This is a genomic window from Deltaproteobacteria bacterium (assembly GCA_016178705.1).
In the GTDB taxonomy this organism is placed as follows: Bacteria; Desulfobacterota; Binatia; order HRBIN30; family JACQVA1; genus JACOST01.
This window is the reverse complement of record JACOST010000033.1, coordinates 57,672-173,014: the sequence shown is the minus strand read 5'-3', so window position 1 is coordinate 173,014 and position 115,343 is coordinate 57,672. Positions and strand designations below refer to the sequence as shown.

Annotated in this window: 90 protein-coding genes (2 of these 90 cut by a window edge); 47 read left to right on the top strand and 43 right to left on the bottom strand. The window is 64.2% G+C overall.

The genetic code is table 11. From position 1 onward, the window contains the following. Positions 1–293, top strand: the end of a protein-coding gene (locus HYR72_26645; protein MBI1818580.1) for a patatin-like phospholipase family protein. It extends 1,846 nt beyond the left edge of the window; 293 of the gene's 2,139 nt are visible here — the last part of the coding sequence; the start codon falls outside the window, past its left edge; it ends in the stop codon at positions 291–293. Positions 294–301: 8 nt separating this feature from the next. On the opposite strand, the gene HYR72_26640 is transcribed toward HYR72_26645, so the two are convergent. Then, complete coding sequence (locus HYR72_26640) at positions 302–1,294, bottom strand: D-2-hydroxyacid dehydrogenase (GenBank protein MBI1818579.1); 993 nt, start codon at positions 1,292–1,294, stop codon at positions 302–304. A gap of 335 nt (positions 1,295–1,629) precedes the next feature. On the opposite strand from HYR72_26640, the gene HYR72_26635 reads away from it, so the two are divergent. Beyond that, the gene (locus HYR72_26635) at positions 1,630–2,724 is read left to right on the top strand and encodes a 23S rRNA (adenine(2503)-C(2))-methyltransferase RlmN (GenBank protein ID MBI1818578.1); all 1,095 of its coding nucleotides are present in this window, start codon (positions 1,630–1,632) and stop codon (positions 2,722–2,724) included. Here HYR72_26635 and HYR72_26630 read toward each other — a convergent pair. After that, on the bottom strand, positions 2,679–4,502 hold the full coding sequence (locus HYR72_26630; protein ID MBI1818577.1) for an AMP-binding protein: 1,824 nt from the start codon (positions 4,500–4,502) through the stop codon (positions 2,679–2,681). The two genes, HYR72_26635 and HYR72_26630, sit on opposite strands and share 46 nt — an antisense overlap. Positions 4,503–4,647: 145 nt before the next feature. On the opposite strand from HYR72_26630, the gene HYR72_26625 reads away from it, so the two are divergent. Both HYR72_26625 and HYR72_26620 read left to right on the top strand, forming a co-directional pair. Next, entirely contained in the window at positions 4,648–5,913 is a 1,266-nt protein-coding gene (locus HYR72_26625; GenBank protein ID MBI1818576.1) for a DUF2029 domain-containing protein, read from the top strand. A gap of 30 nt (positions 5,914–5,943) precedes the next feature. Then, positions 5,944–7,224 (top strand): hypothetical protein, encoded by a 1,281-nt coding sequence (locus HYR72_26620; GenBank protein ID MBI1818575.1) that lies wholly within the window; start codon positions 5,944–5,946, stop codon positions 7,222–7,224. 3 nt (positions 7,225–7,227) lie between these two features. On the opposite strand, the gene HYR72_26615 is transcribed toward HYR72_26620, so the two are convergent. Then, positions 7,228–9,363, bottom strand: a complete 2,136-nt coding sequence (locus HYR72_26615; protein MBI1818574.1) for a GAF domain-containing protein — start codon at positions 9,361–9,363, stop codon at positions 7,228–7,230. Between the two features lie 347 nt (positions 9,364–9,710). Here HYR72_26615 and HYR72_26610 point away from each other — a divergent pair, with 347 nt between their 5' ends. The 6 genes from HYR72_26610 to HYR72_26585 all read left to right on the top strand — a co-directional run bounded on the left by HYR72_26610 (position 9,711) and on the right by HYR72_26585 (position 14,674). Then, positions 9,711–10,046 (top strand): RNA-binding protein, encoded by a 336-nt coding sequence (locus tag HYR72_26610; GenBank protein ID MBI1818573.1) that lies wholly within the window; start codon positions 9,711–9,713, stop codon positions 10,044–10,046. Between the two features lie 64 nt (positions 10,047–10,110). After that, positions 10,111–10,518 (top strand): hypothetical protein, encoded by a 408-nt coding sequence (locus HYR72_26605; protein MBI1818572.1) that lies wholly within the window; start codon positions 10,111–10,113, stop codon positions 10,516–10,518. Positions 10,519–10,618: 100 nt separating this feature from the next. Further along, complete coding sequence (locus HYR72_26600; protein ID MBI1818571.1) at positions 10,619–11,434, top strand: hypothetical protein; 816 nt, start codon at positions 10,619–10,621, stop codon at positions 11,432–11,434. After that, positions 11,410–12,543 (top strand): glycosyltransferase family 4 protein, encoded by a 1,134-nt coding sequence (locus HYR72_26595; protein ID MBI1818570.1) that lies wholly within the window; start codon positions 11,410–11,412, stop codon positions 12,541–12,543. The genes HYR72_26600 and HYR72_26595 overlap by 25 nt, the downstream gene beginning before the upstream one ends. 7 nt (positions 12,544–12,550) lie before the next feature. Beyond that, a complete protein-coding gene (locus tag HYR72_26590) occupies positions 12,551–13,636 on the top strand; it encodes a GNAT family N-acetyltransferase (protein MBI1818569.1) in 1,086 nt (361 codons plus the stop codon). A gap of 222 nt (positions 13,637–13,858) precedes the next feature. Further along, the gene (locus HYR72_26585) at positions 13,859–14,674 is read left to right on the top strand and encodes an acyltransferase family protein (GenBank protein MBI1818568.1); all 816 of its coding nucleotides are present in this window, start codon (positions 13,859–13,861) and stop codon (positions 14,672–14,674) included. A gap of 44 nt (positions 14,675–14,718) precedes the next feature. On the opposite strand, the gene HYR72_26580 is transcribed toward HYR72_26585, so the two are convergent. From HYR72_26580 to HYR72_26570, 3 genes are all read right to left on the bottom strand, one after another. Continuing rightward, entirely contained in the window at positions 14,719–15,177 is a 459-nt protein-coding gene (locus HYR72_26580) for a GNAT family N-acetyltransferase (protein ID MBI1818567.1), read from the bottom strand. 139 nt (positions 15,178–15,316) lie between these two features. Then, positions 15,317–15,898 (bottom strand): hypothetical protein, encoded by a 582-nt coding sequence (locus HYR72_26575; GenBank protein ID MBI1818566.1) that lies wholly within the window; start codon positions 15,896–15,898, stop codon positions 15,317–15,319. Positions 15,899–16,059: 161 nt separating this feature from the next. Continuing rightward, on the bottom strand, positions 16,060–16,923 hold the full coding sequence (locus HYR72_26570; GenBank protein ID MBI1818565.1) for a hypothetical protein: 864 nt from the start codon (positions 16,921–16,923) through the stop codon (positions 16,060–16,062). Between the two features lie 339 nt (positions 16,924–17,262). On the opposite strand from HYR72_26570, the gene HYR72_26565 reads away from it, so the two are divergent. The 5 genes from HYR72_26565 (at position 17,263) to HYR72_26545 (ending at position 25,556) form a co-directional block, all read left to right on the top strand. Beyond that, positions 17,263–18,393 (top strand): acyl-CoA/acyl-ACP dehydrogenase, encoded by a 1,131-nt coding sequence (locus HYR72_26565; GenBank protein MBI1818564.1) that lies wholly within the window; start codon positions 17,263–17,265, stop codon positions 18,391–18,393. Positions 18,394–18,738: 345 nt separating this feature from the next. After that, a complete protein-coding gene (locus tag HYR72_26560) occupies positions 18,739–23,235 on the top strand; it encodes a DEAD/DEAH box helicase (GenBank protein ID MBI1818563.1) in 4,497 nt (1,498 codons plus the stop codon). A 256-nt stretch (positions 23,236–23,491) separates the two neighbouring features. Continuing rightward, positions 23,492–24,073: a hypothetical protein gene (locus tag HYR72_26555; protein ID MBI1818562.1), complete on the top strand. Its 582-nt coding sequence runs from the start codon at positions 23,492–23,494 to the stop codon at positions 24,071–24,073. Then, positions 24,070–24,834, top strand: coding sequence for a matrixin family metalloprotease (locus HYR72_26550; GenBank protein MBI1818561.1), 765 nt, complete (start codon positions 24,070–24,072; stop codon positions 24,832–24,834). Before HYR72_26555 ends, HYR72_26550 begins: the two co-directional genes overlap by 4 nt. Beyond that, a complete protein-coding gene (locus HYR72_26545; GenBank protein MBI1818560.1) occupies positions 24,831–25,556 on the top strand; it encodes an HAD-IA family hydrolase in 726 nt (241 codons plus the stop codon). The genes HYR72_26550 and HYR72_26545 overlap by 4 nt, the downstream gene beginning before the upstream one ends. Before the next feature lie 10 nt (positions 25,557–25,566). Here the strand turns inward: HYR72_26545 and HYR72_26540 are convergent, their stop codons facing one another. From HYR72_26540 to HYR72_26530, 3 genes are all read right to left on the bottom strand, one after another. Then, entirely contained in the window at positions 25,567–25,812 is a 246-nt protein-coding gene (locus HYR72_26540) for a BrnA antitoxin family protein (GenBank protein ID MBI1818559.1), read from the bottom strand. Beyond that, positions 25,793–26,074 carry a BrnT family toxin gene (locus tag HYR72_26535; GenBank protein MBI1818558.1) on the bottom strand — a complete coding sequence of 94 codons (282 nt, stop codon included), beginning with the start codon at positions 26,072–26,074 and terminating at the stop codon, positions 25,793–25,795. The genes HYR72_26540 and HYR72_26535 overlap by 20 nt, the downstream gene beginning before the upstream one ends. Positions 26,075–26,191: 117 nt before the next feature. Further along, positions 26,192–26,506 (bottom strand): hypothetical protein, encoded by a 315-nt coding sequence (locus HYR72_26530; protein MBI1818557.1) that lies wholly within the window; start codon positions 26,504–26,506, stop codon positions 26,192–26,194. A gap of 306 nt (positions 26,507–26,812) precedes the next feature. On the opposite strand from HYR72_26530, the gene HYR72_26525 reads away from it, so the two are divergent. Further along, positions 26,813–28,696, top strand: coding sequence for an aldehyde ferredoxin oxidoreductase family protein (locus HYR72_26525; protein ID MBI1818556.1), 1,884 nt, complete (start codon positions 26,813–26,815; stop codon positions 28,694–28,696). 30 nt (positions 28,697–28,726) lie between these two features. Next, complete coding sequence (locus HYR72_26520; protein ID MBI1818555.1) at positions 28,727–28,990, top strand: MoaD/ThiS family protein; 264 nt, start codon at positions 28,727–28,729, stop codon at positions 28,988–28,990. Between the two features lie 89 nt (positions 28,991–29,079). Here HYR72_26520 and HYR72_26515 read toward each other — a convergent pair whose 3' ends face one another. Both HYR72_26515 and HYR72_26510 read right to left on the bottom strand, forming a co-directional pair. Beyond that, entirely contained in the window at positions 29,080–29,586 is a 507-nt protein-coding gene (locus HYR72_26515; GenBank protein ID MBI1818554.1) for a hypothetical protein, read from the bottom strand. Between the two features lie 214 nt (positions 29,587–29,800). Next, positions 29,801–30,928: a PEP-CTERM sorting domain-containing protein gene (locus tag HYR72_26510; GenBank protein ID MBI1818553.1), complete on the bottom strand. Its 1,128-nt coding sequence runs from the start codon at positions 30,926–30,928 to the stop codon at positions 29,801–29,803. A gap of 309 nt (positions 30,929–31,237) precedes the next feature. Here HYR72_26510 and HYR72_26505 point away from each other — a divergent pair, with 309 nt between their 5' ends. The 5 genes from HYR72_26505 to HYR72_26485 all read left to right on the top strand — a co-directional run bounded on the left by HYR72_26505 (position 31,238) and on the right by HYR72_26485 (position 37,510). Then, positions 31,238–31,981, top strand: coding sequence for a hypothetical protein (locus tag HYR72_26505; protein ID MBI1818552.1), 744 nt, complete (start codon positions 31,238–31,240; stop codon positions 31,979–31,981). A gap of 64 nt (positions 31,982–32,045) precedes the next feature. After that, complete coding sequence (locus HYR72_26500; protein MBI1818551.1) at positions 32,046–33,377, top strand: aspartate aminotransferase family protein; 1,332 nt, start codon at positions 32,046–32,048, stop codon at positions 33,375–33,377. A 129-nt stretch (positions 33,378–33,506) separates the two neighbouring features. Continuing rightward, a complete protein-coding gene (locus HYR72_26495) occupies positions 33,507–35,039 on the top strand; it encodes an alkaline phosphatase family protein (protein MBI1818550.1) in 1,533 nt (510 codons plus the stop codon). A 102-nt stretch (positions 35,040–35,141) separates the two neighbouring features. Continuing rightward, positions 35,142–36,131 carry a glycosyltransferase gene (locus HYR72_26490; GenBank protein ID MBI1818549.1) on the top strand — a complete coding sequence of 330 codons (990 nt, stop codon included), beginning with the start codon at positions 35,142–35,144 and terminating at the stop codon, positions 36,129–36,131. Positions 36,132–36,259: 128 nt separating this feature from the next. Beyond that, on the top strand, positions 36,260–37,510 hold the full coding sequence (locus HYR72_26485; protein ID MBI1818548.1) for a sulfotransferase: 1,251 nt from the start codon (positions 36,260–36,262) through the stop codon (positions 37,508–37,510). A gap of 30 nt (positions 37,511–37,540) precedes the next feature. On the opposite strand, the gene HYR72_26480 is transcribed toward HYR72_26485, so the two are convergent. Beyond that, positions 37,541–38,545 (bottom strand): alpha/beta fold hydrolase, encoded by a 1,005-nt coding sequence (locus HYR72_26480; protein ID MBI1818547.1) that lies wholly within the window; start codon positions 38,543–38,545, stop codon positions 37,541–37,543. A 133-nt stretch (positions 38,546–38,678) separates the two neighbouring features. Then, entirely contained in the window at positions 38,679–39,776 is a 1,098-nt protein-coding gene (locus HYR72_26475; protein ID MBI1818546.1) for a DUF1214 domain-containing protein, read from the bottom strand. Positions 39,777–40,079: 303 nt separating this feature from the next. Here HYR72_26475 and HYR72_26470 point away from each other — a divergent pair, with 303 nt between their 5' ends. Next, entirely contained in the window at positions 40,080–40,454 is a 375-nt protein-coding gene (locus HYR72_26470; protein MBI1818545.1) for a prepilin-type N-terminal cleavage/methylation domain-containing protein, read from the top strand. 250 nt (positions 40,455–40,704) lie between these two features. Here the strand turns inward: HYR72_26470 and HYR72_26465 are convergent, their stop codons facing one another. Continuing rightward, complete coding sequence (locus tag HYR72_26465) at positions 40,705–42,597, bottom strand: PD40 domain-containing protein (GenBank protein MBI1818544.1); 1,893 nt, start codon at positions 42,595–42,597, stop codon at positions 40,705–40,707. Between the two features lie 249 nt (positions 42,598–42,846). Here HYR72_26465 and HYR72_26460 point away from each other — a divergent pair, with 249 nt between their 5' ends. From HYR72_26460 to HYR72_26450, 3 genes are all read left to right on the top strand, one after another. Next, positions 42,847–45,012: a hypothetical protein gene (locus HYR72_26460; protein ID MBI1818543.1), complete on the top strand. Its 2,166-nt coding sequence runs from the start codon at positions 42,847–42,849 to the stop codon at positions 45,010–45,012. A 108-nt stretch (positions 45,013–45,120) separates the two neighbouring features. Then, a complete protein-coding gene (locus tag HYR72_26455; GenBank protein ID MBI1818542.1) occupies positions 45,121–46,275 on the top strand; it encodes a glycosyltransferase family 4 protein in 1,155 nt (384 codons plus the stop codon). After that, complete coding sequence (locus HYR72_26450) at positions 46,272–46,967, top strand: class I SAM-dependent methyltransferase (protein ID MBI1818541.1); 696 nt, start codon at positions 46,272–46,274, stop codon at positions 46,965–46,967. Before HYR72_26455 ends, HYR72_26450 begins: the two co-directional genes overlap by 4 nt. A 176-nt stretch (positions 46,968–47,143) precedes the next feature. Here the strand turns inward: HYR72_26450 and HYR72_26445 are convergent, their stop codons facing one another. Continuing rightward, positions 47,144–47,605: a cyclic nucleotide-binding domain-containing protein gene (locus HYR72_26445; protein ID MBI1818540.1), complete on the bottom strand. Its 462-nt coding sequence runs from the start codon at positions 47,603–47,605 to the stop codon at positions 47,144–47,146. 111 nt (positions 47,606–47,716) lie between these two features. Between HYR72_26445 and HYR72_26440 the strand changes: the two genes are divergently transcribed. Continuing rightward, the gene (locus HYR72_26440) at positions 47,717–48,397 is read left to right on the top strand and encodes a DUF4336 domain-containing protein (GenBank protein ID MBI1818539.1); all 681 of its coding nucleotides are present in this window, start codon (positions 47,717–47,719) and stop codon (positions 48,395–48,397) included. Positions 48,398–48,422: 25 nt separating this feature from the next. On the opposite strand, the gene HYR72_26435 is transcribed toward HYR72_26440, so the two are convergent. Further along, positions 48,423–50,021 (bottom strand): glycosyltransferase family 39 protein, encoded by a 1,599-nt coding sequence (locus HYR72_26435; GenBank protein MBI1818538.1) that lies wholly within the window; start codon positions 50,019–50,021, stop codon positions 48,423–48,425. A 308-nt stretch (positions 50,022–50,329) separates the two neighbouring features. Here HYR72_26435 and HYR72_26430 point away from each other — a divergent pair, with 308 nt between their 5' ends. Further along, positions 50,330–50,542, top strand: a complete 213-nt coding sequence (locus HYR72_26430) for a DUF433 domain-containing protein (GenBank protein ID MBI1818537.1) — start codon at positions 50,330–50,332, stop codon at positions 50,540–50,542. On the opposite strand, the gene HYR72_26425 is transcribed toward HYR72_26430, so the two are convergent. Both HYR72_26425 and HYR72_26420 read right to left on the bottom strand, forming a co-directional pair. Then, the gene (locus HYR72_26425; GenBank protein ID MBI1818536.1) at positions 50,508–51,707 is read right to left on the bottom strand and encodes a hypothetical protein; all 1,200 of its coding nucleotides are present in this window, start codon (positions 51,705–51,707) and stop codon (positions 50,508–50,510) included. The genes HYR72_26430 and HYR72_26425 overlap by 35 nt on opposite strands. A 22-nt stretch (positions 51,708–51,729) precedes the next feature. Continuing rightward, positions 51,730–52,680 (bottom strand): right-handed parallel beta-helix repeat-containing protein, encoded by a 951-nt coding sequence (locus HYR72_26420; protein ID MBI1818535.1) that lies wholly within the window; start codon positions 52,678–52,680, stop codon positions 51,730–51,732. 193 nt (positions 52,681–52,873) lie between these two features. On the opposite strand from HYR72_26420, the gene HYR72_26415 reads away from it, so the two are divergent. From HYR72_26415 to HYR72_26395, 5 genes are all read left to right on the top strand, one after another. After that, the gene (locus tag HYR72_26415; GenBank protein MBI1818534.1) at positions 52,874–57,847 is read left to right on the top strand and encodes a glycosyltransferase family 39 protein; all 4,974 of its coding nucleotides are present in this window, start codon (positions 52,874–52,876) and stop codon (positions 57,845–57,847) included. Then, complete coding sequence (locus HYR72_26410; GenBank protein MBI1818533.1) at positions 57,831–60,407, top strand: 6-bladed beta-propeller; 2,577 nt, start codon at positions 57,831–57,833, stop codon at positions 60,405–60,407. The genes HYR72_26415 and HYR72_26410 overlap by 17 nt, the downstream gene beginning before the upstream one ends. A 131-nt stretch (positions 60,408–60,538) precedes the next feature. After that, on the top strand, positions 60,539–61,717 hold the full coding sequence (locus HYR72_26405) for a glycosyltransferase family 2 protein (protein MBI1818532.1): 1,179 nt from the start codon (positions 60,539–60,541) through the stop codon (positions 61,715–61,717). Positions 61,718–61,734: 17 nt separating this feature from the next. Continuing rightward, positions 61,735–63,882, top strand: coding sequence for a glycosyltransferase family 39 protein (locus HYR72_26400; protein MBI1818531.1), 2,148 nt, complete (start codon positions 61,735–61,737; stop codon positions 63,880–63,882). Between the two features lie 82 nt (positions 63,883–63,964). After that, positions 63,965–65,470: a glycosyltransferase family 39 protein gene (locus tag HYR72_26395; GenBank protein MBI1818530.1), complete on the top strand. Its 1,506-nt coding sequence runs from the start codon at positions 63,965–63,967 to the stop codon at positions 65,468–65,470. A gap of 288 nt (positions 65,471–65,758) precedes the next feature. Here the strand turns inward: HYR72_26395 and HYR72_26390 are convergent, their stop codons facing one another. Then, positions 65,759–66,997 carry a LamG domain-containing protein gene (locus tag HYR72_26390; GenBank protein ID MBI1818529.1) on the bottom strand — a complete coding sequence of 413 codons (1,239 nt, stop codon included), beginning with the start codon at positions 66,995–66,997 and terminating at the stop codon, positions 65,759–65,761. Between the two features lie 204 nt (positions 66,998–67,201). Here HYR72_26390 and HYR72_26385 point away from each other — a divergent pair, with 204 nt between their 5' ends. After that, positions 67,202–69,226 (top strand): glycosyltransferase family 39 protein, encoded by a 2,025-nt coding sequence (locus tag HYR72_26385; protein MBI1818528.1) that lies wholly within the window; start codon positions 67,202–67,204, stop codon positions 69,224–69,226. Positions 69,227–69,503: 277 nt separating this feature from the next. Here the strand turns inward: HYR72_26385 and HYR72_26380 are convergent, their stop codons facing one another. Together HYR72_26380 and HYR72_26375 are read right to left on the bottom strand one after the other, a co-directional pair. Beyond that, a complete protein-coding gene (locus tag HYR72_26380) occupies positions 69,504–73,994 on the bottom strand; it encodes a hypothetical protein (GenBank protein ID MBI1818527.1) in 4,491 nt (1,496 codons plus the stop codon). 358 nt (positions 73,995–74,352) lie between these two features. After that, positions 74,353–76,857, bottom strand: a complete 2,505-nt coding sequence (locus HYR72_26375) for a hypothetical protein (protein MBI1818526.1) — start codon at positions 76,855–76,857, stop codon at positions 74,353–74,355. Positions 76,858–77,042: 185 nt separating this feature from the next. Between HYR72_26375 and rfbH the strand changes: the two genes are divergently transcribed. Both rfbH and HYR72_26365 read left to right on the top strand, forming a co-directional pair. Then, positions 77,043–78,425: a lipopolysaccharide biosynthesis protein RfbH gene (gene rfbH / locus HYR72_26370; GenBank protein ID MBI1818525.1), complete on the top strand. Its 1,383-nt coding sequence runs from the start codon at positions 77,043–77,045 to the stop codon at positions 78,423–78,425. Next, positions 78,422–79,372 (top strand): NAD-dependent epimerase/dehydratase family protein, encoded by a 951-nt coding sequence (locus HYR72_26365; GenBank protein MBI1818524.1) that lies wholly within the window; start codon positions 78,422–78,424, stop codon positions 79,370–79,372. The genes rfbH and HYR72_26365 overlap by 4 nt, the downstream gene beginning before the upstream one ends. 7 nt (positions 79,373–79,379) lie before the next feature. Here the strand turns inward: HYR72_26365 and HYR72_26360 are convergent, their stop codons facing one another. From HYR72_26360 to HYR72_26345, 4 genes are read right to left on the bottom strand one after another with little or no spacing between them, the layout of a single operon-like run. After that, on the bottom strand, positions 79,380–79,826 hold the full coding sequence (locus HYR72_26360; GenBank protein MBI1818523.1) for a dTDP-4-dehydrorhamnose 3,5-epimerase family protein: 447 nt from the start codon (positions 79,824–79,826) through the stop codon (positions 79,380–79,382). Beyond that, positions 79,823–80,800 carry a GDP-mannose 4,6-dehydratase gene (locus tag HYR72_26355; GenBank protein MBI1818522.1) on the bottom strand — a complete coding sequence of 326 codons (978 nt, stop codon included), beginning with the start codon at positions 80,798–80,800 and terminating at the stop codon, positions 79,823–79,825. Before HYR72_26355 ends, HYR72_26360 begins: the two co-directional genes overlap by 4 nt. Further along, entirely contained in the window at positions 80,797–81,570 is a 774-nt protein-coding gene (gene rfbF / locus HYR72_26350) for a glucose-1-phosphate cytidylyltransferase (GenBank protein ID MBI1818521.1), read from the bottom strand. The genes HYR72_26355 and rfbF overlap by 4 nt, the downstream gene beginning before the upstream one ends. After that, positions 81,567–82,562, bottom strand: coding sequence for a glycosyltransferase family 2 protein (locus HYR72_26345; protein MBI1818520.1), 996 nt, complete (start codon positions 82,560–82,562; stop codon positions 81,567–81,569). Before HYR72_26345 ends, rfbF begins: the two co-directional genes overlap by 4 nt. A gap of 98 nt (positions 82,563–82,660) precedes the next feature. Here HYR72_26345 and HYR72_26340 point away from each other — a divergent pair, with 98 nt between their 5' ends. Beyond that, positions 82,661–84,367 (top strand): hypothetical protein, encoded by a 1,707-nt coding sequence (locus tag HYR72_26340; protein MBI1818519.1) that lies wholly within the window; start codon positions 82,661–82,663, stop codon positions 84,365–84,367. A 185-nt stretch (positions 84,368–84,552) separates the two neighbouring features. Then, positions 84,553–86,976 carry a glycosyltransferase family 39 protein gene (locus tag HYR72_26335; GenBank protein ID MBI1818518.1) on the top strand — a complete coding sequence of 808 codons (2,424 nt, stop codon included), beginning with the start codon at positions 84,553–84,555 and terminating at the stop codon, positions 86,974–86,976. A 344-nt stretch (positions 86,977–87,320) separates the two neighbouring features. Here HYR72_26335 and HYR72_26330 read toward each other — a convergent pair whose 3' ends face one another. From HYR72_26330 to HYR72_26320, 3 genes are read right to left on the bottom strand one after another with little or no spacing between them, the layout of a single operon-like run. Continuing rightward, entirely contained in the window at positions 87,321–88,256 is a 936-nt protein-coding gene (locus tag HYR72_26330; GenBank protein MBI1818517.1) for a glycosyltransferase family 2 protein, read from the bottom strand. Next, entirely contained in the window at positions 88,256–90,919 is a 2,664-nt protein-coding gene (locus tag HYR72_26325; GenBank protein ID MBI1818516.1) for a glycosyltransferase family 39 protein, read from the bottom strand. Before HYR72_26325 ends, HYR72_26330 begins: the two co-directional genes overlap by 1 nt. A gap of 10 nt (positions 90,920–90,929) precedes the next feature. Continuing rightward, complete coding sequence (locus HYR72_26320) at positions 90,930–91,691, bottom strand: glycosyltransferase family 2 protein (GenBank protein ID MBI1818515.1); 762 nt, start codon at positions 91,689–91,691, stop codon at positions 90,930–90,932. Between the two features lie 169 nt (positions 91,692–91,860). On the opposite strand from HYR72_26320, the gene HYR72_26315 reads away from it, so the two are divergent. The 3 genes from HYR72_26315 to HYR72_26305 all read left to right on the top strand — a co-directional run bounded on the left by HYR72_26315 (position 91,861) and on the right by HYR72_26305 (position 95,644). Further along, a complete protein-coding gene (locus tag HYR72_26315) occupies positions 91,861–94,530 on the top strand; it encodes a TIGR03663 family protein (protein ID MBI1818514.1) in 2,670 nt (889 codons plus the stop codon). A 146-nt stretch (positions 94,531–94,676) separates the two neighbouring features. Beyond that, complete coding sequence (locus HYR72_26310) at positions 94,677–95,219, top strand: nucleotidyltransferase domain-containing protein (protein ID MBI1818513.1); 543 nt, start codon at positions 94,677–94,679, stop codon at positions 95,217–95,219. Between the two features lie 8 nt (positions 95,220–95,227). Continuing rightward, positions 95,228–95,644 (top strand): HEPN domain-containing protein, encoded by a 417-nt coding sequence (locus tag HYR72_26305; GenBank protein MBI1818512.1) that lies wholly within the window; start codon positions 95,228–95,230, stop codon positions 95,642–95,644. 37 nt (positions 95,645–95,681) lie between these two features. Here HYR72_26305 and HYR72_26300 read toward each other — a convergent pair whose 3' ends face one another. Next, the gene (locus HYR72_26300) at positions 95,682–96,395 is read right to left on the bottom strand and encodes a glycosyltransferase family 2 protein (GenBank protein MBI1818511.1); all 714 of its coding nucleotides are present in this window, start codon (positions 96,393–96,395) and stop codon (positions 95,682–95,684) included. 69 nt (positions 96,396–96,464) lie between these two features. On the opposite strand from HYR72_26300, the gene HYR72_26295 reads away from it, so the two are divergent. Continuing rightward, a complete protein-coding gene (locus HYR72_26295; GenBank protein MBI1818510.1) occupies positions 96,465–97,538 on the top strand; it encodes a zinc-ribbon domain-containing protein in 1,074 nt (357 codons plus the stop codon). Here HYR72_26295 and tatA read toward each other — a convergent pair. Then, the gene (tatA, locus tag HYR72_26290) at positions 97,529–97,750 is read right to left on the bottom strand and encodes a twin-arginine translocase TatA/TatE family subunit (GenBank protein MBI1818509.1); all 222 of its coding nucleotides are present in this window, start codon (positions 97,748–97,750) and stop codon (positions 97,529–97,531) included. The two genes, HYR72_26295 and tatA, sit on opposite strands and share 10 nt — an antisense overlap. A gap of 115 nt (positions 97,751–97,865) precedes the next feature. Between tatA and HYR72_26285 the strand changes: the two genes are divergently transcribed. Continuing rightward, entirely contained in the window at positions 97,866–98,954 is a 1,089-nt protein-coding gene (locus tag HYR72_26285) for a hypothetical protein (GenBank protein MBI1818508.1), read from the top strand. A 6-nt stretch (positions 98,955–98,960) separates the two neighbouring features. On the opposite strand, the gene gcvPB is transcribed toward HYR72_26285, so the two are convergent. From gcvPB to folD, 5 genes are all read right to left on the bottom strand, one after another. Then, positions 98,961–100,460, bottom strand: coding sequence for an aminomethyl-transferring glycine dehydrogenase subunit GcvPB (gene gcvPB, locus HYR72_26280; GenBank protein ID MBI1818507.1), 1,500 nt, complete (start codon positions 100,458–100,460; stop codon positions 98,961–98,963). Then, the gene (gcvPA, locus tag HYR72_26275; protein ID MBI1818506.1) at positions 100,457–101,794 is read right to left on the bottom strand and encodes an aminomethyl-transferring glycine dehydrogenase subunit GcvPA; all 1,338 of its coding nucleotides are present in this window, start codon (positions 101,792–101,794) and stop codon (positions 100,457–100,459) included. Before gcvPA ends, gcvPB begins: the two co-directional genes overlap by 4 nt. Before the next feature lie 107 nt (positions 101,795–101,901). After that, complete coding sequence (gene gcvH, locus HYR72_26270; protein MBI1818505.1) at positions 101,902–102,291, bottom strand: glycine cleavage system protein GcvH; 390 nt, start codon at positions 102,289–102,291, stop codon at positions 101,902–101,904. A 10-nt stretch (positions 102,292–102,301) separates the two neighbouring features. After that, positions 102,302–103,381: a glycine cleavage system aminomethyltransferase GcvT gene (gene gcvT / locus HYR72_26265; protein ID MBI1818504.1), complete on the bottom strand. Its 1,080-nt coding sequence runs from the start codon at positions 103,379–103,381 to the stop codon at positions 102,302–102,304. Positions 103,382–103,464: 83 nt separating this feature from the next. After that, positions 103,465–104,313, bottom strand: coding sequence for a bifunctional methylenetetrahydrofolate dehydrogenase/methenyltetrahydrofolate cyclohydrolase FolD (gene folD, locus HYR72_26260; GenBank protein ID MBI1818503.1), 849 nt, complete (start codon positions 104,311–104,313; stop codon positions 103,465–103,467). Between the two features lie 106 nt (positions 104,314–104,419). Here folD and ald point away from each other — a divergent pair, with 106 nt between their 5' ends. Further along, on the top strand, positions 104,420–105,529 hold the full coding sequence (ald, locus tag HYR72_26255; GenBank protein MBI1818502.1) for an alanine dehydrogenase: 1,110 nt from the start codon (positions 104,420–104,422) through the stop codon (positions 105,527–105,529). Between the two features lie 55 nt (positions 105,530–105,584). Here the strand turns inward: ald and HYR72_26250 are convergent, their stop codons facing one another. Next, entirely contained in the window at positions 105,585–106,061 is a 477-nt protein-coding gene (locus HYR72_26250; GenBank protein MBI1818501.1) for a MaoC family dehydratase, read from the bottom strand. A gap of 157 nt (positions 106,062–106,218) precedes the next feature. Here HYR72_26250 and HYR72_26245 point away from each other — a divergent pair, with 157 nt between their 5' ends. Then, positions 106,219–107,421 (top strand): FIST C-terminal domain-containing protein, encoded by a 1,203-nt coding sequence (locus HYR72_26245; GenBank protein MBI1818500.1) that lies wholly within the window; start codon positions 106,219–106,221, stop codon positions 107,419–107,421. A gap of 40 nt (positions 107,422–107,461) precedes the next feature. Here the strand turns inward: HYR72_26245 and HYR72_26240 are convergent, their stop codons facing one another. The 3 genes from HYR72_26240 to HYR72_26230 all read right to left on the bottom strand — a co-directional run bounded on the left by HYR72_26240 (position 107,462) and on the right by HYR72_26230 (position 110,130). Then, positions 107,462–108,199, bottom strand: a complete 738-nt coding sequence (locus HYR72_26240) for a hypothetical protein (protein ID MBI1818499.1) — start codon at positions 108,197–108,199, stop codon at positions 107,462–107,464. Positions 108,200–108,349: 150 nt separating this feature from the next. Then, positions 108,350–108,844, bottom strand: coding sequence for a hypothetical protein (locus HYR72_26235; GenBank protein ID MBI1818498.1), 495 nt, complete (start codon positions 108,842–108,844; stop codon positions 108,350–108,352). A gap of 284 nt (positions 108,845–109,128) precedes the next feature. After that, on the bottom strand, positions 109,129–110,130 hold the full coding sequence (locus HYR72_26230) for an MBL fold metallo-hydrolase (protein ID MBI1818497.1): 1,002 nt from the start codon (positions 110,128–110,130) through the stop codon (positions 109,129–109,131). A gap of 411 nt (positions 110,131–110,541) precedes the next feature. On the opposite strand from HYR72_26230, the gene HYR72_26225 reads away from it, so the two are divergent. Next, a complete protein-coding gene (locus HYR72_26225) occupies positions 110,542–111,861 on the top strand; it encodes a DEAD/DEAH box helicase (protein MBI1818496.1) in 1,320 nt (439 codons plus the stop codon). Positions 111,862–111,936: 75 nt separating this feature from the next. Here HYR72_26225 and HYR72_26220 read toward each other — a convergent pair whose 3' ends face one another. The 3 genes from HYR72_26220 to HYR72_26210 are packed head-to-tail and all read right to left on the bottom strand — an operon-like array spanning position 111,937 to position 113,385. Beyond that, positions 111,937–112,428, bottom strand: a complete 492-nt coding sequence (locus tag HYR72_26220) for a GNAT family N-acetyltransferase (GenBank protein MBI1818495.1) — start codon at positions 112,426–112,428, stop codon at positions 111,937–111,939. Next, complete coding sequence (locus HYR72_26215; protein MBI1818494.1) at positions 112,425–112,886, bottom strand: hypothetical protein; 462 nt, start codon at positions 112,884–112,886, stop codon at positions 112,425–112,427. The genes HYR72_26220 and HYR72_26215 overlap by 4 nt, the downstream gene beginning before the upstream one ends. A 13-nt stretch (positions 112,887–112,899) precedes the next feature. After that, on the bottom strand, positions 112,900–113,385 hold the full coding sequence (locus HYR72_26210; protein ID MBI1818493.1) for a nuclear transport factor 2 family protein: 486 nt from the start codon (positions 113,383–113,385) through the stop codon (positions 112,900–112,902). 132 nt (positions 113,386–113,517) lie between these two features. Here HYR72_26210 and HYR72_26205 point away from each other — a divergent pair, with 132 nt between their 5' ends. Further along, positions 113,518–114,486 carry an LLM class flavin-dependent oxidoreductase gene (locus tag HYR72_26205; GenBank protein MBI1818492.1) on the top strand — a complete coding sequence of 323 codons (969 nt, stop codon included), beginning with the start codon at positions 113,518–113,520 and terminating at the stop codon, positions 114,484–114,486. A 36-nt stretch (positions 114,487–114,522) separates the two neighbouring features. Here HYR72_26205 and HYR72_26200 read toward each other — a convergent pair whose 3' ends face one another. Beyond that, positions 114,523–115,343, bottom strand: partial view of a PAS domain S-box protein gene (locus HYR72_26200; protein ID MBI1818491.1) — the end only. The gene runs 1,777 nt beyond the window's last position; only the last 821 of its 2,598 coding nucleotides appear in the window; its start codon lies beyond the right edge, outside the window; its stop codon occupies positions 114,523–114,525.

The window sequence follows — 115,343 nt, the reverse complement described above, 5'->3', positions numbered from 1 at the left end:
ACATGTCGGACCGAGACAAACACCCTGAGCACCGCGACCGCATCCCCCACCACTTGGACGCACAATGGTGGAGTGACAAGGGGGACACGGACGCCGTCGACAAGATCAAGAAAATCGAATGGTACCAGCGGACCAAAGCCGCCACCGACTTTCCGCATACCTCGACGCTAGTCCAAAGTTACGACTGGGAGACGTTCGACGCCTATCGCATGCTGGGCTTCCAGATGGCGAAGACGTACTTGCCGTACGTTGCCGATCTCGACAAGTGCAACTTTGCCAAGGATGAAGAATAGCGCGCTGCTCACCGGTCGCGCACTTCGTTCTCGAGCGGATCGCCGCGGCCCCAGTGTTCGAGGTTGCGCAGGAACAACTCGCTCACTCGCGCAGCATTGCCCGTCGATGCGGCGGAGTTGTGCGGGGAGATGATCACGTTCGGCAAATCCCACAGCGGCGAGTCGGCCGGCAGCGGCTCCTGCTCGAACACATCGAGATAGGCGCCCGCCACGCGACCCGATTGCAACGCGGCGATCAACGCCGATTCGTCGACGATCGGCCCGCGCGCGACGTTGATGACATGGGCGTTGGCGGGCAGGCGCGCCAACGCATCGGCGCCGATGAGTCCGCGCGTCTCATCGGTGAGCGGACAGGTCACGACGAGCCAGTCCGCGCGCGGCAACAGATCGCGCAACGCGCTCGGCTGGTACATCTCGTCGACGTAGTCCTGATCCGTCAGCGGACGGCGGCGCACGCCGACGACGGTTATGCCGAGCGCCTGCGCCAGCCGTCCGATCTGATTGCCGATGGCACCGACGCCGACGATCACTATCGTTTGTCCGCGCAGATCGCGCGGGGTGTGATCGGCGCGGTGCGGCGCCCACTCGTGGCGGCGTTGCGCCGCACTCCAGCGCGGAAAGCCGCGCGCCAGGGCCAGCAACCCGCCGATGGCGGTTTGTGCGATCGGCTCCGCCGCCGCCCCCGACGAGTTCGTCAGCCGTACGCCGCGCGCGAGCAATTGGCCGAACACCGGATGATCGACACCCGCGTTCGGCAGGTGCATCCAGCGCAGGTTCGGTGCGTGCAGCGCGCTGCCGAGGAAGCGTCGCGTGAAGACCGCGTCGGTCTCGAAGTTACCGGTGAAGCAAGCGACCGCAATCTGTTCCAACTCTGTTGGAGTGAAGCGCCGGTCGCCTGGCGGCAGCGTCAACGGGTCGAGTTCGAGCCGGGTCGCTTCGCAGATGCGGCGATAGGCCTCGCCGTAGTCGCGCACAAACCGCTCGGTCGTCAACAGGCGCATGCCCTCTTGAGTACCGAGTCGGGGATTCAAAGTCCAAGGCGCTGCGCGTCCAGCAGCGTGCACCTTGGCTACGAAGGTCGTATCCCGCCAAGGTCAGTCACCGCGGCTTCTCAGAGGCGTAGGGGCGATGCATGCATCGCCCTCCGTCTTCTCCGCAATGAACTGCATCAATTCGCGGGCGACGCATGCGTCGCCCCTACAGGGAACGGGACATCCGGTCGAGGCCATGTCGCAGACACTTGTGAGACACTGTGGTCGATTCGGCAACCGTTCTGGGAATCGCCGTAGAGGCCCCGGCATAGTGTTCTGGATCGACCCTTGGTACTCTGTCGCACGTGATTCCCTCGACCGTCCCACGCGGCGCCGATTTGCTCGGCATGACGCTCGCCGAGTACGCGGCGGCGCATGCGACGCATCCGCAGCACGCGCGCTCGCAGTACGCGCGACTCATGCGCGAGGGTGACGGCGCGATACTGCCCGCGGTGACGCGCGTCGAACGGAACGACGGCCTCACAAAGTTTTGCCTGCCAGTCGGCACGCACCCCGGTATGGCGCTGGAAACCGAGTCGGTGATCATCCCGATGCGCAACTACAGCGGCATGGATTGGTACACGCTCTGTCTGTCATCACAGGTCGGTTGCCGCATGGGCTGTACGTTCTGCGAGACTGGGCGCATGGGGTTGCTGCGCAATCTCAGCAGCGCCGAGATCGTGCGCCAACGGTTGGTAGCTCGCCAGCTCATGCTCGATCAGGACCCACTCGCCGCTACGCGCCCGTTTCGCTACTTCTCGGACGGCATCCGCAACCTGGTGTTCATGGGGATGGGCGAACCGCTCGACAACTTCGACGCGGTCGTCCAAGCGATCCGTGTTTTCAACGACCCGCGCGGCCTGGACATTCCGCTCACGCAAGTCACCATCTCCACCGTTGGCCGCATCGACGGCATCCGCAAGCTGGCGCAACTCAACTGGCCGAACTTGCGGCTGGCGATCTCCCTCAACGCGCCGAACGATCGGCTGCGTGATGAGCTGATGCCGATCAACAAGGGCATGCCGTTGGCGGATCTGCAGCTTGCGCTACTGGACTATCCGCTGCCGCGGCGCGGGCTGTTTCTCATCGAGTACGTACTGATTAAGGACGTGAACGATGCGCCGGCTCTTGCCGACGAGGTTGCCGCGTGGTGCCGTCCGCTGCGCTGCGTCGTCAACGTCATTCCGTACAACCCGCAACGCGATGCGAGCTACGCGACGCCGTCGGACGACGCCATCGTGCGGTTCTGCGCGCGGCTGCGGTCGCAGGGCGTCTTCGTCAAGCGCCGCATCACACACGGCCGCGATTTGATGGGTGCGTGCGGCCAGCTCGGAAATCCCGACCTGCGGCGAGTTCAGCGATCGAGCAGTTCCAGCTTCTCACGCGCCGCGAACTCCTGACGTACCTGCTCGTAGTCGGCGCGGGCGAACGGCCGAAACGCGGTGTCGCCGCGCTGGCGCCAGTAGATCGCTTCGCCAGCCAGCCGGTTGAGATCGAAGTGGACCTTCTTGAGATTGCGCACCAGTACCTTCTGCGTCTGCGTGTACTCGAAGTCTTTAACCAACAGGACGAAGTCGGGAAACCACTTGCGGTCCATGCTGGCACCGTTCACTTGCGCCTCGCACCATTCGAAGAAGCCCTTCGGATCGAACGCCACGCCGTCGCGTAGCTTCACCGCCGCCATCACCAACTCGTCTGAGACCGAACACGGGACGCCGTAGGCAACGGCGAGCGCGACATCGGGATGTTCGGAAACAATGCGGCCGACCTGACCAGCGGAGAAGTTCTCTCCGTCCTTGCGGATCCAATCGTCGGTGCGGCCATCGAAGTACAGGAAGCGTTGCCCGTCGCGCACCAAGACGTGGCCGAGATCCCCCGAGTGGTAGACGCCGTCGCGGAACTTGTCGGTGTTGGCCTTGGGGTTGTCGAAGTATCCTTGGAACAGACCGGCGTCGGATGCGGCGCGACAGATCTCGCCGACACATTGCTCGTAGTTGAGCAGCTTGCCGTCAGCGCCGAGTTGCGCGGGCGGGCATTCGTTGCCGCCCGGATCGAGGATCTTGACGGCGGCGTCGGTGATCTCGCCAACGCTGCCGCGCGGATCTCCCTTGCGGCGGAAGGTGCTGATCGCCGCCTCGGTCGAGCCGTACAGCTCGAACATTTCGTCCAGCCCCATCCACTTCATGAAGCGGTCGATGTCGGGCGGTGCCGCGCCGTTGCCGACGGCGTAGCGGAACTTGTTGCGCGGGTCGTTAGTAACCGCGGTCGCAATGCGCGCCTCGTCACCGCCATACTCCTTCTCGATCGCGGCGAGCACGTAGTGCACCGGCTCGCCGACGTAGTTCCAGAAGGTGACGCCGTAGCGCAGGATGTCGGGAACGAACTGACTGGCGCTGAAGCGCTCGCGCAAGCCCATGCTTCCGCCAACCCAGAACGCCGGCATGAAGCCGACGAACATCGCGTTCGAGTGAAACAGCGGCATGCAGGCGTAGCCAACGTCGTCCTGCCCCAGGCCCATGTTCGTGGACACTCCAAAGCCGGTTGCGCACAGCTTGAGATGATTGTTGTTGATGCCTTTGGGTAGGCCGGTCGTGCCCGAGGTGTAGATCACCATGAGATTGCGCTCGGGCTCGACATCGATGCCCGGCGCATCGAGTGACTTGTCGGGGCCGCCGATCTCCGCCGCTATGCGGGCGTGCAAATCCGCGCTCGCTGGAATCTTCCCGCCCTGCGTCGGCAAGACGAGGATGTTCTCCGCTGCAATGTGCTTCAGATCGCCGCGCACGCGCTCTATCTCGGGGAAGAATTTCTCGTCGACCACCAGCAAGCGTGAACGGGACTGATTGAGCACGCCGGTGAGCACGTCACCGCGCAAGCCGGTGTTGACGCCGAACAGCGTCAGGCCGCCAAAGGCACAGCCCCCGAAGAGCGCGAGCAGTTCGAGGTGGTTCTCCAACACCATGGCAACGTGGCCCGGATGCGCATCATCGATGCGACCGAGGCGGCGCAGGAGGAAGTGCGCGGTGCGCACCGACTCGTCGCGGAGCTGGCGATAGGTCCACGAACGGTCGCCGTGCATCAGCACTACCTTGTCGGCAGCGACCGGGTGTTCGGCGCGCGCCTCGATCTGGGCACGCACGGTGAACGGGGCGGCGAAGCTGAGGGGTTCAGTACTCACAAGCATCTCCTCGCAGGCATGCAGGCATGATGAACTGCGGCGCAATCTTTAGGGTCCCGCGCCGCGGCAGTCAACCGAACCGCCCGTCGCACCGGACGGCGACTCTGTTTGTCACCACCACGCCGAAGGCGCATAGGAAGACGCGATGAAGCGCGGGGCAATAGCCGAAATCGCAGCGGTGGGCGTCATCATCCATGTCGCCACCGCGATGCTGCGCCTCGACGCGTTCTGGCCATACCCCAAGCAGCTCGACTTCGTGTGCGACTATGTCGGGGCGTGGGCGATCCGTGTCGGAGTGTCGCCCTACCAGCCGCCACCGGAGTTTCTCGCCACGCTGCGCGCCAACACGGCGCTGGCCCTCGATCTGCCGTTCCTCGCCAGCGCACCCATTGTTCCGTGGCTCGTGCAACCGTTCACGTTCGTCAACTACCCGGCGGCCGCAACCGCGTGGCTGTTGCTGTCGCTCGGTCTCACCGCGTGGAGCGCGCGAGAACTCGCACGCATTGCCGATACGAAACACACGTGGGCCGTCTTCGTTCTCGTCTTGACCTTCGGTCCCGTGTTTCTCACGCTCACGCTGGGGCAAAACAGTCTCTTCCTGCTCGTCGCGGTACTCGCGGTGGCGCAGGCGCTGAAGACGCCGACACCGCGCGCGACGATGCGTGCCGCGCTGCTGTTCGTTCCACCGGTCGGATTCAAATTGTTCCCTCTGCTGTGGCTGGGAGCGTTGCCGCTATTGCAACGGTGGCGACTCCTATTGAGCACCACAACGATCCTGATCACAGCATTCGGGATCAGTACGGCGCTGACGCCCACCGCGAGTCGCGAGTATTGGGGTGATCTCCTGCCACTTCGGCTGACTGGCTATTTGCACCAACCGACCGTAGACGATCAATCGCTGACGGCTTGGTTCGAGCGCATCGGCAGACCGCAGGAACTAGACATCCAAGGCCTCTCCGTGGATCAACTACAGCACACGAGTTGGTCGCCCCCGTGGTCGGTCGATCGCGACATCTTGCGTGGCGCGGCGATCGTGCTGAGCATCGGCATCGGCGCGCTCGTGAGTGTCGTGATGTGGCGTACGCCAGCCGCCGCGAGCGATGGCGCCTTCTATCTCTGGGTGCTCTGCGGGCTGGTCGCGATTCCACACGCGCAGCGCTACGACCACGTCGTGATGCTGCCGGCGATGGCGTGGCTGTGGGCGCGCGGTGGGACGGCGCGACGCAGCACGATCATCGCGTATACGTTGGCGGGCTTTGCCCGACTCACGCATCTGTGGGCGCTCTTGCCTGCTCCTTGGGGACCGCTGGCGTCCGGCGTGGGCCTGGCCTCGGTCCTCGTGCTTGGTACGGCAATGCTCATCAACCTGCGGCGCGGCGATCCACCGATTGACACCCTCCCGAGCTTCTGATGAGCGCAGACGGTAGAGCGCGCTGCCCTCATGCCCACAGCCTTTTCATTCTACGCCACGACCGCCAAAGGTATGGAGGAACTCGTTGCGGCTGAGCTGCGCGAGTTCGGTGCGGCGGCGGTCACGGCGGAGCGGGCGGGCGTGGCGTTTCGCGGGGCGTTGGAGGTCGCGTATCGCGCCTGTTTGTGGTCGCGCGTGGCCAATCGCATCTTGCTACCGCTTGCGTCGTTTGCGGCGGAGACGCCGCAGGCGCTCTATGACGGGGTGCGCACCATCCGCTGGTGGGAGCACTTGTTGGCGCACCAGACGCTCGCCGTCGACGGGACGACGTCGCAATCGTTGCTCACGCACTCGCACTACATCGCGTTGAAGGCGAAGGACGCCATCGTCGATCAGTTGCGCGATCAGACCGGCGCCCGGCCTTCAGTCAACGTCGAACGACCGGACGTACGAGTCAACGTGCACATCCACCGCAACCGAGCGGTGGTCAGTCTCGATTTGTCGGGTGACAGTCTGCACCGCCGCGGCTATCGGCAGGACCGTGGAGTAGCGCCGCTCAAGGAGAACCTGGCGGCGGCAATCTTATTGCTCGCCGAGTGGCCACGGCTGGCGCGGCTCGGCGCACCTCTGCTCGACCCGATGTGCGGCTCGGGCACGATCCCGATCGAGGCCGCGCTGATCGCGGCGGACGTCGCGCCCGGCCATACGCGCACGTACTTCGGATTCCTCGGCTGGCGCGGCCACGAGCCGCGCGTCTGGGCGCGCTTGCAGCAAGAGGCGGCTGGACGCGAGATCCGCGATTCGAAGCACCTGCCGCGCATTTGCGGCTACGACGCCGATGCGCGCACGGTGCGCAGCGCGCTGGCCAACGTCGAGCGCGCGGGGTTGCACGGCCGGGTCCACATCGAGCGGCGCGCGTGGGCGGACTGCGCGCCGTTGCCGACGTCCATCACCGACGGCGTGCGCGGTCTGCTCGTCACCAACCCGCCGTACGGCGAACGATTGGGCGATCAGGAACGTCTGGTCGAGCTGTATCGATCAATCGGCGACACCTTGCGGCGTCAGTTCCCCGGCTGGACCGGCTATGTGCTCAGCGGCAACGTCGATCTCACCCGCCACATCGGCCTGCGCGCCGCCCGCCGTCACGTACTGTTCAACGGCGCCATCGAGTGTCGCTTGCTGGCCTACCCGATCTCACCAACGCCAGTGCGCGATACGGCCGGGCCACGCTGGCGCAGTAGCGACGGACGTTCACCAGGAGAATCATCCAGACATCGCGTTCGTACCACGACGCGTGGCTCGAACGCGTGACCTCTACTGATTGCGGAACTCGCCACCAAGCCGGCGAGGGATCTCCACATAAAAGGTCGAGCCCTCGGCTAAGCGGCTTTCCGCCCGCACGCGGCCGCCGATGAGTTCGGTGTAGCGTCGTACCAGGTACAGACCGAGCCCGACGCCCGAACGCGCGCCCTGGTGTGTTCCATCGCCCTGGCGAAACATTTCAAACAACGACGGCAGTTCCGCGAGCGGAATGCCGGCTCCCGTGTCGCGTACCGCAATGGTAATCGACGGCTCGGCATCACTACCCGTGGTCGTCACAGCCACACTCCCCACAGCAGTAAACTTGACCGCGTTGTCCACCAGATTGCGCACCACCATCTTGAGTTTGCCGCGATCGGTGTACAACGACGCGATCGGGCCGTCCGCCGGCCACTGCAACGTGAGCTTGCGGTGGGCGGCTTGGACCGCGAACTCATGCCGCAACTCGTCCAGGAGTTCGCCCAATTGGAATGAGGACGGCTCCAACTCCACGCGACCGGATTCGAGCCGCCCGGCATCGAGCGTAGTGTTGATGAGTTCGAAGAGCCCGCGACCGTTCAGGCGCATTCGAGCCAGCGCTTCGTGCTGGTTCTCCGTCAACGGCCCCATGGCGCCATCATGCATGAGGTCGGCATACCCCAGAATTGCGCTCAGCGGCGTCCGGAGCTCGTGTGACATGGTGGCGAGAAACTCGGACTTGAGCTGATTCGCGCGCCTGAGATCCTCGACTAGGCGGGCATTCTCCACTGCGGCCGCCGCTTGCGCCGCGATGCCCTCGCTCAACCGGCGCTCGCGGATGGAAAACGCGCCTCGCCGTGTGCGGTAGCCGACGACCAGCGCGCCGACGATGCGGCCCACTCGCAGCATCGGCACCACCAGCAGCGAGCTGAGCTGCCAGCGCTCCCACAGCTCGAACGGTCCACGGGGCTCTGGAATCTCCACGATTTCGCCGGCCAGGACCCGGCCGATCAATCGCCCGAGCGACATCGGCCCAAGCTCGACGGTGCGCAATTCGTCGGCCATCTCCGCTGCAACGCCCTCGATCGCCGCCAGACGGAAGACCTCACGCGCCGGATCCCACAGCGCAAGGGCTGCCCAATCGCACCCGATCACTTCCCGTGCACTGAAAGTGATCTGCGGCAATACAGCCGCCTCGGTCTCCGCCTCACGGATGGCGCGCGCCACGTGGAGAAGTGCGGTCGAGACTCGCCCCTCCTCTTCTTGCCCCTCGCGTGCCAGTGCCGACTCGATCGCCACCGCGATCTGAGCGCCGAAAATCATGCCCTTCTCGCCGAGACTCGCTGTAAACCGCTCTGGGTCGGTGTAGTCAGCGAAGGAGAGCAACCCCAACACGGCACCCTGCCGACGCAGCGGCACGATCAGCAACGCGCGCACCCCGGCCGCGCGCGCGCTCTCATCGGCGAACCCAGACTCCGCGTAGTGGTTGAGAATCACGACTTCTCCCGCGCTCTCAAGACCGCGACGGACCGCCTCCGCCAACGGAAAACGTACATTGGAAAAGTCCGCCGCATAGCGGCCCGCCGCGGCGTACCCTACCAATGCGTCGTCACGGAGCAGCCAAATGTACACCCCGTCGAGATGCAGCATCCGTTGCACCTCGGCGCAGGAGATCGCGGCCAACTCGTCCAACCCCTTGGCGCTGAGCAACGCTTGCGCGACCTGTACCAGGCCGGACTGAAAATCTCCGGCCGCTCGGCGCTCGGTAATGTCTCGCCCGACCGTGCAGATCACCGGTTCGAATCCATCCCGGCAGAGCAGGTTGCTGCGAAGTTCGAGAATGCGGCGGCGCTCGCCTCGCAATACCACCTCGCGCTCGTACATCGGTGGGATCGGCAGGCCTTGGAACGCCCGCTCGCTGATCTCCATGGCTATGGCCACTTCATGTGGGGCCAATACTTCGCGAAGATGGACTCCACGTGCGACGTCGTCATTTGTGTAGCCGCCGAGCTCGCGGGCAGCGCGATTGGCGGCCACGATCCATCCGGCGCGATCGTTGAGCACAACGATATCGCTGGCGTTCTCGACCAATTCATCGAGTACCGCGTTGGTCCGTTGCGGCGCCGGACCCGCTCGACCAGATACGGGGAGTTGCACGTCCCGCCGCGTCATACCGCTAGTCTGGCCATCGCGCCGGCCAAAGATCAAGCGGCAAACATCATCAGCGCTAGAGACACCAGCGCGTCCGCATGAACTCTTCTTCGTGCTTGGCGGCGCAAGCCTCGGTGCCGGGCGTCTTCTGCCTGATCACGCGCCGGGTTGTACCCAATCGCCACAGCTGATAAGGTCCGCCTCACTCTTTCTGACTGTCAGGCGCGAGAGCCTCGCTCTGTCCTTGTGGCGTTCCGTACGCCTCCCGCACCAACACTCAGGCAGATATGGCCGCGGCAACAGGTGCCACCGGCCGGAGGGGAATTTCAACTGGCCGCTACGGCGGCCCACGGCAAGGAGTTCGTGCAATGGGACGGAAGCTGTACGTCGGGAATCTCGCCTTTGACGTCACGCAGAAGGAGTTGGAGGAGCTGTTCGCGCAGGCCGGCACCTGCGAGTCGGCCAGCGTTATCACCGATCGGGCCACGGGCCAGTCGCGCGGCTTCGGCTTCGTCGAGATGAGTTCGAACGCAGAAGCGCAGAGCGCGATCCAGCAGTTCGACGGGCAAGAGTTCAAGGGCCGTGCGCTGAAGGTCAACGAAGCGCGCGAGCGTGAAAACACCCGCGGTGGTGGAGGCGGTGGTGGCTACGGTGGCGGTGGCGGCGGCGGGGGGGGCGGCCGCGGTGGGTGGAATCGTCGCTAGTCGAGCGAGCGCGAGCGCCCCTCCGATCCGGAGCGGCGCTCGCCTTCCTCCACGGTCCGCGGGCATGACTCAATCGATTACGCGCGCGTACCTGCGGCGCGGCCTCACCGCACACCTCAACGAGCTGGGCTACTCGGTGGAGCGCGAGCCCCGCACCGGTACGCCCGTGGCCGAGATCGCGCGGCGCAGCCCGGTGCGCGGGCGGCTTGCATATGGCGAAACCGTGCTGCGCGCCGACTTGCGCCGGCGCAGTTGCCACGAACGGTTGCTCTTCTTCTCGCAGCGCCGTACCCGTCACCGCAGCAGCATCCTCTTCTTTGTGGGCGTCGCCGAATCCGATCGCCCCGACCTCGAAACCCTGCTCGAAACCCTCGGCATTCGCAGTGCCGTGCGCGGCGGCCACGTCCATATCGTGTCGGTTGCCGTGCCACCAGCGCGGCGGCGCACAACCCGCACCCCCAGCGCCGACTGAATCTTCGCCAGACGCCGCCGCTTGAATCCTTGCCGCCGAGTTGCGACAAGGCGGCCGTGGCCCTTTCGCACCTTCACTCCACGCGCGTGCGGCGCGGGCAATGAGCGTCGTCCTGACCGGCGATGTGCACCACGCCATCGGCAACGCCGATCAAGCGCATACCCACCACAGCGAGGCGGCCCTCGCCGTCGAGTATGCCAACATCGCCGCGCACTACGGACTCAAAGTTACGCTGTTCATCACCGGCCGTCTGATGATCGAGGACATCGACGATGTACGCCCGCTGCTCACCATGCCGCACGTGGAGATCGGCGGGCACGGCTGGAACGCCTTCACGCCCCGCCTGTGGCACGGCGGACTGCGGCGCCTAGTCGGCTCGCCGCACGGGCTACCGTGGATGCAACGCCACATGATCGCGCGCACCTGCACGACGGTGGAACGCGGCACCGGGCAGCCGGTGCGCAGCTGGCGCAACCACGCCTATCGGCACGACCGCCATACTGGGCGCTTGCTCGCGAGCGCCGGCATCCACGCGTGGTCCGATGAGGTGAATCCCGATCGCTTGCGACCCTATCGCGACCCCGGCGGTGTGGCCGTCTTGCCCATCAACACCACTCCCGATCATGAGTACCTGCGGCACGGCGCGTGGCCGCGAGAATCGGCGGCGCTGCAATGGGGCGGCCCGGCGTACGATGCCGCCGAGTGGTGCGCGCGCGTCGCGACGCAGGTGGAGGCGATCACGCGCGCCGGCGGAGTGGCGACGGTGCTGGCACACCCGATGTGCATGAAGATCGTCGACAACTGGGCGACCTTCGAGCGCTTGTGCGCCGCGCTGAGGAACCATCCGAGCTTACACGCCGACGAGGCGGTCGCGCCGCTAGGCACCCCGGGATGCACCCCGATATGCATCCACTGATCGTCACGCCGCTCTACCCGCCCGCGATTGGCGGCGCGGCGACCTACTTCAGCATGGTGGCTCCGGGGCTGGCCGCGCGACCCGAGATTGACCAGGTGACCGTGTTGACCGAGTGTCTGCCGGGCGAGCCGGCCGAGTGGAGCGACGGCAAGCTGCGCGTCCTGCGCCGGCTGCCGACACGCGTGAGTGTCGCGCATCGGAGTTGGGCGGTGCGGGCGCAAAGCTACGCGCTCACGCAATGGTGGTTCAACGCACATTTCGTCGCGTTAGCCCGGCAACTCAGCATCGACGTGATTCATCTCCACACGCGTTATCACGGGCGCGCGCTGTTCGCGGCGCTCCGGCGCAGCAACATTCCCGTCATCGCCAATCTCCACGACAAGTTGACCGAGCCGCGTGGCCTGATGGCCGTCGCCGATCGACTCCTGTGTTGCGCTGACAGCGTGCACCAGTTCGTCTTGCGCAGCGGTTATCCGACGCATCGGTGCGTGTCGCTACCGCTGCCGCTCGATGTTCGGCTGGCGCAATCCGGCGAGAGTGTAGCCGACACGCACCGGGGCTACGGACTGAAGTCGGCGCCGTACGTTCTCTTCGTCGGCGACATCACGGCGCGCAAAGGTGTGTACGATCTCCTGCAAGGCTACCAGCAGTGGCACGCCGAGCCGCCGGCGCAACTGGTCTTCGCCGGCGCCAATTGGGAAGGCGTGCGCTTCCTCCGCCAGGTGCAGCGCACACCGGGGGCGATGTACGTCGGACCGGTGCCACGTGCCGAGGCGTTGCAACTGATACGCGGCGCCGCGGTCGTCGTCATGCCATCGCACAGCGAGGCGATCTCGTACGTCATCCTCGAAGCCATCGCGCTTGGCATCAAAGTCATCTGCCCGCCCGACATCCCGGAGTACGAACGCTATCTAGCGGACTCGGTGTTGCCCGTGGTGAACGCGGCGGCGATCGCTCGAGCATTGGACGCGGCGTGGAACCGCACCGACTCGCCGGCGTATCCGCTCGCCCCGCACAGTCCCGATCGAGTGATGAGTGGGCTAGCCAATCTGTACGCCAGCGTCATCAGCCAGCGGGCGCAACCCGTCGCAGATCAGCCAAGAGCTTGAGCAGTCTGTGAGCGAACCATCTGAAATCGTACGCTACACTCGCGCCGATCGGCCGCAGGTCTTTGTATTCTTGGCTGCCGCGGCGTCCGCTGCCGACAGCGCGCGACTGATGCGTCAATGGGATTGGAAGTACGACGCCAATCCGTTCAACCGCGACTCGGAGCCGTACGTGTTGTTGTGGCGCGACGCGGGAGAGATCGTCGGGATGCTGGGAGCGTTGACCGTACGCGTCTGCATCGACGGCGCCGAGCATGTGGTCGGCCACCTCTGCGATTGGGCCGTGCGACCCGATCACCGCGGACAGCGGATGGCGCGGCGCATGCTCGATCGACAGCGGCCAGATTGGCCGGTCCGCTTTGCATGGCAGAACGAAATTTCCCGCAAACTTTCGCCGGGCATGATTGGTGACTCCAGCGGCATTCTCCGCGTCGAGCCGGTAGCCAGACCGTTGAAAGTCGGCGACGTCGTCCAGCACACAACCGGCAGCCGGCTGCTTGGGCACGTTGCCGCGATGCTCACTCAAGGGCCGTTGGCTGGCCTGCTGACTCGACGAGCGACCGTGCCCGGAGTCAATGTCGCCGAGATCAACGGATTCGACGATCGCTTCGATGACTTCTGGCAACGCGTGAGGCGGGACTATCGAGTCATTCTCGTACGTGATCAGCGCTACCTGCAGTGGCGATTCGCGCAGCGTCCGGACGCGCACTACCGCATCTTGGTGGCGACGCGCGGCACCGCAGTGGTCGGCTACCTCGTGCTTCGCGAGGTGGAGCAGGAGGGCGTTCGACGTGGCTATTTGGTTGACTTCTTGGTTGCCGAGCGTTCGACGGAGATTTTCTCACTGCTTGTGAGGCATGCCCTCACGAGTCTGGAACAGGGCGGCGCGAAGTGGCTGACCTGTCGTGTGGTGGTGCCACCTTTTCGACGTGCCCTGCACCGCCTCGGCTTCGTACCGGTCGTCCAGAGCGCCGGAGGGTACTTGCGGACGTATCGCCCGGAGGGGGGATCGCCGGATCACGCCTCGGGGTTGTTCGTCGATCCCGCAAACTGGTTTGTAACCATGGGCGATGGTGACTTGGAACTGAGCAGCTAGCTCCAATCCGAAAATACATGGAACCGCCGATGGACGCCGATACACGCCGATCCGAGATTCCTGCAAAAAAGAGGGTTAATCCGCAAACCTCATCGAAGGGCGTTTGCGGATCAAGCGCTGAGTTACGTCTAATTCCGCATCGGCGTCGATCGGCGTGAATCGGCGGTTTCAATTCTCCGCCACACTTGCTCGCGGGACTACTCTCAGCCAACATCTCCCGCGATGGTTGCCACCGCCGCTGCGTCTACCCGCCGACGACGTCAACGGGCCGATCCGTTTGGTTACGACCCGGCGTTCCATGCACGCGTGCGGCCGGTGATGGAGTTTCTCTATCGTCGCTATTGGCGCATCGAGATCGAGGGGCTCGATCATGTGCCCGCCGACGGCGCGGCGCTGCTCGTCGGCAATCACTCCGGCGGCATTCCGTTCGATGCCAGCATGATCGCCACCGCGGTCGATCTCGATCATCCGCAGCATCGGCTGGTGCGTTTTCTCTACGACCGTTTTGTCGCCGACATGCCGTACGTCGGTGGTGCGTACAATCGACTCGGGGCAGTGCCGGCGTCGTATCTCAGCGCCTACCGCGTGTTGCAAACTGGTGCGCTGGTCGGCATTTTTCCCGAGGGCGTCGCCGGCGTGGCGAAAGGCATCGGACAACGGTACCGCTTGCAGCGCTTCCACACCGGCTTCATCCGGCTCAGTCTGAGCTTGCAGGTGCCCATCGTTCCGGTTGCGGTGGTTGGCGCGGAGGAGATCTATCCGGTCATCGGCAAGTGGACGCGCTTGGGGCCACTGAAGGAACTGCTCAACGTCCCATACGTCCCGGTGACCCCGTTGTTCCCGCTGTTCGGCGTGCTCGGGGTCGTACCGCTACCGACCAAGTGGCACATCCGGTTCGGTGAGCCGATTCACTTTTATCGCGATCCGAAGTTGCGCGCCGCGCGCAAACAAACCAGCGCGCGCCTCGCCGAGCGCGTCCGCCGCCGCATTCAAGCCATGCTGCACGAGATGCTGGCGCAGCGAGAGTCGCTATTCTGAATCGCGACCCCCTGCGTCTCGGCGTTGATCCTTTCTCTGTCAGATCAACGAAGAGCTTTCCTCATCGGCACAGCCCCATCATCGCCCGGACGTCCCACCGACGTGTAGCCGAGCTTGGTGTAGAAACCGACCGCATTGGGACTGGCTTCGAGCGTCACGCATTCGTGTCCGCGATTCTCGATATCAGTTTCGAGACTTCCCATGACGGCTCGACCAACTCCCATGCGAGTTGACGACGAACGGACGTAGACTGCTGTGATGCAGTCTCCTGAACTACTTCCCCAACCAAGCGCACGACTCCCAGAAACGGCAAGCACAACTTCGCCAGCGCCAACCCGCTCTGCGAAGAATTCTGCTGACCGTCTGTCTGCCCACGCCTGTCGATCGATCGCTCCAAGATCGTCGGACTCGATTCCAAGGATCGCATCGCGGCGGATGTCGTGAATGACGCCCAGATCGCCCGAACTGGCTTCGCGGATTGTCACGCTCACCCCCGCACCCACCTACCCTTTGTTTGTCTGGGCCTGCGTAGTTTTTCTACACCCTCAACGGCTAATAGCATAAGCTGCGAGACCGCCGCCGCCAACCCTGGCTACCAACCGCTGGACGGCCTCGTCAGTCTTCATGTTCGTCCTAGAGCGCTCAATACGGGGCTGCTTCCTTGACCTCCCCAGCGAGTTCGCGGCACTTGGCGTTAATCTGGGAGAACCGGTTCTGGGTGCTGAGCCAGTCGCCGGCGCACATGATCTTCTTCTGGCCAACAACCCGCCTCGCCGCCGCCTTGGCTCGATAGCTCCCATGAGCCGCATAGTTGCGGAGCGCCGACAGTCGTTCGAGTGCATCCTTGTACTTGGCGTCCTTGATAGCGATCACGAGGTAATGGCCGTCCGGAACGAATTCCTTGATTGTCTTGATCAGACCGTCTCGACCGCGAAAATCGAAGTAGCCGTCGCCTACGACTAGGTATTCGCACACCTCATCCGTGAGGTGCTTCGGGAAGGCAATGCCGGTCCGCGACGAAAGGGTCGTGGTGTCGTTGTTCACTGCCCCGACAAGGATCTCAAGCACGAACTGCTCGAATGCGCGGTACAGTCGGAGGACCGCGTACTCATGCGTCCACGAGGCGTCCTCGCCTCCTGCATGCCGAGCCACGTACTCGTCGATAGCGGTGCTCTCCGCGATAAACCGATCAGCGGTCTTCTTCAGCGACTTCTTCTTCGGCATGTGATGTCCGTGAGCGGTCTAACAGCTTATGCGCGCCCGGTGCTCTTCCGCGCGTCGCATGATGCGCGTCATTCGGCACTCTCAATGGAGACTTCCATTTCGGTGGTCTTCCAAGCTGCTGCAACGGCTGCCGCGCACTACAATAGCGAATGCCATGAGACTCAGTACCGCTCAGTGCCGAGATCCTTCAGCCCCCGAGAACCCATAGGCCTGCGACGCCTCTGGATACTGTTAAGTATCTCCAATGCCTTGTCATAACGTTCAGCTTGTTCCGACGATCTCGCGTCGATCGAAGATCGCAAATCGTCGACGGTCGTTCGCATTCCCTCCAATGAAGAGGACATCTCGGAGAGTTGGCCAGAAAGTTGACCCTCCAGGGTCTCTATGGACGACACGATGCGATCGCCCAACCCCTCCATTGCCTGCGCCAGGTTCTGGAAGCCAGCTATAAGGATTTGATTCGTCCTTCGTTGTTCGTAGATTGTTGCAAAATGAAAATCCTTTTGTGCTCTCCGCACAATGCCTCGCATCCGATCATTTGTTGTACTTGCCGCCGTCAACGCCCGGACAGAATTTGCGCGCACCGGAAACGTCGGTGGGGCTATATCGAGACTCTTCGCCAACTCGGCGTGCTGTTGCGCACTCGTAGATATGTATTGGACGCCACCATCGAACCTGCCGAGGCAAATCGCGGCCTTCTCGATAGAGTCCCAAAACGGCGCGAACACGCCTTCCGCAAAGTCTGTCTCGGCCTTATCCAAGTGGTCCTCAGCGGCGAGCAACTGCTGCGGCATGGCCTCGAAAGTACTCAGTGTCTGAGAACAAACGTTCCTGATGCGCTCGCCGAGTTGAGTTTGCGACGCCTCGTGTGCCTTCCGCTCGGCGTCGCGATTCTTCTGGATCTCGTTCCACTTCACCAGCATCCAGATGATTGCGGCAAGGGCCGCGATCGACAACGTTATCTGCCAATACTGGATTGCTGCGACGATGACGACAAAGAGAATAAAGAGGGCTACCCACTCCATGCGTGCTCCCTACGGGATGCCGTCGTCAGTCCAGCAGCCGAACCATCTGCTGACCTACTTGAACCACTCTCGTTCGCTGCGCGCTGAACTGACACGATCTTGCACCTGTCACGCGGCGCGCGTGTTGTGGATCTTCTCCTCTTGATCCCGCCGCTTACGATCGCGCGGCGTATATCACTGCCGCTGCAACTCCCGCAAGAATTCCGCAGCCTATCACCGCGCCCTGAACGCGCGAGGTCGCAGCCTATCACGTGCCAGCTGGCCACGCGGATCGGGCCGGTTTGGACTTTCACGACGCGACTCTGTATGCGGACGACGAACTCTCAACCTGGAGCGAGCATGGATTTTGGTCTGTCGGAAGAACAGGAACAACTGCAGCAGAGCGCGCGCGAGTTTCTCAGCCGCGAGTGTCCACCCGTGTTCGTGCGCGAGGTGATGCGCGACGCCGACGGCCTTCCCCGCGGCTTCTACCAGAAGCTCGCTAAGCTCGGCTGGCCTGGTCTGATCGTGCCGGAGAGTTTTGGAGGGTTGGGCCTCGGCATGCTCGATCTGGCGGTGTTGATGGAAGAGATCGGCCGCGCCGTGATGCCCGGCCCGTTCTTCTCGTCAACGTTGGCGACGCTGGCGATAGCGCAAGCCGGCACCGCCACACAGAAGAAACGATGGCTGCCTCGCCTGGCGAGCGGAGACGCGCTGGGAACGATCGCCTTCATCGAGGAAGGCGACCGCCTCGACGCTGAAGGCATCACTACGCGCGCCAAACTCGCGCGCGGTGTCTATCATTTGAACGGCACCAAGTTGTTCGTCACCGACGCGCACGTGGCCGACACGATCGTCGCCGCCTTCCGCACCGCGGGCAAAGGCGAGCAAGGCGTCACGCTCTTTCTAGTGCCGCGCGACGCGCCAGGACTTGCCATCGCACCGCTGCCCACGATCGATCAGACGCGCCGCGTCTGCGAGCTCACATTCAATGATGTGGAGGTGCCGGCCGGTGCCGTCGTCGGCAAAGCCGGCGACGGATGGAAGCGGCTGGCGCGCGTACTCGACGCCGCCGGCATTCTGCTCGCGGCCGACTCGCTCGGCGGCGCGCAGCAGGCGCTGGCCATGGCGGTGGATTACTCGAAGGTTCGCGAGCAGTTCGGCCGCCCGATCGGTTCGTTCCAAGCCGTCAAGCACATGGCCGCCGAGATCGTCAGCGAAATCGAACCGGCGCGCTCGCTGGTCTGGTTCGCCGCCTATGCCTACGACGCCAAACCGCGCGATGCCTCCCGCGCCGCCGCGATGGCCAAGGCGCGGCTGAGCGACGTGTACATGCGCGCGGCCGATCGCGGGCTGCAGATACACGGCGGCATCGGCTTCACTTGGGAGCACGACATGCATCTGTTTTTCAAACGCGCGAAGTGGAACGAACTCGCCTACGGCGACCCGGCGTTCCACCGCGAACGCGTGGCGGCGCTCAGCGCCTGGTGAGCTGAGAGCTACGAATGTAGGGTGGGCATCGCCCACCATCCGGTCCGATTCCAGTCGATGCATGGTGGGCAGTGCCCACCCTACAGACTCAGCTTGCAATCGATACCATCACTTCACGGTGAGGTCATTGCGAGTTCCGCAAGGGGCGAAGCAATCTCGATGCGCTTCGTGGCGCGCACGGAGATCGATCTGCACCCCACGCAACGAGATTGCTTCGCCACTCCGTTCTTCGCAATGACAACTTCCGTTGCGCTCAAACTGAGACATTACCCGCCGCGCCGACACTGGACGCTCCCCGCAGATGCTGCTATCGCTTTCGCCTGACGTTCGCCCCGAGGCTCGATCATGGAATCGGAACTCTTCCATCCGCTCGTTGCTCGCTGGTTCACCGACAAGTTCGGTGAGCCGACGGCAGCGCAAGCGGCGGGCTGGCAACAGATCGCGGCGGGACGCGATACGCTCATCGCCGCGCCGACCGGATCGGGCAAGACGCTCGCCGCATTCCTGTGGGCGCTGAACCGGCTCGTCGCTGATGGCGCACAGCCGGCGGCGCCTCTGCAAGACCACACCCGCGTCGTTTACATCTCGCCTCTCAAGGCGCTCGGCAACGACATTCAGAAGAACCTGCAGCAACCGCTCGCCGAGATTCAGCAACTCGCCGCCAGCAGCGGCGTGACGCTGCCTGATGTGCGCGTGCTCGTTCGCTCCGGCGACACGCCGGCACACGAACGCCAAGCGATGATCCGCAAGCCGCCGCAGATTCTGATCACCACGCCGGAGTCGCTCTACATTCTGCTCACCGCCGACCGCAGTCGGAAGATGCTGGCGCAAGCGGAGACGGTCATTGTCGACGAGATCCATGCGGTCGCCGGCGACAAGCGCGGCGCCCACCTCGCGCTCTCGCTCGAACGGCTCGACGCCCTCGTCGGCCGCCGCTTGCAACGCATCGGCTTGAGCGCGACGCAGAAACCGATCGCGGACATCGCCCGGCTGCTGGTCGGCAGCGAGCGGCTCATCCTCAACGACCTGCCCGACTGCGCCATCGTCGACGTCGGCCACTCGCGCGCGCTCGATCTCCGCGCCGAAGTGACGGAGCACGAACTCGGCCCGATGGTGACGCACGAACTGTACGCCGATATCTTCGACCGCATCGCCGCGCACACCACGACGCACCGCACCACCATCGTATTCGTCAACACCCGGCGCTTGGTCGAGCGCGTGTCGCATCAACTGGCGGAACGGCTCGGCACCGACAAGGTCGCCGCTCATCACGGCAGTCTGTCGCGCCGCACGCGGCTGGCGGCGGAGGAAGGACTGAAGAGCGGTGCGATTCCCGTCGTCGTCGCCACCGCGTCGCTCGAACTCGGCATCGACGTCGGCCATGTGGATCTCGTCTGCCACCTCGGCGCGCCGCGCGCGCTGGCAACACTGCTGCAGCGCGTCGGCCGTTCCGGCCACTGGCTGGGCGCTATTCCCAAGGGCATTCTGTTTCCGCTCACGCGCGACGATCTGGTGCAGTGCGCCGCCGCGATTCGGGCCGTGCGTGCCGGCGATCTCGACCGTTTGTTCCTGCCCGAAAACCCGCTCGACATCCTGGCGCAGCAGATCGTCGCCACGGTGGCCACGGCGACGACGGACGGACTGAGCGAAGCGGAACTGTGGCAACTGGTTCACCGCGCGTATCCATTTCGCAACCTCGAGCGCAGCGACTTCGAGGCGGTGGTCGAGATGCTCTCCGAGGGCGTGGCGACTTCACGCGGCCGGCGCTCGGCGCACTTGCACCGCGACCGCGTGAATCATCGCCTGCGTCCGCGGCGCGGCGCGCGGCTGGCCGCCATCACCAGCGGCGGCGCGATCCCCGACACCGCCGACTACGACGTGATCGAGGAACCGAGCAGCACCTTCGTCGGCAAGGTCAACGAAGACTTCGCCATCGAGAGTATGGCCGGTGACATCTTCCTGCTCGGTAATCGCTCGTGGCGCATCCGACGCGTCGAAGCCGGCCGGCTGCGCGTCGAAGACGCGCAGGGGGCACCGCCGACGATTCCGTTCTGGATGGGCGAAGCGCCGTCGCGCACCGCTGAACTGTCGGCGGCGGTCGCCGATCTGCGCCGGCAAGTCGCGACGCGCCTGCCCGACGCGGCGAGCGCGACCGAGTGGACCGTCGCGGCGTGCGGCGTCGATCGCCCCGGCGCCGAGCAGATCGTCGCCTACATCGCCGAGACCCAGGCCGCGCTCGGCACCGTGCCGACGCGTGACACGGTGATCGCCGAGCGGTTTTTCGACGAGAGCGGCGGCATGCAGTTGGTCGTGCACGCGCCGTTTGGCGGCCGCATCAATCGCGCCTGGGGCCTCGCGCTGCGCAAACGGTTTTGCCGCACGTTCGACTTCGAGTTGCAGGCGGCGGCCACCGACGATGGCATCGTGCTGTCGCTCGGCGAGCAACACAGTTTTCCGCTCGAAAACGTCTTCGAGATGGTGCGCCCGGCCATGGTCGAGGAAGATCTGACGCAGGCCGCCCTCGCCGCGCCGATGTTCGGCACGCGCTGGCGCTGGAACACCACTCGCGCGCTGGCACTGCTGCGCCACACCGGCGGCCGGCGCGTGCCGATGCCGATCCAGCGCATGCGCGCCGAAGATCTCCTCGCGGCGGTGTTCCCGGCGCAGCTCGCGTGTGGCGACAATCACCCCGGCGGCCCGATCGAGTTGCCCGATCATCCGCTGGTCAACGAGACGATCGACAACTGCCTGCGCGAAGCGATGGACGTCGACGGCCTGCGGACTCTGCTCGACGCGATCATCGCCGGTGACATCCGCACGGTGTCGATCGACACCGCCGCGCCATCGCCGATGTCGCACGAGATCCTCAACGCCAACCCGTACGCGTTCCTCGACGACGCGCCGCTGGAAGAGCGCCGCGCCCGCGCCGTATCGCTAAGGCGCGTTGATCCCGATCTCGCCAACGGCATCGGCGCACTCGATCCAGCGGCCATCGACGAAGTGCGGGCGCAAGCCTGGCCCGATGTGCGCGACGCCGACGAGTTGCACGATCTGTTGCTGAGTGTTGTGCTGCTCCCTACCTCCAAGGACAAGGTCGACTTTCGTTTGGGCAACAGGTCCCTCCCTTTGAAAAAGGGAGGTCAGGAGGGATTTGTCGAAGAATCAGTCAAACAAATCCCCCTCGATCCCCCTTTTTCAAAGGGGGAAGGTTCCGCCGACCCGTCTTCAATCAATTCATCGACAGTCTCAACGGGAGAGCGCGGAGCCGACGCCGCGCGGTGGGCAGCCTTTGTTGATGAACTCATCGCCGAGCGCCGCGCCACCTGCGCACGCTGGGGCGAGTACCGGGCACTGGTCGCCGCCGAGCGCGTCGCACTCGTCACCGCCGCGGTTCCGGACGTGCAGTTCGATCCGCACCTAGCGGCCTTCGCCGACACACCTCACTGCGAGCCCGAAGACGCGCTGCGCGCGATCGTTCACGGTTGGATGGAATGCCTCGGCCCGACTACCGGTGCCGCGCTTGCCGCGCTTCTGGGTTTACCGGAGTCCAAGATCGACGCGGCGCTGCTGCGACTCGAATCGGAAGGCGTCGTACTGCGCGGACGCTTCACAGTAACACCCTCGAAGCCTTCCGAAGAGTGGTGCGAGCGGCGACTGCTGGCGCGCATTCATCGACTCACGATCAACCGATTGCGGCGTGAGATCGAAGCCGTGTCAGCGGCCGACTTCATTCGTTTCCTCATGCGCTGGCAGCACGTGCACGCGGGCACGCAACTGCACGGGCGCGATGGCGTGGCGCAGATCATCGGGCAGTTGCAAGGTCTCGAACTGCCGGCGCCGGCGTGGGAGCGCGACGTGCTCACCGCGCGCGTCGATCTCTACAATCCCGCCGATCTCGAACAGCTCTGCCTTGCCGGCGAAGTCGCGTGGGGCCGGTTGCGGCTCGCGCCCGTTGGCAATGGCGTCGACACCGACGATCCCGCCGATCATCTCACTGGCGTTGTCGCTCCCGTGCGCGGCCGGCGGCGCGCTGCGCCGACGCGTGCCGCGCCCTTGGCGTTGGTCCTGCGCGAAGCGCTGCCCGCCCTGCTGGAGCCAGCCGCGTCTGATGTCGATCTTTTCCGCGAGCTGTCGTCGGCGGCGCGCGACGTGATCGCGCACCTCGAACGCTACGGCGCGGCGTTTCTCGCCGACATCGCGCGAGCTACCGGCTTGCTGCCAACCCAGACGGAAGACGCGTTGTGGGAACTGGTCGCGCGCGGCCTGGTCACCGGCGACGGCATTGCCGGTTTGCGCACGCTGCTGCTCCCCGATGTGAAGCGACGACAACCGCAGCGGCGACTGCGCGCGCTGCGCGGCGGTTCCGCGCGCCGCCTGATGCCCGTCGGACGTTGGGCGCTGCTGCGGCCGCCCGGCCTGCCGTCGAGCGCCGACGATGTGTCGCACGATTTGATCGCGCGGCAACTGCTGCGCCGTTACGGCGTGGTGTTTCGCGAACTGCTCGCGCGCGAAGTGCGCGCACCAGCCTGGCGCGTGCTGCTCGGACTCTACCGCCGCATGGAAGCGCGCGGCGAGATCCGCGGCGGGCGCTTCGTCGGCGGATTCATCGGCGAGCAGTTTGCATTGGCGGAAGCGGTCGATACCTTGCGCGCCGTCCGGCGCACTGCCGCCGGCGGGGAGACGGCACTGATCGCCGCATCCGATCCGCTCAATCTCGTCGGCATCCTGACGCCGGGAACACGCGTCTCGCCGTTCTCGAGCCAGATGATCCTCTATCGCGACGGCGTGCCCGCCGACGTCGGCGAACGCGGCGCCGTCCTCAGCCGCATGCAGCGCGGCTAGCCTCGACCTGACAGAGCGGATTCACCGCAGAGCACGCCGAGACCGCCGAGCCAATGGAGCGGGAGAACATCAAGGAGCCGAACGAAAGCTCATCGCCAATGAGGCTGTCCAAAATGGCTTCGTGGGTCTCGTGGCGACTCTCTGCGCTCTCCGCGTTCTCGGCGGTGAGCTTTCTGTCTGACCAAGGTTAGTTCATCGCTCAACAAATGCTCCTCGGTGCTGACCCGGCTTGTTTTGCCTGCTACAACTCTCCGCCATGGATGTCGTTCAATGTCGCCGCGCGCTGTGTGCGGTCTTGCCATTGGTGTTGTTCGCGGTCGTCCGTGTTGCGGTCGCGACCACCATCGTTGAGAAGGACCTCGACGCGCTGGCCGCCGAGGCCGATCGCGTATTCGTCGGTACGGTCGCCTCGGTGCGATCGCATTGGGCCGACCCGGAACAGCACCATATCGAAACGATGGTGACCTTCACCAATCTCGATCCGTTGTTCGGTGTCGATACATCAGAGATCGAGCTGCGCTTCGGCGGTGGAAGCGTGGGTGATGTCACCGAGATGATTGCCGGTGTGCCGACGTTCACGGTCGGCGAACGCGTGGTGGTCTTCGCCAGCAATCAGCGGGCAGTCAGTCCGATCGTCGGTTTCAATCAGGGCTGCATGCGCATCGAAGGAAGCGGGGATGCCGCGTCGGTCACCCTAACGACGCGCGCCCGATTGGGTACGATGCGCGACGGACGCGCCGTGCTCGCCGACGCGGCGAGCGGTGAAGTCGCCATGCCGCTGTCCGAGTTCCTTGCCGACGTGCGCCGGCGCCTCGCAACGCGCGGAGCGATCAAATGAGGTATGCGCCTTTGATCGCGGTCGTGCTGCTCCTCACCGCCGGCTCGTCGTTCGCGTTCGAGCTACTGCGCACCAGCAACAACCCGTGCAGCACCGCGCAGCACCTGTTCTGGCCGAGTCGCCGCGCTGCGGTCGACACCCACTTCTTGCCGTCGCAGTTCGCGACGTACGCGACCACCGCGCGCGAGCGCTGGAACGGCGCCATCGGCAGCTTTCAGTTCGTCGGCGGTATCGGCAATCTCTGCGACCCGTCCGACGGGATCACCTCGATGGCCTTGTCGCGGACCGTATGTGGTGGCGGCGGATTCGGCGATGCCGTGAGCATCACCGTCTACCGCTTCAATACGAATAGCGGCGAGATGCTTGATGCCGACGTTTCCTTCGACTCGAGCGATTCATTCCTCACCACCGACGCCGCGTTGTTCACGCAGATCGCGATGCACGAACTCGGGCACGTGTTGGGGCTGGCACACTCCGACGCGTGCGGCGGATCGGGACAGGGCACGCTGATGCAAGCGGTGACGCCATTGAACGAGCCGCGGCTGAGCAGTCCGCAAGCCGACGACGTGGCCGGTGCGCTGGCGATTTATCCCAACAACGGCAGCGACGCGCCGGCCACTAACCCGGGCTGCGCACTGAGCCCGCCGAATCAGCCATGGCGGCCACCGTTGGAACTCCTGGCTGGCGCGGTCATTGCCTTGCTCGCTCGCGCGCTGTGCGCGCGGCCACTCACGACTCACGAGCACGAGTCACGATCATGATCCGCGCCGTCCTGTTCGACGCCGGCAACACGCTGATGCACCTCGACTACGAGTTCATCGCCGAGGTGTTGGCGCAGCATGGCCACCCGACGACCCCGATGGCGATTCGCATCGCGGAGTACGGCGCCAAGGCGGCCATCGATCGCGAGTTGGCACCCGAGATGGCGGCACCGGAAAGCGTGGCGGAAAATGTGGAGGGACTGTTGTGGCCGGACGAGTCGGGAGAGCGGCCGTCGTACTTCGCCGTCGCGCTGCATTACCTCGGCGTTCCGCGCACCGCGATGAAACCGATGCTCGAAGCCCTGCGCGAACACAACGCGACGAGCTGCCTGTGGCGCGTGGTGTTGCCGGGCACCACTGACGTGCTCAGCGCGTTGCAGGCGCGCGGCTTGACCCTCGCGGTGATCTCCAACGCCGACGGCCGCATCGAGGGCGATCTCGAGCGGGCGGGATTGAAGCGTCACTTCGCGACGGTGGTCGACTCGCATGTCGTCGGCGTGGAGAAGCCAAACCCGGCGATCTTCCACCTCACGCTCGATCGCATCGGCGCCGCGGCCAACGAAGCCGTCTACGTCGGCGACGTGTTCGCGATCGACGTGCTCGGCGCCCGCAAGGCGGGACTCGACGCCGTGTTGGTCGACACGCTCGACCGCTATCCCGGACGCGTCGATTGCCCGCGCATCAAGGAACTAAGCGAACTGCTCCGGCTGCTGCCAGCGTAAGCGGTGTGCCTCACGCCGCCCGCGACTTCGCCGCCTTCTCCAGCAGCTCGTGGATCAGGGTCTGATACGGCTTGTCGCGCTGTGCCGCGAGCTGACGCAGCTTGGCCAACAGCGCGGGACGGATGCGGATCGCGATGAGCTGCTTCGGTCCGTGACTCGACTTCGGCCGCCCAACTCGACGCGCTCGCTTCAGCTCTTCATCGGTCGACTCGGGGATGTCGGAGAAGTCGATGCCGTCATCCGAAGTACGCCGCACGCTCCTTGCGGCTCGCGCGCCGCGCGCTGATGATCCTAATCGCTTCGTTGCCATCTCTCATCCTTCTCGGTGTGTACACTACGAGCAGCATCCGCCCCTGGTTAGAAACGCCGAGGCGCTTGAACCGCGGCTCGCCGCGGGAGTGCTGCCAGTCTTGCCAGTCAAGACCATCCGGGTCGCGAAAGACCGTTGACGCTTCGTCGAAGGACACACCATGCTTCGCCCGGTTGCTCACCGCCTTCTGCACGTCCCAGAGGAACACTGCTGTATATACGGCAATTGCGGTGAGGCTGTCCAGCTCGACGGCCGAGGGGCGCGGACCCTACAGAACGCGTTGCGGACCAAGGTCGCGTAGGGTCTTGCTATGCGGACGCGGATTCTACGCACCCGACTGCACGCGAACCGATTGCGCCGTGATTGTTGCGCCGGTTTGCCGGCCGCTGACTTGGACGTGGGCGCCGGCTGCAAGGTCCGTACACGCGCCGGCGGCGCCACTCGAGACGAAGATCACGGTGTCGGTCTTGATGATGACCAAGATCGTCAGCCCGCCTTGGTCGAGCAGTTGGAATCGTCCGCCGCCGTTACGGCACAACGGATCGGACGCGATCGTCCCGCTGTTGAACTGCACGATGAACGAGCCGTCGCCGCAGGCGACCACTGCGAACATCAACAGCGCAACCAGCGCAGTCTTCATTGATCACACGCTTCCTGCTCGGCGGTGGCAAGTCAACGCACCCAGGTCACGTCCAGTAGCGAGTCACTTTGAAGTCTAGCGCAACCCGTTCGCTCGGTCATTGCGAGTCCCACAAGGGACGAAGCAATCTCGATGCTCCAGGTATCGCGCTCAGGAGTAGGACTGCACCCACGCGACCAGATTGCTTCGTCACTCCGTTCCTCGCAATGACGACTTCGCGTACGTTCAAACTGACCCCCTACCACTCAATCGTCCGGGTTGATTGCCGCGGCGGAGCGAGTACAAACGGAGACGCCGGAGGTGTGCATGATCAAAGGATACGCGGGCCGCGTGCTCGAAGTTGACCTGGCGAATCAGACCTTCGTCTTCAAACCGCTCGACGAGGACATCGCCCGCCTCTACATCGGCGGCAAGGGGTACGGCACGCGCTTGCTCTACGACCTGACCGCGCCCGGCATCGATCCACTCGGTCCGGAGAATCCGCTCATCTTCGCCACCGGCCCGCTCAACGGCTCGGTGGCACCGCAGTCCAACCGCTTCGCCGTGGTGTGCAAGAGCCCGCTCACCGGCGGCATCGGCAACGCCGCGTGCGGCGGCTCGTTCGCCTACGGTTTGAAGCGCGCCGGGATCGACATCGTCATCGTTAAGCATCAGTCCGCCAAGCCGGTGCGCCTCGACATCGACGGCGATCGCGACGAGGTGAAGTTCATCGACGCGGCGGATCTCTGGGGCAAGGGCACGTACGCGACGCAGGAAGTTCTCGGCAAGAAAAAGCATCACGCTGTAATCGGACCGGCGGGTGAGAACCTGGTGCTCTATGCCGGCATCGTCTCCAACGAGCGCATCGCGGGGCGCACGGGGGTCGGCGCGGTGATGGGATCGAAGCGCCTCAAAGCCATCTCCGCCACTGGCTCGCGCAAGTTGGAGATGGACGACGAGGAGAAGTTCAAGGAGTACACCAAAACGGTGCGCGTACTGTTCCGCGATCACCCGGTGCTGGGCGAGTCGCTCAAGCGTTTTGGAACCGCCGGCATCGTCAACACCACCAACGCGCGCAACATCATCCCGACACACAATTTCAAGTACGGTCATTTCAAAGACGCGATGTGTATCTCCGGCGAGCACATGGAGGAGCACGAGCTGGTCGGAGTGAAGTCGAGCTGCATTCATTGCCCGGTGACGTGCGGACGCGACGTGATGGTCGAGGGCGTCGGGCGCGCGAAAGGGCCGGAGTACGAGACCGTCGGGCTGATGGGGAGCAATTTGGAAATTCCGGATCTGAAGAAGGTCTCGGAGTGGAGCTACCTCGCCGACGATCTCGGCATGGACACCATCAGTCTCGGTTGCACGCTGGGCTTCGCGATGGAGTTGCAGGAGCGCGGCATGCTCGACGCCGGTCTGCGCTTCGGCGATCCCAGCGGCATCAGCGACATGATCAAAGACATCGGCCATCGCCGCGGACTGGGGAACGACTTGGCCGACGGTGTGAAACGCATGAGCGCGAAGTACGGCGGCCATGACTTCGCGATGCACGTGAAAGGCCTCGAACTTTCCGCGTACGATCCGCGCGGCTCGTTCGCACAGGGGGTCGAGTACGCCACCACCAATCGCGGCGGATGCCACGTGCAAGGCGCGAGCATGTACATGGAATCGACGGGGCCGCTGACGATCAATCCGCAGAATTTGAAACTCAAGGCGGAGATTCCGGTGGTGCAACAGAACCTGGCCTGCGCCATCAACTCGATGGTGCTATGCATCTTCACCACCTACGGCATGATTCCCAAGGCCGTGCACAACTTGAGTCCGAACTCTTTCACTTACAAACTCGCGACCACGCTGTTCGAGAACAGCGGACCGCTGTTGCCGATGGTGATGCGGATCAAGGGCCGGCCGATGATGTGGTTCGAGAAGTGGTTGACGTACATCACCGGCGAGACGTTCTCGTCGGGACATTTGCAGGAGATCGGCGGCCGCATCTTCAACCTGGAGCGGATGTACAACCTGCGCGAAGGTATGACGACCGGCGACGACACGTTGCCGCCGCGCATGCTGCACGAGTCGACGTTCAAGGACATGACCAGCGGCCATCCGCTGCCGCAACTGTTGCCGCGCTACTACAAGAATCGCGGCTGGAGCGCCGACGGTGTCCCCACCGTGCGCACGCTGGAGCGATTGCAGGTCAGAGTGTAGTTCGAGAATCCTTCCGCGAGGGAGCGCACCATGAGCATCACGATCGAACTCACCTACGACATGAGCAAGGCGTTGGGCACGCGGCGGTTCGAAGTGGAAGCGGCGCCGACGGTCCAAGATGTCGTGCGCATCACGCGTGACAAATTCGGCGAGCGCGGCGATGCGTTCGAGAAACTCACCCGCATCGCGGCGGTCTCGGTCAACGGCGTACTGATCAACCACAAGCGCGGCATGAGCACCCCGCTCGCCGATGGCGACACCGTCACCTTCCTCAAGGCCGCCGCTGGCGGGTGAGTGCGCGCTGCGCACTGACGCGCATCCGCACAAGTGGTCCACGCGTAGACCTCGCCGGTGATGTCGGGCGAGCGACGTGCAATAGCAAGCTACGCGCGCCGAAGCGCAAAGGCTCCGAGGGCGAGAAGTAGCGCGATCGTGGCGCCGGTTCCGGCCGATGAGAGCGTGGGCGCCTTCAGATCTTCGACGAATACGGTCGCTTGCGCGGTGAGCGGCAGAAAGCCTGGAACCGTGAAAACTCCGGTGTCGACCTCGGTCTTCTCGACGGAATGGCCCTGTTCAAACCTGGCAGTCGAGCCCGGGCATACGCCGCTATTACCGACCGGATTCGACTGACCGTCGATGACGTCGCTGACGGATAACGGGAGGCAACCACCGGACGTGCGGTTGTCGATGATCTGATAGCAAAAGACCAGATCGGTGCCCGCACGCACCTTGATGCTGGTGGCGGTACCGGCGCACCCCACATCAATATCGGGGCTGCTAGTGCGGCTTACCGTTTTTGACACGGTAAACGGCGGGACCTGCGCCGAAGCGAGTGCGGCCAGGGATAGCAGGATCACCGTCACTGCGGCGGTCAACTTGGTCGACAGCATATCGCCTCCCTCCGAGCTACCGGTGCGCCCTCTCGCCCAAAGTCAGCCGAAGGGTGCAGGCTCGATAGCACGATTCAGAAGGCGTTGCCACGCCTTGTCCGAGAGACCCCGACGCGCGATTCACCGTCATGGGGTTCCTACTTACTACGACAGTGCCCAACTGCCAGCGGAGCTGACGGATGAGATCGCTACGAGGGCAACCCGGCTCTCCGACTCAGTTTGCGGGACACGTGCCGAGCGCCAGGTTCACCGCGATCACCAGTTCATCGACGGTGACGGTGCCGCTGTTGTCGGTGTCGAACGGCGGGCAGTCGCTCATCGGTGAAGCGCCGAGCGCGATGTTCACCCCAATGACGAGTTCCTCCACCGTCACGCTGTAGCTGTCATTGCAGTCGCCAGTACAGGGACGTGGGGTTTTGGTCGGCGACACGGACGGCGTCGGGGTCGTCGCCAGGGTCATAGTGGGTGTCGGTGTCGCGAGCCCCATCGGCGCCAAATTCACTGCCGCCATCTGCGCGCCGATGTAGTTGCCGATATCGCCAGCCACCGGGTTGGATTCGTTTTCCGGCAACGCCTCGTGCGATTCGGCGTCATAGGCTCCCGTGTACTCGTAGAACTCGTACCGGCGCGTGACCGACTCGTGGCCGGCGCCGATCTGTCCCTCGTTCACCAGTTCATTGTTCGCCTTCGGCCCGGCCTGCAAGAGCGCCCATTCGATTTCCGTTTCACCCGCCTCCTGCGGCACCAGCGGATCATCAGTGACGAGATGATGCAGCTCGACCGGGTCCGCCGACTCGGTCACGAAGACCTTGACCCAATGTGCATCACCGTATTGCGCGTTCGCCTCCGGTGGTTCAGCGGGAAGGACCGCTTGCACGACCGGATTGCCGCCAAGTTGCGGCGGCGGCGATACGTTCCAAATCGGCGCCGGAATGCTCACCTTGGTGCCAGCCGGTTGCAAGGCACCGGGGTTGTTGGGATCGGCGATCAGCCATCGATAGACGGTGTTGGTCGGATTGCGAGTGGTGCCCAAACCGAAGTGTTCGCAGCCGCTCGTGAGATAGTTGGCCGACCCACCCGTCCAGCAGGCGTGACCGCCGGTGGGCGTAATCACACTGGGCGCCAGCGGAGTGGCCTGGGTGAACACGTGGTTCACCGCATCGTAAGGGCTCTCGTAGCGGATATAGACCCCGCCCGCGAAGTCCAACTTCGTCGGGTCTCCATAGCGCTGGTAAGGGCTGCCGAAGGTAAAGGAAACGTCCGCGCTCGAGACGCCGTCCACCTCGATTTCGAAGCCGTGGCATTCTTGCCCGGTGGTGTTGAAGACGTCGAAGTTGCTCAACGATCCGAAAGTCGTTTGAGCAACCCCCGAACCGGCAGCGACTGCGCAAAACACAAGGACGACGAGCGTGAGGTAAGGCCACAACGTCGATCGGTGCAAATGCGGAAGATAAGGATTCATCTCGCGCTCTCCCTCTGGCATCCGCGTAGCCCCGTTCGCTGGCGATGGGCAGCGGAAACCATGTCTTTGTTAACGATGAACAGCGGAGAGCGCACTGATCTTGGTCATGCGTGGGCGAGACATTTGGAGCGATAGGTTGACAAGCGCCGCTCGGACACGCTACGGGCCACATGCTGGAGGACGATGCATATGCGGCAAGCGATTCTCGGGGTGGTGACGGTGGTGGGGTTGACGCTCGCCAGTGCGACAACGGCGCACGCGGGACGGCTCGTCTACATGGGACTGGACCCGGCCTGCCACACTTCTCATCCGCAAGCGCCGCAGTTGGCCGCCAACGCGGTACGCTGGGCCGGCAACGGCAACGATCCGCGCATCCTGCTCGTCAACGCTGGCTGCGGCGGATTGACCATGCTGCAGAACGCCGGGTTCACTCAGATCACGGCGATTGGTCAGTCACAGTTCTTCAGCCAGACACTGAGCAACTTCGATGTGATTTATATCACGGGTTTCTTGGGAGCGGAAAATTTCACCAGTTCCGCCGGCGCCGTCTTCAAGTTCGTCAACATGGGCGGCGGCCTCGTCACCGAAGGTGGCACCAGCTCGTTGGCCTGGGCACCGTTGGGCAATGCGATTGGTCTGACCGGTGACGGCAGCAACACGGAGTTCATCGTCGACTCGCTTCATCCCATCATGGCGGGACTCACGAACGCGGGTCTGTCGAATTGGCACAGCACATCACACTCAAATTTCACGATGCCCACGTCGGGACAGTTCATGACGCTGGCCATCGATGGACAGCGGGTCGCGAACCTCATTGTGCACGAGGGAGTCATCCGCGCCGACACCGCACCGGTTGCCGGCTGGCAAGGGATGCTGGTGTTGACCATCGCGCTCCTCGGCTGGGGGTTGTATCGCCAGCGCCGCGCGGCGTGAGCGATCGCCGTCGCCGCTCAAGTAACCTTGACACGCGGCACGCTGCTCGCGCAGCATGCCCGGCATGAACTCCGAACGTAGCCAAGCCTACCCGTTCATTTCTCGTCCCGGCTCGACACCCTTTGCGATCGCTCGCGCGGAGGGGGCGTATCTGATCACGCCCGACGGCCGCCGCATTCTCGATGCCGCCGGCGGCGCCATCGTCGTCAACATCGGCCACGGCCGCCGCGAAGTCGCAGAGGCCTACGCCCGCGCCTGCATGGAAGTGAGTTACGTCGTCCCGACGTTTGCCACCGACAGTCGCGTGCAACTCGTCGAGCGCTTACACGCGCGCTGGTTGCCCCCTGAATTGACCCGTATGTTCTTCACCAGTGGCGGCTCGGAGTCCATGGACGCGGCGATTCGCCTGGCGCGTCAGCATCACGTGAGTGCCGGGCGGCCGAGCCGTTGGAAAGTCATCGGGCGCGATCTTTCCTACCACGGCACCACGCTGGCGACGCTTTCCATAGGCGGCAATACCAAGCGCCGCGTCGGCTTCGAGCCGTGGCTCGCCGATGTTCCCAAAGCCCCGGCGTGCTACTGCCTGCGCTGCCCGCTCGGCATGCGCTATCCCGATTGTGGCGTCGCCTGCGCCGACGAGCTTGAACGCATCATCGAGCGTGAAGGCGCCGACACCATCGCCGCGTTCGTCGCCGAGCCGATCGTCGGCTCGACCATCGGCGCCGTTGTGCCGCCGGACGAGTACTGGCCGAAGATCGCCGACATTTGCCGCCGTCACGGCATCCTGCTGATCGCCGACGAAGTGATGACCGGCTTCGGTCGTACCGGCCGGCGCTTTGCGGTCGAGCACTGGAACGTCACGCCCGACATTCTCGTTGGCGGCAAAGGCCTCACCAGCGGCTACGCGCCGATGGGCGCCATCTTCACGCGCGACGACATCGTTGCCCCGATCGCGGCCCGCGGCGACGAGTTGATGTTCTACACCTACTCCGCCCATCCCGCGTGCTGTGCCGTCGCCGACACGGTGCTCGACATTCTCGAACGCGAGCATCTCGTCGAACGCGCCGCCGAGATGGGACGCAAGTTGCGCGAGCGGCTCTCCACGCTCGAATCGCATCCCCACGTCGCCGACATCCGCGGTCGCGGTTTGCTGCTGGGCGTGGAACTCGTGAAGGACCGTACCACCCTCGAGCCGTTTCCCCGCGAGGTGCATCTCACCACCAAGGTCGTCGCGGCGGGACTCGCGCACGGCAGCTTCTTCTACCCTGGCGGAAGCGACCCGGCACGCGATGTCATTACTCTCGGCCCGCCGTTCATCATCACGGACGAGGACATCGAGCACCTCGTCACCAGCCTCGAAGCAGCGATCAGCAGCGCCGTCGCGCGCGTGACGTGAGACCCGACGCCTTACCTTCAACCGTGCCGACCATCGTACCAAGTGTCGGTAGACTTTACCGGAGGGCCTTGAGTCCGGTGCGCTCAATCTCGTAAGGTTGCTGCGTCCCGCGGTTGAGAAGGAGCACGAGTGCCGGCAAAGATCCTTGTCTTTGGTGTCGACGCGATGGAGCCCAAGCTCATCCACGACTGGATTGAATCGGGAGACCTCCCGAATCTCGCGCGGCTACGGGCTCGCGGTGCTTGGGGCCACGTGCTCAACCCGCCCCGGTTCTTCAGCGGCGCATCGTGGCCAAACTTCTACACCGGCGTGAGCCCTGCTCGTCACGGGCAATACTTGCGCACTCTCTACGACCCGACCACCTGTGTCCATCGACCTCTTCGGCCCGCCTGCCAAACGAATCCATTCTGGTCAGGCCCTGACTGGCAGAGGAAGAGAGCTGCGATCCTCAACGTACCTTACTGCGGTCTCGATGAAACCATCAACGGCCTGCACGTGGCCGACTGGGGCCAGCACGATAGTCAGAACGACCTCAGCACACTCCCCCATGAGGTCGCAGAGGATCTCCTTTCCCGGTTTGGTTGCGACCCGGTCGGGGACTGCGAGGGCTTCGAGTGTACGACATCCGCTTTGAGTGACCTTCGACAACGCCTGATCCGTCGTGTTCAGCGGAAGCGTGACATGACTTCTCACTATCTCGCTGGCGAAGATTGGGATCTCTTTCTCTCCGTATTCGACGAGACTCATTGCGCCGGCCACCGGTTCTGGCATTTGTACGACGTCACAAATTCTCGGCATGATCCCGATGCGGCAGCAACTCTGGGTGGAACAATCAAGGAAATTTATGTAGCGATCGATCGCGCATTGGGTGCCACTCTCCGCTTCGTGGACATTGATTCGACCGTTCTATTCCTCTCCAGCCATGGCATGGGGCCCGCCTTCGACGCGCTCCCCGTTTTCGACGAGATCCTCCGGCGCTTGGATGGCTTCACCGGGCGCCATCCTCAGTACGAAGAAAGACGCGCGCGGCGGTTGGCGACGGCGCGAGCCATTTCTGATTTCATGCCGAACGTTCTCCGACGTGGGTTGGCGCCAGTTCGACAGCGCTTTGGTCGCGGACACTTGAGGGATCGAGTTGACGCGGAGCGCAGGAACCGAAGATATTTTTGGCTTCCGACTCACGATACGTGTGGCGGAATCCGAATCAATCTGGCCGGTCGAGAAACGACCGGCATGGTACAACCCGGCCGCCAGTGCGCGGAACTCATCGAGCAACTCACGTACGATCTACACCAACTGCGGGATGGCCGATCCGGAGACCCGATCGTCGCCGAGATCGTGAGCTCGGCGGACATGGATTTCACCGGTTACGTCGGCGAATTTCCCGATCTGATCGTGCGCTGGTCGAAGGCATCGTTGTCGTGGATCGAATCCCCGAAGATCGGCCGGATCGAGCCCGTAGTCGTCAGTGGTCGCAGCGGCGATCACGATCCTTCCATGCGAGGAATATTCTTCGCTGCCGGACCACACGTCACTCCGGGGCTGCTTCCAGACCCGGTTCGCCTCGAGGACTTCGCGCCGACGATATCCAGTCTGCTGGGTATCCAGCTGCCGGATACGGAAGGGCGAGCGATTCCGGCGGTTGGACCGCCCGCGCACTGAGTCCTACGCAGCCGGCTACCTCGCGATCGGAGACGCCTTGAGCAGAGAGACGCACGACCTGCGCTGTCCTCAGGACAGCCCGCACAACCTCGCGGCGGCTGTATGCGAATCTTGTTTTTGATTCCCGATCTTCGCACCGGGATTGTCGCTCGCAGCCGCGAGCGCTTGCACCACCGCGGCGGTTTCGGATCGCGATTTGGGGACGAGCGGGGCCTGTGGACCACCGAGGTCTTCGGCGGGACGCTGAACATCATGCGGCAGTGCGCCCTCGCCCGCTCACTCGGCGCCGCCGCAGTGATGGCAACGCGAAGTGGACGAGATACCTACCGTTCGCGAGGTATCGGACAGCTCCCGTTCGTCGCGTGGGCGGACCGCCGTCGCGACGATGTCTGCATCGTTCCCGACGTTTACTCGCGCCTTGCAGACGAGGTCGTCGGCCGGGTCGTCGTATACATGCAGCATCCGAACCTGGTTCGCCCGGACTTCGTTCATGCACGTCCTGATCTCCGCCTGTGGACTTGCTCGCCGCTGATGAGCGAATGCTGCCGACGCGTCCTTCCGGGGAAGGAGCCAACGTTCGCACCCAACATCGTCGATCCGGAGAGCTTTCCGCTCATCCAGCAGGAGCAACGCGACGCGGGCCGCCTCGCGGCCCTGCCGCGGAAGAACGGCATGGAGTTCATCCAAGCGGCGTATCGCCGGTACCGCGACGACGGAGGCCGCTACTGGAAGCTCGATCTGATCGACGGTGTGCCCTTCAGCGAATTCGCCGCCCGCTTCCGCGGGCCGCAGGCCTTGCTGGTCGCGTCGGAGATCGAAGGTTGTGGACTCCCTGGAATGGAGGCGATGGCCGCCGGGATCGTCGTCATTGGCAGCAACGCCCGCGGCGCCAGCTTCTACATGCGCAACCGCGAAACCGCTCTCGTCGCCAACACGCCCGACGCGGCCGCCACCGCGCTGCGGGCAATTGAGGATCCGCAGCTACGCCAACAATTGTCGAGCGCAGGGTACGCATTCATCCAGCGGTTCTTCCCCGACGCTCAGCCGAAGCGCTTCTGGGAAGCCTTCCTCGCCGAACTGGAGCATACGTAACCGTCAAGGATTCAATTTGCTCAGCGACGACATCGAGCCCTTCGCCGCATCAACTTCGCGGCGGTGAGGCACGCTGGACATCCTTTCTGGCCAAGGGTAGGAGCCCATCCGATGCGTTCCAATCGCCGATGAGTGCCTATCGACCCTATCGTCCACTTGGACTCAGGCTGTTCAACGCCGCCGGCGGAGCGCTACGCGCGGCCGGCCTGCCGCTGGTGCGCCTCGACAAGCGCTCGCTGTTGGACCAGGCCGCAAGGAACACCGGCCTCTCTGACTTCGGCGACGAGCGCTTCCGCGAGCCGCTGCGCATCCTGCTCGACGCCTTCGAGCATGAGGCCGCGCTTACCATGCTCGGCCGTGTGATCGCCCGCAGCGACGCCGTTCGCACGCTGGAAAACCGTCTGCGCATGATCGATACGCATAAGCGTCATCCGGAGATCGGCGAGCGACCGATCGAGCGGCCGCTGTTCATCCTTGGTCTGCCTCGCACGGGCACGACGATCCTGCACGAACTACTCGCGCAAGACCCGGCCACCCGCGTGCCGATGACGTGGGAGGTCATGCACCCCTGGCCGCCGCCGGAGCGCGCAACCTACGAGACTGATCTGCGCATCGCGCAGGTGGAGAAACACTTCAGCGGCGTCGACAAGCTCATCCCCGGCTTCAAGTCGATGCACCCGATGGGCGCGCAGCTGCCGCAGGAGTGCGCCGCGCTCACGCAGCATGATTTCGCGACGATGATCTACCATACGACGCACAACGTCCCGAGCTACCAGCGCTGGCTCGAACAGACGGACATGCGACCGGTGTATACGTCGCATCGCCGGCAGCTGCAGTATCTGCAATGGCGCTGTCCCGCCGAGCGCTGGGTGCTCAAGTCGCCCGCACACCTGTGGGCGCTCGACGCGCTGCTCGCGATTTATCCCGACGCACGCATCGTCCAGACCCATCGCGATCCGCTCAAGGTGATCGCGTCGCTCGCCAGCTTGGTCAAGTTGCTGCGCGGCATGTCGAGCGATCGCATCGATCCGGTCGCGATCGGCGCCGACTGGACCGCGCGGCTTGCGACGGGCCTGCAGAAAACCATGACCGTGCGCGACAGCGGCGCCCTGCCGGACGATCGCGTCTTCGACATGCAGTTCGCCGAATTCATCGCCGACGAGATCGCGATGGTGCGGCGCATCTATCAACACTTCGACCTGCCGTTCACCGAGGCCGCCGAGACTCGCATGCGCCGTTTTCTCGTAGCGAACCCCAAGGACAAGCACGGCGCGCATCGCTACACCATCGCCGACGCGGGACTCGATCCTACAGCGGAGCGTCAGCGCTACGCCGCATATCAATCCCGACACGCAATCAAGTCGGAGCCACTCAACTAGACAAACACCGGGAAAGCGCAGCCCGATGACTCAGCGTACTCCACGGGCGCGCCGGTGCGGCGACCGCTTCCCCGTCGATGCGGGCGGACCAGTAAAGACACGGTCGAAGAACGCGAGCACACGCGTCGCGAACTCCTTGGGGTAGAGATGGTAGCAGCGCACGTGCGTGCCCCATGGCCCGGCCTCGCGCCAGAACGGGGCATCACGCGGAGGCGCCGGGGTCACCCAGAGTTGCGCGGCGAGTGAGTCGCTCAAGAGATGCCGCGCATCATCCACCGGCACGATCGGGTCGGCTTCGTTGTGGATGAGCAGCACCGGTAGCAACTGAATGTGCGACATCGCGTCGAGGGTACTATCGCGCTTGAACGAGTAACCGTGAAAGGTTTCGGCGCTCCACAGGATCAAATCAATGATGGACGCCGGCCAGCCGGTCGCCGCCTGCGCGTTGCGCAAGGCGGCGCCGCGCGCATCGACGTACACCCCGTCGGTGACCACCGCCTCGACGCGCGGATCACGCGCCGCCGCGTACAGCGCCACCGCGCCACCCAGCGAGAAGCCGACGATGCCGAAGCGCTGGGCGAGGCCCTGCTGCGTCAGATACGCAATCGCGCCAAGCACATCGTTCGCTTCCGCATTGCCCGTCGTCACCCGGCTGTCGGGCGCGGCATCCGATTCGCCGTGATTGCGCAAATCGAGCGCCAGCACCGAGTAGCCTCCGGCGACCAAGTCGCGGGCAAGTTCGAGACCATCGATCCATTCTAAACTCTTGTTGCCGCCACCGCCGTGCACCAGGATCAGCGCCGCGGTGGCGTGCGGCGCCGGCATCCACCACGCCCGCAACGTGATCGGCACGTCGGGCGGCGCGAACTCGACCGGCTTGAACGCCACACCGACATCTTGCGGCGTGCGGGTGAGCGGCTTGCGGATCGTCGACGTCAACAGGCGCGGGCTGAAGCCGACCAGGGCAACGACGAGTCCAACAACGGCCACGATGAAGAGGCCGATCGCGAACCCGCGCGCCCGGCCGGGTTCCACGCGGCGAGGCTCAGTCGAGCGCGACACTTCGTCCGGTCGCAGCGCTCCCCAGGATCCGCCCGCCTTCGGGCCGCGCCGTCCTTTCAGTGTGAATCTCAAGTCGCGTCTCGCATCGCTTCACGTGTCCAGCCGCTCATCCGCGTAGAGTGGCGAGCGGCACGACCTCACAGGTCGGATGCGCGGGTAACTCCTCGGCTTGCAGCCAGCGGCAGAAGAAGAGCCCGTCGCGGTGGCCGGTGGTCTCGAGCCAGTTGGGCACGCCGGGGTCACGCTGCGCGATCACGACGCGAAACGACCCGTCGGCTTCCAATGCGGCTTGCATCCCGTTGAGCGACACGCGGTGGTAGCGGTAGTCGAGCGATTGCATGTAGCGATTCCACAACTGCACGCCCCAATACACGCACTGTGGTGAGCGGCCGGTGATCACCAGCGCCTGATCCGCTTCGAGTTCGAAAGCGCCGAGTGCGTAGATGTTGTCCGGCGTGCCCCAACCGCGCACGGTCGGGCTCCATGGCATCGGCGGCATCAGCATGTTGGTCGCCGGCAGCGGAGGAATGGGCGCGAACTCGATGGTCTGGCGAACAAACGTCGCGACCGCGCGCAAGCGCGCCGCCAGCAGCGCGTCGCTGAGGGGCGCGGGCGGCGGCAGCGCATCGATCGCCTCGATGGCGAAGCGCGCCGGCTGCGCGGCGGTGAGGTCGGTGTAGTACTCGCGCGAGATGACACACACCGCGTCGGGTTCCAGCGCGACCCAGTTCGCCGCGCCCGCACGCGGTGCCGTCGGGCTCAGGATCAGCTCAAAGCTGCCGTCGGTCGCGAACGTGATCTCGCGCTGCGACACGTTCGCCACCACTCGCTCCGACCATTCACCGTCGGGCTTGCCGCCGTAGATGCAGAAGGCAAGATACACGTCGTTGCCTCGCCGACCGTGGATACGATAGGCGCGCGCGCCATTGATCGGCGCAAAGAAATAGCGCGAGTCGACGTTGTCGCCGAGAATCTTGCGCGTCGGTGACGCCAGTGGGGTGAAGCTCGGGCGTTCCGGGTCGCCTTCGAGATAGAGATCGAACGCGTAGCTGAGCAGATGGGTGAGGTGGCGATAGCCTTCCACCACCCCGAGCGCGTCCAAGCCACCGCGGGGGCCGGCGAGAAAGCTCTGGTCGGCATCCCGCAAGACATCCAGCAACTCACGGAAGGCCGCACCGCTCTGTGTCACGGACGTCGATGGCATCGCGTCGCTCCCTTCACACCACGAGCAGATCATCTATCGCCGCGCCCCGCCGCAGAAGACCCACGGCGAGGTCGCATCGCACCCGGCACACCATACAGTTGCGCGCGCCGCGTGCCGTCGTCGTCAGTATCACCAGAAGCGGCGAAACGCTCGCGCGCGGGATGTGTCGCCGCATTGTACCGCGCACATCACGAACCGAATGAGCGCGGCGAGACCGTGATCGCGGGGCGGAGCGCTCCACAGCGCGGATCGATCGCCTAGCTGGCACTGCCATTGCTCGTTGGATTGTTCGAGGAGAACGCGATGCACGACGCGAAGAGGTCGAACGGTTTCACTCTCATCGAGCTGCTGGTCATCGTGGCGGTCATCGGAATCCTATCCGCCATCGCGATCCAACAGTTCACCTCCTACCAGAAGCGTGGCTACGACGCGCAAGCGCACTCGGATCTGCGCAATGCCGTCACGGCGGAGGAAGCGTACTTTGCAACCGCGCAACTGTACAAGACGGGCACCGACGCCGCGCCGGGGAGCAGCTCGTTCCTTGATGGATTGCGAATCTCCCCCACGGTCACTCTGGTTATGACAGCCAACGGCAGCGCCGGCTTCAGCGGCACGGCTCATTCATCGAAAGGCTCGCGCACCCTGGCGTACGACAGCACGATCGGCGCGATCCAGTGAGGTCGCGCGCCGGCGCTCAGTTACACTTCTGCACGCAGTTGCCGTTGTTACATACCAAGGGACAGCTTTGGCTCGGGCCGTCGCCACCACAGGCGGCCAGCAGAGCCGCGGCGGCAAGAATCAGTGCGAGGCGCTTCATCACTTCTCCCCCTTCTCGGTTGAGTCAACAACGCAGCGCGCGCAGGTGTACCAAAGCCACGGCGGCCACGCCAACGGTTTAGCGAGCCGCCGTGCGAGTGAGGGGGGCAAGCTATTGAAGAACCAGACCGCCGGTCACGAGGCGGATGAATCGTCGCTGGTAGAGATAGGCGTCGGGACCGATCTGCAGGACAACCGTCACGCCGACGTGATCGGTCCCCGCAAACATCGTCGCATCGCCCCCGCGGGCGGTGAAACTCGTCCGCACCGAGCCGTCGGGTAGTTGATAGATTAGCATCGTGACCGCGAAGCCGTTCACGGTCCCACGGAAGAGTCTTCGACTCCCCAGCACGGGGAAATTTTGCAACAGGCCAAGATCGAAAAAGACCTCGTTGTTGCCATCGGTCACGCGCAGCGTCACCGGGCCGGTGAGACTCGACGGGGGCAGAATCAGCCCGCCCGCAAAACTGACTCGGCCGCGCACCCCGTTGACCGGTGCGATGCTCCCGCTCGGACGACTGAAGCCCTGGATGTTGAACGAAAACTCGTTCCCCGCCAGCGTACCGACCGTGTCGCTCGCCAAGAACACAGTGATCCCGTTCAACGACACGTCCAAGCTGACCGGGTCGCTGAGCGCCGCACCGAGGTTGGGGAACAGCGTCATCCGATACGCCCCATCGAGCGCCTTGGGTATCGAGACGCGCGCTTCGGGCTGCGTGTCGTTGTCGAAATCGCCCTGCTCATACGTCGCGCCAGGAATCAGGTTCAGATTGCTGCGGATGATGCGATCGAGCGGATCGCGCACTTCGGTATTCACCGGACCTTCCGAGTGTACCTGCAACTTCAGCGCTGGATTGTCGGCGAGGAAGACTTCGCGGCTCTTGTCCGCGTTACCACCCGTGATGTCACAGGTCGAAGTGAACGCGATGTGAGTGCCGTCGGCGCTGATGCGCGGGTTGGTGTTTGCGCAAGTGGTCGTGTCCGTGAGCTGCGTGAACGTCTTACGCGTCGAGTCGTAGAGCAGAATCTCGGTGTTGTGATCGGGATTGCCGCCGGTGGCATTGAAGGTCGCGGAGAAGGCCACCCAGCGGCCGTCATCACTCACCGTCGGCGTGTCGCCGTCGAAGACACCCGCCGCGGTCTTGCTGATCACCGAGGGGCGAAATCGGTTCATCAGAAAGATGGCGCTGGCAAAGTCGGGGTTGAGGTTGCCGATGTTACTCGATGACACGAAGGCAATGAACTGGCCGTCGGCACTGATCGAAGCGGGACCGCTGGCGCCATTGCCGGCCGGGTCGTTCGTCAGCTGGAGCACGCGACGCTGCAGGTAGTCGTACACCATCAACTCTTGGCTGAAATCGGCATTGTGGCCGACCAGGTCACTGGTGCTTTGAAACACGACGAAGCGACCGTTCGCACTGATAGCAGGTTGCAGGCTTTCGCCGTTTCCATCCGGGTCGTTGGTCACCATCAAGTTGTAGGGCAGCCGGTACAGAATCACTTCATTGCTGAAATCCGCATTGCGGCGCGTCAAGTTGCTATTGGTTTCGAAGGCGATGCGCTTGCCGTCACCATTCACCGATGGATGCGCACTCGCGCCGTCACCATTGATATCACGCGTGACTTGATAGAAGTGCCGCCCAATGCGGTCGTAGCGGACAATTTCATCGCTACCATCGGCGTTGGTCCGCACGTAGTCCGCGCTGGTGGTGAACGCGATCCAACGCCCATCGGCGCTGATCGACGGATCCTGTCCGCCGAGCGTCGTGACCAGCGTGTAGGCGTTGGTGAGCGATTCGTAGACGAAGACGTTGACGCCACCCGGGTTCAGGCCGGCGACGTTGCCGTTGGTGCTGAACGTCGTGTAACGCCCGTCGGCACTGAGGGACGGCACGCTCGTGGTCCGTGCCGCCGGTAGATTGGTGATCTGAACGACATCGGCCGAAGCCGGCGTGACCCCGGCCACAGCGAGAAGGGCTGCAGCCGCAACGGTGATGTAACGCATGGTTGAATTGGACCATCGCCTACCCACATCTGTCAAGTCGGAATCACGTGCGACGCACCGTGACTAGGATGCACGGACCTTCAAATGGCAAGCGGTATGGGCAAATGACAAGCGGCATGAAGTCTCCCGCCACGGCGGGCGTATGATTCCCTTCCGATTCCGCTCGGGCGCGGCGATGTCATTGCAATCGTCAGGCGATCGTTATAGCGTTCGCGCCCTTAATTCAGAACGGACACGCAAACGTCGCCGATGGGGTCGCTGCTGCTTTGGTGGGTCGTGCTTGAAGGGCTCGGCCTACTCGCGTTGCCGATCACCTTCCGCATCTTTGCCGCCGCTGACGACCGGGGCTACCCTTTCGCCAAAATTACGGCGATCCTCTTGATCACCTACGTGTCGTGGGTGATCGCGTTTCTCGGCGTACCGTTTCATTTTGCCCTGATCGTCGCCGTGGGGCTGTTGGTGGTCACCAGCGGCTTCCTCGCCGCACGGCAAGGATCGGCGATGGCAGCCTGGCTCAGCGGAGGCGGACGCAGCGCAGTGCTCCGCCTCATGGCGGTGTGGACAGCGGTATTCCTTTTCTTCGCCTGGCAACGGTCACTGGCACCCGACATCTTCGGCGCCGAGAAGTACATGGACTTCTCGTTCTTCAACACTCTGGTACGCACCGACGTGATGCCACCGCAAGATCCCTGGATGGCGGGCAAGCCGTTCAACTACTATTACTTCGGCTATCTCATGTTCGCCAATCTCGCCCGGCTCGCCCCGGGCCTGCCGACGCAAGTGTCGTACAACTTGTGCGTGGCCACCGTCGCCGGCTTGCTCGCCAGCGGCGTCGTCGCGCTGGCGTGGCGACTGACGCGGCGCTGGGGGTTTGCCCTACTCGCCGGGGCGATGGCGGTCATCCTCGGCAACCTCGATGGCTTCATCCAAGTGTGGGAGAAGAACTCGCTCACCACGCTCGACTACTGGCGCTCGACCCGCGTGGTCGCTAAGGGCGACACCATCAATGAGTTTCCGTTCTTCAGCACCATCCACGGCGACCTCCATCCGCACTTCGTCGTGCTGCCGGTCACCATGTTGCTCTTAGGATTGCTGCTCGACACCAAGCTGTTTGCGCCCCGCGAGGGCGATGACGCGAATTCGTTCGCCGCGCTGGCACCCTTCGGCTTGCTCGCCTTCGTCCTCGGCTCGATGATCGCCATCAGTACGTGGGAAGCACCGGTCGGGTTGATGGTCGCCGTGCTGCTCGCCGGCCGCTACCAGCCGTTGCGGCCGCTGCTCGCACGGCCGCGACTGACGCTGGCGTTGCGGACGGTCGGCGTGTTGATTGGCGGCTACGTGCTGTTCCTTCCCTTCTATCTCAACTTCACCGCGCCGACGGTGTCGCCCGGCGCGAACGAGCTGTGCGTCGGCGCGGCGTGCATCAAGTTGGCGCAGACCTCGCTCGCGGAGTTCCTCACCGTCTTCGGCATGCTGCTGTTCGCGCCGGCGCTGCTACTGATAGTGCACAGCAGCCTACGGCTACCGACCGCGGGCGAAGCGCGGCACCTGCTGTTGGCCGCGGTCGCCTTCGGCGTGGTAATCGCCGGACTCGCCGGCAACGCCGTGATCGTGTTGCTCGCCGCCTTCGTCATCGCCGCGTTCGCCTGCGCCTACGGTCCCGACACTGACACTGCGATTGACACCGACCGCGCCGGCTACTTGCTGGTGCTCGCCGCTGGCGTCGCGCTGCTGGCTTGCGAGCTGTTCTATCTGAAAGATCCGTACGGCGAGAAGTTGTACCGCATGAACACGGTGTTCAAACTGTACTTCCAGGCGTGGATTCTGCTCTCGATCGCCGCACCCTGGTCTTTGCAAAAGTTGTTCGAACGCGCGTGGGCGTGGGCGCCGACGCCGCGCGTGATCGCGGTCGCGATGAGCGTTCTGGTCGCAGCCTGTTGCGCCTATCCGCTTGGCCTGACCGCCAACCACGCCAACGGAGCGGCGGGACGCGCCACGCTCGACGGCACCGCGTATCTGCAGCGCGAGCATCCCGACGACTTCGCCGCCATCGATTGGTTGCGCAAGAACGTCAGCGGCCTCCCCGTCATCGTCGAGGCCACCGGCGATCCGTATTCCTACTACGCGCGCTTCTCCGCCAACACCGGCCTGCCAACGCTGATGGGCTGGGCCAATCACGAAGGGCTGTGGCGCAGTCACGAGCACGATGTCGAGCAGCGCAAGAGCGAGGTTCGCCGCATCTACGATGCCCCGACGCTCGCCGAGATCACGCCGCTGCTGGATAGCTACGGCGCGCAGTACATCGTCGTCGGCGAACTCGAGCGCAAGGACCATCCGCGCGGCGTCGACAAGTTCGGCGCATTGCCGGTGGCGTTCCGCCAGGGCAACACCGTCGTCTATCGACGAGGAAGCTGAAGGCACAAGCGAGAAGCTGAAAGGTCGTTGGTGCTGACCTCCGGCTTTTGCCTTTAGACTTTCAACTTTAGGCTTTCATCTTTGGACTTTCGACCCCAACGATCGCCCATGCGTATCTTGATCGCGCTCACCTACTATCGGCCGCACGTCAGCGGCCTGACCATCTATGCGCAACGGCTGGCGCAAGGACTGGCGCAGCGCGGACACACGGTCACCGTGCTGACGTCGCGCTTCAATCCGACGCTGCCGGTGCGCGAGCGTGAGATGGACGGAGTGGAGATCGTCCGCGTGCCGGTGGCCGCGAGCGTGAGCAAAGGCGTCATCATGCCGCTGTTCCCGTTCTACGCCGCCACGTTCATTCGGCGGCACGACGTGGTCAACGCGCACATGCCGCAGTTCGAAGCCGCGTTGCTCGCCGGCCTCGGCCGAACGATGCGCCGCGGCGTGGTGCTGACCTATCAGTGTGACCTCAGCATGCCACCCGGATGGCTCAATCGCGTCGTCGAGACCAGCTTGGCGCCACTCAACGAAGCGGCGGCGCGACTCGCGCATTCGATCGTCGTCACCACCGCCGACTACGCCGAGCACTCGCCGTTCCTCACTCGGCATCAGGCCAAGCTCGCAGTGATCCCGACGCTGATCAACACTCCGGTTCCCGAGCCCGCGCGCAGCGAACAGCTCGCACGCCGGTGGGGACTCGAGGGCGCGGTGACCATCGGCTTCGCCGCGCGCTTCGCCGCCGAGAAGGGCGTCGAGTATTTGCTCGAAGCGTTGCCACGGGTCGCGCGTGAAGTGCCCAACGTTCGCATCGCCTTCACCGGTGCATACAAGTACACCGTCGGCGAGCAGGCGTACTTGAAACATCTCGAACCGCTGATCGCCGCGCAGCGCGAGCGGCTGGTGTTTCTCGATCTGCTGAGCGACGACGAGATGGCAAATTTCTTCTCCGTCTGCGACGTCCTCGCCGTCACCAGTCTGAACTCGACCGAGTCGTTCGGCCTGGTGCAAGTCGAGTCGATGCTGTGCGGCACGCCGGTGGTGGCGACGGATTTGCCGGGTGTGCGTGAAGCCGTGCGCCGAACCGGCATGGGCCTGATCGTTGCGCCGCGCGATCCCGCTGCGCTCGCTGACGCGCTCGTGCGTGTTATCCGCGAGCGCGCACAGTTCCAACGCCCGCGCGCCGCGATCATCGCCGAGTTCAACCTCGACGCCGCGCTCGAACAGTACGAACAGGTGTTCGCGCAGAGTCGCCTGAGCGCATGACCGCGCACACCTACGACGAGCAGTACTACGACACCGGCCACATGGACGAGGACCGCGTCGCGCTGTGGTACTACGCGCGGGTAGTCCGGCGGCTGTGTCCGAAGGGCGGACGGCTGCTCGACTACGGGTGCGGCACCGGCCATCTGCTCAAACGACTGACGGCGCAATTTCAGACACTCGGCTACGACGGCTCGGCCTACGCGCGCAGTCGCGCCCGGTTGAACGCACCCGAGGCGGTGATTCTCGAAGAATGGGCGTCGCTGCGGCCAAAGAGCCTCGACGCGCTGGTGTCGTTGCACACGTTGGAGCATCTGAAACGGCCGCACGCGGTGGTGCCTCAACTCGCCAGCTTGCTCGACATCGGCGGAGTGTTGCTGTTCGTCGTCCCCAACACCGGCAGCCTGATGCGCCGGCTCAAGCGCGATCGCTGGTTCGGCTATCGCGACCCGACGCATCACAGCTTGCTCAGTCATGCCGAGTGGCTGAGCGTAGTCCGGCAAGCGGGCCTCGATGTCATCTGGGTCCGCGGCGACGGCTGGTGGGACGCGCCGTATCTTCCGCTGCTGCCCACGGTGATTCAGCGAGCGCTCTTCGGCTGGCCAGCCGCGCTACAAGTCTTCTGGCCACGCGCGCGGCCCTTCCTGCCGGTGTGGCTGGGTGAGTGTCTGATCATTGCGGCGCGGCGTCGTTGACACCGCTCGCTGCCTGTTGAAGAGACGCGGCCCCCTTCGAGACGGCGCTGCGCGTCAGGGCGAGCGGGAAAGTGTTGTGACAGGAAGGGGGGAGAACCTCTGATGCTGAGGAGCGCCGACAGGCGCGTCTCGAAGCACGTATGGATCCTTCAACGGGCCGTCCGACCCGCGCTTCGTTACTTCAGCAACCCGCCCCACATGATGGCATCGACCAGATGCTCGTCGGTGTGGCGCAGGCGACTGGCCATGCCTTCGAGGATGTGGAGCAGCAGGCGCGCGCCGGCTGGCGGGCAGCGCGTGATGAACTGATCGAGCGCGGCTCGACCAACTTCCAAGAGCTGCCCATCGGTCACTGCGCACACCGCCGCCGTGGTCGGACCGGGGTCGAGCAAGCTGATCTCGCCGAAGAAGCTGCCGGGCTCCATGCGGCCGAGTAATACATCGTGCCCTTTGCCACGCGCACGCACGTGCAGCAGCCCGGTCTCGACGATGAATAGCGACGCGTTACGCTGTCCTTGGTGCAAAACCTCCTCGTCCTTCTTGAACGGGATCAGGCGCGCGCACGACGCAAAGATTCGCAGCTCGTCATCCGTCAAATCCGCGAGCAACCCGGCCCGCTTGAGCGATTGCACATCCACGCGTCCTTCATAGGGACCGCCCGGATGGGGGTCAAGCGCGCGACTTGAAGACGCGCCGAGTCCCGAGGTATCACGGCGCCAATGGCAATCATGCAGCAACATAGGCCCCCAATGTACGAGCTGGACAAGGACATCTGGATCGCCGAGCGGCGGCAGAGCTTCTATGGGCTCGAAGTGGGGACAAGCATGACGGTGATCCGTCTCGCCGACGGGAGCCTCTTGCTGCACTCTCCGGTTGCGTTGAAACCCGAACTGCGGAGCGCGCTCGACGCGATCGGTCGCATTCGCTACGTCGTCGCCCCGAATCGAGTCCATCATCTGTACGCCGGCAAGGTCGCCGAAGCGTATCCCGAGGCGCGACTGTGGGTGGCGCCGGGACTCGATCGCAAGCGCCCCGACCTCGTGTTCGTCGCCGTGCTCGATGACGAAGCGCCCTTAGAGTGGCGGGGTCAGGTGGATCAGGTCTTCTTCCGCGGGCGCCCATACGAGAACGAAGTCGTCTTTTTTCACCGCGCCAGCCGTACGCTCATCATGTGCGATCTCGCCTTCAACTTCGGGCCGCGGGTGGCGGCGCCGACTCGCTGGCTGATGCGACTGCTGCGCAGCTATGGCCACTTCGGCCCCTCCAAGCTCGATCCGTGGCTGATCCGGGATCGTCACGCCGCACGACAGAGCCTCGAAAAAATTCTCGCCTGGGATTTCGATCGCGTCGTCGTCGCCCACGGTGATGTGTTGCAGAGCGGCGGCCGCGAAGCGCTGCGCCAGGGCTACTCGTGGCTGCTCGCGGGGTGAGGCAGAGCGGATCAAACGCACGCCATCATCTTATGGAGTCGCTTGCATCGGGCGGGTGACGCGCAAAGGCAGGCGCATCGCAGGTCCAACACTTCACCTCGGGCCAGAACTCCTTCAGCGGCTGCTTCAAGCCGCGGCAGACGTGAATCGGGATGCGCGCCCGATCGGGCATGCAGTACTCGCAGCTCACTATGGCGGCGAGATCGACGTGCTCGAACCATGGTTTCAACGACTCGCCAGGAATGTTTATCGTGATCATCACGTCGCCGGAGTAATCGTGCGGTCCCCACAGGTAGTAGTTTTGATGCCCGCTGATCGCCTTGGGGAGGCCGAAGGTGCGGCCGAGGAGGTCGACGGCGCTGGCGTCGCCATAGCTGCCGCCCCAGATTGCGCACCGAGACTTCTCGTCCGGGGTTAGGCCTTCGTACGCCTTCGCCACTGCCGCCACGGTCTCCGGCCACGCGAACATGTCGGCAAAGAGCTGCGGGATCTCTCCCTGCTTGCGGGTCTCGGGCCGGACCTCCTTCGTCTTCAGGAGCGCCAAGTACCTCGGCAGCGTCTCGATCGGCAGCACGGGCAAGACGAACGGGACAGTGATGGATCCGCCGATCAAGAGGAACGCCACCGTCGCTGGTCTGAGCCAGTTCCACCCGCGCCGTTGACTGAATCGCTCGGTGGCAACCGACCCGGCCGCGAACAGCATAGGATAGATCGGCGCGAGGTAGTAGGTCTTCGCCTGGCCGAGGAGCGACACGCTGAAAAAGATCACGAACGTCCATCCGAGCGCTCGAAACCTTCGTCCAGCGGCGGCGAACAGGTAGAAGCCCAAGCCCGCCAGCCACAACGGCAGGGTGAACGGGTGCATTGTCTGCAATTGGCCGAGTAGAAATTCCCCGGGGGTGACGGGCTGATACTGGTAAAGCTTGGCATTGCGCATCAGCTCGACGGTCGGCCAACCCCACGCCATCTCCCACAAAAGATTCGGCAGCAAGATGACCCCAGCCACGAGCGCGCCGAGCAGTGACCATCGACTGCGCAGCAGCCGGCGCTCCGGCGTTAACAGCAGACCGGCGATGAGGCAGGCTCCGAAGAACGCGACCGAGTACTTGTTCAGTAGCGCGACGCCGGCGATCGCGCCGACTACCAGCCATAGCGGTCGCCGGTCGGTCTTGATGATCACGATGACGGTGTACGTACACAGCGTCCACAAGAGCGGCTCGAACGCGTTCATCGTCAGGAGATTATTGAAGGCGAGGAACACAGGAACGACGATGACCGCGATGGCTGCCAGGACCTGAGCAAACCGCCCGCCGCCGAGCTGACGAGCGATCCGTCCCGTGAGATACACCAGCAGCGCTCCCGCAACCGCGGGAAAAAACCGAATGGCAAACAGCGAATCGCCGAGCAACCATCGTGTAACCTTGGCGACGACCGCGATGAGCGGAGGCTGATCGACGTATCCCCACGCGAGATGGTCGCCGCAGGCCATGAAGTACAGCTCGTCGATCCAGTAGCCGTAGCGCCCGTTGAAGAGAAAATGGAGGGCGAGCGTGGCTCCGGCGAGCAACCACAACACGGTGTCGTCGCTAGCCCTGGACTGCCCCAATCGCGATCGCGGGTTCATGCTCGTGTCTTGCTTCAGAGAATCGCAGAGTAGCTCGTCACCTCACCTCAACCCTCCTATGCCAACGTCGACGGCTGCCCTGTGGCTCCGTCTAAGCGATGTCGCTGCTGTAGGTCAACCCATCGCTCGCGTCGGTAGTGGGTCGTTTTGAGAACGACCCAACAAACCCATCATGTCATTCTGAGACGAAGGCGAAGAATCTCTCGTCCTGTCCAAGGAGTGCCGGCGCGTTTCACATGTTCAACACTCGACCCAATATTGGTGCGGTGATACCCGTCATTCGCGACGGAAACAGAAGGTTGGTTCCGATGACTGATCCGATACTCCTCAAGCGCATCACGGCGACGCCGGAGATCTTCGGTGGGAAACCGATCATCCGCGGCATGCGGATTTCCGTGGAGCTGATCCTGAGCTTGCTGGCCGCAGGGCGTGAAATGGTGCGAGAAAAAATTCGCTTCCCCGTCGGACCCTCTATCGCAGGAGGAGTTACGACTTCACGCGCCGCGCCCGCAGTCCCATGAGTGCAAGCACCCCGATCATAAGCGCTAGGCCGAGGGTCGACGCTGCCGGTACCGGGGTGGTTGAGACGGTTACGACCTGCCCCACCCGGCCCTGGCAGACATCGACCGCGAAAATGCGCTCGCCTTGCCGCAGCCGGGGCGACACCGCGATGCCTGGGTTGCCCATCGCGTCGACGAAGAGGCCGCTCGCGTTGGTGCCGCCGGTGCCGAGCAACGGATCATCGACGCTGCCCGGCGGACTGTCGGGCACGCCGTTCGGACCGACCGCGTAGATCAAGATACACGAGTTGCCCGGTACCGCGTTCGGCGTCCCCATCCCGAATACCCGCGTCGATCCCGGAAATACGCCCGAGCCTGCCCTCCCGCCGCCACTGTTCGGGTCGAATCCCGGTACCACCGGCTTCGGCGGCGGCTTGGTGACCGCACTGAGCCCATGCAGCTGCGCCCCGAACCAGCCGCTGTGCTCGGCCAGCCCGTCGTAGCTCAGCTCCCAGCCGGTGGTCGTGGGCGTGAACTCCAGCATATCTTCGGCGGTGAAGTTCACGGCGCCCACCGTGCCGCTGCCGTCGAAGGCGAGCAGCAGGCGGCCGTCGCTCGTGAGGATGTGCGCCGCATCGAGATCGAGGCTCGGGTCGATGCCGGCAGCCGAGCCGTCGAAGAAGAGGCTGAACATGCCGCTGTGAAAACGCACCAGATCCTCGTCATCGGCGGTGATGCTGCCGAGGGTCACGGTCACGTCAAAGGAGAGCAGCAGGTCGTTGGGGCCGATCTCGCTCACCGCATCGGTCATCACGCCCAGAGGAATGCCGTTGGCCGTGGCGTCGAACTCCAACGTGTAGGTGATGCCGTTGAAGCGCACGACATCGCCGGGGCGCACGGTGAGGCCGCCGGGCAGGGTGAGGTCGGTGTCGAAGGTCAGAAGCTGATCGCCGGTGGCGAGATGATCGTAGGCGATGATGTCGGTGCCGTTGGGATAGGTGCCGGCGGTGACCAGCGTGACGGCGCCGGCGAGGTTGTCTTCGGCGATGTTCTGCGGTGTGACCGTGATTCCGCCGAGCACGACGGTGATGTCGGGGGTGTAGCGGATGGCTTTGAGCGGTGTAGCCGCGTCAACAGCAGTGCCCGTCAATATGAGCACCGCCAAGGTTACCGATGTGAGGCGCACGTCAGGCCGACTTCAACCACACTCAGCAGACAACGCCGTTACAGAGGTTCTGGCCCAACGAAACCGGGGCCCCGCCGCCGACTGAACCTCCGGTGTTGCTGGCGAAGACATTGTGCGTGTAGCCAGCAGCGCCGCCACCGAAGGAAAACGCGAGTCCCCGCCCCCCATTTGCCGACGACTGGTTTCCTTGCACCAGCGAACCTCCGCCGGTGAAGATGCCATCACCCTTATTCGCCACCGTCGTGTTGTTCGTGATGGTGCTTAGATTGTTGCTGTATATCCCTTCGGAGCCATTGAGGGTCGCCGTGTTGCCAATGATCGTACACTCCCCTCCGCCCGCGTCGATGCCCCTAATGCCGTTATAGGCCGCAACATTCTGGCTGACCGTTGCGCCGCCGCCGGCCTGGATACCTGCCTCACCATTCAGCTCCGCGATGTTGTGAGTGATGAGATTGGAACTGCCGTAGTTTCCGCCGATCCCGCTGGACCCGTTGCTCACCACATGGACACCCTCGGCCCGCGAACCGCCTTGAAAGAAGATGCCTGCCGCGCCCATTCCGCGCACCGTCCCGTTCAGCACCGCGAGGCCCGCGGCGGTGCCATCTATTCCGCGTCCCGTTCCCGCCGGCATGCACGTAACCGGAATGGCGCCGACGCCCGTATACGTGCACACGGTTGGACCAAGGATCGCAAAGCCGTTGAGATCGATGGTAACGTTCTCCGCCGTTATCTGAATCGCCGTAGTGTTCTCGTTCGGCACCGTGAGGTTGCCAGTCAACCGGTAGCTCCCCGGCTGGCTGATGGTCACTGGGAAGCCCGGTGTTGTATCGCCCAGCGTCACACCGCCGGCCAACGCACGCGCCTGGTTGATCTCGATCACGCCGTCGACGGCGTAGGCTGGCACCGCGAGTGCCAGTATTAACGCGCACACCCACCCCAACGAGATCAACCTCTGCTCACAGTGCTTTCCCATTCGTCCGACCTCCTGCGACGACCAGCGCATCGCTTCGTAAGCGCGCATTCTTCCATCGGCGCTATACTTCAGACAGGTCTACACTGTCCACCGAACGACAACGGAAAACCCTGCGTCGGGCGCAGCCGTTCTGAGCTCTGGCTCATACCTCTCCGTTGCAAAGCGCACCGATTCCGGGTAGCCGCATGCGGGCATGGACGGGGCGGGAGCGCGTTGGCTGCGGAAGCCGTCGGTTTGGATCTTCGCGATCACGTTGTTCGCGGCGCTGGTCCGGCTGACCAACATCGATTTCGATCAACACCATTTTTTCCATCCCGATGAGCGCCGCATCGCCTATGCCATCGGCGACCTTTCGTTTCAGCCGCTGCAACTCAACCCCAAGTTCTTCGCCTACGGGTCGTTCCCGATCTACATCGACAAGGCCGCCAATAGCCTGCTCGGCCTGATCGACCAGCGCTGGCTGGGTTACGACAGCGCCATCCACACCTCGCGCGCTGTCTCCGGCGTGATGGGCACGCTCACCGTGTTGCTCGTCATCTTGCTCGGCTTCCGGCTTTACGACCGTCCAACCGGCCTGCTGGCGGGATTCCTGCTCGCCGCCTGCGTGCTGCACGTGCAGAACTCGCACTACGGCACCGTCGACATCACGCTGACCTTCCTCGTCCTGCTCGCGCTCTACCGGCTCACGCATGTGGTGCAACGCGGGTGGACGCGCGACTACCTCATCGCCGGGTTGATCATCGGCTTCGCCGGCGCCACCAAAGCCAGCGCGTTCCCGATCATGCTGCCGCTCGGCATCGCCGCCGTGTCGCGCATCATGAAGGGCGATCGACTGGTGCCGGTGCTGCTGCGCGTCGTTGGCGCCACGATCTTGGTCGGCGTCGCCTTCGCCATCGGCCAGCCTTACGCCATCCTCGATTTCAAGGACTTCACTCACGACCTGCTCGAACAAAGCGGCATGGTGCGCAACGCCGGCCAGTTCCCGTACACCAATCAGTACGTCGGCACGCCGAAGTACGGCTACGAACTCATCCAGATGATCCTCTGCGGCATGGCGCCACCGCTGGCGCTGGCGGCGATCTGGGCGAGCGGCCGCCACGTGGCCGGCGTCTGGCGCGAGCGCGCGGAAGAGATCGTGCTGCTTGCGTGGGTGGTGCCGTTCTTCCTCGTCACCGGTTGGTTCGAGGTCAAGTTCATCCGCTACCTGCTGCCGATCTATCCGCTCATGATCCTATGGGCGGCCGAATGGCTGCTGCGGGTCTATCGTCGCGGCGGTATTGGGCGAGTGGCGCTGCCCACAGTGGTCGTCGGCACCACAGCTGCGCTGCTGGCATTTCTGGCGATCTACTCGCGGCCGCATACCGTCGTTGCGGGCTCCGAATGGGTTTACAAATTCATTCCCGCCGGCAGCAGAATTCTCAGCCAAGATTGGGACGAAGGCTTCCCGATGCCGCTGCCCGGCGGCTTCAATCCGGAGCGCTACAAGATCGTCAACTTCGGATACTACGAGCCGGACAATCCGGCGAAGATGGCCAAGCTGGCGAAGGAGCTGGCCGACGCCGAGTACATCGCGTTCCAAACCAAACGGCTGTACGGCGCGACCACTCAGGCGGCGCAGAAGTTTCCGCTCACCAGCAACTACTTCTACCTGCTGTTCGCCGGTGATCTCGGCTACACGCTGACCTACGAGGAAGCGGCGCGCCCGAACCTGTTCGGGCTCGAGTTCCCCGATGAGATCGTCGACGAATCGTTCACCGTCTACGATCACCCGAAGGTACTCATCTTCCGCAATGAGGGCCACCTCTCGGCCGACGCGATCCTCGACAAAATTCTGCACGGCCTGCCGTCGCGGCAGATGACGCGCAACGAACTGCTGCTGGCCCGTCCCGGTGAAGCCACGGCGGGCGTCGCCAGCGAACCGATTCATTCGAGCTTGCCCGCGCTGTTCACCTTCGCGTTGCTGATCGAAGCGCTCGCCCTCGCCACCTATCCGCTCACCCGCCGCTGGCTGGCGGGCGCGAGTCCGTACGCGCTTGCCAAAGTGCTCGGCGTGTTGGTGTTCGCCTACGTCCCGTGGCTGCTGGTGAGTTTGGGGCAGGCCGACTTCACCCGCAGTACGCTAGCGACCACCGCGCTACTCATGGGTGGGCTCGGTCTGATGAGCTGGTTGCGCGCGCGGCGCACCGCGACGCCAAGCGATGACATCGATCGCGACAACGCCAGCCAATGGATCGCAGTGGAAGCGCTGTTTTGGGGCACGTTCCTGTTCTTCCTGATCGTGCGATCGTTCAACCCGGAGATTTTCTGGGGCGAGAAGCCGATGGACTTCTCGTTCCTCAACGCGCTGACGCGCGCCACCACGCTGCCGCCGCCGGAGCCGTGGTTCGCCGGCCACGATCTCAACTACTCCTACTTCGGCCACTTCATCAGCGCCGCGCTCGGCAAGGTCTGTCACATCGATCCGGCGATCACGTTCAACCTCGCCATCGCTTTCTTCGGTGGACTCACCGCGGTCGCCGCGTTCGCCCTCGGCCACGCCATCACCAAGCGTTGGCAGACCGGCGTGCTGGCCGGCATCTTGACCGTCCTGCTCGGCAATCTCTCCGGGCCGCGCGAGTACTACACGCGCGGCGTGATGAACTTCGACTACTTCTGGGCCACCTCGCGCGTGATCAAAGATACCATCAACGAGTTCCCGCTGTGGAGCTTCCTGTTCGCCGATCTGCACGCCCACGTGATGGTGATGCCGTTCTCGCTCACCTTCCTGTGTTTGGTGGTGGCGTGGGTGCGGCGGCGATTTGGCGAGCCCGACGGCGCGCCGTCGTCGCGCACGGCGCTCACGCTGTTGCTCGGGCTCGCGCTCGGCACCGTGATGGTCTCGAACGGATGGAGCTCACCGACGTACGTGCTGGTGTTTCCGTTCCTACTCGCCTGCCACTGGATCGGGGCCAGCAGCGGGCGGCGTTTCTTCACCTTCATCGGACAGTTCTTCACGCGCGTGCTGACGCCGGCGGTGCTCGTCGTCATCGTCGCGTACGCCTTCTATCTCCCCTTCTGGTTTCACTTCACACCGCCGGAGCGCAACATCGGCTGGGAGGTCGGTCCATACGCGCGGCCACGCGACTTCCTGCAGATTTTCGGATTGTTCCTCTACATCCTGATTCCGTTCTTCTTCGCCAACTGGCGCCGCGTGCTGATGCCGCAGCCGCGGCCCGTTGCAGCAACGCAACCACCACCGATGGCTGTCGAAATCGATCCGGCGCCCGCCGCTGAGACTGCGGACGATGAAGCGAACGCACCCGGTGCGATGGCGGTCGCCGAGAACGCATGGATCGAATCGCCACCGGAAGTTGTGCCCATCGTCATTCCGCCGCTGCCCCCAGCGGCGCCGCGCTTGGGCACGGAGCTACGTCTGGGATGGTTTCGCATTGCAGTGATCGGATTGGTGATCGTCGGCGCGATTGCCAGCTTGTTCATCTCGACGCGCGCCTTCGAGCTGATCATCGCGATGCTCGGCCTGCACTTGGCGCTGCACCCGCGCACTGACGCACACCATCGTGTACCGATCGCGCTGGCCGCGTTCGCGTGCTTCATCACCGCCGGCTGCGAGATCGTGTTCGTGTGGGACCGCATGAACACGATCTTCAAATTCTATCTCGACTCGTGGCTCATTTTCTCGGGCGCCGCGGCGGCGGCGGTGGCCGAGTTGTGGAGTGGCCGGGTGCTGAGCGGCGTGGCGCGGCGCGTCTGGCAGGCTGGACTGGTCGTGTTAGTAGCGGTCGCGGTGTTCACCAGCGTGTCCGGCACCTACGGCGTGCTCACCACCAATCGCGTGAAGACGCCGAAGCCGACGCTCAACGGCACGCTCTATCTCGACGAGCACGACCCGTACGAAGTCGCCTCGTACAAGTGGCTCAACGAGCGCATCAGCGGCATCCCCGTCATCGTCGAAGCCTTCGGACCGTCGTACCAAGAATTCTCGCGCGTCTCGATGAACACCGGCCTGCCGACTGTTCTGGGCTGGGAGTACCATGTGATCCAGCGCGCGGCGACGCAGCCGGACGTCAACCGCCGCAAGAACGACATCAAGCTCATCTACACCAGCGACAACAAAGACCAGGTGCGCGCCGCGCTCGAACGCTACCACGTCGCGATGGTGTACGTCGGGCCGCTCGAACGCCGCACGTATAACGGCGCCAACACCGAGCAGTTCAAAACGTGGAGCAACCTGCTGACTCCGGTCTACGAGAACTCGGCTGTCAGCATCTACGCGGTGAGCGGCAACTTCACCGGGGCGATTCCGGTGACCACGGTCGAAGAAGTTCCGCGCGTCACCGCCGATGAAGCCCCGGCCCCTGCCCCCGAACCAGAAGGCCAACTACATCAGCCGCGCGGCGTCGCCGTCGATAGCACCGGTGCCGTGTACGCCTGCGACTTCGGCAACGCGCGGATTCAGAAGTTCAACAAGGATCTCAAATTCGATCTCGCCTGGGGCGAGCACGGCGAGTTGCCGAGTCAGTTCAAAGATCCCTGCGGTATCGCCGTCGGTCCGAAGAACAATGTCTTCGTCGCCGACACTTGGAACCATCGCGTGCAGGTGTTCACCGACAAGGGGCAGTACGTGCGCGAGTGGGGCTCGGGATTCTACGGCCCGCGCGGCATCGCCATCGACGGCAGCGGAGCAGTGTTCGTCGCCGATACCGGCAACAACCGCATCATGCGCTTCTCGCCGACCGGCGAGTTGGAAGCGACCTGGGGCGCGCACGGCAGCGAGGACGGCAAGTTCTTCGAACCGACCGGTATTGCCGTCGACGGCAAGGGCAAGGTCTACGTCTGCGACAACGGCAACGGACGCTTGCAGATCTTCAGCCGCGACGGCGCGTTCGTCAGCAGCTTCCCCGTGCCCGGTTGGCTGAGCCAGGTTTACGCCGAGCCCTACGTCGCGATCGACTCCAAGGGTGCGATCTGGGTCACCGTGTCGGGCGCGAAAGAAGTGCGCGCCTACGACACCAGCGGCAAACTGCTGCGGACGATCACCGGCAAGACGATTCCGACCGCGCAGTTCGAAACCCCGATGGGCATCGCGTTCAATCCGGTGACGAAGGAAATGGTGGTCTCCGATCTCGAACACAAGCTCGTCCGCTTTGCGTATGGCGAAGGTCGGTGAATACGCCGTCGTTCGTTCCCTCCTGGCGTTGATCGCACTCGCCGCGGCGGTCGCCGGACAATACTCGCTCGCCGTTCAATTCAACGCGCGCCTCGCCGCCATCGGCTGGGCAGTCGCTGCCGCCGTCTTCGTGTTGCTCTACGCACTCGATGCGCGCGGGCGCGAGTTGCCGGCGGCGAGCGAATCGCTACCGGCGACGAGCGAGTGGCCGCTGCTGCTGGCCGTACTCGCGGTCGGCGCGTTCTTCTTCACCTTCCGGCTCTCCGAGTTGCCGTCAGGATTGAATCACGACATTGCCTGGGAAGGTTTGTACTCCGCCAGCATCCTGCGCGGCATTGCGTACACCCCGTACGTCGCGTCGGCGTGGGGACGCGAGACGTTGATGTTCTACTTCGACGCGCTCGCCATCAAGCTGTTCGGGATGGATCTCTTCGCGCTGACGCTGCCGGCGTTAGTAGCGATGTTACTGACACTGCCGTTCTTCTACGGCTTCGTGCGCAGTCAGTTCGGCGCACGCGCCGCGTTGGTCGCCACGCTCCTGTTCGCCACCGCCGGCTGGCCCCTGCTTTCCGCCCGCGTCGGGTGGCGCTCCGCCCTCCAGCCGTTGTTCACGACGATGACCTGCATGTTCTTCTGGCGCGGCATGGTGCACGCGCGCTGGCGCGACTTCATGCTGAGCGGCATCGCCCTCGCGCTCACGCTCAACACCTACAACGCGGCGCGGGCGTTCCCGCTGCTGTTCCCGCTGTTCGCGCTATTCTATGTGCTGCGCAACCGGCCGTTCGCCGCCGTGCTGCGGCGCTACGCGGCCGGCGTCGGCGTCATGCTGCTCGCCTTCGCCATCGTCATCGCGCCGATGGCCTGGTACGCGGCCTTTCACTGGATTGAGTTCTGGGGTCGCGCCAACTCGCTGCTCGCCAATCAGACGCCAGAGATGCTGGCCTGGACCGGTCCGCGCGCCGCGGCGTTGCTGTACAACTACTGGGGCAACAGCGATGACTTCTTCGTCACCACGCCCCTGTTGGAAGTGCCGGCCGCCGTCTTGTTCGTCTTCGGACTCTTGTGGTGCGTGCTGCGCGCCAGCGATCCGCGCGCGATGTTTCTGCTCTTAGGATTACTCGTCAATCTGCTCCCCGGCCTCGTCACCCGACCGAACGCCAACCGCGGCGTCGGCACGATGCCGTTCGTCTTTTGTTTCGTCGGCTTGGGGTTGCTGTACTTCGTTCGCCAAGCCCGCCGCCTCGGCCGCGCCGGTGGGGTCGCCGCGTGCGTCGTGATCGCCATCGCCGGCGCCGCGCAAGCGACAGCGACCTACCACGAGTATCTCAGTCAGTCGCGGCGGCGCATCTGGGGCTTCTATCCCGACGCCACAGTGGTCGGCCGCTTCATGCGCACGCTGCGCGGCAAGTATGCGATTGCGGCCGGCGGGGCGAATTGGCCGCGCGACACGCTCACCTACCTGACCTACGCCGGCGGTGACGATCCGTTTCAACGCGACTACACCTGGATCGACGATGTGACCGTGCTGCTGCGCGAGCTGCCGCAAGCGCCGCCGGGGCAAGGGCTGGCGCTGATCCTCGCCAACATCGACGCGTCGCCCGGCGTATTCGGCAAACTCCAGCAGCGCTTCCCGCAAGCGGAGGTCGTCGACCTGCGCTACCCCGACGACGGTCCGATCGTCGCGCGCGCGTTGCTGTTGCCACCCGACGCCGCGCCGCGCACGGCACCGGACAATCTCGCCGAAGTCGCCAAAGGCGCGAACATGTGGAGCGGTGGCCGCGGCACCGAGCCGGGCAAGTTCAACACACCGAAAGGAATCGCTCGCAGCGACAAGGGCGAGTTCTACGTTGTCGACACCGGCAACCATCGAATACAAAAGTTCGACGCGAAAGGTGTGCTGATCGCCGTCTGGGGTCAGTTCGGCAGCACCCCTGTCTCCTTCAATGAACCGCACGCGATCGCCATCGATCGCGCCGGCAACGTCCACGTCGTCGACACCTGGAACCATCGCGTGCAGAAAATCGCGCCCGACGGCAATCTCATCAAGATCTACGCGCCACCCAAAGGCTTCTTCGGCCCGCGTGGCATCGCCATCACCAAGGATCGCGTCTACGTCACCGATGGTGGCAACAACCACGTGGCGGTGTTCGATCTCGACGGAACATTCCTCAGCGAGTTCGGCCAGCACGGCAGCGGCGCCGGCGATCTCTTCCAGCCGGTGGGGATCGCCGTCGATCGCGACGGGCTCATCTGGGTGGTGGACAGCGGCAACAATCGCTTGCAAGCGTTCCACGCCGACGGTACGTCAGCACGCACCATCGCCGTGCCGGGTTGGGAAGGCGATGGCGTGAAGGAAGGCTACCTCGCATTGACGGACGATGGACTCATACTCGCCGATCCGGTTGGCAACCGCTTGTTCCGCGTGCACGGCGACGCGCTGAGCGAGATTCCCACCGACAACTTGATGGGACCGTCGGGCATCGCGTCGGACAAGACGACGCTGTACATCACCGAACGCGGCCGCGACGCGGTGACGCGCATACCGCGCAAGAAGGGATGATGGGAGTTGCACAGGAACTCCCGGCAGGTCCGTCATACCGGCGAAAGCCGGTATCCAGGCGGGGCGCGGGGTTCGCGGATGGATTCCGGCTTTCGCCGGAATGACGATTTTCGGGTGAAGCGAGTGACGCAATGAGTGGGGCCGAGCAAACCGCAGCGATGCCGAACGAACTCGAACTCTCCGTCGTGCTGCCGTGCCTCAACGAGGCGCTGACGGTCGGGCCGTGCGTGCGCCTCGCCGTCGAGACGATCCGCAGGCTCGGCATCGCGGGCGAAGTGGTGGTAGCGGACAATGGCTCCACCGACGACTCGGTCGCGATCGCGGAACGCGAAGGCGCGCGGGTCGTGCATGAGACGCGGCCCGGCTACGGCAGCGCGTTGATGGGCGGCATCGAGGCCGCACGTGGCCGCTACATCATCATGGCCGACGCCGACCAGTCGTACGATCTCGGCGATCTCGAACGCTTCGTGCTGAAGTTGCGCGAGGGCTACGATCTGGTGATGGGCAATCGCCTGCGCGGACGGATTGAACCGGGTGCGATGCCGTGGCTGCATCGCTGGATTGGTAACCCGCTACTGTCGGGACTGCTCGGCCTGCTGTTTCGCCCCGGCGTCTCCGACGCGCACTGCGGCATGCGCGGCTTCAGCAAAGACGGCTATCGCCGCATGCAGTTGCGCACGACGGGAATGGAGTTCGCGTCCGAGATGGTGATCAAGGCGGCATTCGCCGGGCTGCGCATGACCGAGATTCCGATCACGTTGCATCGCGACCAGCGCGATCGGCCGCCGCACTTGCGCTCGTTCCGCGACGGCTGGCGGCATTTGCGTTTCATGTTGCTGTTCTCGCCAACCTATCTGTTTCTCGTTCCCGGGCTGGCCGCGATGCTCATCGGATTGCTGACGCAGCTGGCTTTGGTGCGCGGGCCGCAATCGCTCTTGGGCTTGCGGTTCGACGTGCACTACATGGTCGTGGGCAGCTTGCTCACGCTACTCGGCTTTCAAACCATCGCCACCGGCTTCTTCGCCAAGGCGTACTCGCACGCGGCGCGACTCTACGCACCCGATCGCACGCTGAATTGGATCAGCCGCTACTTCAACCTCGAACGCGGCTTGATCGTGGGGGCGGTCGTGCTGCTGCTCGGGTTGATCATCAACGCAACGATCTTGGTCGATTGGCTGCGCAGCGGCATGGGCGAGCTCAACGCCGTACGGCCGGCGCTGCTGGCGTCGACGCTGATGGGTCTCGGCGTGGAGATCATCTTCTCGTCATTCTTCCTCAGCATGCTGGCGATCGATCGCCGGATCGATTGAGTCTGCCGCGAGTCGATATGGACCCCGTGTCCGCCACGACACCGAGTGACGACACGCAGTCGTTGCTAGGCGTGCGCCTCATTCTGAGTGGGATCGGCGTCTCGCTGTGGTGGTGGGGCGTCGCGAATTGGCCACGTCTACCGACTCCATACGGCATCGGCTTCTGGGCGTGGGCCGTCAGTTTCATCGTATTGCTCGCAGCGTGGGCACCACCACCGCAATGGCGCCGGCTCCACATGACGGCGACCGGGTGGATCGCTCTCGCCATTCTGATCGTCGCAGCGATCCCGCGATTCTATCGCGTCACCGACATTCCCTATGCGATCCACTTCGACGAGAACAACGCCTTCCCCGCTCTCGAAGCGATGCGCACCGGCACCGCTGAGAACATTTTCAGCCGCATCGATCGCTACTCGACCGGCAACCCCGGCCTCGCCGTCGCGCTGCAGTGGTTGCTCGGCTTCGTGTCGCCCAACTGGTTCAGCGCGACGCGCTACAGTTGTGCGGCCTGGGGCGTGTTGTCGATCGCCACAACCTACGCGCTGGGGCGTCGACTGAGCGGCCCGGCCATCGCCATCGCGACAAGTTTGGCGCTGACGGTCTCGCATTGGCATCTGGTTGCGTCGCGCTTCAGCCAATCGCTCAGCGCGGCGTTCGGCGCGTCGCTGATCTGGTGGCTGCTGGTGCGCGCATGCGACAGTGGACGGATTTCCGACGCGATCATTGCCGGCATCGCGGCGGGGCTGGCCTTGCAACTCTACGACCCGATCAAGGTCGTCTTGGTGACCGTTCTGGTGTGGTGGCTGTGGCACGCGACGGTGACCCGCGGGTTTGCACGACGTACGACGCTCATGATCGTGGTCTCGGGCGCGGTGGCCAGCATGGTGTTGATACCGATGCTCCGAACGGACAGTGGCCTCGGGTATCTAGACCGTGCGCAGGAGATCACCGCACTTGGTCCCGCGTTCCGTGCCGCGCTAGTCGCCCGCTACGGCTCGCTCCAACAAGCATTGCTCCATCAGCTTGAGCAGCTCGCGCGCATCGTGATCGGTGGTGCCGAAATGGCCGCGAACCACAACGACACAGAACCATTGGTGGACACCTGCGAGCTGATCGCCGCAGCGTTGGGAGTGTTGGTGTGCGCCGCACACGCACGCGATTGGCGCTTCACGATCGCGCCGCTGTGGCTAGTGTTGACACTGGTCGCGGTGGCACTCTCTTCGGTGCCCGAGGCCTCGTATCGTCTCGCCGTCGCGCTGCCGGCGTTGGCGATCCTGATCGGACTGGGAGTGGGCACTCCCCTCAACTGGCTACGCCGCCGACTGCCGCGCGCCGTCGGATTCGCGCTGACCGCAGTCTGCACACTCGGCTTCTTCGGCTACGACGCGTGGATCGGCGGCGCCCGCACGCTGCACTACTTGACCGACATGAACCACGCGCACGAGGTCGACACGATCGCGCGCACGATCGCCGCGGGTCCGACCACGCCGGTGTACTATGTCGAGAGCGGGCCGGCGATCGTCGGCAATCATACGTTTCAGGCACTGACCCACACACACAGCGTCGTCAACATACCCAACCTCGTCGATCAGGTTCCGCGAGTGGTGGACGTGAATCGACCGGCGGTCTTCGTTATTCCGTACTGGTCGCAAGAATACAGCGTCGCGCATGTGCAGCGCGTGTATCCTGCAGGCGTGCCACATCCTCTCACCGAGCCCAGCGGGTCAGTGAAAGGCTGGAGTCTCGCCGTCGACGCTCCCACGAGTTCGCAACATGCGGATCGAACGAGTGCGGCCTGCGGTCTCCGTCGCACCGGGTGCGCAGGCGCCGAAGCCGTGATTGACGCCTACCTTGCCTTCTTCGATCTCAACTCGCTCTGCGATCCGCACCCCCCACAGCGCATCGAGTGGCACGGCACGCTCATAGTCCCGGACGGTGTGCCCACCGAAGTTCAGCTCGCTCAGGCGTTCACGACGGCATCGCTAACGATCGACGGCGCGGCAGTCGGTTCGCCGCTGCGCGTAGTGCCTGGTCCGCACGCCATCGGCATCAGCGCGGAGATCCGCAAAGGGCCACCCGCGACGCTGGTACTGTCGTGGCGTGGTGCCGACCAGACGGAACGCCCCATTCCTTGCGAAGCATTGCGACCGACGCCGCAAGGATGAGCCTGGTAGCGCGAACGCGAGTGTCTAGGTAGCGATGCCAGACCTGATGGGACAAGCCAACGACCGTGAGAGAGGGCGGCCAATGACGTTTTGGACCAGCCGCGCTCTGCTGGGCGCCCTCCTAGTCGCCTCGCTGGCCGTGCGCGCCCGCCATCTCGCCACGCCGTTGGTGGAGGAACACCCGTTTCGACAGGCACAGACCGCCATCACAGTGTGGGCGATGGTCGACAACGGCATCCGCCTGTTCAACTACGAGACCCCCATCTTCGGTCCGCCGTGGCAGGTACCATTCGAGTTCCCCATCTTTCAAGCCGCCGCCGCACTGTTGGTGAAGGCGGGCGCCGAGAGCATCGACGCCGCGTGCCGGGCGACGAACTTGTTCTTCTTCTATCTCTCCGCCGGTTTTCTGTACGCATTGTGCCGGCGCCACTTCGAAGAGTGGGCCGCCAGCGCCTGCATCCTGATGGCCTATGTATGGATGCCCTTCACCATCTTCTGGAGCCGCACCGCGATGATCGACTATGCGTCGGTAACCTTCACGCTGGCGTACCTCTACTACCTCGAGGGGTGGGTGCTAAATCGCGGCGCGCGCCTCTACCTGATTGCGGCAACCGGTTTTGGATTCCTCAGCCTATTGACGAAGCCGACCACGACACCGATTGTCGCCGTCGCAATTGGGTGGGCTGTCGTGCGCCGCCTAGGAGATGACCTGCGCGGTGCGTCCACTGCGCGTGACCGGTTGCGCCGCGTGCTGACGTCTGGCCTCGGACTCGGCGTCGCTGGTCTTCTTCCACTCATGGCGGTCTACGCATGGACCACCTTCGCTGACCGCGTGAAGGCGGCGTCGCCGGCAACCAGTTGGCTCGTGTCGGGCAGCCTTGGGTTGTGGACCTACGGGACGTGGGAGCAGCGAACGCAATGGGAGGCGTGGCAGACCGTCTGGCTGCGCATGTGGGACAACTTTGCCCCAGAATATTTCGTGGTGTTTCCCCTCTTCGGCTTGGTTTGGGCGATGACCAGCGGGCGAACTGGGCGCAGCTTTGTGCTGACGATGCTGCTCGGCGGGGTCCTCACGCAAGCAACCTTCTTCAATCTCTACTTCCTTCACACCTACTACCAGATGGCGATTTCGCCGACGGCCGCAATCCTGGTTGGGGTCGGTCTCTATGCGTTGTGTGTCGAGTCCGTACACAACCAAATCGCCCGCTGGGTCATTCCGTTGCTGTTGCTCCGGATTTTGTACGGCCAAGGCAGCATCTTGGCGGCGCCCTTCGGTCTGACCTACGAGGGCGCCCCGGCTTACCGAATCGGCAAGGTTCTGCAGGAAGCAACCACGCCCGACGAGCGGGTGATCGTCGAAGGACGCGATTGGTCGGCCGACTTCCTCTACTATGCCCGGCGACGAGGGTTGATGATGCGGGGGAGCATCGCGGATGTAAACCCAGCGGAACTCGGCCCCTGGTTGAAGGCCAATCAGTTTACCACCGTGCTGTCGAACCTCGATCCACCGCCGGTGGTGAGGTTCTGGAATCACAATCGCCTAGTGGCCGAGGCCGATACCTTTCGAATCTACAAGGTGTGGGACTAGCGATTGCGATCTGCGTAGAACGCGGGGTGCCACTCTGGTCATCACCGCGGGCCACGAGGAGACAGAGTGGTCGGCTGATGCATCGCCGCCGCCCGTACTAGTCGCTTCGTGAGTTCCTCAGCGATCGTTTCGGATGCCTGCTTGACCGTGTCGTCGGTGCGATCACCATGAACGAACCGGTCCCAGCACGGATGAATGGAGTGGTGTGAATGAGGGTCAAGCCCCCACTGTTGCTCCAGGTTGCCCAGCCATCCGTACTGTCGCCATAGGAATACGACTGACCCGAGGTCACGTCGAGGAAGATTCGCCACTTCGAAGGGCTGACGCGCAAGAGGACCGGTCCCTCCGCTCCGCTGTTACTTGCGATCCAACCGGCCCAGTCCGCAGACTGATGCTGGCGTTCATAATTCCGAAGACGTTTTCGCAGGCAAGCAAGGAGTTGTACTCGAACGCGACCCAGTATTTGCCATTGTAGTGCATGAGCGAGTCGGCGATCGTACTCAATGACGTACCGACGCCTCCCGGACCGGGAAACTTTGCGATTGGAGCAGAGCATCCCGCGGGCAGCGTGAAGTTCGTCGCATCGGTGGTTTCGTAGATGTAGAGATCGTTGGGGTCGCCGTGGTTGAACGTAGAGAAGTAGAGCGGTTGGGTCCAGGTTGGCCGGGGAGTAGCGGTCGGGGTTCGAGTCGGCGTTGGCGTTGACGTGTTTGAAGGTGTCAGCGTGCCCGTTGGGGTGTTCGTCGGCGTCGGCGTCGCGGGGCAAGAAGCCCTGTTGATCGTGATGCCGTACTCCGAACCAAGGCAGCCAATCGCCGCGCACCGATCCGCGTCAGATAGCACCGTGTCCCACTGGACAGCTTGCGCAATGTCCCCCCTGAAAAAATGCGAGGTCGCGATGTTGGCGTATCCCAGATGAGCGGTCTCGGTATGCGAAAAGGTTCGGACGCTGGTGTTGATCCCGTCAGCGGCACCGTCGAGGTAGAATCTGACGGTGGTTCCGTCGTAGGTCACGGTCACAACATGAAAGGCCGTGGTGGCAATCGCCGTGGCACTCGAACCGAGACCTTGCAAGAATGTTCGAGACAGTAACTGCGTTCCCCCCGGAGCGATGCTGAAGTCGCGGCCGTCGTAGGAGTCGGCAAGGATCGACATGGTCTGGCTCAGGTCCGCGGGCCGCACGACCGCAATGAACGTAAAGGTCTGCGTCGACCGCGGAAGCGCGAGGTCAAAGGCGCCACCACCGTGGACATCAAAGCGCACGACCGGCAGACCGTTGATAACGGCGGTCTGGTAGGTCGGAGGCGTGCGGCCGACCACGGTCGCTGTGTTGAGGCTGCCGCTGCTGTCGGCCCATGTTGTCATCGTGCCGCCGTTGCTGGCGCTGATCGAATCGGCGGTCCACCAGCCAGTGTTGGCACCCCAAGGATTGTTCGGCATCGTCGAACAGATGGCCGCAAGCAGGCTGCGGGGCAGAACCAGCAGCGTCAGCACGAAGGCAGTGAGCAGTAGTCGGCGCGTCGTCATTCTCCTCAGTTGCACACCCAGGTGTGAAGCGACGTCCGGGCAAGTCTTCCTTAGACGTCGCGGCATGCTGCACTTAAACTCCCGTTGCGGCTCCGGCTGTCTGTCAGACCCACTGCGTTGCTGTCAAGAAACGTCCTCAAGCAATTCTCGCCTGCACAGTTTGCGTTGCCGACGTCCAGTGAGCCGTGTAAGAGCGCCGTAGTCATGAACGTGACCAACGCGCCCGCTAGTGCGGGCACGGGCCGGCGCCACGCGTCGCGATGGACCGCATGGCTCCTCGATGCCACCCGACGCGTGAGTGCACTGGCGTGCCTGGCTAGTGCGTATCAGTTCGCCGTCACGTTGTTCGATCCGCGCTGGCTCGCTGCAACAGCGATCACTGCGGCGATCGCCAACACTGGCGCCCGGTGGTGGGCCGACACATCGCAACCGCCGACACCTTTGACGTGGCCCAGCCGCTGGCGATTCTGTGGCTGGCTGTTGCCTGGCTGGTTGCTCATGGCCGGCGCCGCTGCGGGAAAAGCGACGCACCAGTCTCCGCGGCTAGTCCTCGTCGTCTGGCTCATCGGATTGGCGTGGGTGCTCGGAGGCGCGTGGCTCTCGGCCGGCGTGCCGACGGGGCGACGCGCCACGGCCGGCGTCTGGATTACTGGCATCGTGATCGTCACATTCGCCGCGGCGATCCGGTTGTGGTCGATCGATACCGTTCCGCGCGACATCCACTGCGACGAGGGGACGATCCCCATGACGGCCCGTGCACTGTGGGCGAAGCCCGACCTTGATTGGTTCGCGCCGCCCGCGCGCGCCGGCGCGTACGCGATGATGCAACTGCACTTCTCTCTCGCGGCGCTCGGCACACTGCCGCTCGGATTCAACCTCGTCGGCGCCCGCATGTCCGATGTCGTGTTGGGCATCTTGTCGATCGCCTTGCTCTTCGACGGGGTCCGGCGCGTCACCAATCTGCGCGTGGCTGCCGTGAGTGCGACACTGCTCGCTGCGAACCACTGCCACGTTGCCTTCTCGCGTATCGCCTCGGGCTACATCCAGAGCGCGTTTGTGGTGTCGCTCGCCTTTGCGGTGCTGAGCCGCGTGTGGACCGCGCCCACGATCTTCAATGCCGTGCTGCTCGGGATCGTGATGGCGCTGGGGGTGCAAACGTACTCCGCCTCGGTGATGTCGCTGCCGTTGCTGTTCGCGGCGCTCGGGCTGGTGATGCTGCTGCATCCGAGTCGACGACGCGCGTTGCTCGTCCCGCTCAGCTTGTTCGTCGTCACCTTGATCACGGCCGCCGCCCCGTTCGGCGTCGCGTTGTGGCAACAGGGCGATGAGATGATGGCGCGCTCGCGCGAGATCAATATTTTCAGCCCGGCGATGATGGGCGGCCTCAAGAGCGGCGTCTACCACACCGAGTCGACTGCGGCGGTCGTTGCGTATCAAGCCTGGAACGCGATCCGCGGCTTCCATATCGGACACGACGCGCAGCCGCAGTACGGCATCGACGTGCCAATGGCCGACGTCTACACGGCCGCACTCATGATCCCGGGCGCTGTGTTGGTCGTGCGCGGGTTGCGAGAGTTCGTCGCCATCAACGCACTGGTCTTCACGTCCGGCTATCTGCTGCTCGGCCTTGGGCTGCAATATGCGCCCGGCTTCAATCGCACGACCGGAGCGCTGCCGCTGGGGATGGTGGTGCCGGCGATCGCCGTCGTGCAAAGCGCCGCGACTTTTTGGGCCGGACGTTGGCGCTGGTGTGGCTGGGCGCGTGATCTCACCCTCGCCGCTGTCGTCGTGTTGTGCGTCGCCGCGAACCTACAGATCTATTTCGTCGGCTACGGACGCGGGTGGCTATTCGGCGATGTCGGATCGGAAGCCGGCTGGGTCGCCCGCCAGTATGCGTCGCAGTACACCATCCATCTGCCCAGCTTCCCGCAACCGGGGCCGGAAGGACTGCGCATGATCATCGCCGATCTGCCGATCACGTTGCCGCCCAACCCCGATGCGCTGACCAACGTCAATCTGACGGAGCCGACGGGAGCCGATCTGTTCGTCGTGCGATCCGAGGACAAGGCGGCACGCGAGGCATTGCTCACGCGCTTTCCGGACGCGCGCTTGCAGGAGTACCGCCGCCACCCGGTGCACGGGCCAACACTATTCCTGATCTTCGTCGGTCAGCCGCGCACAAAAGGTGATCTCACCGCAGAGACGCCGAGTCGCAGAGAGGAGGGCTGAACGAGACGAGAGAAGAAATCCAAAACATACGCAAACGCAAAGTCACAAGGGCGCAAACGTGCAACACGAGTATGTGACGAGAGGCCATTTCTCTGAAGGGCGTTACGGTGGCGTTCGCTCATGCAGAGTCGTCGGACCAAAGCCCCTTGCGTCCTTGCGCCTTGGCGACTTTGCGTTGAATTCTTTTCCTTGGATTGAAGTTCACTGTCTCTACGGGTTCCTCACGATCCACCAAGCCCCGACCAACCCGCTCGCAGGAGCTGAGATGTGTCGGCCGTCAGAAATCGTTGCGGTCGATCACATCAATCACCAGCGTGGTGTTGTTGTTGGAGGCGTCGGTGTCACCGCCGGGGCCGGTCGCTGTCAGCGTCGCCGTGCAGCGCGCTGGTGACTTCGCGTTCGCCGTCGCGAACCCACTCGCAGTGATCGTCAACGGCAGTGTCCCGCGCTTCGTCCTACCCCCGTCGAGCGTTGCGACATTGGTTGTCCCGTCCATTCGCGGTAGCCCCACGGTACCGACTGGACAGTCCCCGTCGCTCGCGGTCACCGTGATCGCATCCCCCACATCCCGCGGCAAGATGTCCGCATTGACCACCGTCGGCAGCGCGGAACGGGTCGCACTCGCCCGACCGCGGGCGATCGTCACCAATATCGGCAGCACACTCTTGATCACGCTCTCGTGCTGCACGCTCTGCTCCGGATCGTTCCTATCGATCACGTTCAGCTCGATCGACAGTACGTTGTTACCCGGCGTCGGGTCGACGTTACCCGGCACCACAGTGCTGGCGCTCAGGAGCAGTGTGCAGCGATGCGGCGCCACGTGATTGAAGGTGGTGAAACTGCCTTGGCTCACATGCACCGGCACGCGCGCCACCTTCGTCGCCCCACCCGCGACCACTATTGCATCTTGCCCTCCGGGTGCCGCAGCATCGAAGTCGGGCAAGCCAGCCACGGTTCCCGTCGGACACGTCCCATCGCCGGCGCTAAGCTGAATCACATGTCCCCGCACCTCGGTAGTCGGGAGCACATCAGCGTTGCGCACCGTCACGGTCAGCAGGACGTCCCGGGAGGTTTGCCCTAGCGGAATCGTTACCGCCAGCGGTCCGCGCGCCACCACCACCGAGTCGTGGGTTGGCACTGCGGTGGGCGTGGCGGTTGGGACGGCGGTCACCGTCTGAGTCAGCGTACTCGTCGGGGTCAAACGCGTCGATGTCACGGACGGTGTCACTGTCACCGTCCGAGTCGGCGTAATCGTCGGCGTCAAACGCGTCGATGTCACAGTCGGTGTCGCTGTCGGCGGCTGCGTGGGCCCGGCGTTTCCAAACGGGTCTTTGTAGATGAGCACGCGCGACCAGTTCTGGTCTGAGGCGTACAGGTTGCCGTTCTTGTCAAAGAACCAGCTGCCGTCCGGATAACTGGTCATGTCGCCCAAGGCCAATTGTGGGACTTGATCCTCCAAGGGGCTGAGCCACAGCATCGGGAAGCGTGACGTGGCGTAAGGATTGTGCCCCGCGATCATGTAGCCGCGCGGATGCATGGTCGGCTTGAATGGGCTGATGTACGGATCGCTGGCGGCGTATTGACCGTTCACGTCGAACGCGCCGCCGGTTCCAAACACATGCGTCGCGTTCGGGCCAAGGATCGCCTGCGATGCGGGAGCAAGCACGGCGGCATCAAATTCGAGCAAGCGTTTGTTGGTGCCACCCTCGCCACCGTTGTCGGCAACGTACAAGTTCCCATCGGGATCGACAGTCGCGCCATAGGGAAGGCAGAACGTATTCGCATCGGGTGCACCAGCACCACGATTGCATTGAGTTGCGGTGGGATCGTCTTGCCCCAAGAGCGCGTCGACCTCGGGTGCGCCTGGTCCATTCAGATTGGCAATGCGAAAGATGCGGCTATTGTATCGATCGGCCACCCACACCGCATTCCCAGATCGCTCAAACGAGAAGTCGATCATGTCGCCTGCTGCAGCCGCTACGGTCGTCCCAGGGACGCCGCGGACCGGGTAACCGGAAAACCCGTTCCCGGCAGAGAGCTGTAGTGTTCGCACCGGCGTCGATGGCTGCGCACACCGTCCTCCAGCGCCACCGCTCTGCGAGCCACACAACGGATAGGCAAACGCCAGCAGCTCGGTGACTCCTCCAGACTGCTTCGTCACCCACAACACGCCACCGGACACTTGCGGAAACGTAAAGGAGTGCTGATTGAAATTGCTCCCATCATCCAGGGCCGCCGCGCCGAAGACGTCATCCGCCGCCTGCCCGTTGCCCAGAGTGCTGACGCCAGCATCGTTCCAGATCAGGAGCCGATACGTGTCAGCGACGACGAGTTGATCGCCCGAGAGCAGGGTGGGATCACTCAACAAGGCGACCCCGCGGGCAGAAGTGAATGCGTCCGCACTAAAGCCCCCGCCGCCAAGCGAGCCGATCTGAGTGAACACACCTGGGGCAGTGTCGCTTGCTACCACGGTGGGGAGGGCGGGAAGACCCGCGCGCCTGATGCGTCGCAGGCCCGAGTAAATGTCGATGAAGAAGAGGTTGCCGCCGCCATCAACGTCCACACCCCGCAAAGGCCCGGCAGTCTTCAGCACGCGATTGAGCGGATGCCCAGTGCTGACATCGAGCAACTCCAGGCATGCATCGCCCCCGTACCGAACCCACAGATTCGGGCTCTGGCTGTCCATCGTGATCTCGACCGGCCGGCTGTCGCAGATTTCTGGAGGTGTTCCGGGAAACTGCGTCGGCCGCAGCAGAGGCAACGCCGTCCCCGCCATGCCGGTCGCGAAGTCCCCCGTCTGCGAAGGCGTGAACGCCACGATTCGCGCGGCCCCGTCCTCATCATAGTCCGCGACGTAGAGAATGCGCCGAGGTTTATCGAAGGCAACATCTAACGGAAAGGCCAGTTGATCGAGCCCACGCCCGGCACCGCCGCGCGTCGCCGCAGTACAGCTCGCTTGCCCAAGAACCACGTCTGCCGCCTTGGCATGCTGTCCAGCGGTAACGCCACTGCACACCGCGCTGCCGCTACGCGGACACTTCGGAAATCGGAGCACGCGAGCGTTCTGCGAATCGGCGATCCACAGGTTGCCTTCGTCATCGATAGCAACACCGGCGTGCGGGGCGCCCCCCTCCAGACACAGCGTCGTGCAGTCAGCAGCGCGCCCCTTGTTGCATTGGTTGCCGGCAAAATCGTCCTGGCCCCAGACCGTATCCGCCACGTTGTCGGTGGTAAACGGATCATCATACTTGACCACGCGGTTGTTGAACGTGTCGGGGACGTACAAGGCGCCGCTGCCATCGAGGTCCATCATCGAGCCGAAGATGACCTCCGCTATACTGATCTGGAGTGGGGGAACGAGACACAAGGAAGCGGCACTCGCCGCGGCGCGAGCGGGAAAGAGCTGCCCGGTGCCGTCGCCGTTGCAGGCGGACTTATCGACGAGTGCATCCTGACCGAGCACGATCGTCGGCGTGAGATTCGGATAGTCCAGCGCGCAAGCCGCCCCGCCACAATCCGCGTCGGTAGTACACATCTGTCCGGTTCCACAGTGACCGATATGGTCAACACCGAGAATTCGATTGTGGTTCGAATCGACGATGAAGATGTGACTGGGTGCACCAGTTGGCCGCTTGTCGACCAGCACGCCACTCGGCAGCTCCAATCCCTGACCGGTCGTCTTCAAGAGGGAGTTTTGCCCGAAGTCCGGCTTGCCCAGCACCACGTCCGCCCACAAATCGCCTGCCAATCCCCGCACGGGTCCGGTGGCCAACTGAGCACTCACACAGTTGGACAATTGCTCCCCGGCCGGGGTCGCGGCTCGCACGCGGTAGAAGTATGTGGTTGCAGGCCTCAGCCAACCGGTCCTTGAGCCGAAGGGGCAGGCGTCTTCAGGAAAGAACCGGCACCGATCATCCGGCGGTGCTCCAGTGTCACCGAATGCAGTGATCGACCGAGAGAGTGCGTACTCGGTGGGGCCATGCTCGCCAAGGCGCCAGTATGCCGCAGGTGAGTCCGCCAGTATCGCTGCGCGATACGTCGCCGACTGCGCGCCGTTGTAATGCGCTTGGATGCGGTTCGCAGCCAGCACGTGACTATAGATCGCTACCTCGTCAATGGCCCCGTCGAAGGGATAGAGCGGGCCAGTTCCATTCTTCGTTCCAATCCCAACCGGGTCGGGGCTTCGAATCGGCAAGGTCAGGCTCACTCGCGTTCCTTGGCTGACCCCGTTCAGCCACAGCTCTACAGTGCCACCTGGAGCATGTGTCAGGACGACGTGGTACCATGTGTTCGTCGTAAGGGAGACCGGCCATACCTGAGTGTCATAGCCGCCATTGGCCGTGAAGTACCGAATCTGCACACCACCAGCGATGTCGAGAGCGTAGTTGGCGTTGAAGTTGGTTTGCTTACCGATGACGGTCGCGTATCCGGGAAACGATCGCGAATTGACCCACGCCTCCAGCGTCAGTCCGGTGGCCTTGTAAGTAATGTCGATGCTTGGGTTGTTCCCACCGTCGACGAACCCTGTCGATCCGTCAAAGAGTACCGCCGTGTTGCCGTCGCCGGTCACCCCGCCCGAGACACCCTGTGTAAGCCCACCTTGATAGATGCCGTTGTTGACCCCAACCTCGTCAACGGCAGTATTCGTCGCGGCCGGAAAATCACAGATCGTGTCGCGTTCCAGGACGTAGCCCGTCGCGCCGACTACCGCGTCCCATGCGATCGGGATCTCGAAGGTGGTCCCCACGCCGGTGCCGGCGTCGAGCACTCGCGCCCCAAAGTCGCCTCGACACTGTGTAGGATCGCAGCCGCGAGCAGGGGGCGGCGACACAAACAGCACTACTGTCAGCGCGCAAATGGTTGCGGCCGTGGTGCTACTTCGTGGTCTCCTCAAGCCTCCGGCCGCACGCATGATGTCAAGTATTGTAGGATTCAGCTATCACCGATCGTGGCTCTCTCACAAGGAAAAATGTTGGAATCCAAAATCTGCTGCTCTCGTGGTACCACCAAGCGCAGTAGGCCCTCCCACCCGCAACACTCACCCACGCCCTCTCCCGCATGTAATGCAGGAGAGGAAATCTCGACTCCGGATGCTGTGCGGGCTTCCTCGACGAATTGGTGGATCACTAATTGCCGTCGAATTGCACCAGGCATTGCGCATCGACGATGGCGAGCCGATAGAACGGGACCAACTCGAACTCCTCGCGTCCGGGGCGCCGCCACGACAGCCGCGCGGTGGGTTCGAGGATGCGTGAATTGAATCGGCCGCTCATCGACATGGAATGCGATCCGCCACTCAACGCGAGCGGCGTCGCCACGCCACCTGGCACCGGCTTGCCATCGATGACCGCATTGACCTGCCCTTCATAAGACTCGGGCAAGAACCAGTACTCGCCGGCTGTGTCGATGCTGAACTTGCCGGCCCACGTGGCATCGATCCAACGGCCGTCTTGCTCATGATGCGACACGGCTTCGCGCACCGCGCCCAGCCACGTCGTGGTGTCGATGAACGGAACGACCTGCTCGATGGTCTGGATGACAGCGCCGTTTTCACCCCGCAAGATGAAACGCGCCCGCACGCCGGTGCAGCGTACGGCGCGATACACCGGCGAGTGCATCGCCGCGGGTGGTGCGGTGAGCGCACCGTAAGCCATGCGCACATGACCCTCTGGCCCGAGGCGCGGTTCGAGACGAAGGCCGGGCAGGATGGATTCAAGATAACCGGCGACATCCATGACGGTCTTCGGCGTCGAGATGATCAACATGACTTCGCCGTGCTCCCCGCCCAACTGATGGAACATCTCACCGACATCCCACGTCGCGATGCCACTGACATCGGGGCCACGCAGCCATGAGGCATCGTTGTCCATGAACACGACGAAGCCGCCGTTGGGTAGGAGACCAACGACACGCCGGCCATGCGCGTTCTCGCGGAGCCAATCGGACAAGTAGGCAAGGTCGCTGCGGTAGTCTTGCCGAGTGATCGGCGAGGTCCACAGCTTGTACAAGAGATCGCCGTTCCAGTACGCCCCGTATGCGACGCCGATCGCGAGCAGTCCCCCAATCACCAGATACCCGATGCGCCCAAAGCTGCGTCGCACGCCGGCGACGGCCGCACCCGCGCCCACGGCCGCGAGCGTGTAGACGTAAGTGATCGTCGCCTGCACGCGGAGTACGTCGAGATTGCTGGTGGCGATGGCGGTGCCGAAGAACGTAATCGCGAAGCCCGCCAACACCAAGCCGTAGAACCCGCGCCACCACATCACCGCGCCGTAAGCGACGCCGAGCAGCATCAAGCCGCCGGTGAGCGGATCGACCTGCGGACGGCCGTCGGGGCTATGGGTGCGGTTCGCGTCGCCCTCCGTATAGAAAAGCGCAACCGCTTCGGCGGTGCGGACCCAGCGTTTGCGCAACATCCCCGACAGCGGTTCTCCCGGCGTGTAGTACTCGGTGTTGCCGTGCGCGCGGTTCCAACCGTTGAAATATTCGAAGGCGAAGTGATCCCCCAATTTGAACACCACCGTCAGGAAGATCCCCGCCATCAGACTCGCGACCAACGCGGTGGCAATCGTCGCCCTCGGCCACTGACGCGATCCTTTCTGAGATCCTGGCTGAGATCCTGGCCGAGATTCTGTCGGCGATGCTGGCCGCGATTCCGATCGCGCTAGGTTGGCAATGAATGCGCCCGCTAAGGCCAGTCCGGCGAGCGGCCGGAACGCGATGTAGGTCAGCGTCGAGTACCCGGCGAGCAAGCCGATCCACGGATACGCCGCCCAATTGCCACGCGCCGCCGGACCTGCCAGCAGCGCGAAGCAACACATCGCGACGAATCCGTCGGGATGGCCGGGGATGCGGTTCACGACAGAGTCCCACCCCGACACGGCGAGCAACGCGGTGCCGACCATCGCTCCAGCGGGACCGGCAAGGGCGCGAAACCAAAAATAGGCGGGCAGCACTTTGAGCAGATTGATGGCGGCGAACGCCTCGCGCACCGCTTGCAATGTTGGACCGCCGAGCCAGATGCCGAGTCCTGATATTGCCGCCTGCGCCGCGAACTCCCAGCGCTCGCGTACGCCGGCAACAAACTGCGCGCCGAACATGCCGGCTTGCAGCTCTTCGACCTGCGACACTTCATCGCGCGGCGGAAAGTTCTCGAAGTTGCCCAGCTTGTAGGCCGTCGCCAGCGCGCAGATGAGCACCAGCGCGATCCATTCCCAACGCCGCAGGCGATCGCGCGCAGTGGTCAGCGGTGTTTGTGCCACGCGAAAGCCGAGGCTCATCACCGCGGCAGCTATCACCCAGGTGATGCATGAGCGATCGAAGTTCGGCACCCACTCGATTGCGAGGCGGCGTGACGCATCGAACCATAGTGCGGCGCCGAGCAGCACGATCGCCGCACCGCCAACGCGGCGCATCGCTTGTGGGTGCAAACCCCAGAGCCGTCCACTCGCTTGCCGCCAGTCCGTGATCGGCAACCGCCATTGCCACAGCGGCGCGACCACCAGCGCCGCCAACATCAGCCACCATCCGGTCGGGCGCCACTCGGGATCGGCGAACTTCCACTGCGCCGCGGTCACGAGCCCGATCGTCACCACGCACGCCAGCCCGCGCGCGATTCCGCCGCGCGTCATTCCGGGTTCTTGATCCTCAGTGGTCCGCTCCCCCGCCGTCATCCCAGCGGCAGCTTTGCCATTCCGATCCGCGCAGGGCAAGGAAAGACGCCGTCGGTATTCGGCGTTGGGAAGCACTGACCGCAGATTTGGCCAGGCGCCGCAAGTAAGATATCGTCCAACGCGATGACACTGCGGAGAGTATCGTGAGTTCATCGACGCCAACCCCGGCGCCGGCGCGCGATCCGAAGCACGACGCGCGCGCGCAGGTGCTGCAAGCGGCGCGTGCATTCTTCGACGTGGCGCACGCGCCAGCGCCGTTCGTTGCCGGCACGACGTACATCCCGGTCACCGCCAAGGTGCTCGATGTCGAAGACCTCGTCCACCTCATCGACGCCTCGCTCGATCTGTGGCTGACCTCGGGGCGGTACGGCACGCAGCTCGAACAAGCGCTGCCGGCGCGAATGAACCGCCAAGGCAACGCGTTGCTCGTCAACAGTGGGTCGAGCGCCAACTTGATCGCGATCAGCAGCCTCGGCGCGCCGATGTTGAAGACCATCGATCGTCGCCCACTTGCTAAGGGCGATGAAGTGATCACGGTGGCCGCGGGCTTTCCCACCACGGTCAACCCGATCTTTCAAAACGGCTGGGTACCAGTGTTCGTCGACGTGGACTTTCGCACGCTCGACGCGCAGCCGGAAACCATCATGGCGGCGCGCACGCCGAAGACGCGCGCGGTCGTCCTCGCTCACACTCTTGGCAATCCGTACCGCGCCGACATTCTCGCGGAGTGGTGCCGAGCCGAAGGACTCTACCTCGTCGAAGACTGCTGCGATGCGCTCGGCGCCACCATCTCAACCGGCGCCACCCAGACCGCGGCGCCGGTTGGCAGCTTCGGCGATTTCGCCACCCTCAGCTTCTATCCCGCGCATCACATTACGACTGGCGAAGGTGGTGCGGTGATTCCCGCCGACGGCCGCTGGAAACGCGTCGCCGAAAGTATGCGCGATTGGGGACGCGACTGCTGGTGCGATACCGGCAAGGACAACACCTGCGGCAAACGGTTCGCCTGGGAGTTTGCCGGACTACCGCGCGGCTACGATCACAAGTACGTCTATTCGAACATCGGCTACAACGCGAAGATGACCGACATGCAGGCTGCAATCGGCCTGTCGCAACTCGCCAAGCTCGATCGCTTCATCGCGGCGCGTCGCGCTAACTGGCGCACGTTGTACGACGGAGTGACCAGCTCACCGCGGTTGCGCGCCGGTCTGATTCCGGTCGAGCCGACAGCCGGCACCGAACCGAGTTGGTTTGGATTCCCGCTTCACTGCGCCGACGGCATCGATCGTGAGCGGCTCACCACGTTTCTCGAAGAGCACAAGGTCGGCACACGACTGATGTTCGGCAGCAATCTCACTCGCCAACCTGCGTACCGTGACGCCGAGTTCCGCATTCATGGCGAGCTAACGGCGTCGGACGAGATCCTCAAGCGCACCTTCTGGATCGGCGTCCATCCCGCGCTCGACAAGGCACGTCTCGCCTACATGCTCGAACAGCTCGAAGCGGGAGTGCGCGCGCAACGATGAGCGCGCCTCTCGTGGCCGCGGTCACCGGCGCATCGTCATTCACCGGCCTGTGGATCGCGCGAGAGCTGCAAGCGCGGGGATGGGAAGTCCACGCGTTGTGCCCGCGCGCCGCAGACGAGTACGCCGGCCTGCGGGGCCTGCGCGTGCAGCTACTGCAGGAATCTGTGCGGGTTCATTTTGACGTGCGGGCTGAGGACGGTGGCTTTGCGCGCTGGGTGCGCTCTCATCGGCCGGCTGTCTGGGTGCACCATCATCACTGGATGGAAGCGTTCCGATCGCCGGACTACGACGTAGCAGCCGCCACCCGAATTGGACTCGATCCGCTTCCCGACCTCGTCGCCGCGCTCGCGGAATCCGCAGCGCACGGGGTCATCTATTCCGGTTCGTTCTTCGAACCCGGCGAAGGCGGCAACTCCGTCGAGGCAGCGGCGACACCCTACGCACACAGCAAGCGCGCGGTGTGGGAAGCGCTCGCGCGGCTCGCCACGTCGGCCGGAGTGCTGGTGTCGAAGATCGTGATTCCCAACCCGATCGGTCCGCTCGAAAACGACGAGCGGGTCGTGCCGACGCTGATCCGACACACGCTGACTCGCACGAAGTTCGTGCTGAACACGCCCGCGGCGGTGTCGGACTATCTGCCATGGTCTCACCTCGCGCGCATCTACGAGCAAGTCGCGCGCGACCTCATCGACGGCCGCGGGCGCATCGTGCGGCCAGCGGGACTGCTAGCAACCGCGCGCGAGTGGGTTGATATCGTGCGGCGGGATCTGATCGAACGCCGGCTGCATCTCACTCCTTGCGAGGTGGAAGCGGCTTCCGGTAGCGCCGGCTCGTCGTTTCGCAATCCCGACGATGAACGCACTGCGATTGAGTGGGACCACGTGTGGGACGACTACGCCGCGTGGATCACGCGGCTCGACCTGCTCCGTACCTGGGCAACCGACTAAGCACCTCTCACCCCTGACGCAGCGACCAGTCGTACGGAATCTGCGGGCTGAAGGGATCCAGGCGGACGATCTCATTCGGATCGTGCGGCAACGTTGCGCAGTTCGCGACGATCGACTCCGGCGCCAATCCCTTGAACCCGTTCCACACCTCCGGCGGCACGACCACCAGCACGTAGTTGTCGCGGCCGAGGAAGATCTCTTGCACCTTTCCGCGCGACGGCGATTGCGCACGATCGTCGTAGAGCACAAGTTTGATCCGCCCGACGATGCACGCGTAGTTGAGCGTCATCTGGTGGTGCAGGTGCCAGCCCTTGATCACGCCTTGGTAGACGCTGGAGAAGTAGATCTCGCCGAACTCGCGGAAGTGCGCATCGGTGCGCTTGAGCATGTGGAAGATCGTTCCGCGCTCGTCGGGGATGCGCTTGAGCGGATGGATCGCAACGCCATCGATCATCGCAGGAACTCGCGGTACCACTCGATGGTCCGCGTCAGCCCATCTTCGAGGCTGAAGCGCGGCCGCCAACCCAACTCCGTGCGCGCCCGCGCCGAGCTGAGATATTGATTGCGGATCTCGTTGACCGCTTCGTTGCGGATGTCGGGCTCGACCTGCACGTTCATCGCCGCGAGGATTTTGTTCACCAACTCGATCACCGTCAGCGGCTGCTCGTACGAAAAGTTCCACGCCTGACCGCGCACGCTCGGATCGGCGGCCAGTCGCTCGGCGAGCAGCATGTACGCCGCAGCGCCGTCTTCAACGAAAAAGTAATCGCGCACGAACTGCCCATCGGATCGAATGATCGGACGCTGGTTGCGCACGATCGAGCGGATCGTGCCCGGAACGATGCGGTTCCAGTTCAGATCGCCGCCGCCGTAAAAGTTGCCGCAGCGGGTGATCGCGACCGGCAACTGCCAGGTGGTCGCGTAGGTCAACGCGATCAGATCCGCGCACGACTTGCTGACGTCGTAGGGATGCCGTCCGCGCAGCGGTGTGGTCTCATCGTACGGGAGTGTCTCCGCTTCGCCGTACGCCTTGTCCGACGAGGCGATGACGATCTGGCGCGCCAGGGGACTGTGGCGACACGCTTCGAGCAATCGCCACGTCCCGGCGATGTTCGACTCGAACGTCGAGATCGGATTGCGATTGGCGACGCCAACGATGGTCTGCGCCGCCAAGTGAAAGATCGTGTCGATCTCGTACTCGCCGAGCGCGCGTTCGAGCGTCAACTGATCGGTGACGTCGCCGTGAACGATCTTGACCCGATCGATCAGCCCGCTGCGCCACAGCTCGCTTTGCGGCACCCGGTCGCGCACCAAGCACACGACGTCCGCGCCGGCCTCGGTCAAGCGGCGGACGAGCCAGGAGCCCACCAGGCCAGTGCCGCCGGTGACGAAGGTCGGCCGATCGCGCCAGAAGTCGGCGGCACTCATGTCCACGTCTTCCATGGCGCTGCTTGTTCGTCCCACAGGCGCCGGAGCAATTTCAGATCGCGCATCGTGTCCATGCACTGCCAGAAGCGCTCGTGCTTGTAGGCGACGAGCTGGCGCTCCGCCGCGAGCCGTTCGAGCGCTTCGTACTCGAAGTTCGACGCGTCGCCCTCGATGTACTTCATCACGCCGGGTTCGAGCACCATGAAGCCGCCGTTGATCCACCCCTCACCCATCTGCGGCTTCTCGCGAAACTCAGTGACCATCGGGCCGTCAAACGTGAGGGCGCCGAAGCGCGCCGCCGGGCGTACGGCGGTCAGTGTCGCCAGCCGTCCTTGACTGCGATGGAACGCTACCAGCTTGGTGAGATCAACGTCCGCCACGCCGTCACCGTACGTCATCATGAAGGTTTCATTGGCGAGCAGCGGCGCCAACTGCTTCACGCGCCCGCCGGTGTTGGTATCGACGCCGGTGTCGATGAGATGAACGACCCAGTCGTCGATTTGGCTCCCGTCGTGAAGGCTGAGCGTGCCGTCTTTCAGCGACACCGTCATATTCGTGCTCAGCGAACGATAGTCGAGGAAGAATCGCTTGATCTGCTCGCCCTTGTAGCCGAGCGCCAGGTAGAACTCCTTGAAACCGTAGCGCGCGTAGTGCTTCATGATGTGCCAGAGGATCGGCCGGTGACCGATCTCCACCATCGGTTTCGGGCGCACCTCGGTCTCCTCGGCCAGACGCGTGCCCAACCCACCCGCGAGAATCACAACCTTCATGACGCCTCCGCGTCCCTTGCCCGTCCACCCGGCAAGCGGAGCCCGAGATCCAGCACTGTACGCAGCGCCCGCACCACTCCGATGTTGCATTTTTCCTGCAGGTAGTCGAACAGCCGCGTTGCCAACTGCCGGTCACGCCCGGGAAAGGTGGCGGCGAAGCCGGCGATCATGAGCAGCAAGGCGGCATTGCGGCGCGAAGCAACGAGGTCGTCGGGCAGACGCAGACAGCGCGCGTACAGCGGGTCACGCGCTTGTTCCTCGCGAAAGGCGAAGAAGAAGTCTTGCACCTGCGGATCAGAGAGCGTCGCTCGCGTGTATGATGAGGAGTGAGAGTTGTAGTCGCACAAGACTTCGTCCACCACGAAAAGGTCCCAGCCACTCGCCAGCAGGCGCAGCATCGGTTCGATGTCGAACATGCTGCCCACCACCGGATCGTTGCGAATTCTGCCCACCGTACGATAGGCTTCGAGTCGCATCAGTAACTGTGCGCTGCCGCCGATCATATTGGATCGACGGAAAACGAACCGCACGGCGGCGGCGCCGGGACACAGCCCGCCACGCATTTTGAGCAACGGATCGTACAAACGAAACAGCGCGCTGTCGCTCAGCCGGCGCCGCCGCGCGGTGGCCACCGCCACGCGCGGGTGGGCCTCCAACGCGGCAACCTGCTTCGCCACCAGCGTCGGATAAGCGTAGTCGTCCGAGCAGACGATCTTGAAATATTTGCCCTCAGCTAGTTCGCCACAGCGTTCGAAGTTACCCTGCATCCCCACATTCGAGTCGTTCACCACGAAGCGGAATCGCTCGGGCGCCTCGCGCTGAAACTCTTCCAGCAGCGCGACGGTTGCGTCAGTGCTGCAGTTGTCGACGACGACGACGCGCAGGTTCTGATACGTCTGCGCCAACGCGGATCGGATCGCCGAACCAAGCAGGTCGGCTCGGTTGTAGGTTGGGATGCAAATCGTAACCAGAGGCGCTTGCGCGGAACTCACGTTCACCACTAACCGACCGTGCCCCCATAGTGAGTTGATCGTCGCGTTGCAATCGCGGCCGTTCCGCGACGCGCGCGGCGATGCTAGAGAGGGGCGCCATGCAGTCGACCGAAGCCGGCGCGATGACCCCAACTCGCCAGCGGCCACGCGCGCTGCGGATCGCGTGTGGCGCGGGCTGCATCGCGGCGCTCGTTCCGCTGGCGTGGCTCGACCCTCAGCAACGGCAGGTCGGGCTGTATTTCAGTTGGCTCGCGGCGATGGGACTGTATCTCATGCAGTGGCCGGTGCCGCGCGGCTGGGTGCGCTGGCGACCCCCACCCGCGCTGATCGGCGCACTGGTGGTCTACGTCGGACTGGTGCTGTTCACCTTCTGTCGCGTGTACGACAACTGGCGCTGGGCGGTCACTGGCGACTCGCTGAATTTCTTCGTCATCGGCCAAGACCTCGCGCGCGGCAACCCTGCTGTCAATTGGCTCAGCGTGCGCGGGGTCTTCGAGCAGTGCACTGTCGTGCAGGCAACGCTGCAGAGCGTGTTCATGCACCTCTCCGAGTCGCTGTTCGCGCACCGGCTCGGCAACGTGCTCACGTCGGCGCTGATCGTGTTCGCCGCCGCGGCGTTCGCCGCCGAAACCAGCGGCGCAACCGCCGCGCTACTCCTCGCACTGTTTCTGCCGCTGCATAGCGTCTTCGACTACTTCACCCTCATCAGCTACCCAAACCTGTCGGGGCTGCTGCCCTACTTCGCTGCCTATGCGCTGTTCGGCGCGGCGTGGACCGTGTGGGAAAGCGGCTTCCTGTGGGCGGCTCTCGGTCTCGTGTGCGGACTGGCGGGCTACTTTCTGCCGCTGTGGTTCGCCGCGGTCGCGGCTGTCAGCGCTGCGACCGTGCTGTCCGCGCTCTACTGGCGCACACCATCGGTCTTCCTCATCTGGGCCGGCGGTGTCGCCATCGCGCTGATTCCCGCCGCGCTGCAGTTCTCGACCTTTCTTCACGTCCTGTTCTGGTTTCAACCCGGATCGGGTCTCAGCGTGAGTTACATCCTGGCCATCGCGCAGCAGGCTGCCCTGCTGCCGTTCACCTCCACGCTCGGCGGCTACGGCGCGAGCGGGCCGTGGCTGCGGCCGCCGTTCGGCTATCTGTGGTCGGCCGGCGTCGGGCTGGCCGCGATCAGTGGTGTGCTCGCACTGCTGCGGCGGCCGCGTGGCCGCGTGCTCCGTCACGCCTGGATCTGGCTCGTGCTACTCGCCAGCGACGTGGCGGGTTTGTCGGCCGCCAACAGCGGCTATCCGGTGGTCTCGGTCAAGCGCGCGATCGTCATGCTGCCCAATATGACGTTCCTGATGATCCTGCCGTTGGCCTGGGTTGCAGAGCGGATCGGCCGCACGTGGGTCACCGGCGCGCTCACGCTCGCGGCGTTGCTGCCGTTCGCGTACCTCAATCTGACGACACTGTGGACGTTGGAGTCCGGCTACAACGTTCCGGACGGGATGATCCGCGCCGTGCAAACACTCCCCGGGCAGTTGCTGCTGGTTTCGCAGCATCCGGATCTCCACAACGACTTCGGCCCATCGCGGCCTGATCGCGATCCGGTCCAGGAGCTGTACCACGTACGCGACCGCACGATCGTCACCAGCGTGATCCCGGCGCAGCGCGGCGACTTCGAACGCGTCGTCTGCTACTCGCGCCACGTGGATGGTCTGGAGTGGGGCGCGCAAGTGCAGGCTGCTCTCGCCCAACTCTGTCCGGGTAAACCCGTTGAACAACTCACGGCGCAATTGGAGTGTGTGACCTGTGATCCGGCGTAGCAGCTCCGTACTCCGGCCTTGCCCAGCAAGCCGCAGAGGTGGGTCCGTCATACCGGCGAAAGCCGGTATCCAGGCGGAGCATGGGGCGTCGTCTTGGATTTCGCCGGAATGACGAGTAGGGAGGTCGCTCCATTCTTGCGAAAAGCCCCGCACCCCCGAGATCGAAGGCTCGAGTGCCCCGATTGATGCACGACACGACACGACACCGGGTGTTGCTGAGCGTGGGCGCGATCGCCTTGGTGTGGGCTGAAGCATCGATCCACGCCCACAGTCAGTGGCCGCTCGCCAGTGCGGTGTTGGTGATCGCCGCGCTCGCACTGGCGCGACGGCTCGGTGCGCCGCCTGCGGAGTCGGACGATATCGTGATCATGCACGCTCGATCGCAATGGCGGCGGGTCGCCGGGGTTGCCGTCGCGCTCGCTGGCATGGTGGTGGCCGCTGCCGCGACCAACCGGCTCGCCGAGCACTGGGAAGCGAGCTTCGATCGGTGGGCACCGCTCGCAGTGTTGGGGATTGCGCTGTGGTCGATCGGCATCGCGCTCGCCGATTGGCGCGAGCGGCCGTTCACCACCGGGCGCGACGCGATGCCGGGCTGGGAACGCTGGGCGTTGCTCGCAGTCGTCGTGCTCGCCTTCGCGTTGCGCTTCTATCGTTACGGCTACTTCCCGCCGCCCGGCGGCATCTGCGCGATCGAGGAGCCGCAGACCGGCCAAGCCGCGTGGGACATTCTCCGCGGCGCGCGGCCGTGGGAGTTTCTGTTCGACCGCTGGCTGGCGGCGGCCGGGCTCGCCATTGGCGGTGCCAACCTCACGGCGTTGCGGGTGCCGTTCACCATCTTCAGCGCGCTCACAGTTGTGCCGCTCTATTTTCTATTGCGCTGCCTGGTCTCGCGCACGGTCGCGCTCGCCGTCGCGTTGCTGTTCGTGGTCTGCCACTGGCACCTGATCTACGCACGCTATGCCCACAACATTTACTTCACGACCTTCCTGGTCGTGGTCGTGCTCTACCTCCTGGTGCGGGCGCGGCGCGACAGCCGGCTAGCGTTCTACCCGTGGATCGGATTCATTGCCGCCTCCACGCTGTTCGCTTACGCCGGTTACCGCGGCACGACGGTCCTGGTCGGCATTTTCCTGCTGGGGTCGCTGATCGTCGATGTGCGACGGTACCGTGCGGCCCTGACGCCGTCGCGACGACAGCGGACGCGCACGTGGCTGCAGCGTCAAGTCTTAGCCAGCGGCATCGTCGCGCTCGCGTATCTGGTGCCGGCGATTCCGTTGCTCAACGTCGTCAACCGCTCGCCCGGCGGGCTGACCTACTATGTCGAGGCCGCCAATCGCTCGCTCGCCGACTCCGACTACTACAGCCAATCCTTCGCGCACGTGATGAAGCAACGCCTGGTGCGGCTGCGCGACAGCGCGATGATCTTTCACCACGTCGGGGAAGATTGGGTGACGATGAACCTGCCGCGCGCGCCGATGCTCGATCCGGCCAGCGGCGCGCTGTTCACGGTCGCGTTGTTTTACTGCCTCGGCTACCCGCGGCGCCGGCAGCAGGGCTACATCGCCGCCGTGTTCCTGCTGATGATGTTGGGCGGCGCGGTGTTCGTGCACAACCTCGACGTGCGCCGGCTGCAGCAAGTGATTCCGATCATCTTCGTGTTAATCGCGCTCCTGCTCGAGCGCGTACGCGAGGTCGTCGGCACCAACGCGCGTGGGCAACGCGTCTTCCTCGGACTGCTCGGGATTACACTGGTGGTCGGCTACGCGCGCAACATCGACGTGTACTTCCGCAAGATGATCAACGCGCCGGAAGTGCGCGCGGGTTTTCACAACCAGTACACCGTGGCTCTGGAATACCTGCGCGCGCTGCCGAACGACGCGTATCTGTTGTTGGTAGCGGACATCGACAACTTTTTTCTCCCCAGCGACTACGAATGGCTGCGCGGTAGCCGCGTCCCGGGCATGATGACCACCGACCTGCAGCCGCTGCTCGTCGACCAAGCCGCGCCGTGGCGCGGCCGCAACTTGTACGTCCTGATGGAAGACCCGTACGCGTCCAACGACCTCGCCGCGTTCCTCACCGAACAGTTTCCCAACACCGAGTGCGAAGCAATCAACGCGCCCGATCATGCGGGCGTGCACTTCATCGGCTGCCACGTCGTGCTCGCCGAGTCGCGAACTTCCGACCCCCACATTCAATGGATCGGTCAAGGCGGGGTGCGCGCGCGTTACTATCACGGCGAAGAGGCCGAGCCGTTCCTTGATCGTATCGAGCCGGTGATCGACTACGCGCTGATGCCCGACGCCTGTCGCATCACCGAGAGTCACGACCCGGCGCCCTGCCGCGTCACCTGGGAGGCGATGTGGGGCGTCGAGCAGGAGCTGCAGACATTCGTCCGTTTCGACTTCCGCCAATCGCACGCGGAGCTGAGCATCGATGGCGTTCGTGCGGCCGGCAACGCGCTACATCTCGCGCCCGGCGCGCACACGATCACGATCACCGCCCACATGGAGACCAATGAAAGCCCCGGCCTACGTGCGCGCTGGCGCGCGCCGGGCGCGAATCATTTGGAGCTGCTGCCGTTCTATCGCGTCACCAAACCGCGGTGAGCGACTCTCCGGCTTTGCACAGTGAAGCCCTCGATACGATCGCCTCGCGATCCACTCGGGCGAACGCGGAAGTGGTGCAAGAAAGAAACCGTTTCCCCGAGTAGCGGCACCGAGTAGATGCCGAAGGCATCGTACCGAGGCGGTGCGCATCGAGGGGCGTCGGAGGTTTGTGACTGAGGACGGTCCGCGCAGCGGACCCTACGAAGGCTGCTTCCCACCAGATGTCCCGGTTCCTGTAGGGCGACGCATGCGTCGCCCGCGAATTGACGTGTCCAGTGTGGAGAAGACGGAGGGCGATGCATGCATCGCCCCTACGCTTCAAAGAAGATCGCGTGTTGCCGCAGTCAGCGCGGGCTTTCGCGAATTTCCAAAATGATCGCCTGCAGCACTAACTGAAAGCCCACCAAGAACGGCAGCACACTGAGCATCACGGTGCCGGTGGTCGACACGTGACCGGTCGCGATCGATTTCGCCCACGTGTAGAGGCCGAAGGCCACGCCCCATGTCAGCAGCGGCGCGCCAGCGCACCAGAACACGCCGATGGCGGAGAAGTCGCGCACGACATACTTCTCGTAGACGCGGAACCAGAAGCCTTTGAACAACGACCAGGGGAAGGTGAACAGCACGCGCTCGATGCGGAGTTTCGATTCCTCGCTGCCGTACTGCGCCGGGATCGCCACGTCCTTCACCCGACAACTATGGACGTTGAGATGAATGAGCACGTCGTTCTCGAAGAAGAAGTCGCGCGTCAGCCGATCGAGGTCGAGCCGGCGTAGCGCGTCGGCGGTGATGGCGACGAAGCCGTTCTGGGGATCGAAGATGCTCCAGTAACCCGACGCCAGCTTGGTGAGGAAGGTGAGGAGAAAGTTGCCGAGCAAGCGCACCGGCGGCATCTGGCGCAACGCCACCGTGTCGAGAAAGCGATTGCCCTTGGCGTAGTCGTAGTTCTGCTCGATCAGCGGCGCGAGCAACTCCCCGATGCGCTCGGGCGCCATCTGCCCATCGCCATCGACCTTCACAGCGATGTCGGCGTTTACGGCGAGCGCCTGACGCCAGCCCGCCACCGTGGCGCCGCCGACCCCTTGCCGTTGCGGATTGCGGATCACCTGCACGCGCGCATCGCCAACGTCGACGGCCACGCGCGCGGTGTCGTCGTCGCTGCAATCGTCGACCACGACAATGTCGTCGATCCACTGCGGCATGCGGCGGATGACTTCCGCGATGTGCCGCGCCTCTTTGTACGCCGGGACGACCGCCGCGACGCGCCGCCCTTGGTACATCAGGTCCCCTCGTTTTCCTTCCAATCCTCGCGGCCGACGGCGGCCGCGGCGGCCGGCGTCACACCTTCGTGCGCGGCCGTGTCACGGTAGTCCTTGATCATGAACCACGCGTGCGGCGGTCCGCTCGAAAACACCACCTTGAGGTCCAACGGTTTGCCGGGCGTCACCGCCGACGCCGGCACGGTGAGATAGACGACGCCCGAATTGCCGCCGGCCATGGCTTTCTGCACGAACACCCAGCGGTAGCCGTTGCGCTCCGCGAGGTGCAGGCCGGTTTGATCGTCGGTTTCGAAGCTCAACGCCAACTCGCCATTGACGTACAAGTCGGCGGCGCCTTGCTCCTCACCCAACGACGCGGTGAACACGGCCACCGTCGTCTTCTTTGCGGGCACCACCGCGGTGCGCCATTCAACCTGAGCGTCGGCGTCGCCCATGTACGACCACCACGATTCAGTGCCGCCGCGATAGTCGATGTAGGGATTCTGGGTGTGGCCAAAGTGCTCGATGCCATCGAAGCCTTCGATCACTTGCACATCGGCGGCCGGCGGTGGCGGAGTGTGCGGCCGCTTGTGTGCGGCCGTCTCGGGCGGGAAGTCGGCGTGACCTTCGATACCGGGGATGTCGCGGCCTTCATTGTCGGTGATGCGAGCGGCAAAGTACCAATCGCCGACGCTCTCGCAACTTTTGAGCAGCAGCGCGTTGTCGCCCTCGACCAAATCGATCGGCCGCCGTTTCGGCTTATCGCCGAGCATCAACGGCGCCGGGGTCAGCAGCGTGCCGTTGAGCCAGATGCGCGCGTAATCGTCCGAGCCAATCAATTCGAGGAACACCGACTGCGTCTTCGGCGATCGCACCGAGGTGTAGTTGTAGGCGCACACGTATTCGGGATTGCCGGGATGGCGTTTGTCGGCGGATTGATAGAACTGATTGAGATCGATGCGCAGATACGCCTGTTGCACGCGCCGCCAGTAGATATCGCCGAAGACGCCGGTGAAGCGGTCTTTGCGGACGTCGGACGGTTGGATCTCATCGCGGCGCAGCCCGGCGCCCTCCATATTCTCGAACAAGCCGAGGCTGAGCCACTGCGTCAGATAGGTACGGCGCGCGCGCACTTCGGCGATCACGAACTCGGTCTGCCCGCCGGGTGCGACGATGCGTTGCTTCACCGTGTAGTCGCTGAAGAAACGCAGCTCCGACTCGCGCAGCGCGTAGAGGATCGGCGTCGAGAGGTCGTAGCGCGTCGTCTCCATCGGCTCGAGGATGAGGTAACCGGGGTCCTGCGCGTGACGGAACTGGAGCGGATCGGTCTGGCGATAGAAGAGCGCGAAGATGTAAGGCTGATTGACCTCGGTCGCCGTCCACATGAGCTGCCGGTAATTGCCGCGCTCCGGCTCCATGTACTTCACGAGGTCGCGATAGCCGTACTGAAAGCCGCCGTAGGTCGGCGCCGAGTACTTCGGGTACTCGTTGAAGTAGAGATCGAGGTAGTGCAACACCTGCGGCACCAGCACATAGCCGGCGGCGGCGAGCGCAGCGGCTTGCAACGGGATGATGATGAGCCGTTTGCGGCCGATCCACGCGATCGCCCACAGCACGCTGCCGGCGCCGAGTCCGGCCAAGATGCAGAGCGGCACCACGCCGATGAAGCCGCGGGTCGCACTCGGGATCTCGTTCATCAGACTCGCGCCGCCGGGATAGAGTGCGAGCCAGAGCAGCACCAGCTTCGACGCCCGATCGCGCCGCACCAGCGCCACCAATCCACCGAGCAACAGAACCGGGAGGAACGCCGGGTAGAGTTCGCCGTGACCCTTCACCGCGTGGCGCGAGATTTCATCGCCGTGCTGGAATAGAAACACCGGCGAGAAGAACTGCGCATAGTTGCGGGCAAAGTGCCGCGCGATTTCTTCTAGCGGCATGCCGGGCCGCAGAAACGACGTGGTGCGGAAGTACTGGTCGCCCTGCTGATGGGTCAAATCGAAGTGGACCACCGGGGCGACCGTGGCGGCGAGCACGATCGCCGCGAGAAAGGTCTCGCGCCAGCGCTTCAACAACTGATCGATGTAGAGCAGCCCGAACCCGACCAGGAACACCGGCACGAACAGTTTGGCGATCGCATAAGCGTACAGGCAGGCGCCAAAGAAGAAGAACGCCACCGCCAGGGTTCGGCGTCCTTTCGTATAGCGCACGAGAAACAGCAACCCGAGCGAGAACAGGAACGGAAGCGAAATCAGCTCGAAGGCGATGCGACTGAAGTGCAAGTGCCACGGACAGACCGCCAGCGCGAGCGCCGCGAGCAACCCGACGCCGGTCGAGAACAGTTCGCGGCAGAGGAAGAAGACGACGATGATCGTGCCGAGTCCGAACAACGCCGAGGTCAGGCGCAAACTGAACTCGTCGAGTCCGAACAAGCGAATCGGCAAGATCGCCGAATAGATGTAGACGGGATTCTTGTAGCCGCCGAACGACCAGATGAATAGCGGGAAGTGCTCGCCGTTCTCGTCGTAGCCGGTGGTGCCGATGGCGAACGCGTTGTAGCCGAGCGCGGCCTCGTCGCAGAACAAGCCCGCCGGCGTGTCGCGCAGGTTATAGATCCGCAGCACCGCCGCGAACGCCAGGATGACGAGCAGCGCCAACAGCGCGAGGACGGGGGTTCGCTTGGTCACGCGCGCACCGCTACGCCGGCCGCGTCAGGCGCGCGCCAACGCCCTTCCACGCGAGCAGCCCATAACCCGCGATCGTGCGCAGCGCGCGCATCTTGCTCGGGCTGGCCTTGAGGTCGTAGCGCAACACGAACGGGATCTCGGCGCAGCGCGCGCCGCAACGGCTCAGCTTCCACAGCACCTCAGCCGTACAGATGAATCCCCACTCGCGCAACTCGATTAGCCGGCCGCCGAAGCGCCGCAGCGCCGTTTGAATGATCGCCGCGCGCATGGCGCGGTAGCCGCAGGCGTAGTCGCGCACACCGGGAATGTGCAACGCGCTCTGCAACACCATGTAGGCGCCGGTACTGAACAGTTCGCGATAGTGCGGCACCCCGCGCACCTCGGCGCCGGGCTCGAAACGCGAGGCAATCACCACGTCGGCGCCGGCATCGATCTTCTCCAACATCGCCTTGACGTAACTCGGGTCGTGAGTGTCGTCGGCGTCCATGGTCACGATGATATCGTCGGCAGCGCAATGATCGCCGACCCACTCGAAGCCGTCGCGCAACGTTTCACCCAGTCCGCGATTGTAGCGGTGGGTGACGATCTCGATCGGCAGGCGCGCTTGCCAGCGGATCAAGATCGCGTTGCTATCGTCGCTGCTGCCGTCATTGACGGCGACTACTTTGCACGCCCATGACTCCTGTTCCGCGGTCGCGCGAATGCGTTCGAGCAGCGCGTCGAGACCGGCCGCCTCGTTGTAGACCGGCAAAAGGAAGACCACGGTTCGCATCAGATGTGAGGCGCGAGGAAGCGGCGATTCAGCCTGAGCAAGTTCGGGCGCGCTGGGCGCTGTCGTCATATGCGGAGAACTCGGGCTTGGTTGACAACCCGTAGGTCGCTAGATAGACACCATCGCCTTTGTACGTGCCGCATCGCGGGCGCGGCAAACTGCGCATTGTATGACAGAGAGTGTGCTCGATCGCAAATTTGTCGGCCGGCTGACCGTCGAGCAATGTCTCTATATTGGCGTGCTGCTGATCGCCACCTTCCTGCGCCTCTACATCCTCGGCGTGCGCCCGTATCACCACGACGAATCGATCCACGCCTTCTTCTCCTGGAAGATCACCGACCAGGGCGTCGGCGACTACAACTACGACCCGGTCTATCACGGACCGGTGCTGTACTACTCCACGGCGCTGGTACTCTGGCTGTTTGGCGACAGCGACTTCACCGGGCGGCTGAGCGCCGTCTTCTTCGGCATGGGCATACTCGGCTTCGCCTGGCCGTTGCGCCGCTACTTGGGACGCAACGCCGCACTGATGTTCCTGGTGCTGGCCACCTTCTCGCCATCGTTCAACTACTTCACCCGCTTCATCCGGCACGACATCTATCTCGCGCTGTGCAACCTGATCGCCGTCTTCTTCGCCTTCCGTTACGGCGAGAGTCGTTCGGCCAAGCATCTCTACATCAGTGGCGCCGGTCTCGCGCTCGCCTTCTGCACCAAAGAGGACATGTACGTGGTGACGCCCGTCCTCCTCTTCGCGCTGGTGCTGATGATGGTGTGGGAGGTCGTTCACGGCTCGAAGACGGTCGGCGCGATCGTGTCCGAGAGCACCGAGTTGTTGCGCCGCGCGCTGCTGCCGTTGATCACCACGGCGGTGCTCTTCGCCGCCATCTGGCTGGTGCTGTATACGTCGTTCCTCACCCATCCGAAAAACTGGAACGGCGTCACTCGGGCGCTGTCGTACTGGTGGGGGCAGCATTCGATCAAACGCATCGGCGGCCCGTGGTGGTACTACGTCCCGCAGCTCACGTTCTATGATCCACTGATATTCTTCGGTGCCGCGGCCGTGGTGCTCGGACCGTTCTTCAATCCCGCGAAGCCGGACCCGGCTTTGCGCTACATGCGCATCGGCGCCGGCATCGCCATGGCCGCGTTCGTCGTGCTGCTGGTGCAGGGCTCACCGGCGGCGCCGATTGTGCTGATCGCCGCGCTCGGCATGGCGCAGATCGGCGTGGCGCGCGTCTGGCTGCCCGACCGCTTCACTCGCTTCGTCATCCTGTGGACGCTCGGCACCCTTTGCTTCTACGGCTGGGCGCAAGAGAAAGTGCCGTGGCTCCTGGTGCCGCAGGTCATGCCGTTGACGATCCTTGCCGCCATCTGGTTCGGACAGCTGATCGACACCGGCGCGATCAAACGGCCGGCAACCGCGCTACCATTGGCGGCGGTGGGCGCGCTGACCGTGTGGATTCTGATCGCGTCGAATTACTTTTACGATGCGCCACGCCCCGACGAGAACGCCGAGCACCGCCACGGCGAGATGCTCGCGTACGTGCAATCGACCTACGACATCAACATGATCATGCGCCGCGTCGACGACATCGCGAAGACGCTCGGCACCGGCACTCAAACGCGCCTCGCTGTCTCGGGTGACGCGACCTGGCCGTTCAGCTGGTACCTCCGCCACTATCCGGTCAACTGGGCGGCCGACGTGCGCAACGTCGATACGCCCGTCCTCATCGTCAACAAAGACGTGATCAACGCCCTCGATCAACCGCTCGGCGACAAGTACGACAAGGTGCCGTTCCAGATTCGCGGCTGGTGGGAGCCGACGTGGAATCAGATGAACCTGCCCAAGCTGATGCGCTGGATCTTCACGCGCGAAGCCTGGAGCGGGACCGGATCGAGCGACGCGGTCGCATACATCGCCAAGGACGTGAAGCCGGGGATGACCTTCGCGGCGATTGCGGTGAATCCACCGCCAGCAGCGAAAGGTTATCCGCAATCGCCGAAGTTGATCACCGCGGAAGCCATCTGGGGCAAACAGGGGTCGAGTCTGGGCGAGTTCAACGAACCGCGTGGCATCGCGGTTGACGCCGGCGGCAACGTCTTCGTGATGGACACGAAAAACAACCGCGTGCAGAAGCTCGGTGCCGACGGCCATGCGATCACCGCGTGGGGCCACGAAGGCAACGGGCCGGGCGAATTCAAAGACGCGTGCGGCCTGGCGATCGGCCCCGACGGTTCGGTGTACGTCGCCGACACCTGGAACCACCGCGTGCAGAAATTCGACGCCAACGGAAAATTCCTGCTGCAATGGGTCGAAGAGAATCCGAGCCTGTGGGGGCCACGCGGTGTGGCAGTCGCACCCGACGGCACCGTCTACGTCACCGACACCGGCAACAAACGCGTGGTAGCGTACACCTCCGACGGCAAGCAGAAGGCAGTGTGGGGCAAGGATGGATCGAAGCCGGGCGAGTTGATCGAGCCGGTCGGTATCGCTGTCGACGCCGAGGGCCGCGTGATCGTCGCTGATACCGGCAACCACCGCGTGCAGATCTTCGATGCCGCCGGCGCCTTCAAAGAAGAGTTCCCGGTCTTCGGCTGGGAAGAATTCTACACCGAGCCCTACCTCGCCGTGATGGGCACGGACCTGTACGCCACCGACTCCAACAACCAGCGCTTCACGCGCTACGCCGGCCACGAGTTCAACGGGGCGTGGGGCAAGAGCGGTTCCGGCAGCGGCGACTTCAACCGCCCCATCGGCATCGCCGTCGACACCCAAGGCAACGTCTACGTCTCCGATACGATGAACCACCGCATCCAGAAATTCGCGAAGCCGCAGTAGCGGCGTTCTCCGCTTGAGTGTAGAGGCAACGCACGCGTCGCCCCAGCCCATCCTCCTCGACAAGGTGCCCGCCGGCGCGCTGTGGCCCGCGGTTGAGATGGGGTTCTGGACGTGAGAGAGTTTGCGAGACTTACGGAGCGTATCGGTTGACCGTCAGGAAGCAAGACAAGCAGCCGGGAGCTTACAAGGAGGCGGCATCGAAACCACCGATCGTCGCTGAGCCCGAGTTTGTACCCGAGGACTACGGCCTGCGCGGTGCGCAGACACCCAAGCAGCCAACGCGCGTCGCGGGTGTTGCCGCGGCGGGCTCCCCAAGGCGCGCAAAGAGTCTGTTGCGGCAACGGAACTGCAGAACCGCGCGCTTCACGTCGACCGATCAAGCGTGGCTCGACGCTTATCGCGTTGCGCTCGCTGCCCAATGCACGGACGCCGTGAAGCAATTCCTCATCTACGGCTCGAAGGCGCGCGGTGAAGCGACCCGCGACTCCGATCTTGATGTCGTGCTCATCGTGGACAACCGCTGGAAAGCGCGCAAACGTGACCTCCGCCGCATCGGCTACCAGCTGGCTTCAACTTCGGATGTCCTACCGTCGATCGTGGTGTACACAGAAGAAGAGTGGGAAGCCCGGAGGCAGAGCGGCTCGTTCTTCCGGCGCGCGGTGGAACGTGATGCGATTGCGATCCGATGAACCGCGCGATGGTGCTGGCGGAGTGGCGTCGCGCCGTCGAATCGCTGCACGCTTCTGAGCTGTTGGCCGCAGAAGGCTTCGAAGCGGACGCGGTGTCGCGTGCGTACTATGCCGCCCTTCACGCGGCCAAAGCGGCATTGGCCGTCCACGACGTAAGCGCCGACAGCCACGCCGCCATCAAACGATTGTTCGGTCTGCACCTGATCCGGCCGGGCGCGATCGAACGCGAGTGGGCCGCGCTTCTGGTTGAAAGCCTGGATGATCGCCTGACTGCCGACTACGACGTGGAGAGTTCGTTTTCGACCGACGACGCCGATGCCGAGTGCCGTCGAGCGCGAAGGTTCCTCGGCCGCATCCCCCGCTATCTGCGCCCGCAAAAGTTGACTGCCAACGATCTCGGCACGCTAACTCGACGACGCGCTTGAGCTTGCAGAGCAAGTGCGAGAAAGGCCCGCGGTCGCGTCAGCCGTCGGCGACGATCTTCTGGCGTAGGCGCGCGAGGTCGTAGAAGGCGCGCAGGATCACGCGCAGGTGCGCTCCCGTCTGCACGCCGGCTTCGCGCGGGTAGTGATGCACGCCGACTTCTTTGATGCCGAAGCCCTTGCGGATCGCGCGGCCGTACAGCTCGGCGTTGATCAGCGCGCTGGTCGACTCCAGCGTGATCCGCTCGAACACTTTCTTCGGAATCAGCTTGAAGGCGCAGTTGAGGTCGCGCACTTTCACTCCGAGCATGATGCGGACGAGAAAGCCGCCGAATAGTTTGGCGTTCAACCGTCGAACCAATGGATCGCGCCGTTCGATGCGGTAGCCGGTGACGATGTTGTCGTCGTCGGTCGCTAGCGGCAGAATCACCGCGAGGTCTTTGATGTCGAACTGCCCGTCGCCGTCCATGTAGAAGACGAAGCGCTTCTGCGCCGCATCAAAACCGGTGCGCAGCGCGGCGCCGTAGCCGCGATTCTGCGGATGGTGCAACGGCCGCAGGCGCGGAAACTCCTTCACCAAACCGTCGAGGATCGCGCCGGTGCGGTCGCGGCTGCCGTCGTTGACAACCAGCAACTCGTAATCCAGGCCGAGCGATTCGAGATACGCCGCGACCTCGCGCACGACGCGGTCGACGTTCAGCTCTTCGTTGTAGGCCGGCAGCACGACCGAAAGTTCCGTGACGGCTCCCGTCATTGCTTGGTTCTTGGGTTGGCTTTTGCTCTCACTCCCCATACAATCCCCCGCCTGATCGGACGTGCTCCCATGGTTATCCAGTGCCCCTATTGTGCCACGCGTTTTCAGCTCGACGATACCAAACTGACCGCGGCGCACCCGATGCTCAAGTGCTCCCGCTGCCGCCACATCTTTCCCGGCCCGTCGACCAGTACCACCCCTCCCCAGCCGCCGCCCAAACCATCAGTAGTGGACACACCGGAGAATCTTTCGTTTACCTTCTCAGAGCAGCCGGCGAAAGAGCCAAGCGCTCCCGCTCGCGATCTGACTATCGACGAACCCGAGCCGGAGTTCGAGCTTGGGACCGACGCGGCACCATCGACGCGGCACCGTGAGACCGCAAGTCCTACCTCCCATTCGTTCGCCGAAGAGGAAGAAGACGAGGCGCCGGCCGTCACGCGCTCCGCGAATGAGTCGCTCGACATTTCGCGCGACGACGACCTCGATTTCAACGAGCCCGAGCGTCCAACGACACGGATCGCGCGCGAAGAATTGGAAGAGGATGAGCAGGCGGCAGCGGACGTGTCCGACGAGTTCGACGAGCCGTTCGAGGAGGAACGCGTCATGCCGCGGGGAATTTCGGTGCGCCCGGTCGTCATCTTTCTGGGCTTGGTGGTGGCGGCATACGCGGTGATCGCGTGGACGTTGCGGGCCAATGTGGTCTTGGCCGATTCGCTGTTCCACAAACTCCCGTTCATCAGTTCGCTGACGGAAGATCGGCTGCTCAATCGCAAGCTCGTGCTCAGCGACGTCACCGGCGGCTACCAACGGATCAAGGACGGCCAGACCGTGTTCGTCATCACCGGCCGCGCTCTCAACAACGCCACCGTCACCGTGCGCAACGTGCAAATCGTGGGACGCCTCTACAGCCGCGACGATGCGCAGCTTGACGAGAAGAGCATTTTCTGCGGCAACGTGATCTCGATGAAGATCCTCAAGTCACTCACCCAGCGCGAGGTTTCGATTCTCGAAGATCTCAAACCACCGAAACGGTTTGGGATCGCGCCCGGAGAGGAATCGATCTTCGTGATCGTCTTCATGCAACCGCCCAACGGTGTCACCGAGTTCAGCAGCCAAGTGGTGGCCGCGCAGCGTCAGGCCTGAGGCTCGCCGCTCTCGGGCTTGGGTGGTTCCGGCTTGGCCGCGCTCGCCGACGGCGGCGTCACGTCGATCTCGTCGGGTGTCTTGACCGCCTTGCGAAAGTTTTTGATCCCGCGCCCCAACCCTTCACCGATCTCCGGCAGCCGTCCGGCGCCAAAGATGATCAGGACGATCACGAGGATGACGAGGAGTTCTCCGATGCCAAGTCCGAACATGCGCCACAGTCTCCGCGTGGCTTATACGCGAAGCGTCCGGCCGCGCGCAAGGCGATCGTCGCTCGCCGGCAGCGCTTATTGCACCACTGAACGGGAAGCGCTTTAGTGGACGGCGATGAGCGATCAGGCGCGGCTCTCGTGGGCGTTGGGCATCTCGCTGCTCGTACACCTCATGTTGCTGGCGTTGCTGCCGCTGCTGCGTCGGATGGAGTTGCCGGTCATCACGCCACCATCGATCGACGTCGACCTCACGCAGCTGGCGCCGCGCCCGCCCGCGGCCAAGGCTCCGGCCAGTCAGGCCAAGCCAGCACCCGCGGCGCCCGATGCGCCGGCCCCACCACCGCCACCCGTGTTGTTGCCGGAGCGACAGATCGTCTCACCGCCTGATGCGGGCGAAGAACGCCCGCCAGACAAAACCCGCCTCCTCAGTGACCGCGACAACACGGTGAAAGATGAAATGCTCAAACGGGGCCAAGCCGCTCCGGGCAGCGGCGAAGCCGCTGCGCAACACGAGGCGCCGCCGCAAGACCGGCCGGCGCCTCCACCGCCGCCGAAGCCGGCCGCAAAGGCGCGCGAGCAAGTCGCCTCGCTTCCCAAACTCGATCAGTTGCTGCCGCGCGCTGGCGATCTGATTCGCGAAGGCCGCGTGCAGTCAAGCAGCGAGGAAAAGCCGACGCCGACGAGTCGCAATCTGCTGGCGGCTGGACAAGGCGGTGCCTTCTCAGCGCGTCCGGGCATCAGCGACTACCTGCCGACAATTCGCGAGGGCGATTTGACGCTCCTCAATACCAAGGCCGAGCGCTTCGCGCCGTTTGTGCGACGGGTGGCGGCGCGCGTCTTCCAAAATCTCGAGATTCGCCTCAAGCAGTCGCGGCGCAGCGGCGCGTCGGGCTCGGGCCGCGAGTACGCGGCGGTGGAAGCGGTGATGAGCAAGAAGGGGCAGCTCGTCAGCGCCCGCGTGCTCGAACGCGAGAGCAACACTTCACTTGCGGCCTATCGCGAGTTGCTCGGCCTCGCCGAACCAACCATCTTCTTTGACTCCAACCCACCACCAGGCGCGGAGGCCAGCGACGGCAACATTCACTTCATCTTGGTGATCGACTTGATGGTGCAAACCTATGTCGACCAGCGCACCGGCGTCCCAAGCCTCGGCTATCAAGGCATGGCCGGCGTTGGACTCGACACCGAACCGGGCAAGAACTGATCCCACTCACGATTCCCGACTCACGACTCCCGACTCACGCCTCCACCGCAACACCGGCCGCCGCGCAGCGCGCGCTTCGTCGAGCCGCGTGACCGGCGTGCGCGTCGGGGCATTGCGCACCGTGTCGGGTGACTCGCGCGCCTCGCGCGCAATCTGTTGCATCGCGGCGATGAACTCGTCGAGGGTCTCCTTGCTCTCGGTCTCAGTCGGCTCGATCATCAGCGCGCCGCTGACCACGAGCGGGAAGTAGATCGTCGGCGCGTAGAAACCAAAATCAAGCAATCGCTTGGCGATGTCCAGCGTCTTCACCCCGTGCGCTTCCATCCCTTTGTCACTCAGCACGCACTCGTGCATGCAGACCGCCGGCACCGCAACGTGGTACGTCGATTCGAGCGAGCGGCGGATGTAGTTCGCCGCCAGCACCGCCATTTGTGTCGCCAGCGTGAGACCATCGCCACCGAGCGCGAGGATGTAGGCGTACGCGCGCACGTGCATGCCGGCGTTGCCGTGAAACGACCGCACGCGGCCGATCGATTGTGGGAACGCCTCGCTCCAGCGAATCCCGTTGCCGTCGCGCACCAGCCGCGGCGTCGGCAGATATGGCATGAGTGATGCGCGCACACCGATCGGACCGGCGCCGGGGCCACCACCGCCGTGTGGCGTCGAGAAGGTCTTGTGCAAGTTGAACTGCAACACGTCGGCGCCCATGTGGCCGGGCTTCGCGATCCCCATCAGCGCGTTGAGATTCGCGCCGTCGAGGTAGACAAGTCCACCCTTTGCGTGCACCACTTCGGCGATCTGGACGATCTCGCGTTCGAACAGCCCGAGCGTGTTCGGGTTGGTGATCATCAACGCGGCGACGTCGTCGTCCATCGCGCGCCGGACGGCGTCGGTTTCCAGCAAGCCGACGCGATTGCCTTCGACCGGCACTACGCTGTAACCCGCTAGCGCCGCGCTTGCCGGGTTGGTGCCGTGAGCGCTGGCAGGGATCAACACTTTCTTCCGCGCGCGCCCGCGCTCGACATGATACGCCCGCACCATCTTCATGCCGCTTAACTCACCCTGCGCACCAGCCGCGGGCTGCAAACTGATCGCGTCCATGCCGCACACTTCGGCGAGGCAGCGCTCCAACTCCCACATCAACTCCAACTGCCCTTGCGCCAACTCGTCCGGCGTCAACGGATGCAACCGCGCAAAACCCGGCAGCCGCGCGATCGCTTCGTTCACTACCGGGTTGTACTTCATCGTACACGAGCCGAGTGGATAGAAGGTCGTCGCGGTCCCCAGATTCCACTGCGACAGGCGTAGAAAGTGCCGCAGCACTTCGGGCTCGCTGACTTCGGGGAAACCGTCGATCGACGCACGGCGCAACTCCGTCGGCAACAACTGCTCCGCCGACTCCACCTCGCCTTCGAGCGCAAACGCCGCGCGACCGGGGCGACTGCGTTCGAAGATGAGCGGCTCTTCGAGCAGTAGCCCGGCTTGCTTGCGAACGGGCTCAGTCATCGCAGCACCTCGGCGAGCATGGCGATGTCGGACTCGGCGTGTATCTCGGTCGCGCACACCAACACGCTGTCGTCGAGTTCTGGGTACCACGTGCCGAGCGGCACTCCGGCGAGCACGCCGCGGCCGCGCGCCGCGTCGACGGCGGCGCGCGCGTCGCTTCCAGCGATGACGAACTCGTTAAAGATAGCCCCGGAGAAGCGACGCGTCCAGCGGTTGGTCGCACACAACGCCGTAGCGGCTGCATGTGCTCGTTGTAAGTTCGTGAGCGCTAGTGTGCGCAGCCCCTGGCGCCCGATCATCGAGAGATGCACGGTGACCGCGAGTGCCATGAGGCCTTGATTGGTGCAGATGTTCGAGGTCGCCTTCTCGCGCCGGATGTGTTGTTCGCGGGTGGCGAGCGTCAGTACGTAGCCGCGGCGGCCGTCGCCATCGACCGTTTCGCCAACCAGCCGACCCGGCATCAGACGCACGTGCTCGCTGCGCGTTGCGAACAGGCCGACTCCGGGCCCGCCGTAGTTGAGCGCGCCGCCGAGGCTCTGTCCTTCGCCCACAACAATATCGACTCCGCTGGTGCCGGGCGCCTTCGCTGCTCCGAGAGCCAGCGTCTCCGCCGTCGCCGAGACGACCACGGCACCGCGCGCGTGCGCGGCGGTGACGATGGCGTCGAGCGGTTCGAGCACGCCAAAGAAATTCGGATACCCGACGACGACCGCCGCCGTCCCGTCATCGAGCGCGGCAGCCAGCGCGCCCTGATCGGTGGCACCGGTGGCGTCGAAATTGATCTCGATCACTTCGACATCGCCGGCACCTTCGAGATAGGTGGTGATCACTTGGCGATACTGCGGATGCAACGCGCGCGACACCAGCACCTTGCGCCGCTTCGGACGGACGCGCAGTGCCATCAACACTGCTTCGGCCGTCGCCGAGGCGCCGTCGTACATGCTGGCGTTGGCGACATCGCAATCGAACAACATCGCCACCAGCGACTGAAACTCGAAGATCGCTTGCAGCGTGCCTTGGCTAACCTCGGGTTGATAGGGAGTGTACGCCGAGTAGAATTCAGCGCGCTGTAGAATCTGATCCACCACCGCCGGCACGAAGTGCGGATATGCGCCGGCGCCCAGGAACGAGAGGCACGCCGCGCCGGGATTGCGGGCGGCAAGCGACTCCAACCGCGCGCGCACCGCAGACTCGGAGGCGCCCGGCGGCAGATCGAGGCGCGCCCGCTCGCGCAGCGCGGCGGGAACGTCGGCGAATAGTTCCGCCACCGAGGCCACGCCGACCGTGGCCAGCATCGCGCGCACGTCCTCAGGCGTGTGGGGTATGAAACGCATACGACTTCGCAGTGGTGAGCGAGCACCCGATCCAGGTCCAATCCGGCCACGATCCGGAATGGACGGGGCCGGCGGGCGCGATCCGTCACGCCGGCAGACGGCGCGAGTTACTCCTTCTCCCGCGCGACGAACTCCTCGTACTCCGCAGCGGTCATCAGATCGTCGAGGTCGGTGGTATCGCTCATCTCGATCTTGACCATCCAGCCATCGCCATAGACATCTTCGTTGAGCATGTCCGGGCTGTCGGGCAGATCGTCGTTCACTTCGAGCACGACACCCGACACAGGTGCGTACACGTCGGAGACGGCCTTCACCGATTCGACCACGCAGAACGCATCGTCCTTGGTGACCTTGTCACCGATCGCCGGCAACTCGACAAAGACGATGTCGCCGAGCTGTTCCTGCGCATAGTCGGTGATGCCGATGGTGGCGACGGTCCCTTCGACCAACACCCATTCGTGCTCTTTCGAGTATTTTAGTTCCTCCGGAAACTCCATGCCCGCCCTCCTAGCGGCGATAAAACGGGAGCGTAACCGTGATGGCCGCGACGGCTTTGCCGCGGATGTCAATTGCTAGTCTGGAACCCGTATCGGCGCAAGCAGCCGCCACATAACCTAGTCCAATTGCTTTGCCAAGGGTCGGCGACTTCGTTCCGCTTGTCACCGCGCCGACCACCGCACCGTCGTGCAGAATCGCATAGCCTTGCCGCGCGATGCCCGGCATGACCATCTCGAAGCCGACCAACTTGCGCGTCAGCCCACGGCGCTTCTGCTCGCGCAGTGCATCGCCGCCGATGAACTCGCCTTTGTTCAACCGCACCACCCAAGCGAGGCCCGCCTCGAGTGGCGTGGTTTCGGAAGTCAGCTCGTGTCCGTACAGCGGTAGGCAGCGTTCGAGGCGCAACGTGTCGCGCGCACCGAGCCCGCACGGCAGCAGGCCGTGGGGCTGGCCGGCGTCGAGCAGCGCGGCCCAGATCGCGGGCGCGGCCGCCGGCCCGCAGTAGATCTCCCACCCGTCTTCGCCGGTGTAGCCGGTGTGTGCCACCAACGCGACGTGTCCGGCAACCGGCCCTTCGCCAAAGGCAAAAGGTGGAATCTGCTCGAGCGGAAGCGCCGTCAGTCGCGTCAGGATCGCCGTCGCCCGTGGCCCTTGCACGGCAATCTGGGCGAACTCGGCGCTGCGGTCGATCACCGTCGCGTTGCCGCGGTGCTCGTACATCCACGCGAAGTCCTTCTCAGTGTTCGAGGCGTTGACGCAGAACAGGTAGCGATCCGCCGCCAAGCGGTGCACCATCACGTCGTCGACCACGCCGCCGGTCGGCAGGCACAGTAGCGAATACTGGCACTGCCCATCACGGAGACGCGCCACATCGTTCACCGTCAAGCGCTGGCAGGTTTCGAACGCCGCCGCGCCCGACACCTCGACCTCGCCCATATGGCTGACGTCGAACAGACCCGCGCGCGTGCGCACGGCGACGTGTTCGTCGATGATGCCGGAGTACTGCACCGGCATCTCCCAGCCACCGAACTCGACGAAGCGCGCACCGAGAGCCGCGTGCGCGGCGTGCAAAGGGGTACGAAGCGGCATTGTCGGGTCTCTAGTTTGTGGTTCGTGGTTCGTGGTTTGTGGTTCTTGGCACTGCCGACTGCCCCCTGCCGACTGCTCGCTGCCTACTGCTTACTGCCTTCAGCAGCGGTGACGGTATTGCGCAGCAACATCGCGATGGTCATCGGGCCAACGCCACCCGGTACCGGCGTGATGAAGGCGGCGCGCTCGCGCGCCACAGCGAACTCGACGTCACCCACCAGCTTACCGTCGGCCTTACGATTAGTGCCAACGTCGATGACGATGCTGCCCGGGCGAATCCACTCGCCGCGGATGAACTCCGTTTTGCCCATCGCCGCCACCAGTACTTCGGCGCGCGCCACTTCGTCGGCGAGGTCGCGCGTCCGCGAGTGGCAGAGCGTCACTGTGGCGTGGCGTTCGAGCAGCATGACGGCGATCGGCTTGCCAACCAGATTGCTGCGGCCGACGACGACCGCCCGCTTGCCCTTCAACTCGACCCCAGTCGAATCGAGCAACCGCATGATGCCCAGCGGCGTGCAGGATCGCAGTCCGGGCAAACCCATTAGCAAGCGCCCCTGACTGATCGGATGCAGCCCGTCGACGTCCTTCCGCGGATCGATGGCGTCGAGGATCGCGTGTGAGTCGATCTGATCGGGCAGCGGCAGTTGCACGAGGATGCCCTGCACGTCGTTGCGGCGATTGAGTTCGCCGACCAGCGTCAGTAACTCCGCTTGCGACGTGCTCGCTGGCAGCTCGTTACCGATCGAGTTGATGCCGGTATCCGCGCAGGCCTTCCGTTTGCTGCGCACGTAAGTTGCCGATGCCGAATCATCGCCCACCAGCACCGTGGCCAGACCCGGAACTATCCCGCGCTCGCGCAACCGTTCGACGGCCTGACGCACTTCGTCGCGCACCGCCGCCGCCACCACCTTGCCGTCAATAACCTGCGCCATGCGTGTCCCGCTACAACGCGAGGAGCGTGATGTAAAGGTGGACGCCGCCATTCAAACGGACGCAGACGCGCTTTACGTTTTGCGAGTGGCGATTTATTCTCCGCCCATGATCATCGGCGTCCCAAAGGAAGTCAAAGCGGAAGAGAATCGCGTCGCCATCACGCCCAGCGGCGTCAGCGCGTTGGTCGCGCATCGGCATCGCGTGGTGATCGAGCGCGGGGCCGGGTTGGGCAGCGGCATCCCGGATCAGCGCTATCGCGCCGCCGGTGCCCACATCGCGTCGCGGCAAGACGTGTGGCGAGGCGCGGAGATGATTCTCAAGGTAAAGGAGCCGCTGCCGGCGGAGTATCGGTATCTGCGCGAGGGGCTGATCCTGTTCACCTACTTGCACCTCGCGGCGGTCGAGGGACTGACACGCGAGTTGAAGCGCAAGAAGGTGACCGCAATCGGCTATGAAACCATCGAGCTCGACGACGGCGCACTGCCGCTGCTCGCGCCGATGAGCGAAGTCGCCGGACGACTCTCGATTCAAGTCGGCGCGTGGTGTCTGCAAGCACAGAACGGCGGCTGCGGCGTGTTGCTGAGCGGCGCTTCCGGCGTGCGACCGGCAAAGATCGTCGTCATCGGCGCCGGGGTCGCGGGCGCCAACGCGTGCCAGGTCGCCGTCGGCGTTGGCGCGCACGTCAGCATCATCGACAAGAACCCGGCGAAGCTGCGCTACATGCACGACATCCTGGGCGGCCACGTCACCACGGTGATGTCGAACCCGGCCAACATCGAGGAAGAAGTGACCACCGCCGACCTGGTGATCGGCGCGGTGCTGATTCCCGGCGCCAAGGCGCCCAAGCTGATCACGCGCAAGCTGTTGCGCGGGATGAAACCGGGCGCCGCGTTTGTCGACATCGCCATCGACCAGGGTGGGTGCGCCGAAACCTCGCGACCCACCTCGCACCACGACCCCATCTACGTGGCCGAGCGTGTCGTCCATTACTGCGTGACCAACATGCCCGGCATCGTGCCGCACACCTCGACCTATGCGTTGACCAACGCAACGCTCTCGTACGCGATCGAACTCGCCAACCAAGGTCTGCGCCGCGCGGTGCACGGCGACGCCGCGCTGCAACGCGGCGTCAACACCTTGGCCGGCCACATCACCCACCCCGGCGTCGCCGAGACGTTCGGGCTGGAATGCACGCCGGTGCAGCGACTGCTGTGATGGATTGGTCGCAGCGGGCCTCGTACCCGCCCCGACCGCGGCAGCGTCGTCCGCCCTACTTCATCGCCGGGTGATAGAGGACCAGCATCGTGTAGAGCAGCGCCGGACGGTCACTGCCGGCGACGTGGACGGCGATCTCTTGTGTGATCTGCGTGCCCTTCGGTTTGGGATCGACGGCCACTAGCCGCGAACGCGCGTGGATCTTGCTGCCGGCAGGCACCGGGCTGACGAAGCGCAGCTTATCGGCGCCGTAGTTGGTGGCGTTGCCGTAGCCGCTGATGGCGAACTTGGCGCCGGAGCGCAGCGTCGGCAACAAGCTGAGCGTCAGGAATCCGTGCGCAATGGGCGTCTTGAACGGACTCTCGCGCTTGCAGCGCTCCACGTCGACGTGAATCCATTGGTGGTCACCGGTGATCTCCGCAAACTTGTTGATCATGTCTTGCGTGACCTCGGTGTCCGGCCCCCAGTCGCCGAATTCCTCACTGACGTGCTTGCGCAGTCCTTCAATGTCATCGAAACGAATTTGTTCCATCGTGATCGTCTCCTTCCCAGATGTTCGCCGCCGTGATTGGGCTGCGGTCGACTAAGGTCGTTTGCCACAGTGGCGCCCGCTATTTCAACGGGGTGGCGATTGCACGCTGCCAAGCGCTCGCCGAGTGTGTAGAATGGGCGCGAGGAGAGCCGCCGCCATGAAATGGGCCTCGACCGTTTCCGATGCTCCGCAACTCGCCACCGCCATCGCCGATGCCGGCGCCGCCTTGCGACTTCAGCTCGGCGGTGCCACGCCCGATCTGATCCTGGCGTTCATTTCGGCGCATCACCATGGCGAGTACGAGCGCGTACCCGAATTGATCGCCGCTCAATTTGGCAACGGGTTGCTGCTCGGCTGTTCGGCCGGCGGTGTGATCGGCGGCGGCAAGGAGATCGAGCAACGTCCCGGCGTCTCGCTCACCGCCGCGACGCTGCCAGGGGTTGATGTGGCTCCGTTCCATGTCGATGCGGGAGCAATGCCGACGCCCAACGATCCACCTGCCGCGTGGGAGCGGTCGCTCGCTGTACCGAACGCAATCGATCCGAATGCGACGCCGCACTTCCTCCTGCTGCCCGATCCGTTCAGCATCGACTCGGAGGTGCTTTTGCGCGGCCTTGATCGCGCGTATCCGGCCAGCACCAAGCTCGGCGGACTCGCGAGCGGCGCGCAGCAACCCGGGGCGAACGCACTCTTCCTGGGCCGCGCGCTGCACCGAGCCGGCGTCGTGGGTGTGGCCCTGAGCGGCGACATCGCGGTCGACACCATCGTCGCCCAAGGCTGCCGGCCGATCGGGCAACCGATGTTCATCACCCGTTGTCAGCAGAACTTGTTGTGGGAGTTGGACGGCCAGCCGGCGATGCAGGTGCTGCAAGATCTCTACGAACAACTCGAACCCGAGGACCAAGCGCTGATCCAGCACTCGCTCTTCCTCGGCATCGTCATGAGCGAGCACCAGCAGCAGTACCGTCAGGGCGATTTTCTCATTCGCAACTTGATCGGTACCGATCCGACGCGCACTGCGCTCGCCGTCGGCGCGCTGCTGCGCGAGAACTCGGTCGTGCAGTTTCACCTGCGTGACGCCAAGACTTCAAGCGAGGATCTGCGTCAGCTCCTCAGCCGCTATCGCACCCAACTGTCGACCGCGCGGCCGCGTGGGGCGCTGCTGTTCTCATGCCTCGGTCGGGGGGCGCACTTGTACGGCCGTCCAGACCACGACACCGATGCCTTTCGCCAACACATCGGAGACGTTCCGCTCGGCGGGTTTTTCTGCAATGGCGAGATCGGCCCGGTGCACGGCAGCTCATTCCTGCACGGGTACACGAGTTCGTTCGGCGTGTTTCGCCGTCGGCTGAGTGACTGAGGGAGGGACGCGGCCCCGCCGCGGAGCGGGGCCGATGGGTCTAGACGTTGACCAGCTTGGCCTGCATCGTCTCGTTCTGAACGGCGATCTCGAGCAGGGCGGTCTCCGCCGTGGTCTTTGCGCCCTTCCCCACCGCGGTCTGGCAGCGCGCGATTGCATCGCGTTGCGCGCTCAAGTCGCCGGTGAGTTCCCGAATGATACGCGCCGGTGCCGGCTGGTCCTCGGCGGCTTGGTTGCGACCGACTTCCACCAACCAGGCGTAGGTAATCGCCGCGGTGAACAGGAACGGCACGCGCAGCAGCGTGCTCGACGCCCACAGCGATTCACTGCCTGTGACCGCTACGATCGCCGCATACACCAGCATCATGCCGGCGCTGGCCGCGGCGATCACTGCCAATCGCAGCCCGGCGACCGCCATAATCAAGATGCCGAGACACAACACCACCAACTCGATCGACAGTTGTGCCGCCGCATACAACGAGATGGTGATGAGCACCGTATCGAGCACCGCCACCCCCAGGTTGAACTGCGGTGAGGTCACCACTGCGGGCCGCAACCGGCCCACCACCAGGTTGGCAACGAGAAAGGCCACGATGACCAACGCGCCCAGCCCGACCTCTCCCGGTGATCCGCTGCTGAATAGGACAAGATAGGCGCAAGCGATCGCCAGCGCCCATTGCACCAGGACGATCGTGTCATGGCGCTGCTTCGCACTCCCACTGCTCGACGAGAGGCCACCCGAAAACCAGGTGGCTGCAACTGGTTCGCTCATTGCCATCTGTACCTCCTTGGTGAGCCCGGTAGGGTGCAAGGCCGGTGCCACAGGCGGCTCGCCGGGCCAAGACAGAAGCTGTGCGATCTGTCGAGGCCGATCGGACACAAATTGCCGCCGCCCGACGCGGCGGTGACGCGCCGTAGCTCTCCCTTGCTATCCCGAGGCTGAAGCAACCGCGGCGAAATGCGTTCGCAACTCCTCGCCTCTCAACCCGTTTCCGAGCGCCAGCATCAACAGGAGCCGCGCCTTGTGAGCAGGTAAGTCGTGTGCAGGAATCAGCCCGAGCCGCAGCAGACTCGTCGCTGAGCCGTCGTAGCCGTACGGATCGCCGATGGCGCCAGCGCCAGTGCGCGAAGTCAGCACCACAGCGAGGTCCCGCTTCACCGCTGCGGCCAAAGTGTCACACCATGAGGACGGGATGCGGCCACTACCAAATCCTTCGATCACAAGTCCGTGCAGCTGCGGCCGTGCGAGGGCTTCGGCAAGACTCACCTGATCGCCGCTCAACACGCGCACCACCGCGACTGCTTCGTCGAGCCGTGGTGCAAGCACGCAGCACCGCGTCGCCGGGCGCATGTGCAGCATTGGCGTGCCGTTGTAAACTCGACCGAGTGGGCCGGCGCCGCGTGACGCGAACGCGGCCAGCACGAGGCCGTTGCGTTTCGAGACGAAGGCGCCGAGTGAATCTCCTCGTTCATCACCAACAGTGCGCCGAGATCGCGCATTGCCGGCGCGGCAGCGACCCGCACGCTACACCAACGGCTTGCCCGCCGCGAAGAAGGTCGGTTGGCCGTGCGGCCGGCGACGACGCGACCGGTTCTTCGCGTTCACCCCAACGGCGAGCACACCCACCTGCAGTGGAAGATTACCTCGAGGCGCACCATCTCGGCCTCTTCAAGGCGCCGCTCAGCTTCTTCAAGACGCCGTCGTGTTCACCACGCGCGGGTTTCGCCCACGTTGAGCGTCCACGCCTGATCGGGCGCGAGGCCGAGGCGTGTTGCTTCGGCATGGAAGCGGCGGGGTGGTTCGTCGAGCGGTTCGTCGGTGAGATCGAAGGTACCGTAGTGCATGCCGACGGCGCGCGCCGCGTGCAGGTCCAGCGCCGCGTGCACGGCTTCTTCGGGATTCATGTGCACGAAGCGCATGATCGCCTCAGGTTCGTAAGCGCCGATCGGCAACGCCGCCAAATCGATCGTTCCGAAACGCCGGCCGACCTCCACGAAGCCGTCGAAGTAGCCGGTGTCGCCGGCGTGGTAGAAGCGGCGCGTCGGCCCTTCCACCACCCAGCCCGCCCACAAGCGACGGTTCGCATCCGTCAGCGTGCGGCCGGAGAAATGTTGCGCGGGTACGCAATGCACGCGAACGGCGCCGATCTCAGCGTACTGCCACCAGTCGAGTTCGATCGCTTGCCCGCCGACATCGCGGACCACTTCACCCATTCCCAGCGGCACGATGAACAGCGCGCCGCGTTGCACCAGCGCCGCGATCGACGGCAGATCGGTGTGATCGTAGTGACTGTGCGACAAGGTGACGAAATCGATCGGCGGCAGTTCGGCGAGCGGAATCCCCGGCGGCGCGCGGCGCTTCGGGCCCAGAAACGACACCGGACTGGCGCGCTCCGAGAACATCGGGTCAGTCAGGAACGTTGCGCCATCCATGCGCACCAACATCGTCGAGTGGCCGATCCAGGTGAGGCTGGGGTTGTGCGCCACCGCATCGTGATCGTACGGAACCCACTGCGCCGCACCGTCGCGCGGCACCAACGAGGTCCACGCCTTGCGCAGCAGGAACGGCCACATCGTGAGGACGCCAGGCCGCTCTCGCGGGCCGGCGAGATTGACGAACCGATCGCCGTCACGCGGCGCGCCAGCGCTCAGCGCCCCGGTCGCCGACAGCAGCAATGCGAGTGCGAGTATTCGAGGGGTCCGTGGCATGAGTACGCCGACTGTACGCCACCACACGCTTGGGACAAGAGGCGGAGGACGAAACCGCCGATGTACGCCGATCAACGCCGATGCGGATTCCCCGGACGTTTGATGACCTCCGCATAGGCTTCATGCTGATGAAATCGCGAATTCGATGTTTCTCCTCCGCTTTGTTCGGCGTTCATCGGCGGTTCCATTTTTCTTCGGATCGGCCCCCCCTCGACTTCGCCGTTGCATGCTGCTAGAAGGGCGTCCTGTTTATTGTCGCTTCCCTGCCCTGCCTCCGAACCTTTCGGTAGACCGCACTAGCCGCAATAAATTTGATCGCGACGCGCCTGAGCGCGTCAGCGGTGATCCCGGCTATTTGCGCCTCCGGGCTGCCTATCGGCGCCATTGTAACGAGGAAAGGATACTCCACTCGTGAATTCAGAAGCATCAACGTTCGAAGATTTCTCGCTGTCCCCGCTCATGCGCAACGCGTTGCGCGCCGCGGGTTACACTACCCCGACGCCGATTCAGGCACGCGCCATCGCGCCGGCACTGGCCGGACTCGATGTCATCGGCTCGGCGCAAACCGGCACCGGGAAAACCGCGGCATTCATCATCCCCATCGTCGAGCGCCTGCGCGCCAACGGCGGCTGCGCCGTAGTGCTTGCACCGACGCGCGAGCTGGCCGAACAGACGCTTAGCTGGGCGCAGCGCCTGGGCAGCGGTTTGCGCACGGCGCTCGTCGTCGGCGGCGTCCCCTATGGCCCGCAGTTGCGAGACCTGCGCAATCGGCCATCGATCATCGTGGCCACTCCCGGCCGCTTGGTCGATCACATCGAGCGCGGCACGTTGATGCTCCGCAACTTGCGCATCTTCGTGCTCGACGAAGCCGATCGCATGCTCGATATGGGTTTCAAACCTCAGCTCGATCGCATCATGGAAGCCCTGCCCACGCCGCGACAGACGATGCTGTTCTCCGCCACCATGCCCGCCAACCTCACGGCCTTGGCTCGCATGCATCTGCGCGAGCCGGTGCGGGTGCAGGCCGGACCGCAGACGGTGACCCCGAGCCGCGCCGAGCAAGATGTCTATCTAGTTCGGGGCGAAGACAAGACCGCACTGCTGCTGTCACTGATCCAGCACGGTAACGGCTCCGCGCCAGGCAACGGCACGGCGGGCAACATGCTGGTGTTTGCGCGCACCAAGCATCGCACCGACCGCCTCGCACGGGCGCTCGACAATGCGGGGCACTCGGTGCAACGCATTCACGCCGATCGCACGCAGGCACAGCGACGCGAAGCGCTCGATGGATTCCGCAACGGCCGCTACCGGATCTTGGTGGCGACCGACATCGCCGCGCGCGGCATCGATGTCGCCGGCATCGCGCGCGTGATCAATTTCGACTTGCCGCAAACGGTCGACGACTACGTCCACCGCATCGGTCGCACCGCGCGCGCGCACAAGGATGGCCATGCCTCGAGTTTCGCCGCACCGGAAGAGCGCGGCCAACTCCACGCCATCGAGCGCCACATCGGACGGCCACTGCAACGCCAAGCGGTGCCCGCGTCGATGGCGGCGCCGCTGCCGCCGACGCACCCGCGCGCTCACACACCGAACGGACCGGCACAGCGGCCGGCATCACATCACTTGGATGGCGAGCGCGCACCCCGTGCGCCTTTCGCCGCCCGTCACCGCAAATTCGACAACGAGCGGCCGCGGCGACCGCGCTCGCAGAGCCGATTCGCCCGCTAGGTAGTTCTCGACATGGATCGGAGCGAGCGGCGCTCGCTCCGATCTTCACCGTCGGACGCTGCTGCGTAAGCGGACTCAGCGCGGGCGCCGTGAAGCTCTCACCGCTGGTCCACGCTGCAGATGCCGCGACCAGCGCCGGCGGCCGAGCGCGTGGAATCCCTCGCGAGCGTAGAGTCGCTCGGCGTCGCGATGCCCCGCGTCCACTTCCAAATCGAGCGCCGCGGCACCGGCCTTCGCGGCCACGCGATAGGCAGCCTGTAACAACTTTCGTCCGATCCCGCGGTCGCGGTGGGCCGGCTTGACGTACAACTCGTCGAGCCACGCCGAGCGGCCGCCGTGCTCGTAGGTCCACATGAACGAGAGCGCGGCGAAGCCCACCAGCTTGCCGCCGCTGGTCGCCACCAGCAGTCGCGCCCACGCCGGGCGCCGCAATGCACCGTCAATGACGTGAGCAATCACGTCACCGGAGAGACGGATGTGGTGCTCACGGAATTGCGCCCGCATGAGCTTGACGAGCGCTGCGCAATCGCTTCGACTCGCCGGACGGATATCGAGTGAACCGTTCATCGTGCGCGACGCCGCGCGCCAACGAAAACCAGCCACATCGCGATGACGACGGCCACGATCGCGGCGACGAACAGCAGGTACATCAGACTATTCGCGACGCCGTCGCCGAACGCCAGGCCGCGGCCACCGAAGATTGGGCCGATGATCGAGGCGATCACGTTTCCCCAGGCGGTCACGATCAGCGACCACGCGATTGTCTTCTGCGCCCGCTCGGAGAGCGTGAGCCGCGCGCCGATCGCGGCCACGGCAAACAGCGTGAGGCCGTTGAGAATTCCTTCGAGGTGCGCCATCCGCCAACCGCGCACGTCGCCCGGCATCGTCACGTCGATCGATCCCGGAATTGGCCACAGCACGATCTTGCCGAGCAGGAGAAAGGCGAACGGAAAACCCGCGAGCAGGCCGGCAAGGAACACCAGCGCGCCATGGGCGATCAACAGCGATTGCAAGCGGGAACTCATCTCGGCCTCCGATTCATGGTGCGGTGACGCGAATGCTCGGCGTGTCGGCGCGGCTCCACTCTTCGTGGAAGACGTAGGTGTAGCCGGTGTGCTGGAGTTTCCACGCACCGCCGATCTTCACGTATTCGTCTTCATAGAAGGCGCCTTCCCGCACACCGCGCTGCTGCGGCGCATTGAGCAAGTAGTTGTGCAGCGCCCAGCAGCCGCGCGCTGTTGTCGGGCTGGTGACTTCAATCTCAGGGTGGTGGCCGTGATGAATGCCGATGGTGCCCGATTCGACGCCCATGGCGCTGCGCAAGAACTCGATGATCTGAGCGCGGCCGGCGAAGCGATACTTCCCGCCGCCGTAGCTGACGGTGGCGTCAGCAGTGAAGCACTCCGCCATCTCATCCCAGCGCTTCTGATCGAGACAGCGCCAGTATTTGTATTTGAGCTGTTTGATCGCCTCGATATCTTCCAACTTGCCAATCCGCGCTGCGAGTTCATCGAGAGTGGTCATTCGGTCCTCCGTGTCGGTGACAGCTCGTGTAGCCCACTTTGGGGTGCGAGGGGAATCGCCGTAGCAGCGTTGACGCGCGCGAGACGACGCCATACAACCGCGGCCGTTCGACCACCCGAAGGAGACCCTACGATGATCATGATCGGCCTACGCTACGATTTGCGCGTTCCCCCATTCAGCTCAACCACGCATGCCGCACAGTATCGCGCCTGCCTCGAGCAGTGCGTATGGGCGGACCAACTCGGGCTGCACTTCGTCGCGCTGTCCGAGCACCACGGCGTCGAAGACGGCTTCATGTCCTCGCCGCTCACGGTGGCCGCCGCCATCGCCGGATGCACCAAGCGGATCTCGATCAACATCGCCGCGATGCTGCTGCCGCTGCACGATCCGATCCGCGTCGCCGAACAGGTGGCCACCATCGATCTCATCAGCCCGGGCCGGCTGACCTTCATCGCCGGCCTCGGCTATCGCTACGAAGAGTTCGCCATGGCCGGCGTCGACCGCGCGCAACGCGGCCGATTGCTCGATGAGTACATCGAGGTCATGCGCAAGGCATGGACGGGCGAAGCGTTCGAGTGGCGCGGACGGACGATCCGTGTGCTGCCGAAGCCCCAGGGTCAGCCGCTGATCATGATCGGTGGCTCGACCGAAAAGGCAGCGCGCCGGGCCGCGCGGTTACACTGCGGCTTCGCACCGGCGATCGGCGATCCCCAGCTCGCCGCGATCTACAACGACGAGTGCGCGCGCGTGGGCTTTGCCGGTGGCTTCGTCAGCTTGCCGGGCGGTCCCGGCTTCGTACACGTCAGCGCGGATCCCGAGCGTGACTGGGTCCGCATCGCGCCGCACGCGCTCTATGACGCGCAAACGTACGCCGCGTGGCAAACGCCCGGGCAGCGCTCGCAGGTCCACGACGCCGCACAGACACTCGACGACATCCGCAAGAGCGACGTCTATCGCGTCGTCACACCCGACGAATGTGTCGCCATCGCGCACGAGTTCGGCCGGGTTCTGCTCCACCCGCTCATGGGCGGCATCGCGCCCGACCTAGGTTGGGAGAGCCTGCGACTATTCGAGCAAAAGGTCCTGCCGCGACTCAAGTGAGCAGTGGAAGACCGAGTATCCGAGCGGCGCGCGCCACTACGACGCGAGCCGCTGCGATCGGCGGGCGTCGGTGTGAGCCACCGACGCAAGGGTTTCGTACAACTGCTGGGAGCGAATTGGTTTCGACAGATAGCCATCCATGCCGGCCGCGAGGCAGCGCTCTTCGTCGCCCTTCATGGCGTGAGCGGTCATGGCAATGATGGGCACGTGGGCCGCGGTACCGCGCTCACGTTCGCGAATCGCGGCGGTGGCTTCGAATCCGTCCATTTCGGGCATTTGCACGTCCATCAGCACGACATCAAACGGCGCACGGTCAAAGGCGGCCAACGCGTCGCGCCCGTTGGTCGCCACGATAACCAAGTGGCCGCGCTTTTCGAGTAACCGCACGGCCAGCGTCTGGTTCACGATGTTGTCCTCGGCGAGCAGGATTCGCAGCGGCGGTATCGCGGGCAGAGGCGGCGACACCGCGTCCACACGGCCCTCAGCGATCTGCCTGCCGGCGCCAAGGCGCGCGGTGAAGTGGAACGTGCTGCCCTGACCCATCGCGCTGTCCAGCCAAACGCGGCCCCCCATCACCTGCACGAGCCGAGCGACAATCGCGAGCCCGAGGCCGCTGCCGCCGTACTTGCGCGCGGTCGATCCATCCGCCTGCTCGAACGCGTTGAAGATGGCGTGATGCTTTTCCGCGGGAATGCCGTCTCCGGTGTCGCGCACACTGAAATGCAGGACGACCTCACCATCGTCGTCGATCGCCGATGCGCCCGCGCGCGTCGGCAAGGTTGCAGGCTGAAGGTCCGGTTCGGCCATTGCCACGTGCACGGCGACCTCACCTTGCGCGGTGAACTTGATCGCGTTGC

What these genes read in the sequence shown, in the direction of transcription:
- HYR72_26570 (MBI1818565.1), bottom strand. Translation starts at nt 16,923, where the DNA reads ATGGAGTGGGTAGCCCTCTTTATTCTCTTTGTCGTCATCGTCGCAGCA.
- HYR72_26605 (MBI1818572.1), top strand. Translation starts at nt 10,111, where the DNA reads ATGACTCAATCGATTACGCGCGCGTACCTGCGGCGCGGCCTCACCGCA.
- HYR72_26550 (MBI1818561.1), top strand. Translation starts at nt 24,070, where the DNA reads ATGAGGTATGCGCCTTTGATCGCGGTCGTGCTGCTCCTCACCGCCGGC.
- HYR72_26460 (MBI1818543.1), top strand. Translation starts at nt 42,847, where the DNA reads ATGGGGTCGCTGCTGCTTTGGTGGGTCGTGCTTGAAGGGCTCGGCCTA.
- HYR72_26315 (MBI1818514.1), top strand. Translation starts at nt 91,861, where the DNA reads ATGACAGAGAGTGTGCTCGATCGCAAATTTGTCGGCCGGCTGACCGTC.
- HYR72_26490 (MBI1818549.1), top strand. Translation starts at nt 35,142, where the DNA reads ATGCGAATCTTGTTTTTGATTCCCGATCTTCGCACCGGGATTGTCGCT.
- HYR72_26420 (MBI1818535.1), bottom strand. Translation starts at nt 52,680, where the DNA reads ATGGGAAAGCACTGTGAGCAGAGGTTGATCTCGTTGGGGTGGGTGTGC.
- HYR72_26545 (MBI1818560.1), top strand. Translation starts at nt 24,831, where the DNA reads ATGATCCGCGCCGTCCTGTTCGACGCCGGCAACACGCTGATGCACCTC.
- HYR72_26250 (MBI1818501.1), bottom strand. Translation starts at nt 106,061, where the DNA reads ATGGAACAAATTCGTTTCGATGACATTGAAGGACTGCGCAAGCACGTC.
- HYR72_26450 (MBI1818541.1), top strand. Translation starts at nt 46,272, where the DNA reads ATGACCGCGCACACCTACGACGAGCAGTACTACGACACCGGCCACATG.
- HYR72_26435 (MBI1818538.1), bottom strand. Translation starts at nt 50,021, where the DNA reads ATGAACCCGCGATCGCGATTGGGGCAGTCCAGGGCTAGCGACGACACC.
- HYR72_26575 (MBI1818566.1), bottom strand. Translation starts at nt 15,898, where the DNA reads ATGCCGAAGAAGAAGTCGCTGAAGAAGACCGCTGATCGGTTTATCGCG.
- HYR72_26555 (MBI1818562.1), top strand. Translation starts at nt 23,492, where the DNA reads ATGGATGTCGTTCAATGTCGCCGCGCGCTGTGTGCGGTCTTGCCATTG.
- HYR72_26375 (MBI1818526.1), bottom strand. Translation starts at nt 76,857, where the DNA reads ATGACGCGCGGCGGAATCGCGCGCGGGCTGGCGTGCGTGGTGACGATC.
- HYR72_26455 (MBI1818542.1), top strand. Translation starts at nt 45,121, where the DNA reads ATGCGTATCTTGATCGCGCTCACCTACTATCGGCCGCACGTCAGCGGC.
- HYR72_26415 (MBI1818534.1), top strand. Translation starts at nt 52,874, where the DNA reads ATGGACGGGGCGGGAGCGCGTTGGCTGCGGAAGCCGTCGGTTTGGATC.
- HYR72_26470 (MBI1818545.1), top strand. Translation starts at nt 40,080, where the DNA reads ATGCACGACGCGAAGAGGTCGAACGGTTTCACTCTCATCGAGCTGCTG.
- HYR72_26220 (MBI1818495.1), bottom strand. Translation starts at nt 112,428, where the DNA reads ATGAACGGTTCACTCGATATCCGTCCGGCGAGTCGAAGCGATTGCGCA.
- HYR72_26565 (MBI1818564.1), top strand. Translation starts at nt 17,263, where the DNA reads ATGGATTTTGGTCTGTCGGAAGAACAGGAACAACTGCAGCAGAGCGCG.
- HYR72_26330 (MBI1818517.1), bottom strand. Translation starts at nt 88,256, where the DNA reads ATGTACCAAGGGCGGCGCGTCGCGGCGGTCGTCCCGGCGTACAAAGAG.
- HYR72_26520 (MBI1818555.1), top strand. Translation starts at nt 28,727, where the DNA reads ATGAGCATCACGATCGAACTCACCTACGACATGAGCAAGGCGTTGGGC.
- HYR72_26215 (MBI1818494.1), bottom strand. Translation starts at nt 112,886, where the DNA reads ATGAGTTCCCGCTTGCAATCGCTGTTGATCGCCCATGGCGCGCTGGTG.
- HYR72_26245 (MBI1818500.1), top strand. Translation starts at nt 106,219, where the DNA reads ATGAAATGGGCCTCGACCGTTTCCGATGCTCCGCAACTCGCCACCGCC.
- HYR72_26405 (MBI1818532.1), top strand. Translation starts at nt 60,539, where the DNA reads ATGAGTGGGGCCGAGCAAACCGCAGCGATGCCGAACGAACTCGAACTC.
- HYR72_26485 (MBI1818548.1), top strand. Translation starts at nt 36,260, where the DNA reads ATGAGTGCCTATCGACCCTATCGTCCACTTGGACTCAGGCTGTTCAAC.
- ald (MBI1818502.1), top strand. Translation starts at nt 104,420, where the DNA reads ATGATCATCGGCGTCCCAAAGGAAGTCAAAGCGGAAGAGAATCGCGTC.
- HYR72_26320 (MBI1818515.1), bottom strand. Translation starts at nt 91,691, where the DNA reads ATGCGAACCGTGGTCTTCCTTTTGCCGGTCTACAACGAGGCGGCCGGT.
- HYR72_26500 (MBI1818551.1), top strand. Translation starts at nt 32,046, where the DNA reads ATGAACTCCGAACGTAGCCAAGCCTACCCGTTCATTTCTCGTCCCGGC.
- HYR72_26475 (MBI1818546.1), bottom strand. Translation starts at nt 39,776, where the DNA reads ATGCCATCGACGTCCGTGACACAGAGCGGTGCGGCCTTCCGTGAGTTG.
- gcvT (MBI1818504.1), bottom strand. Translation starts at nt 103,381, where the DNA reads ATGCCGCTTCGTACCCCTTTGCACGCCGCGCACGCGGCTCTCGGTGCG.
- HYR72_26295 (MBI1818510.1), top strand. Translation starts at nt 96,465, where the DNA reads ATGGTTATCCAGTGCCCCTATTGTGCCACGCGTTTTCAGCTCGACGAT.
- HYR72_26335 (MBI1818518.1), top strand. Translation starts at nt 84,553, where the DNA reads ATGCACGACACGACACGACACCGGGTGTTGCTGAGCGTGGGCGCGATC.
- HYR72_26400 (MBI1818531.1), top strand. Translation starts at nt 61,735, where the DNA reads ATGGACCCCGTGTCCGCCACGACACCGAGTGACGACACGCAGTCGTTG.
- HYR72_26640 (MBI1818579.1), bottom strand. Translation starts at nt 1,294, where the DNA reads ATGCGCCTGTTGACGACCGAGCGGTTTGTGCGCGACTACGGCGAGGCC.
- HYR72_26305 (MBI1818512.1), top strand. Translation starts at nt 95,228, where the DNA reads ATGGTGCTGGCGGAGTGGCGTCGCGCCGTCGAATCGCTGCACGCTTCT.
- HYR72_26300 (MBI1818511.1), bottom strand. Translation starts at nt 96,395, where the DNA reads ATGACGGGAGCCGTCACGGAACTTTCGGTCGTGCTGCCGGCCTACAAC.
- HYR72_26595 (MBI1818570.1), top strand. Translation starts at nt 11,410, where the DNA reads ATGCACCCCGATATGCATCCACTGATCGTCACGCCGCTCTACCCGCCC.
- HYR72_26620 (MBI1818575.1), top strand. Translation starts at nt 5,944, where the DNA reads ATGCCCACAGCCTTTTCATTCTACGCCACGACCGCCAAAGGTATGGAG.
- HYR72_26385 (MBI1818528.1), top strand. Translation starts at nt 67,202, where the DNA reads ATGAACGTGACCAACGCGCCCGCTAGTGCGGGCACGGGCCGGCGCCAC.
- HYR72_26530 (MBI1818557.1), bottom strand. Translation starts at nt 26,506, where the DNA reads ATGAAGACTGCGCTGGTTGCGCTGTTGATGTTCGCAGTGGTCGCCTGC.
- HYR72_26525 (MBI1818556.1), top strand. Translation starts at nt 26,813, where the DNA reads ATGATCAAAGGATACGCGGGCCGCGTGCTCGAAGTTGACCTGGCGAAT.
- HYR72_26585 (MBI1818568.1), top strand. Translation starts at nt 13,859, where the DNA reads ATGGTTGCCACCGCCGCTGCGTCTACCCGCCGACGACGTCAACGGGCC.
- rfbF (MBI1818521.1), bottom strand. Translation starts at nt 81,570, where the DNA reads ATGAAGGTTGTGATTCTCGCGGGTGGGTTGGGCACGCGTCTGGCCGAG.
- gcvPB (MBI1818507.1), bottom strand. Translation starts at nt 100,460, where the DNA reads ATGACTGAGCCCGTTCGCAAGCAAGCCGGGCTACTGCTCGAAGAGCCG.
- HYR72_26285 (MBI1818508.1), top strand. Translation starts at nt 97,866, where the DNA reads ATGAGCGATCAGGCGCGGCTCTCGTGGGCGTTGGGCATCTCGCTGCTC.
- HYR72_26465 (MBI1818544.1), bottom strand. Translation starts at nt 42,597, where the DNA reads ATGCGTTACATCACCGTTGCGGCTGCAGCCCTTCTCGCTGTGGCCGGG.
- HYR72_26560 (MBI1818563.1), top strand. Translation starts at nt 18,739, where the DNA reads ATGGAATCGGAACTCTTCCATCCGCTCGTTGCTCGCTGGTTCACCGAC.
- HYR72_26230 (MBI1818497.1), bottom strand. Translation starts at nt 110,130, where the DNA reads ATGCCACGGACCCCTCGAATACTCGCACTCGCATTGCTGCTGTCGGCG.
- HYR72_26625 (MBI1818576.1), top strand. Translation starts at nt 4,648, where the DNA reads ATGAAGCGCGGGGCAATAGCCGAAATCGCAGCGGTGGGCGTCATCATC.
- HYR72_26430 (MBI1818537.1), top strand. Translation starts at nt 50,330, where the DNA reads ATGACTGATCCGATACTCCTCAAGCGCATCACGGCGACGCCGGAGATC.
- gcvPA (MBI1818506.1), bottom strand. Translation starts at nt 101,794, where the DNA reads ATGCGTTTCATACCCCACACGCCTGAGGACGTGCGCGCGATGCTGGCC.
- HYR72_26615 (MBI1818574.1), bottom strand. Translation starts at nt 9,363, where the DNA reads ATGACGCGGCGGGACGTGCAACTCCCCGTATCTGGTCGAGCGGGTCCG.
- HYR72_26410 (MBI1818533.1), top strand. Translation starts at nt 57,831, where the DNA reads ATGGCGAAGGTCGGTGAATACGCCGTCGTTCGTTCCCTCCTGGCGTTG.
- HYR72_26240 (MBI1818499.1), bottom strand. Translation starts at nt 108,199, where the DNA reads ATGGCAATGAGCGAACCAGTTGCAGCCACCTGGTTTTCGGGTGGCCTC.
- HYR72_26505 (MBI1818552.1), top strand. Translation starts at nt 31,238, where the DNA reads ATGCGGCAAGCGATTCTCGGGGTGGTGACGGTGGTGGGGTTGACGCTC.
- tatA (MBI1818509.1), bottom strand. Translation starts at nt 97,750, where the DNA reads ATGTTCGGACTTGGCATCGGAGAACTCCTCGTCATCCTCGTGATCGTC.
- HYR72_26515 (MBI1818554.1), bottom strand. Translation starts at nt 29,586, where the DNA reads ATGCTGTCGACCAAGTTGACCGCCGCAGTGACGGTGATCCTGCTATCC.
- HYR72_26390 (MBI1818529.1), bottom strand. Translation starts at nt 66,997, where the DNA reads ATGACGACGCGCCGACTACTGCTCACTGCCTTCGTGCTGACGCTGCTG.
- gcvH (MBI1818505.1), bottom strand. Translation starts at nt 102,291, where the DNA reads ATGGAGTTTCCGGAGGAACTAAAATACTCGAAAGAGCACGAATGGGTG.
- HYR72_26365 (MBI1818524.1), top strand. Translation starts at nt 78,422, where the DNA reads ATGAGCGCGCCTCTCGTGGCCGCGGTCACCGGCGCATCGTCATTCACC.
- HYR72_26360 (MBI1818523.1), bottom strand. Translation starts at nt 79,826, where the DNA reads ATGATCGATGGCGTTGCGATCCATCCGCTCAAGCGCATCCCCGACGAG.
- HYR72_26600 (MBI1818571.1), top strand. Translation starts at nt 10,619, where the DNA reads ATGAGCGTCGTCCTGACCGGCGATGTGCACCACGCCATCGGCAACGCC.
- folD (MBI1818503.1), bottom strand. Translation starts at nt 104,313, where the DNA reads ATGGCGCAGGTTATTGACGGCAAGGTGGTGGCGGCGGCGGTGCGCGAC.
- HYR72_26395 (MBI1818530.1), top strand. Translation starts at nt 63,965, where the DNA reads ATGACGTTTTGGACCAGCCGCGCTCTGCTGGGCGCCCTCCTAGTCGCC.
- HYR72_26205 (MBI1818492.1), top strand. Translation starts at nt 113,518, where the DNA reads ATGATCATGATCGGCCTACGCTACGATTTGCGCGTTCCCCCATTCAGC.
- HYR72_26440 (MBI1818539.1), top strand. Translation starts at nt 47,717, where the DNA reads ATGTACGAGCTGGACAAGGACATCTGGATCGCCGAGCGGCGGCAGAGC.
- HYR72_26340 (MBI1818519.1), top strand. Translation starts at nt 82,661, where the DNA reads ATGCAGTCGACCGAAGCCGGCGCGATGACCCCAACTCGCCAGCGGCCA.
- HYR72_26610 (MBI1818573.1), top strand. Translation starts at nt 9,711, where the DNA reads ATGGGACGGAAGCTGTACGTCGGGAATCTCGCCTTTGACGTCACGCAG.
- HYR72_26355 (MBI1818522.1), bottom strand. Translation starts at nt 80,800, where the DNA reads ATGAGTGCCGCCGACTTCTGGCGCGATCGGCCGACCTTCGTCACCGGC.
- HYR72_26210 (MBI1818493.1), bottom strand. Translation starts at nt 113,385, where the DNA reads ATGACCACTCTCGATGAACTCGCAGCGCGGATTGGCAAGTTGGAAGAT.